Here is an 86,881-nt window from a genome sequence, read left to right on the forward strand (position 1 = left end):
TGGATCATCGAATTGTCTCCTGTTCCACGCCGGTAGGACGGGAAAATCGTGTCAATGGCGCGCCGCCCGGGGCAAAGAAGTCCGGGCGACTTCCTGACCTGTCGGGGCGCTCAGGCCGCACTCGGGCGTTCATGGACGAGACGGCGTATCGCGGCCAGCGGAATGGACAGCCAGTCCGGACGGTTGCGGGCCTCGTACACGGCCTCGTAGACCGCCTTGTCGGCCTCGAAGGCGCGCAGCAGCACCGGACTGCGCCGGGGGTCCGCACCGCCCGCCTCCCCGTAACCGGCGCTGAACGCACGGCGGTTGTGCACGGCCCAGGCGGCGGCGCGGCGCGCGGACCGGCCGCCGTGCCGGGTGGTGGGCCGGCCGCGCTCGGTGAAGAGCGCGTGGTGGGCGGCGTAGTCGAAGGAGCGCAGCATGGCCGCCACGTCCCGGACCGCGGGGCGGGGCCGTCTGCGTTCGTGCAGCGGATGGCCCGGTTCGCCCTCGAAGTCGATGAGCACCCAGCCGTGCGGCGCCCGCAGCACCTGACCGAGGTGCAGATCACCGTGCACCCGCTGGACGGGCAGCCGGTGGCCCCGCTCCACCAGGTCCGGCAGGTCCTGGTGCAGGGTCCGCAACTGGCGGGCGAACGGCAGCAGTTCGGGCACCTCGTCCAGCGCCTGCTCCAGCCGTCCGGTCAGCTCCCCGGCCAGTGCGCGTGCCTCGCCGGGGTCCAGCTCCCGGCTGCCCAGCTGACGTGCCAGCGCCGTGTGCACCCGCGCCGTGGCCCGGCCCAGCGCGCGGGACTCCTCGGCGAAGCCGCCGACCGGGGCCACGGAGGCGCAGTCGCCGGTGACGCACTCGGCGGCCTGGGCCGTGGCCAGGGTCCAGCCGTCGCCCCGGGACGGCACGAACTCCTGGAGCAGGGCGAGGGTGGTGCGCCCGGCCGGGAACGTGTCGGAGGTCTGCATCCAGGCCAGTGGCCGGGCGCTCGGTACGTCACCGGCCCGCTGCAGGGCGGTGAGCAGCTCCAGCTCCGGGTGCGGGCCCGGCACGAGCCGGCGCAGCACCTTGAGCATCAGCCGGTCGCCGAAGGCCACCGAGGTGTTGGACTGCTCGGCGGTGAGCACCCGGGCCGGCAGGTCCAGCGGGAGCCCCGCGCCGGGCAGCCGGTGGCACTCCACCCGGCCGTCGGCGTCCTCGGCGGCCAGGTGCGCCAGCAGCCGGGACATCAGCCGGGGGTCGGCCGTGGCCTCGTACAGCAGCCGCGGCGTCCCGTCGGGGCCGGCGGCCCGGCCGATGACGGCGTCCTCGTCCGGAGCCCCCGCGGCCTCGCCGGCGACGCCGACGAGGAGCTGGTACCACTCCTCGTGCCCGGGCCGGCCGGCCCGCACCACCAGCTGCACCAGCGCGGGATCGCCCGGGTGCAGCAGATCGGTGAGGACCGGCTCGACCCGCGGCGGCCGCTGCCCCTTGCCGGCGAACCAGCGTCGTCGGGCCAGCCACTCGGGCAGCAGTTCCCGCAGCGGGCCGAGGAGTTCGGACGGATCGGTGGTGTGCGTGGGTGCGCTCATGCGACCGGTACCGCCTTCAGCCGGCGGTCCCGGACGGCCGCACGGGCCTCGGCGGCCTCCGCGGAGCGCGCCAGCGCGTGCGCCGCGTGGGCGACGGTCACCATCGTCATGTGGTGGTGCCAGCCGCGGAACGACCGTCCCTCGAAGTCCCGGGCGCCCAGCTCGTCGGTGACCTCCTCCTGGTCGCGCGCCACCCGGCGGGTGAGCATCGCGGTGCGGTACACCGTCCCGAGCTGGGCCCCGGAGAGATTGGACAGCCAGTACTCGCCGGGCACCCGCCGGCTGCGGTCGGTCCACGCGCCGAGCAGCACGAGTTCCCGCCGGTCGGCGCGGGGCGACGGCCCCGAGCGCCGGTGGAGCCGCACCCGGGTGGCGCCCACGGAGGTGGCCCGCACGGTGTCCGTCGTGTGGTCGTACCACTCCACGGGCAGGCAGTTCCGGCCGAGCGCCGCCGTCAGCGCGTCCGCCGGGCCCGCGTGGTCAGCACCGGACGGCGGCCGGAGGGGGGCCGGCAGCGCGAACCTGGTCGCGGGATCGACACGCAGCACGAACGGCACCTGGAGGTCCGCCAGTTCGGCGCTCACGGTGTAGGCGTCGCCGTCCCGCACGTCCATCACCACCGGCCGGTCCGGCAGGCCCCAGCCCGACGCCATCCGCTCGACCGAGCCGATGGCGCACCGCTCGGGCGGGCAGGAGGCGACGTGCTCCGGGATCGAGGCCCGTTCGCGCCGTTCGTCGTCCGTCCAGCACTCCGGCAGCGCCAGCCGCCAGTCCACCGGACAGCTGCCCTGCTCGGACACCAGCCATACGCCCATGGCCTGCTGGCAGTTGACGACCCGCCCGATGTGCTGCACCCACTGCCGTTCCACTCCCACGGAGTGCTTGCCCACCTTGGTGATGACCAGGGGGTGCACCACCCAGGCGCGCGGGCTGAGCCGCTGTGTCACCAGCCGTGCCATCGCCCGGCGCACCGGGCCGTTGCGCCAGGTGGACTTGGTGATGAACTGGTAGAGGCTCTGCTCGACGCTGTTGCCGGCTCCGTTCGCCAGGGCGCGCATCGTCTTTTTCCCCGCGACCGTGAGCAGACCCCGCACATAGAGTTCTCCCCGGCGTCGCTGGTCGCTGCGCGGAATCGATTCGAGTGCCCCGGGGAGAACCTCGGAGAGGATTCCCTCGGGAATGTCATCGGGCATGGAATGCCGATGCTCCACGGACATGGTGGGACCTCTCTTCGACGTCGAAGTCTTTCTCGCAAAAGCGGGGACCCGCGGGCGCGGCACATTGCGCGGGCGCTTTCCCGACGCGGGCGCTTTCCGCATGCGTGGAAAGGCCCCTGGCGCCCGCCGGCTCGGGGGATGTGCCGACGGGCGCCGCCGACGGGGGCGGCGGCGGTGGTGCCGCCGGCCCGCGTCGCCCCACGGGGGGGGCTCGGGTGGCTCAGGCGTGGCCCGACCAGGCGAGGATCCGGTCCGGTGTCAGCCGCCGGAACAGCGGTGCCCAGTCGGCCGGGGCCTCGCCCGGCTCGTTGTAGATCTCGAAGGTCCTGCCCGAGGCCTCGGGCCTGCCGATCGCCTGCACACACGCCTCGGCGACCGCCGAACGGGACACCCAGCCGTCCCCCCGGTCGTCCTGCTCGAAGCGGACCCGGGCGCCGGCGAAGGCGTCGTCGGTCAGCCAGCTGGGCCGGATCACCGTGTACGGCAGACCGCAGGCGCGTACGGCGTCCTCGCCGCGCAGCCGCCAGTCCAGCAGCCGTCCGTAGGCGTTCATCGGGTGCTCGCGGCGGGTCACGAAGATCTGACTGATCAGCACCAGGTGCGGGCGCTCCCCGTGCTCGGTGGCGGCGAAGAGCACATTGCGCACCCCGTCGTACATGGTGGCCTCGGGGCTGTCCGGGCCGGAGTTGGCGGTTCCGGGTTCGACGGCGAACACGACCGCCGAGCAGTCCCGCAGCGCGGGCACCAGGGTGTCCGCGTAACGTACGTCCGCGTGGTGGAGCTCCACCCCGAGCGGCAGCCGGCCGTGCTGCGGGTGCCGGCTGACCACGCGTACGCGATGTCCCTGGTCGGTGAGCCGACGGGTGACGAGCGTGCCCAGCCGGCCTGCTCCGCCCACGACGGCGACGGTGTTGTGCATGGGGCCCTCCCTGGTCAGCCTGGGCCGGGGCGAGACGGACTCACACCCAGCGCAGGACGTCCTCGGCGCTCCTCAGTTCGGTCCGCGCGGGCACTCCCGCCAGGGCCGGTACGCGCAGGCGGGGGTAGACCGTCACCCCGCACAGCCGTGAACCCGGCCAGAGCACGGCGCCGTCGCCGACGGCCGTGTGGCGTTCCAGCCGGACCGGCCGGATGCGTTCGGAGCGGACCTCGGCCATCGGGCCGATGTAGCTGTCGGCGATGTCGGCGTACTCGCCGACCACCGCGTACTCGCCCACGGCGGAGCGGACCAGGGTGCTGCCCTCGCGGACCTCGGCCCCGTCGCCGACGTCCGCGTGCTCCAGGCGCACCCCCGGTCCTATCTCCACGTCCCGGCCGATCCGGACGCCCGCCCCGATCACCACCGAGCCCTCGTCGAGCTTCTGGGCCAGGGTGGTGCCGGTGACGTCGTCCTTGGTCTGCAGGCTGGACTCGTGGATCCAGCGCCGCCGGGTGGTGTCGTCGGGTTGGTCCATCAGACGGTTCATCTGCTCGTACGCGCCGTCGAGCACGAGCCGTACGGTGTCCAGGTAGTCGGGCACGTTGCCCAGATCACCCAGGCGGCCGATGGTGTGGGTGGCCACCGGATGACCGTGGCGCACCAGCCAGGGCAGCAGATCGCCGCCCCAGTCGAGCCGTTGGTGGGACTGCCGGAACAGCTCCGGCTCCCGGGCGAGCAGCCGCAGCCGGCCGCAGTCCACCAGGTACATCCCGGCGTTGGTGGGCAGCGCGGCGTCCGGTTCCGCGAGCGTCCGCGGGAACAGTTCGCCCAGCTCCGTCGGCCCCGGCTTCTCGACGAAGCCCTGGACCAGGCCCCGCTCGTCGGTGCGCATCACCCCGTACTTGTGGGCGATCTCGGCCGGGGTGCGGGCCACCGCGGCCACCGTGACCAGCGCGTCCCGCGCGTCGTGGGTGGCGTGCAGCGCGTCCAGCCCGAAGTCGAAGAGCGAGTCGACCGGCAGGACGAGCGCCCGTCCCTGCAGGTCCCACTGTTCGAGGTTGTGCAGGGTGGCGCCGGCGGATCCGACGTTGTAGCGGTCGAAGCGCGAGCGCGAGTACGTGATCCGGACGCCGTGGCGTTCCCCGTGGCCGAGCAGCAGCTTGATCTGGTTGCGGTTCTCCAGGCCGTGCGTGACCACGTAGAAGCGGCGGATCCCCTGCTCCCGGCAGGACTCCAGCACCCACTCGATGAGGCGTCTGCCGACGAACGGGATGAGCGCCTTGCTCCGGATGTAGTCCGCGGACTCGAGGGTGATCGGTTTGGCCCGTTCACCTCGGCCGCCGGCGAGAATGATGCCGACGGTCTCTGCCTTCGTGCTCATCACGCGCCCCCGTGTGTCGAGTGAACCGCTCGGCTGCCCTGGCGTAGTCGGCGTCCTCAGGGACGAGTTACGGCCACTCGTCGTCCGGCGGGCCGTCCACCGCGGCCGGCTGCGCCTGTCCGGCACCGGCGGCGTGGGCCGGCGCGGCGGGCGTGCTGTGCGCACCGGATATCTGGACCGCGATTCCCGTCACCAGGGTCGCCGCAAGAATTCCTGCGAATTCCTTCACGGCAGGCCTCGCTAATTTCATGGTTTTCCCCTCGTTGGCGAAAAGCTGTCGCGCTTTCGTTGTGAAAACTATGCCGCAGGAATCCGCCCCTCCCGGCGTTTGGGTAGCATCGCGATCACGCAGTGCAGAAACCGGAAGGGGGGGTGTATGTGTAGAAACCCGGACATACGGCCGCAACCCAACGTCGTGTCGCTGTGCGAGGACGGTCTCCGGCGCTACCGGGAGGCCCTCACCCAGGGGGCGATCGGGGGTGACATCCCGGACTGTCTGGTCGAATTAGGGTTGTTGCGCCCGTCGGCCGATGACCCGACGCTGCTGAGTGCCGTGCCTCCCGACATCGCCGGGAACGAGCTGCGGCGGCCCATGGAGCGGGCCGTGCTGGTGCAGCAGCACACCATCGCCGCCATCCAGGAGGTCCTCGCCGCGGCCGAGGACGTCTACCGCGAGGAGCACCGCGTCTCGGGTACGGCCGTACGGCTGCTGCGGGGCACCGAGGTCATCCGCGCCGCCCTGCAACAGGCCCGCGACGACTGCCGGGACGAACTGGTCACCGCCAAGCCGGGCGGCGCCCGGCCCTCGGACAGCCTCGCCCGCGCCCTCTCCAACGACCTGGAACTGCTGGCCCGGGGGGTCCGGCAGCGCACCCTCTACCAGCACACCGTGCGCACCCACGGGCCGACGCTCGCCTACATCGAGAAGGTCACCGTGGGCGGGGCGCAGATCCGCACCCTCAACGAGGTCTTCGACCGGCTGATCATCTACGACCGCCGCATCGCCTTCATCCCGGACCCGCTGCTCGACCTGGACACCACCGCCCTGGCGATCGAGCACCCCGCGATCGTCGCCTACCTGGCCACCGTGTTCGACCACGCCTGGCAGCGTGCCGAGCCGGTCAGCATCTCCCAGGAACTGAGCCGGCCGCCGCTGATGACCGACGAGACGCGCAGGGCCGTGCTGCGGCTGATGGTGGAGGGCCACACGGACGCCGCGATCTCCAAGCGCCTCGGCATCAGCACCCGGACGGTCTCCACGCACATCAGAAAGGCCGCCGAGTCCCTCAACAGCCGCAGCCGAGCCCAACTGGCCTACCTACTGGCCAAATCCTCCCTCATAGAAGACGCCCACCCCTAACTGCGGACACTCGCGCCGCCGCAGCTGCGGGCAATGGCGCCACCGTAGCTGCGGGCAATCGTGCCGCTGGGGCGGCACGGGTGGGCGCAGCGGCACCCCGCAATCGCCGGGCTGCGCGACTCCCCCGCCCAACGCCTACGCCGTACACCCCACAACCGCCGCAGCAGCACTACGCACAGGCCGTCATCCGATGCACAGCGTCCAGCACCCCACTCGCCGCCTCCCCCTCCCACGGCCCCGCGACCACCTCCCGCCCCGGAAGCAACCGCGCCAACGTCTCCGTCACCCCGTCCGCCCCGTACCGCGCCCCCGTCACCACGAACCGCCGGTACCGCCGCCCCAACTCATCTGCGGCATGCCGCAGATGAGCGTCGTCCAGATACACGAGATGCGCATGCGCGAGCCACGGCGCCGCATCCCGCGCAGCCCGCGCCATCCCCGTACCGTCCTCCCCCACGGACACCAGACACACCGTCGCGTCGCACGCACCGGGTGACTCCCAGCCGACGACCGGCACCGGCGCCCCGGGCACGACGTCTCCCCGCGGCCGGCACGCCCGCAGGAGGGAATCGACCCGGATGTGGAACGGCCGGTCCGCGGACGCGGCCTCCCGCACCACCGCGCGCGTCTCCGCGTCGCCGCAGGGCACCGCCAGCGTCACGTCCACCAGCCGCCGCAGCACCGGATAGTCCTCGAGGAAGCCGGCGTAGGGGGTCACCACCGTGGCGCCGGCCTCCAGATAGCGGGTGAGCAGGCCGAGGCTGCCCGCCGTGCCCAGACCGCCGCGCGCGGCGCCGGTGCAGACGAACGGCCGGAACCCGGCGGTGACCAGCCCCGACACCACTTCCACCATGGCGGAGGCGGCCCGCGGCAGGGCGAAGAAGCGGTCCGGGTGGGCCAGTTCGAAGGGGTGCTGCGTCCCGGTCGGCGTCGCCGCGAGGCACACCACGCGACCGTCGTGCGCGGCGAGGGTGGTGAGCTCCTCGCGGTAGGCGTCGTACCCGGAGAGTGTCATCGCCCCCTCCTCAGCGGATCTCCAGCAGCAGGTGCTCGACGAGGTCGTCCCCGTACTCGCCCTCCAGCACGGTCATGGACCGCACCGTGCGCAGATGACGCCCGCACTCTTCGGCGATCCGGTGCAGTGCGTCCAGGTCGCCGCGGCTGCTGAAGTGCAGCAGGGCGACCCCGTCCGCCGTCAGCCGCTCCGGGGCCTGGCACAGATACCGCCGGTGCGCGCGGTACCCGGGGTCGACGTAGGCGTACTCGTGCAGCGAGCGGTAGAGGTAGTCCCCCGGCGCCTGCACGTAGTTGCTGCTCCAGAAGATCGTGTCGAACCGCTCGTCGCCGAGTGCCGAGAACAGGTCGCTGTGCACCGCGCGCACCCGCGCCCCGTGCCGGTCGGCGTTGATCGTGGTGTTCTCCACCGCGCGCGGGTTGATGTCCGCCGCCACCACGGGGGAGTGGCCCGCCAGCGCCGCGAGCACCGCCACCACCCCGCTCCCGCAGCCGATCTCCAGCAGCGAGCCGGTGAGCAGCGGCTCCCCGTCCCCGGCCACGCCGAGGAACCGCAGCGCCGCTTCGGTCGACGGCGAGTAGACGGGCGCGAACACCTCGTCCAGCAGCGCCCATTCACGCCCCGCGAGGGTGAACTCCTCCGGCCGGTCGCTGCGGTGCAGCGAGCGCCTGCTGCGCTCCAGCGAGCGCTCGAAACTGCGCAGCGGTTCCTGCCCCCCGGACGCCGGCACGTCCCGCTCCAGGATCGGCGACACATCACTGTGGTCGTGCGACACTTCGGTCCCCCTCCGACACCAGCCCGACGCGGCGGCCTTCAAAAGCGGCCGCCGCATCACGATGCTGTCGGGGAGGCGCCGTATACGTAAGGTGTTCGGACAACCACCTTGCGCTCCGGCGTGGTGCCTGGACCACCCGTTCGCGCGGTGACCTGCTGCGACCGTGCGACGGAGCAGGTCGGAAGACCCCGTTCCGGCCATTGTTGACGCTGGCGGAGTGCGCAATCTAGGTTCACCAGGGCCCGTTTGTAGACACTCGCGTCTTCTCCCGGGCGCGCTTGGGGGGTGAGAGAGGGTGGCGGACGCGGACCATCTGGTCGCCGACGGGTTGCTCAGGCTGCTCGAGTTACTGGCCATGGAGGCACCGCCGAAGAGATTCGACGGTCTCTCCGAGCGGGCGCGCGTCGCGGGCGCGTCCACCGAGGCGGTGGCCGTGCTGGACCGCGCCACCGGACTCGCGCTGGACATCCACGGCCTGTTCGCCCGCCGCCAGCAGCGCGAGGCGGGCCTGTCGGCGCTCGTGGACACCGCCCGCGAACTCACCCTGCCCTACGACGTGGACGCCCTGCTCCGGGTCATCGCCCGGCGCGCCCGGCTGCTGCTGGGCTTCGACATGGCCTGGGTCAGCCTCACCGACCGGGCCGACGGCCGGTCCCACGTGGTCACCGCCGACGGGCACGCCAGCGCCATCACCGTCGGCTTCGCGGTGCCGTCGATCGGCGGGGTGGGCAACGCGGCCGCGCTCCGCTCCGCGCCGTTCTGGACCCCCGACTACCTCGGCGACGACCGGTTTGAGCACGACTCGGCCATCGACGACGTGGTGCGCGAGGAGGGGCTGCACGCCCTCATGGCGGTGCCGCTGAAGGAGGGCCACTCCGTCTTCGGCGCGCTGTACGTCGCCGACCGGGGGGTGCGCCACTTCACCCCGGACGAGATCACCCTGATGTCGTCGCTGGGCGACCTGGCCGCCCTGGCCATCAAGAAGGCCCGGCTGCTGACCCAGGCGCACGACGAGATAAGCGAGCTGGAGCGGGAGTCCTCCCGGGCGCTGGGCTCCTCCTCCGCGGCCCGGCGGCTGAACCGGGTCCACTCCCGGCTGATCGACATGGTGCTGCACGGCTGCGAACTGGAGGAGCTCGTCGCCCACGCCGCCGCCGAACTGGCCGCCCCGCTCATGGTGCGCGACGCCGTCGGCTCCACGCTCACGGTGACGGAAGGCTTTCCCGAGGTCGACGAGTCCGAGCTGTTCCAGCGCACCCTGGACGCCCACGCCGAGCGGGTCCCGATCCGTTCCTCCTCCGGTCTGTGGCTGTGTCCCGCGACCGCCGGCAAGGAGATCCTGGGCACCCTCGTCCTGGCGCCCGGTTCCGCGCCGGCCGCCGACCGGGTACGGCTGCTGGAGGCGGTCGCCCAGTCCACGGCCGTACTGCTGCGCATGCAGGCCTCCGCGGCGGCCGCCGAGGGCGCCGGCCGCGACGAGCTGCTGCGCGAACTGCTCGGCGACTCCCCGCGCGCCCCGGAACAGCTCGCGTTACGGGCCCGCCGGCTGGGCGTCGCCCTGGACGAACCGCACGTCGTCCTGGTGGTCAGGCCCGAAGCCGGCCCCGAGGGCAGGGCCATGGCCTGGGCCTCCTCCTACGTGCACCGCCACGCCGGTCTCAAGACCACCGAGGACGGCTGTCTCGTCCTGGTGCTGCCCGGCACCGACCCGTCCGCCGCCGCACGGCAGGCGTCCGACACCCTGCACGCCGTCATCGGCCACCCGGTGACCGTCGGCGCGGCGGGCCCCGTCGCCCACCCGGGCGCCATCCACCGCACCTACGCCGAGGCGCGCCGCTGCCTGCACGCCCTGACCGCGCTCGGCGGCACGGGCGGCGCCGCCTCCCTGCGCGAACTGGGCTTCCTGGGGCTGCTGCTCGCGGACACCCCCGACACCTCCGCGTTCATCGCCAACACCATCGGCCCGGTCCTCGAGTACGACGAACGACAGGCCACCGAACTGACCCGCACCCTGGAGGAGTACTTCAGCTCCGGAGGCTCCCCGAGCCGCGCCGCGGAGTGCCTGCACGTCCACCCGAACACCGTCTCCCGCCGCCTGGAACGCATCACCGAACTGCTCGGCCCCGCCTGGCAGGAACCCCTTCAGGCCGTCGAGGTCCAGCTGGCCCTGCGCCTGCGCCGCACCCGTCACACCGTGCGCAACCACACCGGCCCGCCCGTCCTCCCGTACGACGACCAACGGCCCTGAATCCCGCGGTGCCACGGGAAAACCCCGATGCCATGGGAGACTCGACCCGTGATCGTCGAACGCGCGTACGCACACCAGGGGTCCGGTGAGGAGAGCGAGTGGCCCTGGTCGGTCCCCTGTGTACGCGAACTCCTCGCCGACGGGATCCGGTTCACCGCCCCGGTGACCTTCGTCGTCGGTGAGAACGGTTCGGGCAAGTCCACCCTGGTCGAGGCCCTGGCCGAGGGCTTCGGACTCGACTCCTGGGGCGGCTCCCACGAATGGCGCTACGCCAGTCACCGCGCCAAGTCCGTCCTCGGTGAACGCATCCGCTTCGACGCGGCCCCGCGCGGCCGCCGGATGCTCGCCTCCTGGTCCGCCCGCCAGGGCTTCTTCCTGCGCGCCGAGACGGCCCTCGACGCCCTCGGCCGGGAGGGCCTCGACCCCGACGCGCGCAGCCACGGCGAGGGCTTCCTCGCCGCGTTCCGCAACAAGTTCCTGCGCCCCGGGCTGTATGTCCTCGACGAGCCGGAAGCCGCCCTGTCCTTCTCCTCCTGCCTCGAACTCATCGGCCACCTGAACCAGTTGGCCGGCGCCGGGTCCCAGGTGATCTGCGCCACCCACTCGCCCCTGCTGACCGCCCTCCCCGGCGCCGACATCGTCGAGGTGGGCGACCACGGCATGCGACGCACCACCTGGCAGGACCTGGCCCTGGTCGACCACTGGCGCCGCTACCTCGCCGACCCGGGTGCGTATCTGCGGCACGTACTGGAATGACGGCCGCGCCGATCCGTTTCCCGGTTTCCGTTATCCGGCCCGGAGCGGTGGCTCTCCTGTGATGGCAGGGCCAGGACAGTACGGTCCAGGACCGAGAAGGAGCGTGGACGAGCGTGGCAGCGAGCAGCGGACCCGGCAGGGAGACGGTCGAGGCGGCACAGCGTGGCGACACGCGCGCCCAGGACGAACTCGTCGCGGCATACCTCCCGTTGGTCTACAACATCGTGGGCCGGGCCCTGAACGGGCACCCCGACGTCGACGACGTGGTGCAGGAGACGATGCTGCGCGCCCTCGCCGGGCTCGGCTCACTGAACGACCCCGCGGGCTTCCGGTCCTGGCTGGTCGCCATCACCATGAACCAGCTCCGCCACCACTGGCGCGATCACCGTACGGCCCCCGCCGGTGCGGCCCTGCACGACGCGTACGACGTCGCCGACCCCGGCGCCGACTTCGTCGACCTGACGATCGTGCGGCTCGGCCTCGAGGGCCAGCGGCGCGAGGCCGCCGAGGCCACCCGCTGGCTGGACCCCGACGACCAGGCGCTGCTGTCCCTGTGGTGGCTGGAGGCGGCCGGTGAGCTGACGCGGGCGGAGGTGGCGGCCGCGCTGGAGCTGTCGCCGCAGCACACGGCGGTGCGCGTCCAGCGGATGAAGGCGCAGCTGGAGACGGCCCGGCTGGTGGTGCGGGCACTGGGCGCCCGGCCGCGCTGTGTGCTCCTGGACGACGTGGTCGCCTCCTGGGACACCGTCCCGTCGGCCCTGTGGCGCAAGCGCATCGCCCGCCACGCCCGGGACTGCACGGTCTGCGCGGACCTCCAGTCGGGCCTGTTCCCGGCGGAGGGCCTGCTGGTCGGCCTGGGCCTGGTCCCCGTGGGCGCGAGCCTGCTCGCCGCGTCGGCCCTGTTCACCGCCTTCGGCACGGGAACCGCGGACGCGATGACTCTCACCGGGTCGGCGACGGGCTCCGGCGCCGTGCCGGACGGGCCGGGAGCGGTGCCCGGCACCGGCGACCCGGTGACGCCGTTCACAGGGCCGCTCGGGGGTGGCGGACCGGGAGCGCCCGCGGGCGGGAACGAGGCGTGGGGCGAGCCGGGTGGTGTGCCGGTGGGCTCCGAGGGGGCGTGGGGCGAGCCGGATGGTGTGCCGGTGGGCTCCGGCGGGGCGTGGGGCGAGCCGGGCGGTGCGCCGACGGGCTCCGACGGGGCGTGGGGCGAGCCGGGTGGCGGTGCCGGCCCCGGCGACGGGGTGTGGGTGGATCAGGGCGGTGTGCCGACCGGTTCCGGCGAGGTGTGGCCGGGGGAGGGCGGTGCGCCGGCAGCATCCGGCGACGTGTGGCCGACGCACAGCGGCGGTGCGCATCCGGGCTCCGGCGACCTGCCGGACGGCCGGGGAGCGGCGCACGGGGACGGTGCGGAGCCGGTGTCCGGGGGCTCCGCGGACCCCGCCGACGGACCGGGCACGGTGGTGGGCCACCGTACGGGGCTCCGTGCGCGGAGCCGGGAGCGGAAGCGGCGGGGCCGGACCGTCGCGGCCGTGGCGGCGGCGCTGCTGGTCACCGGCGGCACGATATCGGGGATAACCGTCCTGCTCCCGGACGGCGACGGGGACAGGACACGGGCGGCGTCCGAGCGCGGCGCGCGCTCCGTGGAGCCCACGTCCGCGGCGTCCGAACCGTCCTCCGCCGCGTCCTCCGCCTCCCCCTCCCCCTCGTCCTCACCGTCGCCCAGTGCGTCCCGCAAGCCGAAGCCCTCGGCCACGCCCGCACCGGAGAAGTCCGAGGCCAAGTCCGCCCCCGCCCGCACGTCGGCGCCCGCGAAGCCGCCGGCCCGGGAGACACCGGACGAGCCCGCCGCGCCCCCGGCCGGGGGTCCCGCCGCCCAGGTGCTGAGCCTCACCAACACCGAGCGCGCCAAAGCGGGCTGCGGCCCCGTGACGGCCGACGACCGGCTGGCCAGGGCAGCCCAGCTGCACAGCGAGGACATGTCCGCCAACGACTACTTCTCGCACACCGGCCGGAACGGCAGCAGCTTCGTGGACCGCGCCAAGGCGCAGGGCCACCCCAGCCCCGGCGCCGAGAACATAGCCCAGGGCCAGAGCTCCGCCGCGAGCGTCATGGACGCCTGGATGAACTCCCCGGGCCACCGCGCGAACATCCTCAACTGCTCGCTCAAGTCCCTCGGCGTCGGCGTGACCGACGACTGGACGTGGACCCAGGTGTTCGGCTACTGACCGTCGGCCTCCCAGACGAAGCCGTCCGGGTCGGTGAACGGGCCGACCGGGCTGCTGATCACGAGCCGGTGCGATCCGGTGCCGTCGGCGGGGACACCCGCCACCTTGGCGAGGGCGCGGCGCTTGTACAGCGACAGTTTGACCGTGTCCGGGCCGGTGGCGAACTCGACGTACTTGCCGCCGAAGCTCTTGCCCACGGTGAGGCCCCGCTCGACGTAGAACTGCTTGGTCGCCTTGACGTCCTCGACGCCCAGCAGCAGGACGATCTCGTCGATGTCCCGGGTGACCGGCCCGGTGTTCTTCTTCGACGAGGTGGCGAGCTGCCAGATCGTTCCGTCGGGCGCCCGGACCACGCCGCCGTAGCCCCACAGCGACTTCTCGGCGGGCTTCAGAGAGGTGGCACCGGCGTCGAGGGCGGCGCGGTGGAGCGCGTCGACGTCGCCCGGCTGGGACACCACGAGCGAGAGGGTGAAACCGCGGAAGCCGCTCGCGGGCTCCTCCGAGCCCCGCACGCGCACCCGCGACCGGTCCAGCCCGAAGGCGTCGGAGTAGAAGCGTGCGGCGGCCTCGGGGTCGGCCACCTCAAGGGTGACGGAATCGATGGAGTTCATGCCTCCGACGGTAGGGGCGGCCCGGTCGCGTCCGCTTCTCGGAAACTGACCGGTTCCGCCCCTGCCCGCCCGTCAGTGGCTGCCGGTGAGTTCACCGCTGAGCGTGCGGTGGATCCGGGCGCTGTGCTCGTTCAGCCCGATGATCTCGACGCTCTTGCCGCGCTGGGCGTACTTGGTCTCGATGGCGTCCAGCGCGGCCACGGACGAGGCGTCCCAGATGTGGGCGGCGGACAGGTCGATGACGACCTTGTCGGGGTCGGTGCCGTAGGCGAACCGGCCCACCAGGTCGTTGGACGACGCGAAGAACAGCTCACCCGTGACCCGGTAGACGACGGTGCCGCCCTCGGGGTCGGTGACGGCGGTGACCTCGGCCAGATGGGCGACGCGCCGGGCGAAGACCACCATCGCGGTGACCGAGCCGACCACGACACCGATCGCGAGGTTGTGGGTGGCGACCACACATACGACCGTGACCGCCATGACGGTGATCTCCCCGGCCGGCATCCGCCTGAGCGTCCTCGGGGCGACGGAGTGCCAGTCGAACGTGGCGAACGACACCATGACCATGACCGCGACCAGCGCCGCCATCGGGATGTCGGAGACGACCGGCCCGAAGACGACGCACAGCACCATCAGGAACGCGCCCGCCAGGAACGTCGACAGCCGGGTCCGGGCACCCGACACCCGCACGTTGATCATCGTCTGGCCGATCATCGCGCAGCCGCCCATGCCGCCGAAGAACCCGGTGACGATGTTGGCGACGCCCTGGCCGACGGACTCGCGGGTCTTGGAGGAGCGCGTGTCGGTGATGTCGTCGACCAGCTTGGCCGTCATCAGCGACTCCATCAGCCCGACCAGGGCCATGGCGAACGCGTAGGGCGCGACGGTGGTGAGCGTGTCGAGCGTGAACGGCACGTCCGGCAGCCCCGGCACCGGCAGGGAGGACGGCAGCTCGCCCTTGTCGCCCACGGTGGGCACGGCGATCCCTGCCCCGACGGTGAGGACGGTGAGGACCACGATGGACACCAGCGGCGCCGGGACCACGGTGGTGACCTTCGGGAAGAGGACCATCAGCGCCAGTCCGGCGGCCAGCAGCGGATAGACCGGCCAGGGCACGTCCGTCAGCTCCGGCACCTGGGCCATGAAGATGAGGATGGCCAGGGAGTTCACGAAGCCGACCATCACGCTGCGCGGCACGAACCGCATCAGCTTCGCCACGCCGAGCGCGCCGAGGACGATCTGGAAGACACCGGCGAGGATCACGGCGGCGACCAGGTAACCGAAGCCGTGCTCACGGTTGAGCGGGGCGATGACCAGGGCGACGGCACCGGTGGCCGCGGAGATCATGGCGGGCCGGCCGCCGACGATCGCGATGGTGACCGCCATGGTGAACGAGGCGAACAGACCGACCGCGGGGTCGACCCCGGCGATGACCGAGAACGAGATCGCCTCGGGGATCAGCGCCAGCGCGACCACGAGGCCGCCCAGCACCTCGGTGCGCAGCACCTTGGGATCGGAGAGCCAGGACGGGCGCCGGGAGCCGCGCAGCCAGGCGGACGGGGACAGTGCGGAGGTGGACAAGACGAAAGGAACCTGTCGTGCTCGGGCACACCCGGCATCGGCGCGGGCGCGCAGGAGGACATGGGGAGGGTTGCGGGGGGCCACGGACGAGACGGGCGGCCCGTGGTCAGTGAGCGGCGGGGAGACGGCGCCGGGGGCCGTCGGACGCCGTCCCGGGGCGAAGGGTCACGGCGGACAGACGGCGGCGCCCGGCCTCACAGACATGCGCACACTCTCTCCCGCGGACAACGGTCTTCGCCGGGGGCTTCGTCGGCCCCGACACGGCGGACCCGGTCACTCTACCTGCGCGGTGCGCGCGGAATCCCGGTCCTCCTGTGGCGGACCGGGTCCGGGTGCGAGGATGAGGCGCCATGACTGCAGGGTGGTGCTCCCGCACGGTACGGGCCGCGGTGTTCGCGGCCGTCTGTGTGCTGCTCGCCGCCCTGGGCCACGTCATGATGTCCGGCAGCGACGTCCCCCTGTGGACCCTGGGTGCCGGTGCGGCCGCGACGGGGGCCGTCGGATGGTGCCTGGCCGGCCGGGAGCGCGGGCTGCCGGTGGTCGTGGCCGTGGCGGTCGCCGCCCAGACGGCACTGCACTCGGTGTTCTCCCTCGTTCAGTCGGCTCCCGGAGCAGACGCCTTCACGGGCGGGCACACCACGGGCTCCACGCACATGGGCTCCACGCACATGGGGCACACCATCGGGCACTCCGCGCAGTCCGCCCACTCCATGCGCCACATGGACGTGGACCACATGGACGTGGCTCACATGGGCCCGTCCATGGCCGGCGGTGACGCGTCGTCGTCCGGAATGCTCGCCGCCCACCTGCTCGCCGCTCTCCTGACCGGCCTGTGGCTGGCGTACGGGGAGAAGGCCGCCTTCCGCATCCTGCGCACCGTGGCCGGATGGCTCGCGGCGCCCCTGCGGCTGCTGTTCACCCTCCCCGCCGCCCCGGACCGCCGCCGGGTCCGCCCGGGCCGCCCCCGCTCGGACCGTGCGCCGAGCCTGCGCCTCCTCGTCCACGCGATCACCTCCCGTGGCCCGCCCGTGGGGACCGCTGTCCTCTGACGACAGCCGACCTCCCGGGGCCGCCCACGCGCGCCCCGGGCCCGGCCGTGCGCCCGCACCGGCGCCGTGGCGCTTGCCACGCGCGCCGCGCCCGTGTGCGCAGGGCCGGCTCCTCACTTCACCGGACCGTCAGCGGCCACGCGTGCCCCGGTCCGGATCACGGATTCCGAGAAGGACACCAGGTGATCACATCCGACCTGCCCGGTTCGTCCGGCACGTCCAGGCGTGATGCGTCGGCCGACGAGCCGATAACCGCGTGGGCGCTGGCCGCCCGGAGCGGTGACGCGCATGCCGTCGAGCAGTTCGTCCGCGCCCTGCACCGCGACGTCCTGCGCTACGTCAGCCATCTGTGCGGCGATCCCCAGGCCGTGGACGACCTCGCCCAGGACACCTTCCTGCGCGCGCTCGCCGGCCTCCACCGGTTCGAGGGCCGCTCCTCGGCCCGTATCTGGCTGCTGTCCATCGCCCGCCGCGCCGTCATCGACAGCTACCGGTACAACGCCGCCCGGCCCCGGCCGGCCGACGTGCCGGACTGGCAGGCCGCCGTGGAGCGGTCCCAGCCGCGCGGCCTGCCCGGCTTCGACGACGGCGTCGTCCTGCTGGACCTGCTGGCGACGCTGCCGGACGAGCGCCGTGAGGCGTTCGTCCTCACCCAGCTGCTCGGCCTGCCCTACGCGGAAGCGGCGGCGCTCAGCGACTGCCCGGTCGGAACGGTCCGCTCCCGCGTGGCCCGCGCCCGGGCGTCCCTGGCGCGACTGCTGGACGAGGCGGAGCGTCGGCCGGGTCAGTGGTAGGCGTGCACGACGGCGTGGCCCTTGCCGCGGCCGATCATCCACTTGTTGACCGGCGTGGTGATCACGAACGCCACGGCGAAGCCGCCGAGGAGCGCGTACCAGAACAGTCCCTCGGACAGATGGGCGTCCATGGCGCCCGGGGTGAGCGCGATGATCGCGTTGTCGACCAGTTCCATCACGGCGATGGAGACGGTGTCGGCGGCCAGCGCGACCTTGACCGCGGTCCTCAGGGACACCCCGGCGCGCACCACCGCGAACAGGGTGAAGGAGTAACCGAAGACGAAGGCCAGGGTGATGGCCAGCACCATCGTCGGCACATTGCCCCACATCAGTGAGGTGCCGATGACCATGCCGAGGATCTCGCCGATGGCACACCCGGTGAGGCAGTGCAGCGTCGCCTTCATCGCCGTCGCCCACGTGGCGCCGTGCACGTGACCGCCGTGGTCGTGCGCGCTGCCGGAGTGATGCGTGCTGTGGTCCATGAACCTCATCCCCGATCGACGTGCCGCAGGGACCGGGCGGTCCCACACCGAGGAACCATATACCCCCAGGGGGTATTCCGGAAGGTGTGGAGGAACCTGCCGCGGGGTGCGGGGTGGGCACCGCGCGGGTGCCCACCCCGTGACGCAGGAGGGGGAGGTCAGTCCTCGCCGAGCAGCTCGCGCATCTGCGCGATCTCCGCGCTCTGCGAGGTGACGATGTCACCGGCCATCTTCTTGGCCGGACCGTGGGCGCCGTCGGCCTGCTCGGTCCTCGCCATGTCGACCGCGCCCTCGTGATGCTTGATCATCAGCTGCATGAAGGCGGTGTCGAACGCCGTGCCGGAGGCGTTCTCGAGCTCGGTCATCTCCTCGTCCGTCATCATGCCGCTCATGCCCTCCATGCCGTCCGAGCCGTGCATGGAGTGGTCGGCGGTCCCCTCGGCGGGCACCTGCTCACCCCACGACGTGAGCCATCCGGAGAGCGTCCTGATCTCCGGGCCCTGTGCCTTCTCGATGTCCGCGGCGAGCTTCTTCACCGCGGCCGACCGCGCCCGTCCGGGGGCGAGGCCGGCCATCTCGACGGCCTGACGGTGGTGGGGGATCATGCCCTTCGCGAAGGCCGTGTCGGCGGCGTTGTGCTGCCCCGGCGACGCCGAGGCGGTGGCGGAAGCGGTGGCGCTGTGGCCGCCGTGTCCGGCCGGGCTTCCGTCGTCCCCGCCGCACGCGGCCAGGACGAGCGCGGCCGCACCCGAGGCGGCGAGGACGGCGCTGCGGCGGACGAGTGAACGCTTGTGGATCATGGTGGTGCAACTCCTTGACGCGCGCCGGGACCCGGCGCGCGGTTGGATCGGATGCTTCTGAGCACGCGAACGCACGGCACCCGTCACCGGAAACACCGGTCCGGGGTGCCGCGCGGGGCTGCTCTATATCCGCAGGAGCTGCAGTTCGGACAGGTCGGGCGGGGCCCGGCCGTCGTGAGGTGCCGCGAAGAAGGCCGCGGCGGCCGTCGAGGCCGGGGGAGCGGCCGACGGGGCACCGTTCAGTGCGGGGGGTGTGTACGCCGAACCGACGCCGGCGGCGGCACACGTCCCGTCGGCGTGCACGGGATGACCCGACCCGCCGTCCTGGTGCGCGCACCCCCCGCTCGCGTGCGCGCTGCCGTCCGCGGCGGCCGTCACCATGGCGTGACCGGCACCGCCCCGGGCCACCGGCACCCCGCCGGGCGCGAGACCGTGCATCCCCAGCACCCCGGCCAGCACCGCCGTCACCAGCAGCCCGAGCAACCGCCCCGCAGGGCGCCTGCATGATCGGCTGCTCGTGGTCACCCGCCCATCGTAGGGGTGCCGGCTGACGAGGCACCTCCTGGCCGGGAACCTGGCGCCCGGCACACGGCCGCGGTGGACCCGCCGGGGTGAACCGTGCCGGACGCGGCTCCCAGCGGTGGCCGGGAAGTGCTCACGGTCACCCCTGCCGGGTTCACGATGTCGCCCCCGGCTCCATCGGGGCGATCTCGGCGATCAGACCCTCGACCAGGGCCCTGATCTCGTCGCGGATGGGGCGGACGGCCTCGACGCCCCGGCCGGCCGGGTCCTCCAGCTTCCAGTCCAGGTAACGCTTGCCGGGGAAGACGGGGCAGGCGTCACCGCAGCCCATGGTGATGCAGACGTCCGACTCGCGGACCGCGTCGACGGTGAGGATCTTCGGCGTCTCCTTTGAGATGTCGATGCCAACCTCGGCCATGGCCTCGACGGCCGCCGGGTTGACCCGATCGCCGGGGTCGGAGCCGGCGGAGCGGACCTCGACGCGGTCGCCGGCCAGGTGGGTCAGCCATGCGGCGGCCATCTGGGAGCGGCCGGCGTTGTGGACGCAGACGAACAGGACGGACGGTTTGTCGGCCATGGTGATCGTTCTCTCTCGTTGCGCGGAACCGGCCGCCATTGACTTCAGTCCTCGCTGATATCAGCTAGCGGTGATGTGAGAGTATCAGCGCATGCTGACTTCAGTCGATCCTGACGTGATCCGGGCGCTCGGTGATCCGCTCCGCCTGCGGATCGTGACTCTGCTGGCACGCGAGACGCTCTGTACGACGCACTTGGTCGAGGAGACCGGAGCCAAGCAGACCAACCTCTCCAACCACATGAAGGTGTTGCGCGAGGCCGGGATCGTGGGGACCGAGCCCTGCGGCCGCTACACCTACTACAAGCTCAAGCCCGAGGTCCTGGCCGGCCTGTCCGAGCAGTTCGCCGAACTCGCCGCCGCCGCCCGCACCGCCGCCGACAACAAGAGGGCCTGCCCGTGACCTCCACCGAGCCCACCACCTCCGCTCCGGCCGGGGTGGGGGACGACTCGATCGTCAAGAAGCTCTCCACCCTCGACCGCTACCTCGCGGTGTGGATCCTCATCGCCATGGCCGTCGGCCTCGGGCTCGGACGAGTGATCCCCGGACTGAACGACGCGCTGGCGAAGGTGGAGGTCGGCGGCATCTCCCTGCCGATCGCGCTCGGCCTGCTGATCATGATGTACCCGGTCCTCGCCAAGGTCCGCTACGACCGGCTGGACGCCGTCACCGGCGACCGCAGGCTGATGATCTCCTCCCTGGTCATCAACTGGATCCTCGGACCAGCGGTCATGTTCGCCCTGGCCTGGATCTTCCTGCCGGACCTGCCGGAGTACCGCACCGGCCTGATCATCGTGGGCCTGGCCCGCTGCATCGCCATGGTGATCATCTGGAACGACCTCGCCTGCGGCGACCGTGAGGCGGCTGCCGTACTGGTGGCGCTCAACTCGGTGTTCCAGGTCATCGCGTTCGGCCTGCTGGGCTGGTTCTACCTCGACCTGCTGCCCGGCTGGCTGGGCCTGGGCGATGGGGAGCACCTGGACATCTCGATGGGGGAGATCGCCCTCAACGTGGTCATCTTCCTCGGCGTCCCCCTGCTGGCCGGCTTCCTGACCCGCCGGATCGGCGAGAAGAGAATGGGCCGCGAGAGCTACGAGTCCCGCTTCCTGCCGAAGATCGGCCCCTGGGCGCTGTACGGTCTGCTCTTCACGATCGTCATCCTCTTCGCCCTGCAGGGGAAGACCATCACCTCCCAGCCCTTGGACGTCGCCCGGATCGCGCTGCCGCTGCTCGTCTACTTCGCGATCATGTTCTTCGGCACCTTCCTCCTCGGCAAGAGCCTGGGACTCGCCTACGACCGGACCACGACCCTGGCGTTCACCGCGGCGGGCAACAACTTCGAGCTGGCCATCGCGGTCGCCATCGCCACCTTCGGCGTCACCTCCGGCCAGGCCCTGTCCGGCGTGGTCGGCCCGCTCATCGAAGTACCGGTGCTGATCGGCCTCGTCTACGTCGCGCTCGCCTGGCGCGGGAAGTTCACCACCGAGGCGGTGGCGACGGCGCGGTGACGCGGCGCCTGGTCGTGGTGGTGGCCGGATCCCTCCTCCCCGCCCGGCCGCCTCAGGTCCGGCCCGCCCGGTGAGGCCTGCCCGGACTGCGGTGCCGTCCGCGTGACGCTCACCGGCTCCCGGCCGAGACGGACTCCGGCGCCCGGCGGACCCGGACGGTCATGGGCGCCGCCGGTGCCGCAGCCCGGCTCGGGCAGCGGTCAGGCGCGCAGGTCGAGCATGGCGGCCATGGCCGCCACCACCGCCGGGGCGACCTGGTGGTAGACCCAGGTGCCGCGCCGCTCGGAGGTCAGCAGTCCGGCCTCGCGCAGCTTCTTGAGGTGGTGGGAGACGGTCGGCTGGGAGACGCCGACGTCGGCGATGTCGCACACGCACGCCTCGCCGCCGGGGTGGGAGGCGATCTTGGAGAAAAGCCGCAGGCGCACCGGGTCGGAGAGTGCCTTGAACATGGCGGCCATCTTCTCCGCGTCCGCCGGGGACAGCTCCCCGGCGGTGATCGGCGGGCAGCACGGCACGACGTCGCCGTCCTGCAGGACGGGCAGTTCCACGACCTCTGATTTCGACATGTGTCTATGTTGACACCCGTCGATATGGGTGGCAAGCTCCGAGGTGCAGGGACATCGACAGACATCGAAGCAAGGGGTCGGGACAGCGCCTCCCGAGCGGCCGAACGCCGGCAGCACGCCCAGATGACCGCTTACACCCACGCGCGCTGACCCCTTCATCCCCAGAGGAGACCGAGCATCATGAGCACCCAGCAGCTCCCCGTCATCGTCGTCGGGGCAGGCCCCGCCGGACTGGCCGCAGCCACCCACCTCATCGAGCGCGGCATCGAGCCCCTCGTTCTCGAAGCGGGCGACAAGGCCGGCGCGGCCGTGCGTGAGTGGAGCCACGTGCGGCTGTTCTCCACCTGGGGTGAGGTCGTCGACCCGGCCGCCGAGAAGCTCCTGGCCCCCACCGGCTGGACCCGGCCCGACCCGGCGACGTACCCGTCCGGCGGCGACTGGGCCGAGCTGTACCTGCAGCCGCTCGCCGACACCCTCGGCGACAAGGTCCGCACCAGCGCCACCGTCACGGGTGTTTCCCGCGCGGGCCGCGACCGGATCGTCGACGCCGACCGGGAACAGCAGCCCTTCGTCGTGCACGTCGAGTACGCCGACGGCCGTGAGGAGCGCATCCTCGCCCGCGCGGTGATCGATGCGTCCGGTACCTGGGCCACGGCCGGCCCGGCCGGTGGCAGCGGACTGCCCGCGCTCGGGGAGAAGGCGGCGGCCGACCGGATCACCTACCGCGTGCCCGACCTGAAGAACCCGGCCGTCCGTGCCCGGTACGCGGGCAAGCGCACGGCCGTCATCGGTTCGGGCGCCTCCGCGTTCACCGCACTCGCGTACCTCGACGAGCTGGCCGAGTCCGAGGACGGGGCAGGCACGCACGCGGTGTGGATCCTGCGCCGCGGCATCTCCGGCTCCACCTTCGGCGGCGGCACCGCCGACCAGCTCCCCGCCCGCGGCGCCCTCGGCCTCGCGGCGAAGGCCGCCGTCGACAAGGGGCACGCCGACGCGGTCACCGGCTTCCGCACCGAGGCGTTCGAACACGACACCGACGGACGCCTGGTCCTGGTGGGTGAGGACGGCCGCCGCCTGGAGCCCGTGGACGAGGTGATCGTGCTGACCGGCTTCCGTCCCGATCTGTCCTTCCTCTCCGAGATCCGCCTGAACCTCGACGAGCGCCTCCAGGCACCTGTGGAACTCGCCCCGCTGATCGACCCCAACCAGCACTCCTGCGGCACCGTCTACCCCCACGGCCACCGCGAGCTCTCCCACCCCGAGCAGGGCGTCTACCTGGTCGGCATGAAGTCCTACGGCCGCGCCCCCACCTTCCTGGCCATGACCGGCTACGAGCAGGTCCGCTCCGTCGCCGCGGCCATCGCCGGCGACCTCGACTCCGCCGACCGCGTCGAACTCACCCTCCCCGAGACCGGCGTCTGCGGCGGCGCGGGCCTCTTCGACACCCCCGACGCCCAGCAGACCGACAGCGGCGGTTGCTGCGCCGCCCCGGAACCGCAGCTCGTGCAGCTCGGCGCACCGGCGACGGCAGGCACGTCCGCCGAGGAAGCACCGTCGGGCGGCTGCTGCGGCTCGTGACCGGCCGCCGGGGTCACCGCCGAGCTGACCATGCTGGTCGGCTCCGTGAAGGGCTTTCCGGGGCCCGAGATGATCGCGCGCTGCAACTCAAGGCAACCCACAGGGGGCCTCCCGACCTGAGTGAGAACCGCATGGATTTGCGGGCCGTCGTCAGGCGCTGGCCGGTTCTACTGAAGTTCGCTGAAGCGTTCCGTCGCTCGCGTGCGTCCGGCGACGATGATGGTGTCGTCCGCTTCCACGACGGTTTCGGCGGTGGCGTAGGTGAAGCCTTCGCCGGGGCGTTTGATGGCGACGACAGTGATGCCGTAACGGGTCCGGACGGCACTGCTGGACAGGGGTAGGCCGATGATGTCGGCCGGCGGGTTGGTCTTGACCATGGCGAAGTCGTCCTCGAACTCGATGTAGTCCAGCATGCGGCCCCGTACGAGGTGGGCGACCCGCTGCCCCATGTCGTGTTCGGGGTAGACGACGTGATGGACGCCGAGCTGGGTGAGGATGCGACCGTGGGCCTCGCTGGTGGCCTTGGCCCAGACGTTCTCGATACCGAAGGAGATCAGCAGCGAGGTGGTGAGGATGCTGGCTTCCAGGTCGGTGCCGATGGCGACGACGGCGCGGTCGAACTCGTGGACGCCGAGCTGGCGCAGCGCGTCTTCCTTTGTGGAGTCGGCCCGCACCACATGGGTGAGGGAGCCGGAGAGGGCCTGGACGACTTCGGTGTTCTCGTCGATGCCGAGGACTTCGGTCTCCTCGTCGGCGAGTTCCAGGGCCAGAGCGCGGCCGAAGCGGCCCAGGCCGATCACGACGACGGAGCCTTCCGTGCCGCTGCGCCGCTTCTTGGGGCTGAGTCTCCTAGCCAATGACGGGTCGCTCCTCGGGAAGATCGTACAGGCGGACGCGGCTGCGCAGGGCGAGCGCGGAGGCGACGGTGATGGGGCCGAGCCGGCCGATGAACATCAGCGCGACCAGCAACAGTTGCAAGCCGGGGTGCAGGCCGGCGGTGATGCCGGTGGACAGGCCGACGGTGGCGAACGCGGAGGTGGTCTCGAACAGTGACTGGTCCAGGCCGTGGTTGGTGAAGACCACGAAGGCCAGCGTGGACACGGCCACGGCGGCCACGGACAGCAGCACGACGGTCAGCGCCTGGCGCTGGAGGTCACCGTGCAGGCGGCGGTGGAAGATGTTGACCGCACCCTCGCCGCGGATCTCGGCGTATATGACGAAGAACAGCACGGCGAAGGTGGTGACCTTGATACCGCCGGCGGTGCCCGCGCTGGCACCGCCGATGAACATCAGCACGTCCGTGCCCAGCCAGCTCGCGGGGTTCATCTGGGAGGTGTCGAGGCTGTTGAAGCCGGCGGTGCGCGGCATGACGCCCTGGAAGAACCCGGCCAGCAGCTTCCCGGAGGTGTCCAGAGGGCCCAGGGTGGCCGGGTTGGACCATTCGAGCGCGGTGATGAAGGCACTGCCGCCGACCAGGAAGATCCCGGAGGCCCACAGCACGATCTTGGTGTGCAGGGACCAGGACCGTGGCCGGTGCCAGCGGCGGCGCAGTTCGAACAGCACCGGGAAGCCCAGTCCGCCGGCGATGACGGCCAGCGCGATGGGCAGGCAGATCCACGGATCGGTGACGAAGCCGATCAGGCTGTCGGAGTACAGGGCGAATCCGGCGTTGTTGAACGCCGAGACGGCGTGGAAGACGCCCAGCCACAACGCCCGCGGCCAGGGTTCGTCATAGGCGGTGGCGAACCGCAGGGTCAGCACCAGCGCGGTGACCGCCTCCAGCAGCAGGCTGACCTTGACCACGCCGGTCACGACCGAGCGGACGTCGCCCAGCCCCAGAGTCTTGGTCTCCGCGGCGGCCGTGAGGCGTGCCTTGAGGCCGATGCGGTGGGAGACCAGCAGGACCAGCAGGGAGGCGAAGGTCATGATGCCGAAGCCACCCACCTGGATGAGCGCCAGGATCACCGCCTGCCCGAATCCGCTCCAGTAGACGGGGGTGTCCACCACGATCAGACCGGTCACACACACCGAGGACGTGGCGGTGAACAACGCGTCGACCGCGCCCGCGCCGCCCGGCCCTGCCTTGGCGACCGGCAGCATCAGCAGACCGGTTCCGACCGCGACAGCCGTCGCGAAGCCGGCCACGACCACCTGCGCCGGATGCCTGAGCCGCGGCCACCGGCGCGTCACCACAACAAGCCCTCCGCTCCGCGGACGGGCACCACGATCGTTCGCACTGGAAGACGATAGACAACCTTGACGGCGATTCCGGCGCCAGGTCCTGCCTTGTGCCCTCTGCCGTGTCTACGCCTACGCCATGCGCTCCAACACGGCCCCCGTTCCACGCGTTGTCGCTGGTCCCTGTCTGAGCAGGCGACCAAGTGAAAGGGCCCGCGTTCGACCATGGCATGCGGCGCAGCGAGTACACGTTAGGGCCGGCCGCCACCCTTCCGGGCACCGCCGGTGTCCTCAGTGGCACGCTGTGGCTGCTGGGCATCGGGGCTTGGGCGCTGATTGCCGCCGGCCTGATCGAAATGATCTATCGGCCTTGACCTCGACGGCAGGCACACGTCAGGCGGCCCCAGCGTGATGTGCAACCCGTCGTCGGGGACCGGATCCAGGCCGAGCGGCGCGAGGTGCCGTTGGCAGCGAAGCGCGAGGTTGGCCGACGCTGGGTGGTCGGAGACGGTGAGCATCCAGTAGAACGCGCGGGTCTGTGCCGTCCAGCCGGGCCGGTCCCAGTGATCGACCATGGTCTCCACGGCGTCGAAGGCAGCTTGGGTCGTGCGCTGCGATCACCGCCGGGTCACTCAGGTCGGCCGGCGGCTGGGCTGGGAAGGCTGCGGGATCGGCGTGGAGCCGGTCGGGGCCCGAAAACCCCGCCCGAACCGACGAAACCCCGCCTCAGGGCCACACCAAGCAGTAAGGCTGATGCCCCGCCTCGTGCAGCCGGTGCGAGAAGTCCTGCCACTCGTGCAGCGATTGGGGGCGGGAGGGGGCTGACCTGGGGGTTCGCAGGGGAATGGGCATTGACCTGGGAAAACTCCTCTCGGTAGTTCTCACGGGTCAACGCCGTTTCCCAGGCTCATGTGCCCTGGATGTGCCCTCGCAGCGTGGAGCGTCTGGCCAGCCATCACCGCTTGCATTCATCGATGCTCAGTGCTGCGGAAGCCGCCACAGATGCGTCCCTGCGCGAGCTCGGTCCGCAGGAGTCTCGCGGACGAGGTGGTACAGGTTCTCGAAGTACTCCTGCCAGCGGTTCGGATCCGGCATGGCGTTCTGCGCCCTCTTCGCACGCTCGGCCTGCACCAGCGGTTGCAAGCTCTCCCAGACCGAGATCACCGACCCACCGAGGTATCCGGAGACGGGTTCGATGTCCACCACCCCGTGGGCGACCAGAGCCCCGAGATTGTCGTAGAACCAGGCCAGTTCACGGACTAGATGCCGATCCTCCTCGGGTAGCCCAGCCAGTCCGGCTGACAGGTCATAGGCAGACAGTTGTTCGTGCACGACCTGCCGTGCCTGTGCCAGCCGCACGCTTCGATGCTCGCGGAAGAGATCCACAAGTACCGGCAGAGTGTTGGCATGCTCGGTCAGTCGCAATTGCCGAAACGAGACGGCTCCGGTCACTGCCAGCGCTACCAGCGACACCACGAGGGCTGCGATCTCCAACATGCCTCCGTTAACAGCTGTTGTATTCCCGGTCCCTATCCGTGTCGCGTTGAGGCCGATCGAAGAACGCGATGCAGCCTCTGGCGAGGGAGCCGTTGTGGATGCGGTGTGGTACTGGCTACTGGCGCAATCAATCAGGCCGGGCCGCGACGCCGTCGAGCACGTGAGCCGGGGTGCACGGGTGAGTGCGGCTTGGGCTGTGTGGTATCTGCGGGGTCGTTCGGGAGAGACAGGGGGTCGACGGGGCCTGGCGGTTGGACATCGACTGTCTCCATACCAGGCAGGAACGCGTGGTCCGGACCGGTGTGAGCGTGCTGGGCGCGCTCGGGTACCGGGAGGATGTGGCGGCGCGTGAGTTCAGCGACGTCGATCAAGGGGGCGGCGACGATGCGGTTGAGGAGTTCTTCCTGACGAGGTTCCAAGGCAGTGAGATGCCTGAGTACGGCAAGGATTTCGACAAGTTCCCGGCTCCAATCGGGCTCCCAGCGCTCGGGGCGCTCCCGGTCGAGATCACTGCTTACTTTGCCGGCGGTGCGGTCGCTTCGGTAAGCGAGCCAGCTGTCGAGTACGTTGCGCCCACCCGTGGTGTAGTTGCGCATGCGTGGAGTGACACCGGTGAAGATGCCGCCCTCAACGACAAGGTGCTGGCGTTCGCTGTCGTAGCTGATGGCCGATGGGAGCGTGTCGGGCGTCACTTCTTGGGCGTACGTGATCTGGGGGTATAGGTGCCGCCACCAGTTCGATTTGCCGGCCGGGCGGCCGTCATCGGGGTTGATGCAGCGTGCGCCGAACGTTGAAGCCCATAAGACATGCTGGCCCAGGCCGATGGCCTCGTGCCAGAGGCCACGATCGGCCGTCAGGGGGATACGCACGCCGAGCGAGTTGAGGTCGTCCGCGTAACGCTCGGTGAACGCGGGATGGGCGGTGACGGCGGCGATATAAGCGAGCAAGTCCTCGGGGAGGACTTGCTGGAGTCCGTAGGAGTTGGCGAGGTGGGGCAACAGCCCTGGGGTGATGTTGGGGGTGCGGTCGGCGTGCATGAGCGGCAGAACGCGGCCGCCGTTTCCATTGAAGTAGTGCATGTCGGGGATGAGGGCCGTGAAGAGCAGTGCCGCGCCGGTCTGTAAGCGCTGGGTGTGCTGTTCGACTACGAAGATTTGGCCATCGATGTCGGCCCGCCACAGCTCGGGGCGGGAGAAGTCGATGACGCGGCCGTCGGGTATGAGCCATTGGCGGTCCAGGGCTCTACGGGCGATACGTATCGGAGTGGGACAGGGGCCTTGCTCGACGCGCAGGAGGGTCGACGGGTGGGGATGTCCCGGGACCTGGAGGGCTTCCTTGTCCAGGGTGCGGTCGCGGGTCTCTTTGAACAGTTCCTGTTTCCGGGCGGGATCGCGTTCTTGGACAAGGCGGTTCCAGCGTCGGCGCAGGGTGGCTTTGGAGGGGCTGATGACCCAGTTTCGGTTGGGTTTGATGCCGGGCTTGCACCAGGGCATTAGCTCGGTGAGGGCGGGGAAGGTGTCCCACCCGCTCTGGGAGGCGGGGGTGAAAGGGACGGGCTCAACAGGCCGGGAAGTGCGCCAGCCGGGACCGTTGATGTGCAGGTTGTGCAGTTGCTCCTCTTTGCTCTGGCGGGTGCCGTGAAGGGCCGTGTAGTGGACGGGGGCCAGTGCGTCTTGTTGTTCGCCTTGTCGACGGACGAAAATGGCGACGGCCAACTCCTGCTGGACACCGGGGAAGAAGCGGCTGTTGAGCGGGGGCCTTTTGGTCTCGGGTGTGAGGTCGATGACCCAGCCCTCGGTGCAGGTCCGCCGCAGGTAGGAGCGCATGCCCTGGAACCCGGCGCCGCGGATGAATCCGCCAGTGCTGACGAAGCAGACGACACCGTGGCGGTGATCGTCGTGCTGGTCGAAGACTTTGTGGGTGGCCCAGCGCCAGAAGTAGGTGCACAGGCTTTTCAGCTTGTTCTCGTACACGCCCGCTGCACCGCGCAGCCGGAAGTCGTCCAGAGGCGGGGCACCGCGGCCCGGCGAGCCCTTCTCGATCCATCCGCCCTGACCTTCTGCCTGTTCGCGGTGGGGAGGGTTGCCGATGACGACGGTGATGCGCTCGTTGCGCTGGATGGTGCTGGCCGCCTCGGCATCGTCACGTAAAGGCCCCCACAAGGCGCCGTAGCGATCGAAGAGTTCACTGGGCCGCCATGGATCGGCGAGAGTGTCGGCCAGGTGCAGGCGCATATCACGCAGCCGGACCCGGGCATTGAGGTGCCGCAGCATCTGCCCCACGCGCATCTGAGCGACGGCAAAGGCGCCCATCTGCTTTTCGAACCCGATCAACCGGCTGGCGAGTTCTTGCACGGATTCGGCGCGGAAACCTTCGTTGCCGCCCTCGGACTGTTTGCGGGCGACGAGGTCGATGATGCCGGTGAGGAAGGTGCCGGTTCCCATTGACGGGTCGATGATGGATACGCCGGGGTCGGCGAAGCCATCCGGGCAATCCAACGTATTGGTGAGCACCTCGTCAACGAGGCGGATCATCTCCGTCACCAGCGGGGCCGGGGTGTAGTAGGTGCCGGAGTCCTTGCGCAGGTCGGCGTCGTACTCCTGCAAGAAGTGCTCGTAGAGATGGATGTGGAAGCCGGGTTCGCCAGCGAGGGAACTTCTCCAGTCGATGGCGTCAATGACGCGGACGAGCATGTCCAGACTGTCGCGGAATTCTCCCTCGACCTGGTCGGTGAGGATCTGCAAGGCGCGGCCCATGACGGAGTGCTCAGCCCCGAGGCGTCGGCCTACCTCGTGCAGGCTCATACCGACCAATGCCTTGTCGTTGCTGCCAGAGCTGTCGGAACCGGCCAGCAGGAGAGCGAAGGTGACGGACTGTGCGTAGCGGTCAGCGAAGGTCGCCCGTTTGTCCCGGTCATCGGTGGTCGGGAAGAGGTCAACCTCAAGCGTGGAGGCCAGATCGGTGAACGGACGCTGGTGGCGTGGGAGGCTCGCTTCGGCATCGAGGCGGTCGTGAACAGCATCACGCAGAAGCGCGCACAGCGGGGCGACATGGGCGACCACCTCCCGCATCGACGTGAGCGGCTTGGGCTGCCAGCCGAAGAACGCGACGAGCATGGCCTCGAAGGCGGTCTCACTGGCGGTCGGCAACCGTAGGCGGGAGCCGGCGCTGCGCAGATCCCCCTCGAAGTGGATGGTGTCGCCGTACTGCCGACCAGAGCGGTACATGATCCATGTCTGACCGTTCGTGTAGATCAGGTTGGGCAGTTTCGCCATGCCTTCCCATTGACGGCGGTCACGCTGGTTCAGTCCGCCGGGATGGATCACGCTCTTGTCGGGGCTCTTCAGCTCGACATAGCCGACGATGTTGCGCGGCAACTTTCCAATCCGCACCGCAAGGTCAGGGCGTATCCGATGGGCGGCGATGGCCACCTCAGCGTGTAGGACTGCTTGCAGCCCTAACACCCCTGCTGCGTCGACGAGAAGGGTTTCTACCGCTCGGCGGATCGCGGCTTCCTTCTGCCCGTGCAGCAACGCCTGCTTGCACGTCGCACCGAATTCGCTGACGATCCTCCGAAACCGGTCCTTGCGCTGCATCCTGCCCCCCAAGGCCAGCACAACCCGCATCTTCCTCAACTCACGGTAAACACAACATCACTCCTCGTCGAGAGTGCCGCCCGAGGTGCCGAGTCGAGTGTCCGTTCAGCGGCAACGGCATCGATGGGGGAAGCGCCTGGCATATGGGTAGCAGTGCTGCACGGCAGGAGAGCGGGGGCGATGCCCAGACGAGAGTCCGCTCGCAGTGCGTCAGCTGCTGAGCTCTATCCGGATGGCCAGGGCGCCGAGGGCTTCTTTCTCGGGCGGGTAGGTCTTGCGGATGTTGGTGAGCTGTTCGTCGCGGGGAGCGGTCGGGTTGACGTTGGCCGGCCCTTCGCCGTCCAGCAGGGCCTCGAAGTCCGGATACTCAGTGACCCGCGTGACGTTGACCGTGCAGGTTTCGTCCGTGCCTTTGATGCGGAAGCGGATGCTGTCGCCGGCGGCGAGGTCGGCAAGGTGCGGGTACTTGACCCGTACCTCGATGGTCTTGGTGCCGGAGGCGACGAGGTCGAAGTACTGGCGGTACAGGTTGAGTTCGCGGACGCGGCCGGTGGTGTCGCTCATGGGGCGGCAATGCTCCTGGGTGCTGGTGCGGTGATCAGGCGGCCGATCTCGGCTGCGGAGTATGAGCGGAAGAAGTGTCGGGGGTCGGAGAGCAGGGTCTGGGCCGTAGCCAGCAGTTGATCGGCGTATTCGGTGACGGTGCCGGGCCATTGCCGGGTGTCGAGCATCCAGTTCGCGGCGCCTTCCGGCAAGGGCGCTCGGCCTTCGCGGATGAGGGACTTGGAGAGCTTCGCGCCGGTGTCGGTGACGACCTGTGGGCAGAACAGCCGGGCGGGTAGCTGTGCACGGGTGAGGCCGACGGCCTGGAGGGCTTCGTCGACCAGGATGGAGCCGAAGACCCAGTCGCCGCCCTTGACCATGACGTACAGGGTTTCCCGGGTCGGCGTGCTGATCAGGGTGAGTTCCTTGACCAGGTTGCGGTACAGGGTCGCCAGGTCGAGGTAGGCGCCGGTCGTGGGCGTGATGGTGGCTCGGTAGGGGCCGTGGTGGAGACAGACCGCGGAGACGGCGGCGGTTTCCCGGTCGGTCAGGAGGACCCTGGTGCGTTCGGCGTGCTTCTCGGCCCAGCCGCAGCCGTGGTGGGGGCACGGGACTCGGAGGTGTGGGGTGCCGGTGGAGGGGGCCAGCCACCAGCGGGCGGCGTCGATGCGGGGGAGGAGCCGTAGCCAGGTTCGGCGGAAGTGTTCGCCGGCTTGTTGCTGGGTGTAGGTCTCGACATGGTGGGGGATGCCCAGGCGCCGGGTCAGGGCCGTGAACAGGGGTTGGTAGAGCGCGGTGACGAGGTCGGTCAGGGACTTCTCGCCGAGGGCTTGGGCGTAGGCGCGCTGGTAGCGATGTCCGCTGGCTGGGTCTGTGGCCAGTTCGTACGGGGCGTTGTCGAGGGCGCTGAAGACGACCGTGGTGGGGATGCCGAAGCGGTCGCGCAGGCGGGCGGCCATGGCGAAGGCGAGGGACTGGACGAGCGAGGTGCCGATGTGCGGGGCGCCGTTGATCTGGGTGCCGACGACCAGCACGATCCGCTCGGGTGGGGTGGCCAGGATGCGTGGGGTCAGGACGTCCTCTGTGCGGAGAAGTGCGTTGGCGAGGACGGTGTTCGGTGAGACGGGGTGGGTCGTCACAGGTGTCCCCTTGAGGTTGGGGTGGAGGGGCGTGAGGCCCGGGGTTCTAGAGGCAGGCGTCGGCCTGCGCTTCGTCCTTGGCCGCGGTGACGTACGGGTGCTGGAGCGCGGCACGGAGGGCGTCCGCGTCGGTGAGGGTGTCGTCGTCAGGCAGCTCGCACCATCCGCCGAACCAGTCGTCGAGCAGCTCCAGGCCGGGGGCGACGAGCCAGGAATTGGTGGAGAGGTGTCGTACCGGAAGGTCGTCCCAATTGGCTGCGGAGCCGGTCGGGACGGCGTAGTAGAGACGCCCGTTGGGCCTGTCATAGAGCACGGGGCCGACGGAGATGCCGGTGCAGCGCAGGTAGGCCAGGGCCAAAAGGCCGATCTCGGCGGAGGTGCGCACCACGTCCCAGCCGTCGCCGACCTTCAGCAGCCGCAGCCCCGGCACTTCGTTCACCATGGGCGCGCTTCGCAACGCGTTACGCACGGACATCACACATCTCCCTGCGGCCGAAGGCTGTGGCTCGCGCCGAGTGACGAGGAGGATCGCGTGGTCGGCATGAGGGGGCGGACCACGATCAGACGAGCGCCTGCTGTCGCTATCTGCCGCTTGCGCTCGGCACCGAGGCCCTTCGGGCCGAGGTGGCTGATGGACGGAACCACGGCCCCGTAGGCATCTGGGAGGTCGAGCGCGTCGAGCAGACCGACGAAGGCGGGGGAGCGGATGATCACTGTGGCGTCGCGCTCGGTGAAGACACCGCACAGGGTCAGTTCGTGTCGATCGCAGTATTCGGTGAGGCAGTCGACGAGCGCCGTATGGCGGGACACTCCGCCGGTGATGTGGCGCAGGTAGCCGAAGACCTGAGGGAAGGCGACGGAGCGGCGTTCGGTGATGAGGTCGTCGTCCATGCTCACAGCGTCGGCCGTCGTGAACGGCCTCGAAATGACCTGCTGTTGTACTTCCGTTGCACTTCCCACCCCACGTCGTCACCGACAGTGCTTCCATACGTGACGGAGGGAGGTCATCCGTGGTCAGCGTGCAGCAGTGGACAGGTCGGGAGGCGAGCGCCCTGCGCGCCGCGTTGCGTATGAGCACGCGTGCTTTCGCCGAGCACCTTGGTGTCGCGCTGCGCACGGTTGCGAAGTGGGAGAGCCTCGGCGCGGAGACGCAGCCCCGACCGGACACCCAGGCCATCCTCGATACCGCACTCGCACGGGCGGATTCCGCCGCCCAAACCCGCTTCGAGGCAGTGCTGTTCCCTGAGCGGAAGAGCGGGCGGCCGGCGGACTACGAGACCTGGACCGAGGACATCGAGCGCGCTGTTGTCTGCATCAGCCGCCAGGACTTCCCGTTCGCCTCGACCTTGTTGAACCGCTGGTTGGGCAGCCGTGCACCGCATCAGCTGGACGACAAGGGCCTCTATTTGTACGGCCGTTCCCTCGTGCTCCTTGGCGACCTCCAGCGCGATCAGGGCGCGATCCTCGGCCCACTCTCAGCCCGGCACTCCTACGTGACCGCTCGCAGTATGTTCACCGAACTCGACATCCCGCGCCGGGTGGCTCAGATCGAGCTGTCTCTGGCCGTCGTCCAGGAGATGTCGGGCCAGTTGGAATCCTCCGCTCGCCACTACGAACTCCTCGCTGGGGACCAGCGCCTGAGCCCGCGTGACCGTGCCAGGGCGCGGCTGTGGGTGGGTACGGCGCTGAGCAAGGAGGGCGACAACGAGTACGCGACCGGCGTCATGGTCGAGGCCACTCGCTCCTTCGAGGACCTGGGCGAGCCGGAGGACTGGTCGGTCGCCCACCAGAAGCTGGCCCTGGCCCACCGCGGTGCCGGCGACCTGAAGCAGGCCCTGCACTACATCGACATCGCGCGAACCACCGGCACGGTCGACTCCCCGATGCAGCGGGTGAGGCTGGACACCGCGTACGGGCACATCCTTCTGTCGGATGCGGCGACCCGGAATGATGGGCTGTCCGTCCTCGATCAGGCGGCACAGGTGGCTCGGCAGTACGGGCTGAGCCACCAGCTGCGCAGTATTGAGGGCATCCGAAAGGGCCAGCAAGGATGAGCCAGGGAGTGCCAGTGCCGGAGCACCAGCAGCGCCAGATCACCGACGAGCAGTTCCACGACGCGACGCTGATCTGGAAGTACCACCAGATGGGCCATGAGCTGCGACCCTGCTCGGCGGCGATCGGTCTGGGCAGCCACGACCTCGGCGTCGCCACGGCGGCCGCCGACCTCTACCGCGCTGGCCTCTTCCCGGTCGTGGTGTTCAGCGGGGGCAACAGCCCCACCACCCGCGCTCGCTTCCCGCGCGGGGAGGCTGTGCACTACCGCGAGCACGCACTGAGCATGGGCGTGCCGGACGAGGCCATCCTGGTCGAGCCGAAGGCCGCGAACACCGGCCAGAACATCACCTTCTCCCGCGAGCTGCTGGACGAGGCCGGCATCGCGGTCGAGTCGCTGCTGCTGATCTCCAAGCCGTACATGGAGCGCCGCTCGTACGCGACGTGCCGCAAGTTGTGGCCGGAGGCCGAGGTCGTGTGTGCGTCCGAGCCGCTGGAGTTGGACGACTACATCAAGTCGATCGGCGACGAGAAGCTCGTCGTCGACATGCTCGTCGGTGATCTGCAACGGGTGATCGAGTACCCGAAGCTCGGGTTCGCCGTCGAGCAGGACGTACCGGGGGATGTGCATGACGCTTACGAGCGCCTCCTGGGCGCGGGCTTCGACAGCCGCCTCATCAGTACCTGAGTCACCCAGCGTCGGGTCGCCGGGCGAGGTGTGTGCGATCCACCAGCCGAACCTGTTCCCTCGGCTGTCCACGCTGGCCAAGCTGTACGCCGCCGATCGGTGGATCGTTCTCGGCGACGTCCAGTTCGCTCGGCGTGACTACCAGCACCGGGCTCGCCTTGCGGCACTGGACGAGCCCGCACATCAGCAGTGGCTCACGCTTCCTACGCATCTGCCCGACGGGCGCCCGACGCTGATCAGCCAGGCGCGGCTCGCCGACCCCGGCCGCTCCCGTCGCACCGTGAGTCTTTTGGTTCGGCAGTACTACGGCCGCAGCCGCCACTGGCCCGCGGTGCGTGAAGTCCTGGAGGCGGTTCTCGATGAGTTCGAGGCGACCGACCGTGTCTCCGACGTTGCCAGGGCATCGACGGTCGCCCTGCTGACCGCGTTGGGCTGGAGCGGCGAGGTACTGGACAGCAGCGCGATTCCGACCCGAGGAGGCCGCTCGGAGCGACTTGCCGACCTAGCCGCGGCCACCGGCAGCACCCACTATCTCTGCGGCACGGGCGGCTGGCGCTACCTCGACCCGGCTCCGTTCGATGTCCATGGCATCCCTGTGCTGGCTTTCCACAGCCCTGTGGATACGGGAGGCCCACTCTGGCGGCGGTCCCGAGAGATCAGCAGCCTCTGGGCGCTGAGCCAGATCGGCCCGGAAGCCCTGGCTGCCATGCTGGCGGCCCATCGACGCGAGCTGCCTCTGGGGGTCTTCACGTGACCGAGCCGCAAGCACCGGAAAAGAAGCCGTTCCTGTACGTCGTCGTGTGCGCGGCCGGAGTCGCCGACAGCGTCGGCAAGCTGATCAGGGCTGCTCAGGAGGCGAACTGGGACGTGGGCGTGGTGGCCACCCCGCAGGGCATGGGCTTCATCGACACGGACGCGGTCGAGGCCCAGACCGGCTACCCGATCCGATCGGCCTGGCGCTCACCCGGCGATCCTCGTCCGTTGCCGCCCGCCGATGCCATCGCGGTCGCACCGGCCACATTCAACACGGTCAACAAGTGGGCGGCAGGGATCTCCGACACCCTGGCACTGGGCATCCTGTGCGAGGCGTACGGCATGGGCATCCCGACCGCCGTCCTGCCGTATCTGAACTCGGCGCAGGCCGCCCACCCCGCCTATCGCCGCAGTCTGGACTGGCTGCGGGAGATGGGTGTGCTGATCGGTTCGTACGAGCCGCATCGTCCGAAGGCCGGGGGCGGGGCGGACCGCTTCCGCTGGGAGGAAGCGGTGGAACTGCTCACCCCCAAGCTGTCCGCCCAAGCTTGATCAGCGCCGTCGTGTCGGATGCGGCGGAGATTGGACGGGTGGGGTGGGGCGCTGCGTGCCGCTGCGCTTCGCTGCTTGGGCTTGTGGACTGGGTGCGTGGCGTTCGCCGAGGCGGCGGATGCGCCAGGTCAGTGCGCGGGCGGGGCTGTGGGCGTCGTTCAGGGTGCGCTGGCCGAGGGCCTGGTCGAGGACGGTGGCTGCGTTGTGTCCTGCTGCTTCTGCCTCGGCGAGCACGGTGGTGAGTGAGTGCCAGGCGGGGTCGTTGAGGACGCGCTCGGCGTGTTCGGGGACTGCCTGCTGGAGGTGGTGGGCGTAGCGGCGTTTGGTCTGCGGGCTGGGTGCCCGGCGGGCGAGGCCGACCAGGACCGGTTCGGTGATCTGCGCGTACGCGGCCTGCAAGTGGAGGAGGGCCTGCTCGGCTGCCGCCTCTTGCTGTGCGTGCTGGCGGATGCGGTGCCAGTGCATCGCATAGGCGACCGCGGTGAGCGCGACGTCCAGCAGCATCGCTAGCCCGGCACCGTCCCCGTGCCGTGTGGGGTCCTTCCAGATCGCCTGGACGCTACGGCGCAGGACGCGAGTGCTGTCCAGGTCGGCGGCGATGCGCGAGCGGGTGGCGCGCTCGAAGACGGCCGCGGCCTGTTCGAGTTCGGCCTTCAGTGCCGCTGGCGCGGTGACCGGCAGGAGGTCCAGTGCGGCGCCGAGCGCGACCAGCTGTCCTTGGGCGGCGTGGTCGTCGCCGTGGGTGAGGTGGTGGGGGATGCGTTCGGTGGCGGCGGTGGCCTGGTGCCAGGGGTTGCCTGGCCGGACGGTGGCCGGTTCGGGGCTGGTGGTGGCGAGACGCCGGCGGATCTGGGGGAGGGAGAGGTCGGGGGCGAGGGTGGAGCCGGAGTAGAAGACCGGCTGGCCTTGTCGTTGGTGTCGCCGGGCAGGGCGAAGTTGCAGCCGAGTGCGTCGCCGGACGGGCCGCGCTTGAGGCGCACGTTCACGCCGGTGGCCTCCAGCAGGGCGAAGAACTCGGCCTCGTCCGCTGCGGCGGCGACGGCTCGGCGGACCCGCAGGCGCAGGACGTCGCGGGAGGTGGTGTCGCGGCCCAGGCGTTTGGCCTTGAAGTGTTCCTTGCTGGTGGGGCGTTTGGCGGCGGTGCCGTCGCCCGGCTTCAACCGTCTGAGCCCGTAGTCGATTTCGATCTTTCGGGCTTCGCGTTGGACGGCGCGCTGGTCGTAGTCGCGCTGGGGGCGGCGGCCGTCTTGCCGTACGAGGGTGGCGGCGATGTGGATGTGGTCGTCGGCGTGGCAGACAGCCACCCAGCGGCAGGCTTCCGTATCGCCTTCGGGGGCGATGCCGGCGGCGGCCACGATCCGGCGGGCGATGTCCGCCCACTGGGCGTCGGTGAGGATCGGGTCTTCGGGTGCGGCACGGACGGGGCAGTGCCACACGGTGTATTTGGGTGCCTTGTCGCCGAGCATCTTCATGGGCTGGTCGAGCTGTGCGGCGAGCTGGGCCTCCACGTCCTTCGGGTCGCGGTGGGGGCTGCGGCCGGGGTCGGGGGCGAAGTCGTTCCAGGAGGCCACCAGGTGCGGGTCGATGTGCTCGTTGGCCCGGCCCTTGCCGAAGAGGTAGCCGATCGTGCGGCGCGTGGCCTGTGGCCCCTTGCCGAGGATGATCTTCGGGATCAATGGCTCACCGCCCCTCGGTGATCTGGGCGACGGCGGTGTCCACCTCGGCGATGGACGCCTCGACGCGGTCAAGGAGCCGTTGGACGGTGTCGGGGTAGGGCCAGGCGCCGTCCTTGTTGAGATGCCAGGTGAGCTGGTTGAGGTTGTTGCCGATGCCGCCGAGCTGCCGGTTGGCGGCCATCAGCGCCCTGACCATGGCGCGGTAGTCGGCGACGGCTGCGGTGGGGTCGTCGGCGCGGGCGGCGGCGAGCGCGCACTCGGCGACGTAGCCGCCGGGCTGCATGCGGCTCAGGGCGGCGGCCTTCTGGACGAGGGCGAACTCGGCGTCGTTGTAACGGGGGTGGACGCGGCGCTCGCGCAGCTGCTTGTCACGGAGACGGCGACGCGGCGCAGGTTGTTGCGGCACGTTCGACGACGGCTCGCTGCCCCCAGTCCCGGTCGGCTCCCCTGGGCCGACCGACTCCGGTGCCCCTGCGCCGGATGCCTCCGCCCTCTTCAGGGTGGGGGCCGGGTAAGGACTCCTTACCCGACAACTTGCTGCGCGTGTGACGGGGGTGGTGACCATCTGTTCCTGGGGCATGGGGTGTTCGGGGTGCTGGTCGTGCATCGGAGTACTCCGTTGGTGAGGGGGTGGGAGGTGTGTCACGTGCGTCGCATCCGCCCCATGCCTGGTCAGGACAGGTACGGACACTCGGGCAGGTACGGAGAAGTCCGTCCCGGTGAGGACATCCGTCCCCGCGCTGACCTGCGCGGGGACGGATGCGACGCATTGATACGGACCCTGAGGGAGGCGGGTCAGCGGGCGGGCGTGGGGCCGGTGGGGCCGCCGGGCGGGCCGACGGGCAGCTGGCCCGCCGGCGCGGCGGGCGGCTTGCCCTGGGCCCGGTGCGCAGGTGTGGCGTCGTGCGCGGGGGCGGGCGCCGTCTCGGTGAGGTCGGGGCAGTGCCGGGCCCAGCTGTCGAGGAACCGGTTCCGGGCGTACCCCTTGGCCTGCCTGCCCTTGTCGAAGCGGTAGTTGGCCGGGCTGATGCCGAAGTCCCTCAGCATGTTGCCCAGGTGGTGGGCGTTGAGTCCCTTGGTGCCGTGTTCCGCCCAGGGGGCGTCGGCGTCCTGGAGCAGGGTGGTGACCAGATCCAGGGAGGACATGGCTTCGGGGTTGCCGTGTGCCTGGAAGATGCGGTGGATGTCGCGCAGCAGCCTTGTCTTCAGGTTGGTCTGCTCGTCCTGGACGGCCTCGTAGCGGGTCATCGCGACACAGGCCGCACGGGCACGGGCGGGCCAGTGGCCGCCGGCCAGGTCGGCGATGATGACCAGCGGTTCCCAGGTGTCCGCCGCCCGGTCCTCCACCGGCATGGTCGGCGCCATGCGGCCGGCCGTGCCGCGCTGCGGTCCCAGCCAGGTGGCCAGCTTGTCCCGCAGTGCGTTCAGTTCCGGTGTGGCGTAGCGCGAGCGGAACGGGGTCACCTTCTCGCCGGGCTTGCGCTTTTGCATACGGAGCACGACCGCCCGGTCGGTGATCGTGTCGGGCAGGTCGCCGATCGAGGCCAGTGCGGCCATGGCGAAGGTTGGATACGGGGTCGGTTTGTGCTCCGGGCCGGAGATGCGCCAGGCGGGCCGGTTGCGCTGGTGTCCGGCGTTCAGCAGGCCGCGTAGTTCCTCGTTGTCGCCGGCCTTGCTGAAGATGGTGTCGGCCTCGTCCACCAAGATCGTGCGCGGGTTCTTGCCGATGACGCGGAACAGCACGGCCGTGGACATGTTCACGGTCATGATCGGCTGGTGGACGGTCTCGTGGAGCACGTCCAGCACCCGGGACTTGCCGCAGCCCTTCGTCGGGCCTACGACCGCTAGACGCGGCGCGTGCTGCAGGACGCTCTGGATGTGAGTGGCCGCCACCCACAGGGTGACCGCGGTCAGCGCCTCGTCACTGGGCAGCACGACGTACTTGCCGATCGCCGCCCGCAGCTCATCCAGCAGTTCGACGCCCTCACCGGAATCCCGTTCCCCGGGGGCTGCCGGTCCCCGAGGAGGTCGGGGACCGACCTCCTGATCCGGTCCCCGTGCGTCGACGGGACCGGTCCCCTCCTGCTGGGCGGTTCCCGCCACGAGGGTGTCGGTCCCCACCGACTGGCGGGGACCGTGCTCACCGTCCCCACTGCGGTCCCCTGGTGCAACTACCGCCTCTTGGGGACCGGTCCCCGATTTCCCGCCGCTGGCCTGCGGGTTTGCACCGGATGTCGATTCGGGGACCGGGACGTGCGGGGACCGAGTGCCGGGCACGTCGCGATGACGGTCCCCAACCGCAGCATCGGCAGACGGCTGGGGACGGTCCCCGTCTGCTTCCGCTTCCGCCGGGTGTTCGGCGGTCCCCGACGCGGGGGACTGTGTGTCCTGCTGATCGCTGCGGCGCCAGGGGATGCCCTCGCCGGGGACCGCGGGAGTCGGCCAGACGGTGGGGGAGGTGTTCGTGGTGCTGGGGGACGTAGAGTCCTCCATAGGCGTTCCTCTCCGGTGAGGGGCAGGACGGGCAAGGTCCCGCCCCTCACCAGCTCGTTCGTTCAGGGATGGGCGATCGGCAGGGGAGTCTTCGGCCCTCGGCGTTGGCGCGCCGGGGGCCGCTTCGTTGTCCGCGTCAGATGCGGGATCAGGCCGTGAGGTCGTACGACGTCTGGGCGTCCAGCCACGCGTCCACCTCCGGCCAGCGGTACCGCAGGTGACGGCCGACCTTGTGGACGCTGGGGCCGATGCCCCGGTACTTCCACTGGTAGAGCGTCTTCACCGGCACTCCGAGATAGGCGGCGACCTCCGCAGGGGTGGCAAGCGGGCCACGCTGGGCAGCCGCAGCGGTGGCAGCGGCGTTGGTGCTGCGGGGAGGGGTCTTCGGCACAGGGCTCCTTTTCGGTCTTGAACAATGGGCTGGACAACACAGCCACACCACCCGGAGAAAAGTCCAGAGTTGGTTCTGAAACTCCTCACTACTTCTTTCGGTGTGGCCGGGGAGAGGGAAACAGTAAGGGTGGATCCCCGGTTGCCGAAATCGCTCCCGCCGGGCCCGAAATTTTCTAGCGGCGAAGAAACCCGCCGAGGTGCCGGAATCCGGTACCTCTGCAGCTCAGAGGTGACACATGGCGGTCAGGGATGACGTGACTGACCCGCCGGCCATCATGGCTGATGTGTGCTCAAATCACCCATATCGAAAACGGCGAGGGAAGGTAACACGATGCCTCGGCCGATACGCCTCGCGAGGTACCGGAATTCGACGAGACGAACGCCACTTCGCCCCCGAACGACTATTGGAGAGTTTAAGAGCTAACTCTTGCCATGGCGGCCGGCTGCAAGTTACAGCTATCTGTCATGCCCAACCGACCTGTCGAAATAGGCCCCGCCGGCCTCCACACCGCCCGCGCCATCGAGCACCTACGTCTCCGCGGCCTGACCCAGCACCAGCTCGCCGCCCGCTGCACCCAGCTGGGCCGTCCGATGGCCAACACCACCCTCAGCCGCACCGAACGCGCCCGCCGCCGCTGCGACGTAGACGACCTCGTCACGATCGCCACCGCGCTCGGCGCCCCTCCCGCAGCCTTGCTGCTCCCGTGGCCGACGCACTCCCCGGTGTCGCACGCCACCTCCCACTTCCTCATCCCCACCCAGGAGGCGCTTCTTGGCTGACGTGTACGACCGCTGGCACAAGTCCCACCCCAAGCCCACCGAGGCCGAGTGCGGCGAGCACTAGAGCCGTACGAAGCGGATGGTCCCGACTGCCGACCACGGCATCGGTAAGCGTTGGCAGATCCGTTACCGCGACCTGGACGACCGCCAGCGCAAGGAAAACTTCCACACGAAGGCCGAGGCAGACAACCGCGCCGCCGAGGTCGACGTCGAAATCCGGCGTGGCTCCTACGTCGTCCCGGCCGAGACGAAGCAGACGCTCGGCGCCTACGCGCAGAAGTGGCTCGACGCGAACTCCGTCGGCCCGACGACCGCGCTCCGCTATGAGGCGACGGTCCGCAACCACATCGTCGAGCACCTCGGCCGACGCGAGCTGCGATCTCTCAACCAGCCTTCGGTCATCCAGGGGTGGGTCCGCACACTCCAGGACGGCGGCCTGGAGGTGTCGACGATCGAGGGCATCTTCGACATCCTCTCCAGCATCCTCGGCGCGGCCGTGGAGGACGGGCTGCTGCCGAAGAACCCGTGCAAAGCGAAGTCGGTCAAGCTGCCGACCGCGACCAAGAAGAAGGTCATCCCTTGGTCGCTGGAGCGCGTCCGCGCGGTCATCGCCGGCCTCCCGAAGCGGTTCCAGACCGGCGGCAAGCTCGCCTTCGGCTGCGGTCTGCGGCAGGGCGAGGTGTTCGGCTTCGCCGTCGAGGACATCGACTTCAAAGGCGGCTGGATCCACGTCAACCGCCAGGTGCGGCTGGTCGGTACGAAGCCCGTCTTCGCCCTGCCCAAGGGCAACAGGATCCGGTCAGTGCCGCTGTCGACTCAGCTCGCCGCCGCCCTCAAGGCGCACATGAAGGAGTTCCCGCCGGTCGACGTCACCCTGCCCTGGACCAAGCCGGACGGCGAACCGAGAACCTTCCGCCTCCTCTTCGTCGACAAGAAGGAGCGGGCCTACAACCGCAGCGTCTTCAACATGGGCGACTGGAAGCGCGCGCTGGCCGCCGCCGGCGTGATCCCTCCCCGCGAGCGCGGAGCGCGCTACCTCCAGGCGGCTCCGGAAGACGGCATGCACGCCCTCCGGCACGCGTACGCCTCCGTGCTCCTGGACGCGGGGGAGAGCATCAAGGCGCTCTCCGAGTATCTCGGGCACTCGGACCCGGGTTTCACGCTGCGGACGTACACGCATCTGCTGCCGTCCAGCGAGACCCGGACGCGCAAGGCGATCGACGACGTCTTCACAGAAGCCGAGGCAGAAGCCGACGCAGAAGACGAGGACGACCGGCCCGGCACCCAGGGCACATCAGTGCCCCCAGCCAAACCCATGTGCCCTCAATGTGCCCTGGCCGCCTGACGGCCCCTCTCCGCACATGACGAGGGCGGGGTCAGAAACCCCGCCCGAAACCCCTGAAAGCCCAGGTCAGGGCCACACAAGGCAATAAGGCTGATGCCCCGCCTCATGCAACCTGTGACTGAAGTCCTGCCACTCGTGCAGCAGTTGGTACACGTTGAACGCGTCGCGCGGGCCGCCCCGGTCCGGGACCGTCGACCAGATGAAGGCGGCCGCGCCGACCGCCTCCTCGCCTATGCCGCGCAGGGGGTCGACGACCGTCATGGGGAGCTTCACGACCGCGTAGTCGGGATGCAGGACGACCAGTTCCAGGGGCGGAACCTTGTGCAGGGGGACGCCCTCGATGCCCGTGAGGACCATCGCGGCCATGGTCTCCGGCTTGATCTTGGTGAACATGCCGTTCATGCCGAGCTCGTCGCCGCCGAGTTCCTCTGGGCGCATCGAGATCGGGACGCGGGCCGCGGTGGCGCCGTCCGGCGCGCCGAAGTACTTGTACGTCACCCCCACCCGACCACCATTCCTGCTCTCCGCCCCCCTCAGCGGGCCGGTCGGACCCGGCTCACCATGGATCCGGCGCGTCTCGTCCGTCTCCTCCGCCTCGCGTCGGTGCCTTCCCCGCCGGGCACGTCGAGGACCCAGGTCGTCAGTCCCCTCGCCCAGTCCGCCACCGCGATGCATATCTCCACCCGACTGCTTTTCTAGGACGCGTGGCCCCCGCCGCGCAACCCGATCATCGTGTCAGTGACCTCCCCCACGGCCGCTCGCCGAAACGTGCGGTGAAACATCTTGTCCGCGGGATCTTCGCAGCCTCCGGCCCTCCGGCCGTGTGAGCTGTGTGTATCAGAGGACAGTTTCGCAGATCACGCCGGATCGGGGGCCGGATGCCCGAGGCCGCCCCTGGCCTACCCTGAGACAGGTCACACGCACCCGCAGCCCGGCGAAATCCCGGGACGTCGGAGAAGTCGGAGAAGTCGCAGGTCATGAGCGAACTGCCATATTCGTACGAAGCCCCAGCCTCGCAGGCGCTGTTCGATCGTGCCGCGGCCGTCACTCCCGGTGGTGTGAACTCACCGGTGCGTGCCTTCCGCGCCGTCGGCGGCACGCCCCGGTTCATGGTGTCCGGCGCCGGACCCTGGCTCACCGACGCCGACGGCCGCCAGTACGTCGACCTGGTCTGCTCGTGGGGGCCGATGATCCTCGGGCACGCGCACCCCGAGGTGATCGCCGCCGTGCAGGAGGCCGTCGCGCGCGGTACGTCCTTCGGTACGCCCGGTGAGGGCGAGGTCGCGCTCGCCGAGGAGATGGTCGCCCGCATCGAGCCGCTGGAGCAGGTGCGGCTCGTCTCCAGCGGCACCGAGGCCACCATGTCGGCGATCCGCCTCGCGCGGGGCTTCACCCGGCGCACCAAGGTGATCAAGTTCGCCGGTTGCTACCACGGCCACGTCGACTCGCTGCTCGCCTCCGCCGGGTCCGGGCTGGCCACCTTCGCGCTGCCCGACACCCCCGGCGTCACCGGCGCCCAGGCCGGCGACACCATCGTGCTGCCGTACAACGACCTCGACGCCGTGCACGCCGCGTTCGCCGCGCACCCCGGTGAGATCGCCTGCGTGATCACCGAGGCCTCGCCCGGCAACATGGGCGTCGTACCGCCGCTGCCCGGCTTCAACCAGGGGCTCAAGGACGCGTGCGCCGAGAACGGCGCGCTGTACATCTCCGACGAGGTCATGACCGGGTTCAGGACCAGTCGCGCGGGGTGGTACGGCGTCGACGGGGTCCGCCCCGACCTGATGACCTTCGGCAAGGTGATGGGCGGCGGCTTCCCGGCCGCGGCCTTCGGCGGGCGCGCCGACGTCATGGCGCACCTCGCCCCCGCCGGGCCCGTCTACCAGGCCGGCACCCTCTCCGGGAACCCCGTCGCCACCGCCGCCGGACTTGCCCAGCTGCGCCTGCTCGACGACGCCGCGTACGAGAAGGTGAACGCCGTCTCCGCGCAGATCCAGTCGCTCGTCACCGAGGCGCTGACCAAGGAGGGCGTGGCGCACACGCTGCAGAACGCCTCCAACATGTTCTCGGTGTTCTTCACCGACCGCCCGGTGCGGAACTACGAGGAGGCCAAGGCGCAGGAGTCGTTCCGCTTCACCGCGTTCTTCCACTCCCTCCTCGAGCACGGCGTCTACCTGCCGCCGTCGTCCTTCGAGTCCTGGTTCGTGTCCACGGCCCACGACGAGCGGGCCGTCCAGTGCATCGCCGACGCCCTCCCGGCGGCGGCCCGAGCGGCAGCGGAGGCGACCGCGTGAGTACCCCCGGGAAGAACGAGGACGTCACCGTCGTCCACCTGATGCGGCACGGCGAGGTCGCCAACCCCGACGGGATCCTGTACGGCCGTCTCGCCGGCTACCACCTCTCCGAGCTGGGCCGCCGCATGGCCGACCGCGTCGCCGAGCACCTCGCGCCCCGTGACGTCGTCCATGTCGGCGCCTCCCCGCTGGAGCGGGCGCAGCAGACGGCCGAGCCCATCGCCAAGGCGCACGGCCTGGACATCGTCACCGACGAGCGGCTGATCGAGGCGGAGAACGTCTTCCAGGGCAAGACCTTCGGCATCGGGGACGGCGCGCTGCGCCGCCCGGCCAACTGGAAGCACGTCGTCAACCCGTTCAAGCCGTCCTGGGGCGAGCCGTACGTCGACCAGGTGATCCGCATGATGGGCGCGCTGAACGCGGCCAAGGACGCGGCACGCGGACACGAGGCGGTGCTGGTCAGCCATCAGCTGCCGATCTGGATCGTGCGGTCCTACGTCGAGAAGCGGCGGCTGTGGCACGACCCGCGCAAGCGGCAGTGCACCCTCGCCTCGCTGACCACCTTCACCTACCGGGGGGACAGCATCGTCTCCGTCGGTTACAGCGAGCCGGCCCGGGACCTCGTGCCGGCGCATCTGCTGGCGGGCGCCAAGCCGGTGAAGGGCAAGGGCAAGGCCTTCGGGGCGTGACACCGAGGCGCGGGTGCCGAAGCGGGTGACGCCAAGTCGCCCCGCCCGAAGCGGACTTCGGGGCGTAACGCCCGTAAGCCTCATCCAGTGACGGCCGCACGCCGCTTCGTTGCGAAACCTCCGCAATTGAGGGGAACCTCCCGCTCCGTCACGTCCTCTGAATGAGTGACCACCAGAGGACGTGACGAAGGGGGACGCCATGCGTGCTCTCTCCCGCAGGGGAATGCTCGGGCTCGGCGCGGGTGCCGCTGCCGCCGTCTCGCTGGCGGGCTGCGGCGGCCACACAGGCTCGGACGGCTCGACCCCCGGGGGCGGTTCCCGCACGGGAGGCACGGACCGGCCCGGGAAGCCGAAGCCGACGAAGACGGCCCGTCCGATCGGTGACGGTTCGACCTCCTTCACCGGCAAGCAGCCCCACCAGCCGGAGCGGCCCGTGCCGCTGGAGCCGGGTCAGAAGCCCCCGCAGTTCGTCGTCCTCTCCTGGGACGGGGCCGGTGAGGTCGGCAACGGGCTCTTCCCCCGGTTCCTGGACCTTGCCAAGGAGCACGGCGCGTCCATGACCTTCTTCCTCTCGGGGGTGTATCTGCTCCCCGAGTCGAAGAAGCGGCTCTACGACCCGCCGAACAACCCGCGCGGCGCCTCCGACATCGGCTACCTCACCGACGGGCACATCAAGGACACCCTGAAGAACCTGCGCCGCGCCTGGCTCGAGGGCCATGAGATCGGCACGCACTTCAACGGCCACTTCTGCGCCGGCTCCGGCAGCGTCGGCAACTGGACGCCGCAGCAGTGGCGCAGCGAGATCGAGCAGGCCACGTCGTTCGTGAAGGAGTGGCGCACCAACTCCGGGTGGACCGACCTGGAGTCCCTGCCGTTCGACTACGACAAGGAGCTGGTCGGCGGCCGTACGCCCTGTCTGCTCGGCCAGGACAAACTGCTGCCCACCGCCCGCGACCTCGGCTGGCGCTACGACGCCTCCTCGCCCGGCGGACGGCAGGTCTGGCCGACGAAGAAGCAGGGCATATGGGACCTTCCGCTCCAGCAGATACCGTTCCCCGGGCGCTCCTTCGAGGTCCTGTCGATGGACTACAACATGCTCGCCAACCAGTCCCTCAACACGACCAAGGCGCCCGCCCACAACTACCCGGGCTGGCGTGAACAGGCCGCCGGTGCTTACATATCAGGCTTTAAGCGGGCATACGAAACAAACCGGGCACCGTTCTTCGTCGGCAACCACTTCGAGGAGTGGAACGGCGGCATCTACATGGACGCCGTGGAGAAGGCGCTCAAGCACATCGCGCGGGAGAAGGAGAAGGGCGGCGACGTGAGGCTCGTCTCCTTCCGGCAGTTCACCGACTGGCTGGACGTGCAGAAGCCCGAGATCCTCGACGAGCTCCGCACCCTGGACGTCGGCCAGGAACCGGCCGGTGGCTGGAAGACGTTCGCGAAGGACACCGGCGGCAGCGCCGGAACGGAGACCGGCGACCCCGCCTGAAATGCGGTTTTCCGCCCGCAAGGGGAGTGCGCAGGGGGGTGCGCAAGATCCCCGGAACGGGCATGCGAAACTTTTCACATGAGTGCCGCCAGCCGCGCCCCCCAGCGCTCGAACCGGGCCCCGCAGAGCTCGAACCGCGTCGTCCGCGTCCGCCGTCGTGCCACCCTGGCCGCCGGTGCCGCCGCGGCCGCACTGCTCGTCTCCGCGTGCGGGTCGGGCGGGACGTCGGGCGGGGGCGGTGACACCGGCTACGTCGCCGGATCGGACGGCATCGCCACCGTCGCGAAGGGCGAGCGCGCCGACGCCCCCGACCTGTCCGGCAAGACCGTGGACGGCGAGCACCTCGACGTCGACGACTACCAGGGCAAGGTCGTCGTCATCAACGTATGGGGCTCCTGGTGTCCCCCCTGCCGCGCCGAGGCCAAGAACTTCGAGGCGGTGCACCAGGACCTGAAGGACGAGGGCGTCCAGTTCGTCGGGATCAACACCCGTGACGCCACCGTCGGTCCGGCCCTCGCCTTCGAGGAGGAGCAGGGGGTCACCTACCCCAGCCTGTTCGACCCGGCCGGCAAGCTGATGCTCCGCTTCGAAAAGGGCACCCTCAACCCGCAGGCCGTGCCCTCGACTCTCGTCTTCGACCGGGACGGGAGGATCGCCGCGCGCTCGCTCCAGGCACTCAGCGAGGAGAAGCTGCGCAAGATGATCGACCCGGTCCTCGCGGAGAAGTGACGTGACCGGAGTGTCCCTACTGGCCGCGGACCCGGGCGAGACGGTGCGCAGCGGGGCGCTGCTGCTCGCCCTGCCCATCGCCGTGCTCGGCGGGCTCGTCTCCTTCTTCTCACCCTGCGTGCTGCCGCTGGTCCCCGGCTACCTCTCCTACGTCACCGGCGTCTCCGGCACCGACCTGGCCGAGGCGCGGCGCGGCCGGATGGTGGCCGGCGCCTCGCTGTTCGTGCTCGGCTTCACGGCCGTGTTCGTCTCGGGCGGCGCCTTCTTCGGCTACTTCGGACAGACCCTCCAGGAACAGTCGGACGTCCTGTCCAAGGTGCTCGGCGTCTTCATGATCCTCATGGGCGTCTTCTTCATGGGCCTGATGCCCTGGCTCACCCAGCGCGAGTTCCGCTTCCACAAGCGGCCGACGACCGGGCTGGTCGGCGCGCCCGTCATCGGCGCCCTCTTCGGCATCGGCTGGACACCGTGCATCGGTCCCACGCTCGCCTCCGTCACCGCCCTGTCGTTCAACGAGGCCACCGCCGGACGCGGCGCGCTCCTGACGGTCGCGTACTGTCTCGGTCTCGGCGCGCCCTTCGTGCTCACCGCCGTCGCCTTCCGCAAGGCGCTCGGCGCCTTCGGCTGGGTCAAGCGCCACTACACGTGGGTGATGCGCATCGGCGGCATCATGATGATCGCGACCGGACTGCTGCTGCTGACCGGAGTGTGGGACATCATCGTGCAGCAGATGCAGACCTGGTCCAACGGCTTCACTGTGGGGATCTGATCCGATGAGCAACACCACGACAGACAACGCCCCGAAGGCCGGTGACGACCAGGACCTCGGCGCCGCCGGCTCCCAGCTGTCCACCGCGCCCAAGGAGGAGCAGCCCAACCTGCCGGCCCTGGGCGTCATCGGCTGGGCCCGCTGGTTCTGGCGGCAGCTCACCTCCATGCGGGTCGCGCTGCTGCTCCTGCTGCTGCTGTCGCTCGGCGCGATCCCCGGCTCCCTCATCCCGCAGACCGGCATCGACGAGACGAAGGTCGCCGCATTCCGCGAGCAGCACGACGTCCTCGCGCCGGTCTACGACAAGCTCGGGCTCTTCAACGTCTACAGCTCGGTGTGGTTCTCGGCGATCTACATCCTGCTGTTCATCTCCCTCATCGGCTGCATCGTGCCCCGCACCTGGCAGTTCGTGGGCCAGCTGCGCGGCCGCCCGCCGGGCGCGCCCCGCCGGCTGACCCGGCTGCCCGCGCACACCACCTGGCGCACCGAGGCGGAACCCGAGCAGGTCCGTGAGGCCGCCCTGGCCCTGCTCCGGGGGCGCCGCTTCCGTGCCCATGTCGTCGGGGACGCCGTCGCCGCCGAGAAGGGCTACCTGCGCGAGGTCGGCAACCTGGTCTTCCATGTCGCGCTGATCGTCATGCTGATTGCCTTCGCCTGGGGGCAGCTCTTCAAGTACGAGGGCAACAAGCTGATCGTCGAGGGCGGCGGCTTCGCCAACACCCTCACCCAGTACGACGACTTCCGCTCCGGAAACCTGTTCACCGAGGACGACCTGGACCCGTTCAGCTTCGACCTCGTGGACTTCAAGGCCACCTACGAGCCGACCGGGCCGAACCGGGGCACCCCCCGGACGTTCGAGGCGGACCTCACCTACAGCGTCGGCGCCTACGGCGAGGAGCGGAGGACCACCGTCGAGGTCAACGAGCCGCTGGAGGTCGACGGCTCGAAGGTGTACCTGGTCAGCCACGGCTACGCGCCCGTCCTCACCGTGAAGGACGCGAGCGGCAAGGTGGTCATGGACAAGGAGGCCGTCGCCCTGCTGCCGCTCGACGGCAACGTGACCTCCTCGGGCGCCGTCAAGGTCATGGACGGCTACCGCAACGCCAAGGGGGAGCGGGAGCAGCTCGGTTTCAACGCGTTCTTCCTGCCCACGCACGGCGGCGAGGGCAGCACGATGCTCTCCGTCTTCCCCGCGCTGATCAACCCGATGCTCGCGCTCTCCGCCTACCACGGTGATCTCGGTGTCGACGCGGGCACCCCGCAGAGCATCTACCAGCTCGACAAGACCAACATGGAGGAGTTCAAGGACTCCGACGGGAAGCTGTTCAAGAAGCAGCTCGCCATCGGGGACACCATGACCCTCCCGAACGGTGCCGGCACCGTGACCTTCGACGGCGTCAAGGAGTGGGCCGGCTTCCAGATCGTCCAGGAGCCGGGCGGCGGCTGGGCGCTCGGCGGTGCCGTCGCCGCGATCGCCGGACTCGCCGGCTCCCTGTTCATCCAGCGCCGCCGCGTGTGGGTGCGCGCGGTGCGCGGCGCCGACGGCGTCACCGTCGTCGAGATGGCCGGCCTCGGCCGCAGCGAGTCCGCGAAGGTCCCCGAGGAACTGGGCGACCTCGCCGGACTCCTCTACGACAAGGCGCCGGGCGCGCCGGAACCCGACGACTCCGAGGACCCGGACGCGCCCGGCGACCCCGGCGGCCCCGACGGGACCTCCCCGAAGACATCCGGACCCACCGACACCGAAGCCGTACCTGCCGAAGGGGCTGAGCAGCAGTGACTCTCGCCGCCGCGACCAACGAGAACCTCGCGGAGATCAGCAACGTACTGATCTACTCCGCGATGGCGATCTACACCCTCGCCTTCTTCGCGTACATCGCGGAGTGGCTCCTCGGCAGCCGCAGCAAGGTCGGCCGTACGGCCGCGGCGCTCACGCCGAAGGCGGCCACGGCGAGGACGGCACCGGCCGTCACCGTCAACAAGGGCGGCGGCACCGCCGTACTGGAGCGGCCTCAGGTCGTCGTACGGGCCGCGAGCGGCTCCCGTGACGTGCCCGACGGGCCCGGGGCGCACGGCGGGGACGAGAAGGGCGACCTCTACGGGCGTATCGCCGTCTCCTTCACCGTGCTCGCGTTCCTCCTCGCGTTCGGCGGTGTGCTCACCCGCGCGCTGTCCGTGGAACGGGCGCCGTGGGGCAACATGTACGAGTTCAACATCACCTTCTCCACCACCGCGGTCGGCGTGTACCTCCTGCTGCTGGCGCTGAAGAAGAACGTGCGCTGGATCGGCCTGTTCCTGACCACCTCGGTCCTCCTCGATCTCGGTCTCGCCGTCACTGTCTTGTACACCGCCAGCGACCAGTTGGTTCCCGCCCTCCACTCGTACTGGCTCTACATCCACGTCTCCACGGCGATCCTGTGCGGCGCGGTCTTCTACGTCGGCGCGATCACCACGGTGATGTACCTGTTCAAGGACTCCTACGAGAGCAAGCTCGCGGGCGGCGGCAAGCCCGGCAGCTTCGCGACCTCTTTCCTGGAGCGGCTGCCCGCCTCGGCCTCGCTGGACAAGTTCGCCTACCGCGTGAACGCGGCCGTGTTCCCGCTGTGGACGTTCACGATCATCGCGGGCGCCATCTGGGCCGGTGACGCCTGGGGCCGTTACTGGGGCTGGGACCCCAAGGAGACCTGGTCGTTCATCACCTGGGTCGCCTACGCCGGCTACCTGCACGCCCGCGCCACCGCGGGCTGGAAGGGCCGCAAGGCCGCGTACCTGGCGCTGGCGGCCTTCGCCTGCTGGCTGTTCAACTACTACGGCGTCAACATCTTCGTCTCCGGCAAGCACTCCTACGCCGACGTCGGCCTGGGCGTGCTGCAGTCCGCCGGCTTCTGACGCACCGGGCCCCGCGAAGGCCGGTTCCCGCGACACGGGTCGCGGGAACCGGCCTTCGGCGTGTCACGCCCCGATGTCCTCGTTCCACAGCTGTGGACGACGCGCGACGAACTCCCGCATCATCGCGACGCACTCCGGATCGTCCAGCAGCACGATCTCCACGCCGTGCTCCGCCAGCCAGTCGTGGCCGCCGTGGAAGGTGGTCGCCTCGCCGATCACCACCCGGGAGATGCCGAACTGCCGGACCAGGCCGGAGCAGTACCAGCACGGGGACAGCGTCGTCACCATCGTCGTACCGCGATACGACCGCTGCCGTCCCGCCGCACGGAAGGCGGCGGTCTCCGCGTGCGTCGACGGATCGCCGTCCTGCACACGGCGGTTGCGGCCCCGGCCGAGCAGGGACCCGTCGGCGCCGTACAGGGCGGCACCGATGGGAATCCCGCCCTCCGCGAGCCCCGCGCGGGCCTCCGCGAGGGCCGTGGCGAGCCAGGCGCGTGCAGTGGCCGGATCGAGTGCGTCCATGCGCCCAGTGTCCCCCGACGAAGGCCCCCGTCGGACGCGCCGCACCGCCTCGGTACGCTGACCCGATCACCGCCGCGCGGACGGCAGTTGGGCCTGGGAGGAACGACATGGGTGCTCCGGTACTGGAGGAGCTGCGGGAGGTCTGCCAGCCGCAGGCCAAGATGGAGAGCCGCAACGGCGAGCACTGGGCCGGCCGGCTCTACATGCGGAAGATCTCCCTGCGCACCACCCGCCACCTGGTGCGCACCCCGGTCACCCCCGACCAGCTCACCTGGACCATGGTGGTCTGCGGAGTCGCCTCCGGTGCCGCGCTGATGATCCCGGGCCTGACCGGCGCGATCCTCGCCGTGATCCTCATGCAGCTGTTCCTGCTCTTCGACTGCGTGGACGGCGAAGTGGCGCGCTGGAAGGGCCAGAACAGCGCGGCCGGCATCTACGTCGACCGGCTCGGCGCCTATCTCGCCGACGCGGCGCTGATGGCGGGCGCCGGCTACCGCGCCGCCGAGTCGGGCGTCGGCGGCTGGCTGTCGATCGGTATCGCCACCGCCCTCGGCGTCGTGCTCCTGAAGGCGTCCACCGACCTGGTGGACGTCGCCCGCGCCCGCCGCGGCCTGACCGTCGCCGACGACGAGTCGACGCGCCCCCGCTCACAGGGCGTCGCCACGGTCCGCCGCATCGCCGCCGCGTTCAAGATCCACCGGGTGACCAACGGCATCGAGGCGTCCCTCGTCCTCCTCGTCGCGGCGATCGCCGACTCGACGACCGGCGGCATCGAGCCGACCCGCTGGGCCCTGGGCGCACTCGCCGTCATCACCTGGGTGATGGTCCCGGCCCACCTGCTGTCGATCCTGTCGTCGTCCCGTCTGCGCTGACGCCGACGTGATCCGTGCCCTGGTGCCGGCGCAGCAGCACGTTCGCGTCCGTCTCCGCCGTACCGTCGGACGACGCCTGTGTCAGGACACGTTGGGTCGCGAGTTCCTCGCAGGCCGGGCAGCCGGGGAACGGTACGGGGGGCCGGCTCAGGTCGGCCGACGGCCGTGAACGGTCATGGGCGGCCCTGACTTCCGCGCTCAGCCGTTCCTCCGGCGTGACCGCCCGCACCGCCGCCGGGTCCGTCTCCCACTCCCGGCCGCCACCGCCGGGGCGCATCATCGCGTGCGGGCCGGCCGCCCCGCAGCCGCCGGCGTCGCTGCCGCGTGGAGGCGGGCACCCGGGTGCCGCAGGACACGTTCGCCAAGACGTGCGACGAGTTGCTCGGCACGGGTGGGCTACGGAGAGTCGGACGTCATCCCAACATTCGCATGCAGGTCGTACCTGCGAGCCTTTCGGAACGGTCCCGTCCTGGTCGTCAGCCGGTCCGCCTGGGCCGCGTTCACCGCAGGGCGGGGACGTGATCCCCTCTTCGAGTGCCAGTGCCCCGCCTGGGTGAACCACACCGGTTTGCCTCGTTTCAGGGTTCCGACTTTCTTATACATGATGCAAATGCTGCCGACATATGTCGGTCCTCGCCAGGGCCGTCATAAGGGAAACCCATGGTCAAGCCGCCCCACGAGGCGATGCACCGCATCTTCCAGCACGACCCCGGACTCTTCAGCCGCGTCTCACGCTTCCTGGGCGTCGACATCCCGAGACCGGTCGGGGCGACGCCCCTGCCGACCGACCTCACCGAGACCAGCCCCGTCGAACGTAGGGTCGACACAGTCCTGCGGTTCGAGACCGCGGAGCAGGGTGACTTCCTCCTGGCCATCGAGGCCCAGGGCAGCAAGAACCCGGACAAGCCGGCGAGCTGGGCGTACTACACCGCCTACCTGTGGACGAAGTACCGTCTGCCCACCGCGCTCCTCGTCGTCTGCCAGGACCACGCCACGGCGAAGTGGGCCCAGCGGGCGGTCAGCAGCGGACCGCCCCAGCTGCCCACGCTCACCCTGCGTCCCGTGGTCGCCGGTCCGCACAACATGCCCGTGATCACGGACCCCGAGGAGGCCCGGGCCGACCTGGTCCTGGCCGGCCTCGCGGCCATCACGCACGCCGCCGAACCCGCCGTCAATGCGATACTGAAGGCCCTCTCGACCGCACTGCGGGACGTGCCCGAAGACATCGCGGACCCCATCGTCGAATTCACCGCACAGGGCCTGGGCAAGCACCCGGCCAAGCATCTCTGGAGGAACCTGGTGGCCGTGGACCTCTCCTTCTACAAGTCCTACCTCGTCGAAGAGATCCGGGAAGAAGCCCGCGCCGAAGCCCGCGCCGAAAGCGAGGCGCGCCGCGCCGCCGAGGACGTCCTGGCCGTACTCGCGGAGCGCGGCATCGATGTATCCGAGACCGCCCGTGAGCGCATCACCAGCTGCGACGATCCTCAGATCCTGAGCCGCTGGCTCCGGCGCGCCGTCACCGCCCCGACGGCCGAAGAGATTTTCCAGGACGCCTGACCGGCGTCGTCCCGACCGGGTTCCCTCCGCGCCGATCACCGGTGAGAACCGGAGCCCGGTCGGGTCAGTCGCCGCGGTCCTGCTTGCCCTTGTCGCCGTCCTCGTCGCGGTCGTTGTCGGGCTTGTCCTCGTCCAGGGACTTGAGGAAGTCGGGGTTGTCGTCCGGCGCCACCCACTGCCGGCGGCCGCCGCCCCGGTTCCAGGCGGAACCGATGGAGCCGCCCGCGCCCGCGGGGTGCCGCTTCTTGCCGGCGATCAGCCAGGAGATCGAGCCGACCAGCGGGAACAGCAGCACGAGGATCGCCCAGAACGGCTTGGGCATATGACGGATGTCCTCATCCTTCGTGCTGATGCAGTCGATGAACGCGTACACGCTCAGTGCCAGTGGCACGAGGAACATCAGCACCCGCAGCATGGGGCCTCTCCAGCGGAAGCGGTGGGCGGTACAGGGCCAGGGTAACCGCTCGGGGATACTTGACCGCATGGCTTACGACGATCTTCGCTCCCTGCTCAGGGCGCTGGAGCGCGAGGGTGACCTCAAGCGCATCAAGGCCGAGGTCGACCCGTATCTGGAGGTCGGTGAGATCGTCGACCGGGTGAACAAGGCCGGCGGTCCCGCCCTGCTCTTCGAGAACGTGCGCGGCTCGAGCATGCCCCTCGCGATGAACGTGTTTGGCACCGACCGCCGTCTGCTGAAGGCGCTCGGGCTGAAGTCGTACGCGGACATCTCCGAGAAGATCGGCGGGCTGCTCCGCCCCGAGCTGCCGCAGGGCTTCGTCGGGGTGCGGGAGGCCTTCGGGAAGCTCGGCGCGATGACGCACGTGCCGCCGAAGAAGGTGAAGTCCGGGGACGCACCCGTCCAGGAGGTCGTGCTCACCGGGGACGACGTGGACCTGGAGCGCCTTCCGGCGCTGTTCACCTGGCCCAAGGACGGCGGCTCCTTCTTCAACCTGGGGCTCACCCACACCAAGGACCCGGAGTCCGGCATCCGGAACCTGGGCCTGTACCGGCTCCAGCGCCACGACAAGCGCACCATCGGCATGCACTGGCAGATCCACAAGGACAGCCGGAACCACTACCAGGTCGCCGCCCGGCGCGGTGAGCGGCTGCCCGTCGCCATCGCCTTCGGCTGCCCGCCGGCCGTGACCTACGCGTCCACGGCGCCGCTGCCCGGGGACATCGACGAGTACCTGTTCGCCGGGTTCGTGCAGGGCAAGCGGATCGAGATGGTCGACTGCAAGACCGTGCCGCTCCAGGTGCCCGCGCAGGCGGAGGTCGTGCTGGAGGGCTGGCTGGAGCCGGGCGAGATGCTGCCCGAGGGGCCGTTCGGCGACCACACCGGCTTCTACACCCCGCAGGAGCCCTTCCCCGCGCTCACCATCGACTGCGTGACGATGCGGAAGCGGCCGCTGCTCCAGTCCATCGTCGTCGGCCGGCCGCCGACCGAGGACGGGCCGCTGGGACGGGCGACCGAGCGCTTCTTCCTGCCGCTGCTGAAGATCATCGTCCCGGACATCGTGGACTACCACCTCCCCGAGTCCGGCGGCTTCCACAACTGCGCGATCGTCTCGATCGACAAGAAGTACCCCAAACACGCCCAGAAGGTGATGCACGCCGTCTGGGGCGCCCACATGATGTCGTTGACCAAGCTGATCGTGGTCGTCGACTCCGACTGCGACGTCCACGACCTGCACGAGGTCTCCTGGCGGGCCCTCGGCAACACCGACTACGCCCGTGACCTCACCGTCGTCGAAGGTCCCGTCGACCATCTCGACCACGCCTCCTATCAGCAGTTCTGGGGCGGCAAGGCGGGTATCGACGCGACGCGCAAGTGGCCCGAGGAGGGGTACACGCGCGACGGGGGCTGGCCCGACATGGTGGAGTCCGACCCCGAGACGGCGGCGAAGGTCGACCGCCGCTGGAAGGAGTACGGACTGTGAGTCCCACCGCCGCCGGCGGTCCGGCGCTGTTCATCGGCACCGACACCGACTACGTGGCCCTCGTGCGCCCCGAACTCGACCCGGACGACCAGGGGGTGCGCCGGGCCGCCGAGGAGGCGGGCGTCACGCCGGAGGAGCTCGCGGGTTCCGGCGACACCTGGGCCGTGCTCTTCGAGCACGGCGGCGAGGGCGACGGCTTCGAACTGCCCGGCGTGCGTGACGCGGAACCCGCCGACTTCGCGCAGCGGCTGCGTGCCGGGCTCGTCGCCGACGAGGGCCCGTTCACGGTCGACGGCGGCTCGGTGCTGCGGCTGGACGCCCGGCCGGACGCCGCCGGCGGCTGCGCCTTCACCGCGTACGTCACCCCGCCCGACGACGCCGGCAAGCCGCTGACCGTGGAGACGGGCCCGCTGCCCGTCGCCGCGCTGCTCGCCGACCTCGACACGTTTCTCGGGAGCCTCGCATGATGACCACAGCCGACGGGGTCGTGGAGCCGGGACCGGCCTCGCGGCCCGGACGCACCAAGGCCTTCCTGCGGCTCGTGATGATCGAGCACTCGGTGTTCGCGCTGCCCTTCGCCTACATCGCCGCGCTCACCGCGATGTACGAGTCGGACGGGAACATCCACTGGGGCCGGCTGCTGCTGGTCACCGTCGCCATGGTCGGCCTGCGCACCTTCGCGATGGCCGCCAACCGGATCATCGACCGCGAGATCGACGCCCGTAACCCGCGCACCGCGCACCGGGAGCTGGTCACCGGCGCGGTGTCGGTCCGGCACGCCTGGACCGGCGCCCTGATCGCCCTGGCCGTGTTCCTCGGCGCGGCGGCCCTGCTCAACCCCCTCTGCCTCGCCCTCGCGCCGGTCGCCGTGATCCCGATGGTGGTGTATCCCTACGGCAAGCGGTTCACCGACTTCCCCCAGGCCATCCTCGGTCTCGCCCAGGCCATGGGACCGGTCGGCGGCTGGCTGGCCGTCACCGGAGCGTGGTCGTGGGACGCGGTGGTGCTCGGTCTGGCGGTCGGCATCTGGATCGGCGGCTTCGACCTGATCTACGCCTGCCAGGACGTCGACACCGACCGCGAGATCGGCGTGAAGTCCGTCCCGGCCCGCTTCGGCATCCCCGCCGCCGTATGGGGGGCCCGCGTCTGCCACGCCGTCACCACGGCCCTGTTCGTCTGGTACGCCCTCCTCACCGACGCCGGTGCCTTCTTCTGGCTGGGCCTGCTGATCGTCGCCGGCGCCTTCGTCTACGAGCACACCATCGTCCGCCCGACCGACCTGACCCGCCTGAACCGGGCGTTCTTCAGCGTCAACGGCTTCATCGGCATCGCCCTGTTCGTGTGCGCGCTGCTCGACCTGGTGGCGCGCGGGCTGACGGTGTAGCGCGCTACGCCGCCGGCTCCCGGTGCGCGGGGCGGCGGAAGACGAAGGCCGCCGCCACGCCCGCCGCCAGGCCGATCAGATGGCCCTGCCAGCTGACGCCGGACTGGGTCGGGGCGAGACCCGCCAGGATGGAGCCGCCCCAGACCGCGGCGACCAGCACCCCGGCCATGACACCGAGCGGACGCCGCTCGACGAAGCCGCTGACCAGCAGGAAACCGAAGAGGCCGAAGATCAGGCCGGAGGCGCCCGCGGTGTTGGTGTGCGCCGGGGACATGAGCCACACCCCCAGACCGTCGGCCACGACGATCAGCGCGCAGACGGCGAGGAACCGGCGTATGCCCCCGAGGGCGGCCAGGAAGCCGAGCACCAGCAGCGGCACGCTGTTGGCCGCCACATGGGCGAAGCCGAAGTGCAGGAAAGCGGCCGGGAGGATGTCGGCCAGCTCGGACGGGGTGCGCGGCACGATGCCGTACTCGTCCAGGGCGTGCCCGGCGGCCACGTCGATCACTTCGAGCAGCCACAGCAGCGCCACCCAGCCCGCCATCAGCTTGGCCGCGGTCCTGGCCCGGTCGCCCTGCGACCACTGCGGACGCGTACCCGACACCTTCCACCCCCCGCCGTGGGCCCGTTCTCTCAGAGGAACGCCCGGCCCCCTCGGCCGGTTCCCGCCCTGTGACTCCGGATAGGCTCGGTCCTGTGAACCCAGTCAAGCCAGGAGAGACGCCGCGTACGCCTTGGATCGTAGGGGTCTCCGGCGCGTCCGGCACCCCGTATGCCGCCTCGGTGCTGCGCGCCCTGCTCGCCGCCGGTGAGAGCGTCGACCTCGTCGTCAGCCGGGCCTCGCGGCTCACCCTCCTGGACGAGACCGGCATCGCCTTCCGTGACGCCCACTGGCGGGACGACCTGCGGCAATGGCTGTCCCGGGGCGCGGACGGAAAGCCGGACACCTTCACCGTCGACCTCGACGGGGTACGGCACTGGGCCGCCGGCGACCTCGCGGCCGGGCCGTCCTCCGGGTCGTATCCGAGCAAGGGCATGCTGATCGTGCCCGCCTCCACGGCCTGTGTGGCCGGGGTGGCGCTCGGGCTGTCCAAGGACCTGTTGCAGCGGGCGGCGAGCGTGACCCTGAAGGAGGGGCGCAAGCTGGTGGTCGCCGTACGGGAGACCCCGCTGAACGGCCAGACCCTGCGGCACCTGGTGACGCTGGACGACGCGGGCGCGACCGTGGTGCCCGCCTCACCGGCCTTCTACGCGGGGGCGACGCACATCCAGGACCTGGTGGACTTCGTCGCCGGACGCGTGCTCGACGCGGTGGGCGTCGAGCACCGGCTCTACCGCCGCTGGGAGGGCGAACTCGGCGGCGCATCCCGCAACGGCTGAGCACGTCGGCGACTACCTCGCCCGCACTTTCGGACCACGAACAGCACCACCTTTTTTCAGACACTTTCGTACCTCTTCAGTGGAAGGCTTCGATTCGAATGGACGCGGTGGACAGGCAGCTCATCCAGGCCCTGAGGGAGAACGGCCGGGCCTCCTACGCGGAGCTGGGGCGCCTCGTCGGCCTGTCGGGCCCCAGCGTCACCGACCGCATCAACCGGCTGGAGGCGGCCGGAGTCATCACCGGCTACCGCGCCACCGTGGACGCCGCCTCGCTGGGCCTAGGGGTCACCGCCCTGATCGGCATCTCGCTCTCCGACGCCGCCGACCACGAGGACGTGGCGCAGCGGCTGAAGGACCTCTCGGAGATCGAGGACTGCTGGTTCATCGCCGGCGACGACTCCTTCATGCTCAAGGTGCGGGCGACGGACGTGGACGGACTGGAGAAGATCATCCGCCGGCTGTCCGGCACGAAGGGCGTCTCCCGGACCCGTACGACGATCGTGCTCTCCACCAAGTGGGAGAACCGCGTCGGTGAGCTGCCCGAAGAGGTGCAGTAGGCGGAGCGTACGGTTGACGGGGTCTGCCTGAAGAAGGCGGTAGCGGTCGAGGAAAAGAGGAGCGGCATGGACGTCGGGCTCAAGCGCGAGCTGGAGGAGAAGGTCAGGGCGGGCGAACGCCTGACCCGTGAGGACGGCATCGCGCTGTACGAGTCGGACGACCTGGCCTGGCTGGGCGGGCTGGCGCACGAGGTGCGGACGAGGCTGAACGGCGACGTCGTGCACTTCAACGTCAACCGCCACCTCAACATGACGAACGTGTGCACCGCCTCCTGCGCCTACTGCTCCTTCCAGCGCAAGCCGGGGGAGAAGGACGCGTACACGATGCGCATCGAGGAGGCTGTGAAGCTCGCCAAGGAGATGGAGTCGGAGAACCTGACCGAGCTGCACATCGTCAACGGGCTGCACCCCAATCTGCCGTGGCGTTACTACCCGCGTTCGCTGCGGGAGTTGAAGGCCGCGCTGCCGGACGTCTCGCTCAAGGCGTTCACGGCCACCGAGATCCACCACTTCGAGACGATCTCCGGGCTGTCCGCCTCCGAGATCCTCGACGAGCTGATCGACGCGGGTCTCGAATCCCTCACGGGCGGCGGTGCGGAGATCTTCGACTGGGAGGTGCGGCAGCACATCGTCGACCACCGGACCCACTGGGAGGACTGGTCGAGGATTCACCGGCTGGCGCACGAGAAGGGGCTGAAGACCCCGTGCACCATGCTGTACGGGCACATCGAGGAGCCCCGTCACCGGGTGGACCACGTGCTGCGGCTGCGTGAACTGCAGGACGAGACCGGCGGCTTCCAGGTCTTCATCCCGCTGCGCTACCAGCACGACTTCGTGGACATGAAGGACGGCAAGGTACGCAACCGGCTCCAGGCGCGGACGCATATGGCGACGGGGGCGGAGGCGCTGAAGACGTTCGCGGTGTCGCGGCTGCTGTTCGACAACGTGCCGCATGTCAAGGTGTTCTGGGTGATGCACGGTGTGCAGACGGCGCAACTCGCGCTGCAGCACGGGGCGGACGACATGGACGGGTCGGTCGTCGAGTACAAGATCACGCACGACGCGGACGACTTCGGTACGCCGAACAAGCTGACGCGTGAGGATCTGCTGGACCTGATCCGGGATGCGGGGTTCCGTCCGGTGGAGCGGAATACGCGGTACGAGGTCATCCGGGAGTACGACGGCCCCGACCCGGCGCGCAGGGAGTCCCCCCAGCCCATGAGGGTGTGAGGGGCAGGCCCCCTCACCCGACTCGGTGGGTCACAAGCCGAGGGCCGCTCGGTCCGACTCGGTGCGCGATGAGGCGAGGGCGGCCCGGCCCCACCTCGGGGGCGCGGGGAGCTGCGCGACGAGCCGTCCACGGCCCGCGTCCGACCGCCCCGCGCGGGTACTCGCACCCCATGGCGACAGAAGACGCCTACACGGCGGAGCCCTTCGTGCCGGCCCGCGGTGGCCTGCCCGCCCTGCGCAAGGCGGCCGCCGCCTGCCGGGGATGCCCGCTGCACCGTGACGCCACGCAGACCGTCTTCGGTGCCGGGAGCGCCGACGCCCGGGTCATGCTCGTCGGGGAGCAGCCCGGTGATCAGGAGGACCGGCAGGGGCAGCCCTTCGTCGGCCCCGCGGGCCGTGTGCTGGAGCGGGCGCTCTCCGAAGCCGGCCTGGACCCCGCCGACGCGTATGTCACCAACGCGGTCAAGCACTTCAAGTTCACCCGGTCCGAGCCCCGTAAGCGCCGCATCCACAAGGCCCCCACCCTGCGCGAGGCGGCCGCGTGCGGGCCGTGGCTCGCCGCCGAGCTCGCCGTCGTCGAGCCGGAGCTGATCGTCGTGCTGGGTGCGACCGCCGGGAAGGCGTTGCTCGGCTCCTCGTTCCGGGTCACGCAGGTGCGCGGCACGGTGCTGGAGGAGGAGATCCACGGGCACCCCGAGCGGCTGGTGCCCACCGTGCACCCCTCGTCGGTCCTGCGGGCGGACGACCGCGAGGCGGCGTACCGGGGACTGCTGGCGGACCTGAAGGTAGCTGCACAGGCGCTCGAGTAATGGCTAGCATGAGTCCATGCCCCTTACCTATACGTTCGACCCTGCCGTCACCCCCGCACTCCGCGACGGCATCCTCGACCTGTGGACCGACGTCAGCAACGCGGGCGGGGCGGTCGGCTTCGTGCCGCCGGTGACGCGGGAGGAGGTCCGTCCCGAACTGGTACGGCAGTTCGCGTCCATGGCCGAGGGGCGCTCCCGCCTGCTCGTCGGACGCGACGACGAGGGCCGGGTGGCCGCGACGGCGTTCCTCACCTTCAACACCCACCACCTGATGACCCACTGGATCTGGATCTACACGGTGATGGTCCACCCCCGGCACCAGGGCGAGGGTCACGGCCGTGACCTGATGGCCGCCGCCGAGCGGGCCGCCCGCACCCTCGACGGCGTGGAGGCGATACGGCTCGCCTGCCGCGGCGGCCTCGGGCTGGAGCGCTTCTACGCCTCCTGCGGCTACAAGGAGGTCGGCCGGGTCCCCGGCGCGATCCGCGTGGCCCCCGGCGACGACCGGGACGACGTGATCATGCTGCTGTCGCTGACCTGAGGCCCGTACCCCGCTGAAAGATCCCCTGCCGGCCGTGCTTCACTGGACGTTGTCCGATGGGACGTTTCTGACCGTACGCACGGAAGAGTGGATGAGATGCTCCGCTACACGCTGATGCGCCTCGGGATCTTCGTGGGCTGCCTCGTGGTCGTCTGGGGCCTCGTCTACTCCGGTCTCGCCCCGCGCGGCCTGGGTGACTCCAACGGCCTGTGGATCGTGCTGCTCGCGCTGGTGTTCTCCGCACCGATCAGCTTCGTGGTGCTCCGCAAGGAGCGGGACCGCGCCTCGGAGCGGATCGTGCAGCGGGTGAACCGGGCCAAGGCCGGCCTCGAGGCCAACCGCACCATGGAGGACACGGCCGACGACACCGCCCGCTCGCAGGGGCAGGCGCAGGGTCAGGCCTCGTAACGTCCGTCACACCCGCGCACCGCGCTTCCGGCGCCCCGGCTTCCGAAACCCCTGGAACACCGGGGCGCTTTGCGTTGTAGGGATTCTTTCGTCCCTCCGCCTCTCAAAGTAAGGCTTTGAGGATCCCAAAGCTCAGGTGTTACGGTCTCGGGGTGAAGTCAGCAGCCGTGTTCCCCACGCCCCGGAGTGTTCCGCTCGTGGCGCGCCTGCATGTGGACCTCTGCCGGATCACCGCCGCGAACTGTCGTCCCTGACGTTCTGCCGCGCCCCGAGTCCACGTCCTTCCCCCACGCGTCCCCTTACCGGAGCATGTCCGTGTCCACGAACACGCAGTTCAAGCTGCCCATACGCGCGCCCTTCTGGGCCCAGATACTCGCCGGCCTCGTCCTGGGCGTCCTGCTCGGCTGGCTCGCCCGCAGCCAGGACGTCTCCTGGCTGGTCACCACCCTGGAGAAGGTCGGCGGCACCTTCATCGGCCTGCTGAAGCTCGCCGTCGCCCCGCTGGTCTTCTTCGCGATCCTGGTCTCCATCACCAACCTGCGGAAGGTCAACAACGCGGCCCGGCTGGCCTCGCGGACCCTCCTGTGGTTCATGATCACGTCGCTGATCGCGGTGGCGATCGGCCTGCTCATCGGCCTGGTCACCAACCCGGGCGCCGGAACCGGCCTCACCCCGGTGGACGGCGCCGCACCGGAGAAGTCCGGCTCCTGGATCGACTTCCTGACCGGCATCGTGCCGACCGACGTCGTCACGCCGTTCACCGAGCTGAACGTCCTGCAGATCGTCTTCATGGCCGCCGTCGCCGGTGTCGCCGCCCTCCAGCTCGGCGAGAAGGCCCAGCCGATCCTCACCCTGAGCGAGTCCGTCCTCGAGCTCCTCCAGAAGGCCCTGTGGTGGGTCATCCGCCTCGCCCCGCTCGGCACCGTCGGCCTCATCGGCAACGCCATCGCCACCTACGGCTGGGACCTGATCGGCAAGTACGCCACCTTCACCGCCGACATCTACGTCGGCTGCCTCATCGTCCTCTTCGGCGTCTACCCGGCGCTGCTGGCGACCGTCGCCAAGGTCGGCCCGGTGCAGTTCTTCAAGGGCGCCTGGCCCGCCATCCAGCTGGCCTTCGTCTCCCGCTCCTCCGTCGGCACCATGCCGCTGACCCAGAAGGTCACCGAGCGCCTCGGCGTGCCGAAGGAGTACGCGAGCTTCGCCGTCCCGTTCGGCGCCACGACCAAGATGGACGGCTGCGCCGCGATCTACCCGGCCATCGCCGCGATCTTCGTCGCCCAGATCTTCGACATCCAGCTCGGCGTCGGCGACTACCTGCTGATCGCGTTCGTCTCGGTCGTCGGCTCGGCCGCCACGGCCGGTCTCACCGGCGCGACGGTCATGCTGACCCTCACCCTCTCCACCCTCGGCCTCCCGATGGAGGGCGTGGGTCTGCTCCTCGCCATCGACCCGATCCTGGACATGATCCGCACCGCGACCAACGTCGCCGGGCAAGTTGTATGCCCGTTGATTGTGGCGTCGCGGGAGAAGATCCTCGACCGCGAGAAGTACAACAGCGTGGCGTCGGCGCCCATCGACGCGGATGGACCGCGGGTGGTGGCTGCTGCCGCTTGATGGTTGACCTGACAGGTCAGGTGACGCCCCGTGCTGATACGTCGCACGGGGCGTCTCTTGTTTGCATGGGGAGGCTTGCTCAACGGTATGCGGGGGCACCAATGGCCGGGTGAACCGGGAAGGTGGGGCGCGGACAGAGGTCGCCGTCTCACAGTAGTTGGCGGAGGGGGTTCCCGGCCGCTCGCATCGGCGAGGACCTTAAGCAGCTGTTCGTGATTGACGGGGATCCGGTGACGTTCTGGCACCTGATCGTCGAGTCGAAGCTTGGCACCGCTTCAAAAAGTCACTGAAAGATTTACCCAGACTCATACAAGCATTCCTGGCTCTACTCGCAAACTGAAGCAGAGCCAGGAGGGAGTCAGTAGCTAATAGCGCCTAACAGAATGGGCCTTGCGGGCTGACCTGCAGAGATCCCGGTTCGCCGTCGGCGGCGAACCGCATCAAGGATTGCTCCAGCAGTTCCAGGAGCTGCCGCAGGTCGTCGGCTACCTTGTCGAGTTGGGGTTCGTCCAGTGATGCCGTCCGCGTCCGATGAACCGACCCATCAGGGCCCGCGACGTAGGACAGGCCGCCACCGTTCGAGCCGATGGCCACCATCTGGACCGCGCCAGCACCGACGGCGCCGTGCTCCTGGAGCCGCAGAAGGACGTCGCCCGCCGAGTCGAGGAAGTAGCCGTTGCCGACGTCCGCCCAAGTGACGTCGCCGATGTTGTCGTAGAAGGTGACCAGATCAGCCGGAATAAGGCCCGCTTGAGCAAGCGTGCGAGCCGCGGTTTGATCGTCGCGGTCGGCCGGCCGGACCTTGTTGGTACCAGGGGGAAAGCCATGCCGATTCTCGAACTCGCCTGCCATGGCCGCGAGGACCCCGGAGACTCTCTCTGTCCACGAGGCCAGCCAGGCGGGTGAAAGCGAACGGTCACTCATGAGGCCGGATCATGGCATGAGCCACGGACATCCTTGAGGTGACCAGTGGTCTTGCGCCCTCGTGTCAGCGTAATGCTCTGAGTTGTCGGTGGGCGATGAGGCAGCAGGCGAGCTTCAGGAACGCTTCGTGGATGTCGGCTCGCCGTTCCCACCGGATCCGCAGACGTCGGAAGCCGTGCAGCCAGGCAAAACTCCTCTCCACGACCCAGCGGTAGGTGCCCAGTCCGGTGCCGTGTCGCGTGCCGCGGCGGGCGATCGCGGGCACGATGCCACGGGCGCGGACCTGGTTGCGGTAGATGTCGTGGTCGGCGAACAGCGAGTCCGGCTTGCGACGGGGACGGCCGGCCCGGCCGCGGACCGGCGGGATCGCGTCGAGCAAGGGCAGCAGTTGAGTGACGTCGTTGCGGTTGCCGCCGGTCAGCAGCACCGCCAGCGGGGTGCCGTGCCCATCAGTGATCAAGTGATGCTTGGAGCCGGCTCGTCCCCGGTCGACCGGCGACGAGCCCGTGTGCTGCCCCCTTTTAACGCCCTGACGTGGGAGGAGTCGACCACGCAGCGGGACCAGTCCAGACGTGCGACCGCGTTCAGTTCGGCCAGCAATACCTCGTGCAGTCGCTGCCAGACGCCGGCCCCGTTCCAGTCCCGCAAGCGGCGCCAGCACGTCATGCCCGAGCCGAAGCCGAGGTCCTGCGGCAGGTACTCCCACTGGATCCCGGTGTGCAGCACGTACAGGATCCCGCACAGCACCTGCCGGTCCGGCAGCGGCTTGCGGCCCGGGTGCCGAAAGCGTCGCTCACGCTGCGGCAACAGCGGCTCCAGGCGGTTCCACAGCTCATCCGACACGACCCACGGCAACGTCCCCACACCGAACCGAACGCTCAACTACCGTCCTGGACACGGCCACCAAGACCGAGCCACCTCATTGTGTTAGCCGCTATTAGTAGGGCAGGCGCCACGTCGAGTAGGGGCCTGAGAGTTGGCGTCTGGCTCGACTGCCTGTATGTAAGTTGGCTGGTTGCTGCAGGTTGTGATCCAGGGACGCCAGCCTGTCGCCGATCTTCTCTGGGCCGGTAGGGACGGCCGTGATCGATAGCTACCTTGCTGACCGAGCCAAGCCGGTTACTCCGACGAGTGCGCGCCCTCCGAACCGACCGGCGTGATCCTGATCGACGTGATCTCGGGCGGCTTGCGCCTGCCGCGACCGATGCTGAACACGTCAACGTGGTCGATCACGGTCGCCAGGACGGCGCGGCGCCGTTCGAGGTTTTCGGGCTTGTCATCCTTCCAGACCGCAAGGACATCGGTCTCGACGCGTGATCGGCGGACGGCCGTTGTCGCTTCACGCGTGCGTAGGGTCTGGAGCTCTGCGCGAAGGTGGGTCAAGGAGTCGAAGTAGTCTTCGTCCTCCATCTGTCCTTCCTTCCAGCGTCCTCGGAGCGCTCGGATTCGGGTCTCCAGCAAGCTGATCTCGTTCGTGAGGTCATCAGCGGGCACCACTTCCTGCTGGGGCATGCGGGACAAAAGCGCAGCCTCGGTCACCTCGTTGAGACGCTCTTCAATCCACTGATACTGGCGGCTCACCTTGCCGCAGCCGAGGCGGCCGTTCGGGCCTCGCTGTGATGAGCTGCAGAACGTCCTTCGGAAGGTTCGTCCCTGGATGGTCGCCCACTGCACCCGCATCACGGCACTGCAATGACCGCATCGCAGGAATCCGGAGTACAGGTGCTTACGCTTGCCCGACCCCTGCGCCGCCGGGGTGGCCCGCCCATCGAGCAGGGTCTGTACGTTCTCCCACTGTTCTCGGGTCAGAGGGGCACCGTAGACGCTGTCCCCGAGGTCCTGGCCCTTGTAGGTGACGATCCCTCCGGTCCGTTCCGACCGGAACACGCGCTTCACTGCCGCGAGCGTCCAGGCCCCGCCCTGCGGTGTCGTAGAGCCCTCGGAATTCCAGTACCGGGCCACATCGCCGGGGGTCTTCGCGTTCCGGTCCATCAGCATGAGGTAGCCGTTGCGGATGAGCTCGACCTCGGCTTCGTCCAGTTCCTTGAAGTGCGAGCCCTCCTTGAAGCCGAACTGTCGCTTCCCGCCGGCGTGAGGCTTGCCCTGCTCCCTGCGCTGTAGGAGAGAGTTGTTGACGCGCTCCGACATGCGCTCTGTCTCCTGCTGAGCCACCGCACCCTTGATCGTCAGGATCATGCGGCCGTTGGCCGTCGAGGTGTCCTCGCCCTCGGTCGTCGCGAACGCGAAACCGTGTTGCTGCTGCTCTGCAAGGAAGCTGGTCAGTTCGCTGATGCGGCGGGTCAGGCGGTCGATGGAGTAGACGACGATGCCGTCAATCAGGCCGTCGCGGGCGTCTCGCAGCATCTCCGTGTACTGCGGACGGCGACGCTTGCTCGTGGTCGACGCTGACACGTCGTTCTCCGGATAGACCTTGTGGACCTTCCACCCCATGCGCTCGCACAACTCCCGGCACGCCTTCTCCTGGCGCTGGATGCCGAGTTCCTGACCCTTGCGGTCCTTGCTGATACGTACGTAGATCCCCACGCGCTCCGGCTTGGCCATGTCCCACCCCTGGTCACTGATTAGGTGCCTGCGCTGTGAACAACGTGCATACCAACACTACGGTTACGAAACGTCGCAGGGCAGGCCCTGGTCCCGGTCATCGTCTCCGCGCGCGAGGGGCTGCTCGACCGCGAGGCGTACGACTCCGTCCACTCCTCCCCGGTCGACGACGACGTCCCGGCCGACGAGTCCCGGCGGGTCCCCGTGGCCGCCTGACCCTCCCGGATCCCGCACGAGGGGCGCTTCCCGGCAATCACCGACCGGTGACCGTTGCTGGGAGCGCCCCTTACCCCTGTCTCCCGCATGGTGTGAGATCACCTGCACCACGTGCATCACACGTGGCACATTTCCATGATCCGGCAAGGATCAGCACCACTGGCGAAGGGGGAACCCGTGGCACGCACGCGGGCGCAGGGCCTACGCAACGTCGCCGAGGCGGTCGTGTCCGGCACCGATCCGCGCACGGCGGCGCGGGACGAACTGCGCCGCCGCACCGGAGGCGGCGGCACGACGGCGGAGGGCCGACGGGCACCGGAGAGCCGGGAGGAGACAGGGGGAGACGGAATGGACCCCTCGGACTTCCCGGCCGCCCGGGAACAGGACGGGGGCTCCGTCGACACCGTCATGCGGCAGAAGACGGTTCCGCTGGACGAGGCCGGAGAGGCGCTCGGCCGCAGCGAGCAGCTGCGCGAGGGCGGAGAGGTCGTGCACGCCATCTGCCCGATGGTGATGCCCAAGGGACGCTCCCTGCTCTCCATGCTGCCGGTGCTGTCGCTGCTGGTCATCGGCGCCGTGGGCACGTCGGTGGTGTCGGCGGCCGGGGGCGACGGTCCGACCAACCCGCTGTTCGGACTGCACTACTGGGTCGTGGCGCTGCTCGCCGTCGCGTTCGTGTGGTGGCGGCAGGGCCTGGTGATGGTGCCGGACGGCTGCCAGGCGATGATCACCCGGTTCGGCAAGCTGGAGAAGGTCGTCGGACCCGGCCGGGTCACGCTGCTCAGCCCGTGGAAGCGGGTGTCGTACATCGTCAACACGACCCGTGAGTACCCGTTCAACGCGCCGGTGCGCGAGGCCCCGACCAAGGGCGGGGTGAAGGCGTCGATCGACCTGTTCATCCAGTTCCGGATCAGTGACCCGGTCGAGTTCGTCTACACCCTCGGCGCGGTGCGCGGGTTCGAGGAGAAGCTCGGGAACGCCGTCAGCGAGACCATCCGCAGCCTGATCTACGAGCAGGAGGCGGCCGGTATCTACGACATGGTCGGCGAGGACAGCGGCCGGCTGCTTGAGCAGCTCAACCAGCAGTTCCGGCCCGCGGTGGAGCTGACCAACGCCAACATCACGCACGCCGAGCCCTCGGACCGGCGCTACCGGATGGACCTGGCCGCGCCGGAGATGGTGCGCGTGGCGAAGGAGGCGTACACCCACGAGTACGCGCTCCAGCTGCGCAAGGAGCAGGACGAGGGCGACCTGACCCGGGAGCTGGCCTCGAGCCAGGAGACGCTCTCCGCGATCCAGGCCGACATCGCCCAGTACCAGGCGCAGATGGACACCGCCGTGGAGCGGGAGACCAACCGCGCGGAGGCGCTGGCCCGCCAGCGCTACGTCCAGGCCGAGTCGGAGGCCAAGGCCAACGCGGCGCTGCTGGAGGCGCAGGCCCTGGACATCCGCGCGGTGACCGCGGCGCAGGCGCCGGAGATCCTCGAGTACCGCTACCAGCAGCAGGTGCTCGACACCCTGGAGCAGGTCGCCGATCACCTGCCGCGGCTGGTGCGGATCGGCGGGGCGGACGGTACCGGCGCCGCCGGGATCGACTTCCTCGAGCTGGCCCGTGAGCTGGTCGGCGAGCGCGGGGCGGAGCTGTTCACCGACGCCGACATGGCCGCCGTACGGGGCCGGCTGGCGGAGGTGTCCGAGCGGATCGCCGCCCGTGAGGAGGAGATCGGCGCGCTGCTGGCGGCCGAGCGGCCGACGGTGCCGCAGATGACCGGGGACGCCGGGACGGGCGAGGCGCCCGCGGGTGCCCGGGGAAGCGATGTGCCCGAGTCCGTCGAGGAGGACCACAGTTGAGCTCCGCACGCATACACCGCCGTTCGGTCATCGCCGAGGCCGTCGCCCCCTGGAGCGACATCGCCCGCCTGCTGCGCGGTGGCGAGGCCGACACCCTCATTCCGGTCATCATTCCCCGTCACCGCCGCCGTCTGTGGTGGATGCTGCCGCTGTGGCTCGGCGTCTACGCCCTGTTGACGGGCGTGATGCTGACGCTGGGCGAGTCGGAGTCCGACGGTGCGTCCGGCATCGCCTACGGCGCCCTGGCCACCCTCTCCTACACCGTGGCCGTCGTGCTGCTGCTGATCGGGGGGCTGTGGTGGTGGCGTTCCTCGATCGTCGAGATCGAGCAGGGCACCAACGGGGTGCTGACCCGCTACGGCGCCGTCACCCGCACCCTGGACGCCGGCCGGCACTACCTGTGGCACCCCTGGTCGCGGGTCGACTTCGTCGTCGACACGGCGACGGAGATCCCGTACTCGGCGCCGGTCATGGCCTGCCCCACGCAGGAGAACGTGCCGCTGCGCTCGATCGAGTTCTTCCTGAAGTTCCGCATCACCGACGCGGTGCTGTTCGTCCGCACCATCGGCGCGGGCAACTTCGACCTGGTGCTCTCCAGCGCCGTGCAGGACGCGATCCGGCAGCGGGCCCGCAGGATGCGCACCGAGCGCGCCTACGACCTGCGCGGCTCGGACGTGGCCGACATGCAGGAGCTGCTCAACCGGCAGCTGTCCGGCTACGGCGTGCGCATCACCGGCTGCAACATCCCCGACGTGCAGCTGCCGGCGCAGTACCAGCAGCACCTGGCCACGCGGGAGCGGGTCGCCAAGGAGCGCACCGCCTACGAGCAGGAGTGGGGCCTGACCCGCAAGCGGCGCATCGACAGCCTGGGCATGGACATCGAGCGGGCCAAGAAGGTGCGCGACGCCCGTATCGTCGAGGTGCGGGCCGCGCTGAACCGGGCCCGTGAGGAGGTCGCCCAGCTGCTGGAGCGGCAGGAGACCGAGGCCCAGCGGGTGCGGTTCGAGATCGAGACGCGCGGCCGCAGCGGTCTGATCGCGGCCGAGAACGAGGCCCGCGCCCAGCGTGCCCTGGCCAAGGCCTACCGCGACAACCGCGCGGTGCTCCAGTACGAACTGGCGCGCAGGCGCCTGGAAGTGGGTGCCGGGCTCGCCGGGAAGGCCCCGCAGCCGGTGGTGGTGCGCACCGACGCGGGCACCGACACCTCGGCGCTGTCGACGCTGTTCACCGCGCAGTTGCTGCCGCGGCTGACGGCGGGCGACCGGCCGGCCCTCGGTGACCGGACGGACCGGGCGGACGGCGGCGGCCACGACCCGCGGTAGCGGCGGACCGTACGCTGTGTCCCATGGGTGCCGTGAAGACGAAGCGGATGCCGCGTGCGGTCCGTGAACAGCAGATGCTGGACGCCGCCGTACGGACCTTCGGTCAACGGGGGTACATGGCCGCGTCGATGGACGAGATCGCCGAACTGGCGGGCGTGTCCAAGCCGTTGGTGTACCTGTACCTGAACTCCAAGGAGGACCTCTTCACCGCGTGCATCCGGCGGGAGGCGAAGGCCCTCACCGAGGCGGTGCGCGCGGGTGCCCGGCCGGAGCTGCCCGCGGACCGTCAGCTCTGGTCGGGCCTGACGGCGTTCTTCACGCACACCGCGCGGCACCCCGACGGCTGGTCCGTGCTGCACTTCCAGGCGCGCACGCACGGCGAGGTCTTCGCCGCCGAGGTCGCCGCGATGCGTGCGGAGATCGTGGCGTTCGTGACGCAGCTGATCCTCGATGCCGCCCGCGAGGCCCACCGGGACCCGGACCTTCCCGAGCGTGAGGTGTCCGGGCTGGCGGAGGCCCTGGTCGGTGCCGCCGAGTCCCTGGCCGACTGGGCCAACGCCACCCCCGGTGTCACGGCACGGCAGTCGGCGGCCACCCTGATGAACTTCGCCTGGGCGGGTCTGGGCGACCTGATGGCGGGGCACCGCTGGACCCCGCCCGACGACGACACCCGGGCCACCGGGGCTCAGGCCGGGCGGGCCTCCCCGGTCAGGTGAATCCGGCCGCCGGTGCCGCGCAGCTCGAAGCGCGGGCCCCGTGCCGCGTAGGTCACCGTGCCGGGCAGGAGCACCGGCGCCCTGAAGTCGGCCCGTATGTGCGTCGCGTCCGGGGTGCCGTGCGCGGCGAGGCAGCGGGCGACGGTCCACATGCCGTGTGCGATGGCGCGGGGGAAGCCGAAGAGCCGGGCGGTGAGGATGTGGAGGTGGATCGGGTTGCGGTCGCCGGACGCGGCGCCGTAGCGCCGGCCGACGTCCCCGGCGAGGCGCCACTCGTCGACGGCGGGCAGGGGCGCGGGGTCCTCGTGCGTGTCCCGGGTGTCCTGCGGGGCCGCGGTGGCGGTGGTCCGGTGGCGGGCCAGATAGGTGCTGTGTGACTCCCAGACGACGTCGGCGCCGGCGCGCATCTCCGTGACCACGGTGGCCTCCGTCCCGCGCCGGTGCGGGGCCAGTCCGTCGGCGTACACCGTCAGGCCGTAGGTGCCGGCGGACGGGATGGCCCGGTGCCGGGTGATCCGAATCGACGTGTGGACGAGTCCGAGGAGCGGCAGGGGGAAGTCCCGCCGGCTCATCAGCCGCATGGCCAGCGGGAAGCCCAGGACGTGCGGATAGGTCACCGGGAGCGCGTCCTCCCCGGTCGGGAAGCCGCACACCCGCTCGTACGCGGTGAGCGGGGCGGGGTCGACACGCAGAGCGGGCAGCACCAGCCGGGTGCGGGGGTGCGGGGCGTCGGGGCGGGGCCGCTTGAGGGGCGACAGCAGGGCGCCGCGTGCGAGCAGCGGGGCGAGGGCGGGGGGCCCGGGGAGCTCGACGGTGGGTGCGGGTGCGGAGGCCATGGAGTGTCAGGCCCCCAGCAGGCTCTGGCCGCAGACCCGTACGACCTGGCCGTTCACCGCGCCGGAGGCCGGGTGGGCGAGCCAGGCGGTGGTCTCGGCGACGTCGACGGGCAGTCCGCCCTGCGCGAGGGAGTTCATCCGGCGTCCCGCCTCCCGGATGAGCAGCGGCACGGCGGCCGTCATCTTCGTCTCGATGAACCCGGGCGCGACCGCGTTCACGGTCACCCCGTGCCCGGCGAGCGCGTGCGGGGCGAGGGAGCGGACCAGTCCGGTGATCCCGGCCTTGCTCGCGGCGTAGTTGGTCTGGCCCGCGTTCCCGGCGATGCCCGCGATGGAGGCGGTGGCGACGATCCGTCCGCCGCGCTTCAGGGCCCCGGCGGCGAGCAGCGCGTCGGTCGTGCGCAGCACACTCGCCAGGTTCACCTCCAGCACCGGACGCCAGCGGTCGGCGGGCATGTTGACCAGCCGGCGGTCGCGGGTGATGCCGGCGTTGTGGACGAGGACGTCGAGGCCGTCGGGGAGGGCCGCGGCGATCCGGGCGCCCGCGCCGGCGGCGGTGATGTCGAGGGGGAGCGCGATACCGCCCAGCCGGTCGGCGACACGGCGGGCGTCCGCTTCGGCCTGGGGGACGTCGAGGACGACCACGTCGGCGCCGTCCCGGGCCAGTGTCTCGGCGACCGCCTCGCCGATGCCGCGGGCGGCGCCGGTCACCAGGGCGGTGCGGCCGGCCAGGGGGCGGTCCGTGTCGTGGGGGGCGGCGGTCTCGTGGGCGCCGACCTCGATCACCTGGCCGCTGACGTAGGCGGACTTGGGGGAGAGCAGGAAGCGGAGGGTGGACTCGGCGGCGAGGGCGTCGGTGAGGCGGACCAGGTTCACGGTCCTGCCCCCGCCGGTCTCCTTGCCGAGGGAGCGGGTGAAGCCCTCCAACGCCTGCTGGGCGGCGGCCTGATGGTGGTCGGCGGGGTCGAGCGGGGCGCCGAGCACCACGATCCGGCCGCTCGTGGCGACGGACCGCACGACGGGGTGCAGGGCCGCGTGCACCTCGTCGAGTCCCTCGACGTCCCGTATCCCGCTCGCGTCCAGGACGACGGCGGCGGGCCGGCCCGAGGCGTCGCCCGGGGCATGACCGGTGCGGGCGAGGACCGGGGCGAGGTCGAGGCCGGACTTGCCCGCGGTGAGGTGGAGCAGACCGCCGTCCGGCACCGGCCGGGCGGCCGACCGGCGCAGCAGCGGCACGGGCCGGGGGAGGCCGAGACGGCGCGTGACGAAGCGGCCCGGCGCGGTGCCGGCAAAGCTCAGATAGCGGTCGGCCATGGGGTCTCCCGGGGTGGTCGCGCATTGCTTACTCTGAAGTAAGGTTACCGGAGGTAATCCTAGTCATCGGTGAGGAGCAGGTCGAGATGAGCACCCCGAAGCCGGCCGCCGTCCGGCGCGTCGCGGTCATCGGCGGCACCCGTGTCCCGTTCGCCCGCTCCGACGGCCCCTACGCCACCGCCTCCAACCAGGAGATGCTCACCGCCGCCCTGGACGGCCTCGTCGAGCGGTACCACCTGCGAGAACCGGGCGCGGTGGGCGAGTTCGTCGCCGGAGCGGTGCTCAAGCACGCCCGGGACTTCAACCTCGCCCGCGAGACGGTCCTCGGCTCGGCCCTCGACGCCCGCACCCCCGCCTACGACATCCAGCAGGCCTGCGGCACCGGCCTCCAGGCCGTCGTCGCCGCCGCCAACAAGATCGCCCTCGGCCAGACGGAGGCCGCGATCGCCGGCGGCGCCGACACCGCGAGCGACGCACCCCTCGGCGTCAACGACGCCCTGCGCAAGGTGCTGCTGGAGGCGCGGCGCGCGAAATCCCCGGGCGCCCGCCTCAAGGCGCTGGCGAAGGTGCGCCCCCGCCACCTCGTCCCCGACATCCCGCGCAACGCCGAACCGCGCACCGGCCTGTCCATGGGCGAGCACGCCGCCGTCACCGCCCGCGCCTGGGGCATCACCCGCGAGGCCCAGGACGAGCTCGCGGCCACCAGTCATCAGCGGCTGGCGGCCGCCTACGAACGCGGCCTGTTCCAGGACCTGGTGGTGCCCTTCCGTGGCCTGGCCCGCGACCAGAACCTGCGCCCCGGCTCGACGGTGGAGAAACTCGCCGCCCTGAAGCCCGTCTTCGGCCTCGCTCACCCCGACGCGACCATGACGGCGGGCAACTCGACCCCGCTCACGGACGGGGCGGCGCTCGTGCTGCTGGCGAGCGAGGAGTGGGCGCGGGAGCGGGGCCTTCAACCGCTGGCGTATCTGACCGCGTACGAGACGGCCGCCGTGGACTTCGTGCACGGGGACGTCGCCGACGGCGAGGACGGCCTGCTGATGGCACCCGCGTACGCGGTGCCGCGCATGCTGGAGCGGGCCGGACTCGGCATGGCGGACTTCGACCTGATCGAGGTCCACGAGGCGTTCGCCTCCCAGGTGCTGGCCACCCTGGCCGCCTGGGAGAAGCGGGGACTGGCGCCCGTCGACCGCGCGCGGCTGAACGTGGCCGGCTCCTCCCTGGCCACCGGTCACCCCTTCGCCGCCACGGGTGCCCGCATCGTCGCCACGCTGGCCACCCTCCTCGCCGAACGGGACGCCCCCGGCCGGGGACTCATCTCCGTCTGCGCGGCGGGCGGTCAGGGCGTGACGGCGATTCTGGAACGTCCCTGAGCGGGCAGGGGCGTCGTACATGAGTGACCCTCACGTAACCCCCGACATTGCACAGGCCCGGCCCGGGACCACCCCCCTTCCGGCACAGACCCCCCACGTCACCGCCGTACGATCCCCGCACCGGCCGGTGACGGTCCCCTCTCACCGGTGAGCGCCTCGGCGTGCGAGGCACGTACGTCGTGGCATCAAGCAGTTGCACTGCACGCCCCAGGAGCCGCCCGTGTCCACCGCGCATTCCGCCACCGCTCTCGACGACGACGTCTACGGAGCACCCGTCCTGGTCGAGCCCGAGACCCGGCGGCTGGACGGAGTCGTACGGGAAGCGTCCGTACCGCCGTTCGCCAAGCCGGTGCGGCACGGTTCGCTCGCCGACCTGCCGTTCGAGAACGCGAACGCGGCACCGGACGCGGTGGTGCTCAGCCGGAAGACGGCGGACGGCAGTTGGCGGGACGTGACGGCGGCACGGTTCGCCGCCGAGGTCATGGCCGTCGCCAAGGGGCTGATCGCCGAGGGCCTGGCGCCGGGAGACCGGATCGCGGTCATGGCCCGCACCATCTACGAATGGACGGTCCTCGACTTCGCCGCCTGGGCGGCGGGACTGGTCACCGTCCCCGTCTACCCCACCTCGTCCGTCTTCCAGGCCCGGTGGATCCTGCACGACTCCGGCGCGGTCGCCCTGATCACGGAGACCGCCGGCCAGGCCGCCGCCCTCGGCCCCGAGCTCCCGCACCTGCCCGATCTGCGGCGGGTGTGGGTCGTGGAGAAGGGCCACGTCGACGCCCTCGCGGAGGCGGGAGGGCACGTCCCGGACGCCGAGGTCGAGGTGCGCCGGGGCATGCTGGTCCCCAACACCCTCGCCACCCTCGTCTACACCTCCGGCACGACCGGCCGCCCCAAGGGCTGCGCCCTCACCCACGGCAACTTCTTCGCCGAGGTGGACAACGCCATCGAGCTGCTCTACCCCATCTTCCGGGCCCGGACCAGCGAAGAGGCCTCGGTCCTGCTCTTCCTGCCGATGTCCCACGTCTTCGGCCGCATGGTCGCCGTCGCCTGCGTACGCGCCCGGGTACGCCTCGGCCACGCGCCGAGCCTGGCGGCCGAGGACCTGCTGCCGGACCTGGCGAGCTTCCGGCCCACCTGTCTGCTGACCATCCCGTACATGCTGGAGAAGGTCTTCAACACCGCCCGCGCGAAAGCGGAAGCGGGCGGACGGGTCTCGACCTTCGACCGCGCGGTGTCCGTGGCCCGCCGCTACGGCGAGGCCCTGGAGTCCCGGCAGACCGGCGGCCCCGGCCCGTCCCGCTCCCTCAAGGCGGCGCGCGCCCTCTACGACCCGCTGGTCTTCCGCAAGCTCCGCAACGCCATGGGCGGCCGGGTCCGCTACGCCATCTGCGGCGGGTCCCCGCTCGGCCGCCGTCTCGCCGCGTTCTACGCCGGCGCGGGCATCGAGATCTTCGAGGGCTACGGCCTGACGGAGACCACGGGCGCCTCGACGGTCACCCCTCCGCTGAAACCCCGCCTGGGCACGGTGGGCTGGCCGCTGCCCGGCACCCGGATCCGCATCGCGGCGGACGGCGAGATCCTGGTCGGGGGCGAGCATGTGCTGCGCGGCTACTGGGACCCCCAGGCGGGCGGAGTGGTCCCGGCCGCCCCCGACGGCTGGCTCCCCACGGGCGACCTCGGCGAACTGGACGACGAGGGCTATCTGACCATCACGGGCCGCAAGAAGGAGCTGATCATCACGGCGGGCGGCAAGAGCGTCGCCCCGGCGCCGCTGGAGAACTGGCTGCGCTCACACCCGCTGATCTCCCAGGTCATGGTGGTCGGCGACCACCGCCCCTACGTCTCCGCCCTGATCACCCTCGACCTCGACGGCGTCACCCACTGGCGCCGGATGAACGGCAGGCACCCCGTCCCCGCGCACCTCCTCACCGACGACGAGGAACTGCTGGCGATCCTCCAGCGCGCCGTCGACGAGGCCAACAAGATGCTCTCCCGCCCGGAGTCGATCCGCCGCTTCGCCGTCCTCCCGGAGGACTTCACCGAGGAGGCGGGCCACCTGACCCCGTCGATGAAGCTGCGGCGCGAGGAGATCCTGCGGGACTTCGCCGACGAGGTGGAGGGGCTCTACGGGGGGTAGGTCAAGCCGGTGTGCGGGCGATGAGGAACGCGTGCGGGGTGGTCTCGTCCCGGTCCGGGTCGGCCGCGCGCACCGTGCGCTGGACGATGCGGAAGCCCGCCTCCTCCAGCAGCCCGGCGATCCGCTCCGGCCGCAGCCGCCGGAAGTCGAGGGAGACCGGTCGGCCGAAGGGCCGGTCGTGGCGGCGGGGTTCGTCACCGCACTGGAACGCGAGCAGCAGATGGCCCCCGGGCGTCAGGACTCTGCGGAACTCCGCGTAGATCGCGGGCAGTTCGTGCTGCGGGGTGTGGATGGTGGAGTAGTAGGAGACCACGCCGTCGAGGGCGCCGTCGGGCAGGTCCAGCTGCTGCATCGAGCCCTGTTCGAAGCGCAGGCCGGGGTTCTCCCGGCGGGCGATCGCGAGCATCCCCTCCGACAGGTCGAGGCCGAAGACGGAGAGGTCGAGGGAGGCGAGATGCGCGGTCACCCGGCCGGGACCGCACCCCAGGTCGGCCACCCGGCCACCCGCGCCGACCAGTTCGGCGAATCCGGCCAGCTGCGCCCGGTCCAGGGGCATGGCGGCGAGGGCGTCGTGGAACAGGGCGGCGTAGTCCTCGGCGATGGCGTCGTAGAAGGTACGGGTGGCGACCACGTGGTCGGCGTCGGCAGCGGTCATGGCCGGTGACCCTACCCGCGCCCACTGACACCACGTACTCACGGCGCGGGCCGGGGTGCGGGGGTCAGGTGATGCCCAGGCCGCGCAGCACGGCGGTCGTGGCCGTCGCGCCGAGGACGACCACCGCGAACGGCGCCCCCCGCCAGGCCAGTGCCCCGGCCGTGAGCACCCCGGCCGGGCGGGCCCAGCCCGCGAACCCCCCGCCCTCGGTGAGCGCCCCCGTCGCCAGCAGCGCCACCAGCAGGACCACCGCGCCGGCGGACAGCAGGTCCCGCACCCGGACCGGCAGTTCCACCCGCCCGTGCAGCGCGGGTCCCACCAGGCGGAAGGCATACGTCCCGACCGCCAGCACCAGGACCACCGCGACCGTCGCGCTCATGCGGACCGCCGCCGTCCGCGCCCGTGGAGGACCAGCCCCGCCAGGGCCAGCAGCACCGGCACTCCCGCGGGCACCACCGGGGTGACCGCCAGGGCCAGTGCCGCGCCGGGCAGCGCGGCCCGGCGGACGTCGGCGTCCTTGCGCAGGGCGGGGAGCACCAGGGCGGCCAGTACGGCGGGGAAGGCCGCGTCCAGGCCGTAGCGCGCCGTGTCGCCCAGCGCGCTGCCGGCCAGCGCTCCCACCAGCACCCCGGCGTTCCACACGGCGAACATCCCGAGCCCCGAGATCCAGAACGCCGCCCGCCGCCGGGCCGGGTCGTGCTGGGCCAGGGTGAAGGCCACCGTCTCGTCGGTCACCAGGTGCGCCCCGGCCAGCCGGGCGAGCCGTCCCCGGCCGATGTGCTCGGCGACGGCGAGGCTGAAGGCGGCCGTACGGGTGTTGAGCAGCAGCCCCGTGGTCGCCGCCGCGACCGGGCCGCCCCCGGCCAGCAGCACGCCCACGGCGCTGAACTGGGCGGAGCCCGCGTAGACCACCAGCGACATCACCACCGGCACCCACACCGGCAGCCCGCCGGCGACGGCGATCGCGCCGAAGGACACGCCGACGATGCCCCCGGCCAGGCAGACCAGGGACACGTCCCGGAGCAGCTCGGGGTCGAGGGAGGACAGGAAAGGTGTTCGTTGTGCCGAACGCATGTTTTCTACAATGGACAGACGAGCGAACGTTCGTCAAGCCGAACGATCGGACCCCTGGAGCGAACGATATGACTGACGGCACCCCGCCCCGCCTTCCCCTCGACTGGATCGCCGCCGCCCTCCGCCGCGAACGCACCCGCGCCGGACTCTCCCTCTCCGAGCTGGCCAAACGGGCCGGGATCGCCAAGTCCACGCTGTCCCAGCTGGAGGCGGCGAGCGGGAACCCGAGCATGGAGACGATCTGGGCGCTGGCGGTGGCGCTCGGGGTGCCGTTCAGCACGCTGGTGGAGCCCCCGGCCTCCGCCGTCCAGGTGATCAGGGCGGGCCAGGGGCCCACCGTGCACTCGGAGCAGTCGAGTTACGTCGCCACCCTGCTGTCGGCGAGCCCGCCGGGCGCGCGGCGCGACATCTACGCCGTCGGGCTGGAACCGGGGAGCGTGCGCGACTCCGAGCCGCACATTCCGGGGACGGTGGAGCACATCGTGGTCAGCGCCGGGCGGCTGAAGGCGGGGCCCGGAGAGGAGGGCGCGGAACTGGGCCCGGGGGACTACATGTCATATCGCGGGGATGTTCCGCACGCGTACGAGGCGCTGGAGCCCGGCACGAAATTCGTGCTCATCATGCAGCACGTATGAGACGCGTATGAGAGGAATTCGCCGGGAATTCAACCAGGGCCGTGTCAGGAAAAGGCAGGAGCCCCGTCGCCTGACGGCGTGGGGCTCCTTGGGTACTGCTAGTCGTTCCCGGATCGGAGGATCAGACCGGGGTGACGTTCTCCGCCTGCGGGCCCTTCGGACCCTGCGTGACGTCGAAGGACACCTGCTGGTTCTCCTCGAGGGAGCGGAAACCGCTCGCGTTGATCGCGGAGTAGTGGACGAAGACGTCCGGGCCGCCGCCTTCCTGGGCGATGAAACCAAAGCCCTTTTCGGCGTTGAACCACTTCACGGTTCCGGTAGCCATAAGCCCTCCTTGGGCTCAAAGGGTTGCCCTGCTCCAGAACCAGCAAGTGTGAAGACCATTCTGCACAACTGCATCCGTCTGAGAACGACGAGAGCCCGCGGTCACATGCTCCGCAGGCTCTGTACTGCAAGGGAAACCAAACTGCAACTTGCGACGAGCCTAGCACGCGGGCGCCCGAATGCAAGAGAGGCCAAGATCACGTCACCCGAATGTTTGCATGCCCCGTCCCTCGCACCGTCCCATTCGTCCAAAGGCGGACGAGGGGGCGGAGGCCCCGCCGCTCCGGGCGAGGGCTAGCCTCGCGATGTGGACAATCCTCGCACCCGGCCGCGCGTCGGCCACATCCAGTTCCTGAACTGCCTGCCCCTGTACTGGGGGCTCGCGAGAACGGGCACGCTCCTCGACTTCGAGCTGACGAAGGACACCCCTGAGAAGCTCAGCGAGCAGCTGGTGCAGGGCGACCTCGACATCGGGCCCATCACCCTGGTCGAGTACCTCAAGCACGCGGACCGGCTCGTCGCTTTCCCCGACATCGCCGTCGGCTGCGACGGCCCGGTGATGTCCTGCGTGATCGTCTCGCAGGTCCCGCTGGACCGGCTCGACGGTGCCCGCGTCGCCCTCGGGTCGACCTCCCGCACCTCCGTACGGCTCGCCCAGCTCCTCCTCGCCGAGCGGTACGGCGTACGGCCCGACTACTACACCTGCCCGCCCGACCTGAGCCTGATGATGCAGGAGGCCGAGGCGGCCGTCCTGATCGGGGACGCGGCCCTGCGCGCCAACATGCTCGACGGGCCCCGCTTCGGCCTCGACGTGCACGACCTGGGGGCGCTGTGGAAGCAGTGGACGGGCCTGCCGTTCGTCTTCGCGGTGTGGGCGGCCCGGCGCGACTACGCCGAGCGCGAGCCGGTCATCACCCGCAAGGTGCACGAGGCGTTCCTCGCCTCCCGCAACCTCTCCCTGGAGGAGGTCGGCAAGGTCGCCGAGCAGGCGGCCCGCTGGGAGGCCTTCGACGAGCAGACCCTCGCCCAGTACTTCACCACCCTCGACTTCAGCTTCGGCGCCCCGCAGCTGGAGGCGGTCGCGGAGTTCGCCCGCCGGGTGGGACCGACGACGGGGTTCCCCGCGGACGTCACGGTGGATCTGCTGGAGCCGTGAGGCCGGCGGCCCGGCCCACTACCCTGCTGGAAGGTTCCGGCGTACGGGCGTGACGGGGAGGGGTGGGCGCCATGCGGCCGCTCGAAACGGACGAGCCCACGGTGGTGGGGCCGTACCGGCTGCTCGGCCGGCTGGGCTCGGGCGGCATGGGCCGGGTCTATCTGGGCCGCAGCGCCGGGGGCCGTACCGTCGCGGTGAAGATCGTGCACCCGCACTTCGCGCTGGACGAGGAGTTCCGCGCCCGTTTCCGCCGCGAGATCGACGCCGCACGCCGGGTCGGCGGCGCCTGGACCGCCTCCGTCCTGGACGCCGACCCCGAGGCCCGGGTGCCGTGGGTCGCCACCGCCTACGCGGCCGGCCCCTCCCTCGCGGCCGCGGTCACCGACGCCGGCCCCCTGCCCGCCCACACCGTACGGACCCTGGGCGCGGGCCTGGCCGAGGCGCTGACGGCGGTGCACGAACTCGGCCTGGTGCACCGGGACGTGAAGCCGTCCAACGTGCTCCTCACCCTGGACGGCCCCCTGCTGATCGACTTCGGCATCGCGCGCGCCATGGACGGCACGGCCTCCCTGACGTCCACCGGCGTCTCGATCGGTTCCCCCGGTTACATGTCGCCCGAGCAGATCCTCGGCAAGGGCGTGACGGGCGCGGCGGACGTCTTCTCCCTGGGCGCCGTTCTGGCGTACGCGGCGACCGGCCGGCCGCCCTTCCCCGGCGACTCCTCGGCGGCGCTGCTGTACAAGGTCGTGCACGAACCGCCCGAGCTGGGCGAGTGGGACGGCGACGTGCGCGAACTGACCGAGGCCTGCCTGGACAAGGACCCGGCCGCCCGTCCGGCCCCGGCCGAGGTGGCCCGCCGTCTCGCCCCCGAGGGCGGCGCGGCCCGCCTGGTGGCGGGCGGGTGGCTGCCCGGGCCCCTGGTGGAACAGGTCAGCCGGAGCGCGGTGCAGCTGCTGAACCTGGACGCGGCGGGGGAGGGGCCGTCGGGCCCCCTGGAATTCAGCAGGCCGTCGGTGGGTGAGACGCCGGAGGACGGCCCTCCGGAGGGCGGCGAACCGTCGGTCGCGGGCCTCCCGGCCGCGGGTGCGGCCGGCGGCGGCCACGGCCCGTCGCAGGCCCGCACCCCGGCAGCGGCGTCGACCGGAACCTTCGGCCCGCCACCGGTGATGCCGGCACCGGAGGGGCCGAACGCGGCCGGCGTCCCGGTACCACGCGCCACACCGCCGGACCCGCACGCGAGCCGGAATGTGCGGGGGCGCGCGAACTCTGACGCCCACGGCCCCGTGACCGCGTACGGGAGTCCGCCCGCGACCTCCCACGGCGGCGTGCCGCCGGACTCGGACGCGCTCCCCCACCCGCCGACCCAGCCCACGGCGCACCCCCGCCCCGGCGGCCCCGGCAGGCTCTCCGTCTCCGTCGCGGCCACCGCGTCCCCCGGCGACGGCGGCAAGGGCCGCCGTGTGAGCTGCACGGTCGCCCTCGCCGTCGCGGGCGCGCTGGCGGCCGTGACCGTCGGCTCCGTGTTCGTGCTCGACGTGCTGCCGGGGACGGGCAAGTCGTCCGGCGGCAACGCGGGTTCCGACGACGGAGCCGAGACCCGGGAGCCGTCCGCCACCGTCCTCGCCGGTTACCTCGGCGCCTGGGAGGGTCAGGCCACCTCCCGGGAGTCCATCACCATCCCGCTCGGCACGTTCCGGGTGACGCTCAAGGAAGCGAAGGCGGGCGAGCGGGTGGGCACCGTGCGGCACACGGACATACTCGGCGGCGTCTGCGACGACGTACTCACGCTGAAGCAGGTCACGGAGAAGCAGCTCGTCGCGGCCTCCGTCGGCGCGGAGTACAACCGTGACGTCTGCAGCCAGGCAGCCCACACGGTCCGTCTCACCCCGGTCGGGGACGACCTCGTCTACGAGTCCGACAGCAAGCCCTCCGGTCGCCCGAAGGCCCGGCTGTCGAAGGTCGGGTAGGGCTCACGAACCGGACGGGGCGGCCTCGTGGAGCCGCACCGTGGCGGCGATCTTCCGTACGACGGAGTCCGGCACCTCGTCGGTGACGCCCTTGGCCCCGAAGAACGACCACGACAGCAGGTCGCCTTCGGTGTTCCTGAAGGCGAAGGTCAGCGCCTTGCCGTTCGTCCTGCACTTCTCCGTCCTGTCGACGCCTTCGGACCAGGAGGCACCGAGGGTGCCCTTGATGCCGGAGTTCGTGGTGAACGGCTCGACGGCGCCCGACTTCACCTTTGTGTCGTCGGGCTGGGCGTACTGCCCGTACACCCAGGCCTTGGGGTCGGCGGCGGCTGTCTCCTCGGTGCTCCGGGCGTCGCTGTTGCGCCGGGAGCCCGCCGCGGCCAGCGGGGTGTGTTCCAGACCGCCGTTCCTGTCCTCGTCCGAGCTGCACCACTCCTCCTGGAGGAAGGCGGGGGCGCGCATGGCGATCAGCGGCTTCTCCTCCGGGTCGTCGTTCTCGGCGACGTACGTGACCCAGCCGGTGGACTTGGGCGCCCACTGAGGCGGAACGTCGAAGGCGATGCCCGCGCTCGGGTTCACCACGACCTTCCAGCCCTCGACGGTGGCGGCTCCCGTGTCGGGGTCCCGGGAGCTGCCGGAACCCTCCTGTGCGGAGGCGGACTCGGTGGGCGCGGGACCCGGCGTGTCGTCCTCGTCGCCGCCGAGCAGGGCGTATCCGGTCACCGCCGAGGCGACCACGACGGCGGCTGCCGCCACGACGGCGACGAACGTGGTCCGGTCCCGGCTCATGCGGCGTCGCCGATGTCCGACTCGAGCCCCTCGACGAAGGCGTCGAACGTGGCGGCCGGGAAGGAGAGGGGGCCGTGGGCGGGGTGCTGGGAGTCGCGTATGGCGACCCGGGTGCGCACGGGCGCGATCGCCACGCGGGTGTTGCCGTCGCCGCCGCCGGAGAACGAGGACTTCCGCCGGCGCAGGGGCTCGGTCATGGCTCGTCTCACGGTTTTCCTTCGTCACACGGTGGATGAGATCCGGCGAAGCCGCGGGATCCAGCGACGCCTTCTCCACTGTACGGAACAGTGTTCGAAGCTGGTTCAGTTGAGGCCCCGCGTCGACGAACGCCGTCCCGGTCGGTGGGGACCACGCGCACGACTACGTGGCCGTCCTCGATCTGCCGCAGAATCCGGAGGAGTTGCGCCCGGGCCACGCGGCGGTCGGCCACGCGGACCCGGAGCGCGAACTCGTGGATGGTCGTCTCGTACGGTGTCGGGGCGTCACCCTCGATCACGGCGCACCGTTGCATCCGGTGGTCCACACGAGGAGCCGGCGGCACGACGCGTTGCGCACGCCTGACGTGGGTCCCGGAACATCCCGCGGATCTGCACAGGTGTCGCGTGGCTGGGGGTGCGGAGGGGCCCGTCGGGGCCGTCGGAGGCCGGGGTGCGTGAAGGAATCGGGGCGGTGGGTGACCGTGCTGTCGGAGTCGTGAACGTGGCGGGCCCGGACCGTGCCGCATCGCCGCCGACCGGCTGGCCGACCCTTTCCGCCCGTGCTTTGATCAGGGCCTCCTCCCCCCACACGATCCGCTCCTACGAAGGGAAACGCGCGCCATGAACCACGTCCCCCAGGTGGCAACGGCCGAGATCTCCGACGCCGAACTGGACCTCGTCTCCGGCGGCCGGGCCGGTGCCGACGCGACCTTCGGCCTCGGTATCCACGCGGCGCCGGGCGCGCTCGGCGTCCACGTCGAGGCGGGCGACATCGGCGTCACCGCCGGCGTCGGCGCCTCCGTCTCCGCGCAGGGCGTCTCGGTCGACGGCCACCTGAACGCCACCCTCTACTGAGCGTCGTACGCACGCCGCCTCGTGGGCCCCTGATCCCCTCGGCATCCGGGGCCCACGTGCCATATGCGCGGCGGGGCACGACGGGCCTTCGACTGTGCCCGTTCGAGTCAATAGGATCCCTGGGGACTCAGCGGACCTTCCCTGGAGGCGCGGCGGGATGAGCGAGCACCTGGGCGTCTGGCTGATCGTGGTCGCCGCGCTGTGGGGCGCGGCGGCCGGCGCGGTGCTGCCCCGCGCGGCCTACCGGTTCTCCGCCCCCTCGGGGGAGGCGTGGCGGACGGCGTGCCCGGCCGGGCACCCGGTGAACGGCTGGCTCGGCCCCGCCCGGTGCGGACCGTGCGCGCAGCCGTCGTACGGTCCGGGCGCCGCTCCCGCCGTCGCCACCGCCCTCGTCTGCGCCGCCCTCGCCGCCGCTACCGGCACCCGGCCCGAACTGGCGGTGTGGCTGCTGCTCGCGCCCGTCGGGGTCCTGCTGGCGGTCGTCGACTTCCGGGTGCAGCGGCTGCCCGACCCGCTCACCCTGCCGTTCGCGGTGGCCGCCCTGGTCCTGCTGGGGCTGACCTCCGTCCTCCCGGAGCACGCGGGGGAGTGGACGACGGCCCTGCTGGGCGCGCTCGCGCTCGGTGCCGGCTACTTCGTGCTCTTCCTCATCAACCCCGGTGGCATGGGCTTCGGCGATGTGAAGCTCGCGCTCGGCGCGGGCGCCGTGCTCGGCTGGTACGGCTGGCCGACCGTGATGCTCGGCACCCTGGCCGGGTTCGTCCTCGGCGCGCTGTACGGGGGTGCGCTGGTCGTCGCGCGGCGGGCGGGACGCAAGACGGCGATCCCGTTCGGCCCGTTCCTGATCAGCGGTGCCCTCGCGGGGCTGCTGATCGGCGCGTACGCAGCCTGACGTCAACCGGCGAACCCGGCTGACGTACGCTGATTCCGTCTGTCCACAACCCTTACGAAAGGGACGCCGGTGACCGAGAAGGCCGACCTTCAGCCCATCCTCGACCGTGCCGCCGCCGGTGGGCGGATCACCCCCGAAGAGGCCCTCGACCTCTACCGTGACGCCCCGCTGCACGCGCTGGGCGCGGCCGCC

86 protein-coding genes and 5 pseudogenes (1 of these 91 running past the window's edge) are annotated in these 86,881 nt (G+C 70.7%); 47 read left to right on the plus strand and 44 right to left on the minus strand.

Translation table 11 applies throughout. From position 1 onward, the window contains the following. From ACZ44S_RS31855 to ACZ44S_RS31880, 6 genes are all read right to left on the minus strand, one after another. Positions 1 to 8, minus strand: the start of a protein-coding gene (locus ACZ44S_RS31855) for an EthD domain-containing protein (RefSeq protein ID WP_466935227.1). 697 nt of this gene lie to the left of the window's left edge; 8 of the gene's 705 nt are visible here — the first part of the coding sequence; its start codon is at positions 6 to 8; the stop codon falls past the left edge of the window. Between the two features lie 102 nt (positions 9 to 110). Next, positions 111 to 1,559, minus strand: a complete 1,449-nt coding sequence (locus ACZ44S_RS31860) for a maltokinase N-terminal cap-like domain-containing protein (RefSeq protein WP_466935230.1) — start codon at positions 1,557 to 1,559, stop codon at positions 111 to 113. Beyond that, on the minus strand, positions 1,556 to 2,776 hold the full coding sequence (locus tag ACZ44S_RS31865) for an IS701 family transposase (protein WP_466935233.1): 1,221 nt from the start codon (positions 2,774 to 2,776) through the stop codon (positions 1,556 to 1,558). The genes ACZ44S_RS31860 and ACZ44S_RS31865 overlap by 4 nt, the downstream gene beginning before the upstream one ends. A gap of 220 nt (positions 2,777 to 2,996) precedes the next feature. After that, on the minus strand, positions 2,997 to 3,695 hold the full coding sequence (locus ACZ44S_RS31870; RefSeq protein WP_466935236.1) for an SDR family oxidoreductase: 699 nt from the start codon (positions 3,693 to 3,695) through the stop codon (positions 2,997 to 2,999). Positions 3,696 to 3,735: 40 nt separating this feature from the next. Further along, complete coding sequence (locus tag ACZ44S_RS31875; RefSeq protein WP_466935239.1) at positions 3,736 to 5,076, minus strand: sugar phosphate nucleotidyltransferase; 1,341 nt, start codon at positions 5,074 to 5,076, stop codon at positions 3,736 to 3,738. A 67-nt stretch (positions 5,077 to 5,143) separates the two neighbouring features. After that, positions 5,144 to 5,305: a hypothetical protein gene (locus tag ACZ44S_RS31880; RefSeq protein WP_466935242.1), complete on the minus strand. Its 162-nt coding sequence runs from the start codon at positions 5,303 to 5,305 to the stop codon at positions 5,144 to 5,146. Positions 5,306 to 5,452: 147 nt separating this feature from the next. Here ACZ44S_RS31880 and ACZ44S_RS31885 point away from each other — a divergent pair, with 147 nt between their 5' ends. Continuing rightward, on the plus strand, positions 5,453 to 6,436 hold the full coding sequence (locus ACZ44S_RS31885) for a LuxR C-terminal-related transcriptional regulator (RefSeq protein WP_466935245.1): 984 nt from the start codon (positions 5,453 to 5,455) through the stop codon (positions 6,434 to 6,436). 169 nt (positions 6,437 to 6,605) lie between these two features. On the opposite strand, the gene ACZ44S_RS31890 is transcribed toward ACZ44S_RS31885, so the two are convergent. After that, complete coding sequence (locus tag ACZ44S_RS31890; RefSeq protein WP_466935248.1) at positions 6,606 to 7,451, minus strand: transketolase family protein; 846 nt, start codon at positions 7,449 to 7,451, stop codon at positions 6,606 to 6,608. Positions 7,452 to 7,461: 10 nt separating this feature from the next. Beyond that, complete coding sequence (locus tag ACZ44S_RS31895; protein ID WP_466935251.1) at positions 7,462 to 8,226, minus strand: methyltransferase; 765 nt, start codon at positions 8,224 to 8,226, stop codon at positions 7,462 to 7,464. A gap of 295 nt (positions 8,227 to 8,521) precedes the next feature. On the opposite strand from ACZ44S_RS31895, the gene ACZ44S_RS31900 reads away from it, so the two are divergent. The 3 genes from ACZ44S_RS31900 to ACZ44S_RS31910 all read left to right on the plus strand — a co-directional run bounded on the left by ACZ44S_RS31900 (position 8,522) and on the right by ACZ44S_RS31910 (position 13,458). After that, entirely contained in the window at positions 8,522 to 10,474 is a 1,953-nt protein-coding gene (locus ACZ44S_RS31900; RefSeq protein WP_466935255.1) for a helix-turn-helix domain-containing protein, read from the plus strand. A gap of 48 nt (positions 10,475 to 10,522) precedes the next feature. Further along, a complete protein-coding gene (locus tag ACZ44S_RS31905; protein WP_466935258.1) occupies positions 10,523 to 11,230 on the plus strand; it encodes an AAA family ATPase in 708 nt (235 codons plus the stop codon). 113 nt (positions 11,231 to 11,343) lie between these two features. Next, positions 11,344 to 13,458, plus strand: a complete 2,115-nt coding sequence (locus ACZ44S_RS31910) for a sigma-70 family RNA polymerase sigma factor (RefSeq protein WP_466935261.1) — start codon at positions 11,344 to 11,346, stop codon at positions 13,456 to 13,458. Here ACZ44S_RS31910 and ACZ44S_RS31915 read toward each other — a convergent pair. Continuing rightward, positions 13,452 to 14,069, minus strand: a complete 618-nt coding sequence (locus ACZ44S_RS31915; RefSeq protein ID WP_466935264.1) for a VOC family protein — start codon at positions 14,067 to 14,069, stop codon at positions 13,452 to 13,454. The two genes, ACZ44S_RS31910 and ACZ44S_RS31915, sit on opposite strands and share 7 nt — an antisense overlap. A gap of 72 nt (positions 14,070 to 14,141) precedes the next feature. Next, positions 14,142 to 15,650 (minus strand): SulP family inorganic anion transporter, encoded by a 1,509-nt coding sequence (locus ACZ44S_RS31920; RefSeq protein ID WP_466935267.1) that lies wholly within the window; start codon positions 15,648 to 15,650, stop codon positions 14,142 to 14,144. Between the two features lie 350 nt (positions 15,651 to 16,000). On the opposite strand from ACZ44S_RS31920, the gene ACZ44S_RS31925 reads away from it, so the two are divergent. Further along, positions 16,001 to 16,699 (plus strand): hypothetical protein, encoded by a 699-nt coding sequence (locus ACZ44S_RS31925; protein WP_466935270.1) that lies wholly within the window; start codon positions 16,001 to 16,003, stop codon positions 16,697 to 16,699. 182 nt (positions 16,700 to 16,881) lie between these two features. Continuing rightward, a complete protein-coding gene (locus ACZ44S_RS31930) occupies positions 16,882 to 17,493 on the plus strand; it encodes a sigma-70 family RNA polymerase sigma factor (protein ID WP_466935272.1) in 612 nt (203 codons plus the stop codon). Here ACZ44S_RS31930 and ACZ44S_RS31935 read toward each other — a convergent pair. From ACZ44S_RS31935 to ACZ44S_RS31950, 4 genes are all read right to left on the minus strand, one after another. Beyond that, the gene (locus ACZ44S_RS31935) at positions 17,484 to 17,975 is read right to left on the minus strand and encodes a DUF4396 domain-containing protein (protein ID WP_466935275.1); all 492 of its coding nucleotides are present in this window, start codon (positions 17,973 to 17,975) and stop codon (positions 17,484 to 17,486) included. The genes ACZ44S_RS31930 and ACZ44S_RS31935 overlap by 10 nt on opposite strands. A gap of 158 nt (positions 17,976 to 18,133) precedes the next feature. Next, the gene (locus tag ACZ44S_RS31940; protein WP_466935278.1) at positions 18,134 to 18,775 is read right to left on the minus strand and encodes a DUF305 domain-containing protein; all 642 of its coding nucleotides are present in this window, start codon (positions 18,773 to 18,775) and stop codon (positions 18,134 to 18,136) included. A gap of 123 nt (positions 18,776 to 18,898) precedes the next feature. After that, a complete protein-coding gene (locus ACZ44S_RS31945; RefSeq protein WP_466935281.1) occupies positions 18,899 to 19,300 on the minus strand; it encodes a DUF6153 family protein in 402 nt (133 codons plus the stop codon). 151 nt (positions 19,301 to 19,451) lie between these two features. Continuing rightward, on the minus strand, positions 19,452 to 19,874 hold the full coding sequence (locus ACZ44S_RS31950; protein WP_466935284.1) for an arsenate reductase ArsC: 423 nt from the start codon (positions 19,872 to 19,874) through the stop codon (positions 19,452 to 19,454). Positions 19,875 to 19,965: 91 nt separating this feature from the next. Between ACZ44S_RS31950 and ACZ44S_RS31955 the strand changes: the two genes are divergently transcribed. Beyond that, positions 19,966 to 20,274 carry an ArsR/SmtB family transcription factor gene (locus ACZ44S_RS31955; protein ID WP_190166888.1) on the plus strand — a complete coding sequence of 103 codons (309 nt, stop codon included), beginning with the start codon at positions 19,966 to 19,968 and terminating at the stop codon, positions 20,272 to 20,274. Continuing rightward, on the plus strand, positions 20,271 to 21,380 hold the full coding sequence (gene arsB, locus ACZ44S_RS31960; protein ID WP_466935287.1) for an ACR3 family arsenite efflux transporter: 1,110 nt from the start codon (positions 20,271 to 20,273) through the stop codon (positions 21,378 to 21,380). Before ACZ44S_RS31955 ends, arsB begins: the two co-directional genes overlap by 4 nt. A gap of 200 nt (positions 21,381 to 21,580) precedes the next feature. Here arsB and ACZ44S_RS31965 read toward each other — a convergent pair whose 3' ends face one another. Beyond that, positions 21,581 to 21,946, minus strand: a complete 366-nt coding sequence (locus ACZ44S_RS31965; RefSeq protein WP_466935291.1) for an ArsR/SmtB family transcription factor — start codon at positions 21,944 to 21,946, stop codon at positions 21,581 to 21,583. Positions 21,947 to 22,126: 180 nt separating this feature from the next. On the opposite strand from ACZ44S_RS31965, the gene ACZ44S_RS31970 reads away from it, so the two are divergent. Continuing rightward, the gene (locus ACZ44S_RS31970) at positions 22,127 to 23,524 is read left to right on the plus strand and encodes an NAD(P)-binding domain-containing protein (RefSeq protein ID WP_466935294.1); all 1,398 of its coding nucleotides are present in this window, start codon (positions 22,127 to 22,129) and stop codon (positions 23,522 to 23,524) included. 167 nt (positions 23,525 to 23,691) lie between these two features. On the opposite strand, the gene ACZ44S_RS31975 is transcribed toward ACZ44S_RS31970, so the two are convergent. The 9 genes from ACZ44S_RS31975 to ACZ44S_RS32015 all read right to left on the minus strand — a co-directional run bounded on the left by ACZ44S_RS31975 (position 23,692) and on the right by ACZ44S_RS32015 (position 33,368). After that, entirely contained in the window at positions 23,692 to 24,381 is a 690-nt protein-coding gene (locus ACZ44S_RS31975; RefSeq protein ID WP_466935297.1) for a potassium channel family protein, read from the minus strand. Continuing rightward, complete coding sequence (locus tag ACZ44S_RS31980; protein WP_466935433.1) at positions 24,374 to 25,675, minus strand: TrkH family potassium uptake protein; 1,302 nt, start codon at positions 25,673 to 25,675, stop codon at positions 24,374 to 24,376. Before ACZ44S_RS31980 ends, ACZ44S_RS31975 begins: the two co-directional genes overlap by 8 nt. 278 nt (positions 25,676 to 25,953) lie before the next feature. Then, positions 25,954 to 26,286 (minus strand): hypothetical protein, encoded by a 333-nt coding sequence (locus tag ACZ44S_RS31985; RefSeq protein WP_466935300.1) that lies wholly within the window; start codon positions 26,284 to 26,286, stop codon positions 25,954 to 25,956. Positions 26,287 to 26,680: 394 nt separating this feature from the next. Beyond that, positions 26,681 to 27,199: a DUF4760 domain-containing protein gene (locus ACZ44S_RS31990; protein ID WP_466935302.1), complete on the minus strand. Its 519-nt coding sequence runs from the start codon at positions 27,197 to 27,199 to the stop codon at positions 26,681 to 26,683. Between the two features lie 131 nt (positions 27,200 to 27,330). Further along, positions 27,331 to 30,795 carry a type ISP restriction/modification enzyme gene (locus tag ACZ44S_RS31995; RefSeq protein WP_466935305.1) on the minus strand — a complete coding sequence of 1,155 codons (3,465 nt, stop codon included), beginning with the start codon at positions 30,793 to 30,795 and terminating at the stop codon, positions 27,331 to 27,333. A 210-nt stretch (positions 30,796 to 31,005) separates the two neighbouring features. Beyond that, the gene (locus tag ACZ44S_RS32000; protein WP_466935307.1) at positions 31,006 to 31,359 is read right to left on the minus strand and encodes an ASCH domain-containing protein; all 354 of its coding nucleotides are present in this window, start codon (positions 31,357 to 31,359) and stop codon (positions 31,006 to 31,008) included. After that, a complete protein-coding gene (locus tag ACZ44S_RS32005) occupies positions 31,356 to 32,477 on the minus strand; it encodes a hypothetical protein (RefSeq protein WP_466935310.1) in 1,122 nt (373 codons plus the stop codon). The genes ACZ44S_RS32000 and ACZ44S_RS32005 overlap by 4 nt, the downstream gene beginning before the upstream one ends. Before the next feature lie 46 nt (positions 32,478 to 32,523). Then, the gene (locus ACZ44S_RS32010; RefSeq protein WP_466935312.1) at positions 32,524 to 32,952 is read right to left on the minus strand and encodes a hypothetical protein; all 429 of its coding nucleotides are present in this window, start codon (positions 32,950 to 32,952) and stop codon (positions 32,524 to 32,526) included. Continuing rightward, the gene (locus ACZ44S_RS32015; RefSeq protein WP_466935315.1) at positions 32,952 to 33,368 is read right to left on the minus strand and encodes a hypothetical protein; all 417 of its coding nucleotides are present in this window, start codon (positions 33,366 to 33,368) and stop codon (positions 32,952 to 32,954) included. Before ACZ44S_RS32015 ends, ACZ44S_RS32010 begins: the two co-directional genes overlap by 1 nt. Before the next feature lie 119 nt (positions 33,369 to 33,487). Here ACZ44S_RS32015 and ACZ44S_RS32020 point away from each other — a divergent pair, with 119 nt between their 5' ends. Genes ACZ44S_RS32020 through ACZ44S_RS32035 form a run of 4 tightly spaced genes read left to right on the plus strand, consistent with a single transcriptional unit; the run spans position 33,488 to position 36,522 of the window. Beyond that, positions 33,488 to 34,531, plus strand: a complete 1,044-nt coding sequence (locus ACZ44S_RS32020; RefSeq protein WP_362344949.1) for a helix-turn-helix domain-containing protein — start codon at positions 33,488 to 33,490, stop codon at positions 34,529 to 34,531. Continuing rightward, complete coding sequence (locus tag ACZ44S_RS32025; protein WP_030940709.1) at positions 34,528 to 35,217, plus strand: YdcF family protein; 690 nt, start codon at positions 34,528 to 34,530, stop codon at positions 35,215 to 35,217. The genes ACZ44S_RS32020 and ACZ44S_RS32025 overlap by 4 nt, the downstream gene beginning before the upstream one ends. A gap of 28 nt (positions 35,218 to 35,245) precedes the next feature. Continuing rightward, positions 35,246 to 35,971, plus strand: coding sequence for a WbqC family protein (locus tag ACZ44S_RS32030; RefSeq protein WP_466935318.1), 726 nt, complete (start codon positions 35,246 to 35,248; stop codon positions 35,969 to 35,971). Beyond that, complete coding sequence (locus tag ACZ44S_RS32035) at positions 35,968 to 36,522, plus strand: flavoprotein (protein WP_266519226.1); 555 nt, start codon at positions 35,968 to 35,970, stop codon at positions 36,520 to 36,522. Before ACZ44S_RS32030 ends, ACZ44S_RS32035 begins: the two co-directional genes overlap by 4 nt. On the opposite strand, the pseudogene ACZ44S_RS32040 reads toward ACZ44S_RS32035, so the two are convergent. From ACZ44S_RS32040 to ACZ44S_RS32055, 4 genes and pseudogenes are all read right to left on the minus strand, one after another. Next, positions 36,523 to 38,198: pseudogene (locus tag ACZ44S_RS32040) on the minus strand (relaxase family protein). Between the two features lie 4 nt (positions 38,199 to 38,202). Next, complete coding sequence (locus ACZ44S_RS32045) at positions 38,203 to 38,604, minus strand: MobC family plasmid mobilization relaxosome protein (protein WP_466935321.1); 402 nt, start codon at positions 38,602 to 38,604, stop codon at positions 38,203 to 38,205. A gap of 389 nt (positions 38,605 to 38,993) precedes the next feature. After that, a complete protein-coding gene (locus ACZ44S_RS32050) occupies positions 38,994 to 40,160 on the minus strand; it encodes a DUF3631 domain-containing protein (protein ID WP_466935435.1) in 1,167 nt (388 codons plus the stop codon). A 679-nt stretch (positions 40,161 to 40,839) separates the two neighbouring features. Then, positions 40,840 to 41,082: a helix-turn-helix transcriptional regulator gene (locus tag ACZ44S_RS32055; RefSeq protein WP_466935324.1), complete on the minus strand. Its 243-nt coding sequence runs from the start codon at positions 41,080 to 41,082 to the stop codon at positions 40,840 to 40,842. 467 nt (positions 41,083 to 41,549) lie between these two features. Here ACZ44S_RS32055 and ACZ44S_RS32060 point away from each other — a divergent pair, with 467 nt between their 5' ends. Beyond that, complete coding sequence (locus ACZ44S_RS32060; protein ID WP_466935328.1) at positions 41,550 to 41,864, plus strand: helix-turn-helix domain-containing protein; 315 nt, start codon at positions 41,550 to 41,552, stop codon at positions 41,862 to 41,864. Position 41,865: 1 nt separating this feature from the next. Continuing rightward, positions 41,866 to 43,209: pseudogene (locus ACZ44S_RS32065) on the plus strand (tyrosine-type recombinase/integrase). Positions 43,210 to 43,275: 66 nt separating this feature from the next. On the opposite strand, the gene ACZ44S_RS32070 reads toward ACZ44S_RS32065, so the two are convergent. After that, positions 43,276 to 43,884, minus strand: coding sequence for a hypothetical protein (locus tag ACZ44S_RS32070; RefSeq protein ID WP_466935330.1), 609 nt, complete (start codon positions 43,882 to 43,884; stop codon positions 43,276 to 43,278). A 302-nt stretch (positions 43,885 to 44,186) separates the two neighbouring features. Between ACZ44S_RS32070 and hemL the strand changes: the two genes are divergently transcribed. From hemL to ccsB, 7 genes are all read left to right on the plus strand, one after another. Next, complete coding sequence (gene hemL / locus ACZ44S_RS32075) at positions 44,187 to 45,503, plus strand: glutamate-1-semialdehyde 2,1-aminomutase (protein WP_466935333.1); 1,317 nt, start codon at positions 44,187 to 44,189, stop codon at positions 45,501 to 45,503. Positions 45,504 to 45,544: 41 nt separating this feature from the next. Next, on the plus strand, positions 45,545 to 46,192 hold the full coding sequence (locus tag ACZ44S_RS32080) for a histidine phosphatase family protein (RefSeq protein WP_466935438.1): 648 nt from the start codon (positions 45,545 to 45,547) through the stop codon (positions 46,190 to 46,192). 223 nt (positions 46,193 to 46,415) lie between these two features. Beyond that, the gene (locus ACZ44S_RS32085) at positions 46,416 to 47,687 is read left to right on the plus strand and encodes a polysaccharide deacetylase family protein (RefSeq protein ID WP_466935441.1); all 1,272 of its coding nucleotides are present in this window, start codon (positions 46,416 to 46,418) and stop codon (positions 47,685 to 47,687) included. Positions 47,688 to 47,765: 78 nt separating this feature from the next. Continuing rightward, positions 47,766 to 48,416, plus strand: coding sequence for a TlpA family protein disulfide reductase (locus tag ACZ44S_RS32090; RefSeq protein WP_466935334.1), 651 nt, complete (start codon positions 47,766 to 47,768; stop codon positions 48,414 to 48,416). Positions 48,417 to 48,426: 10 nt separating this feature from the next. After that, positions 48,427 to 49,185: a cytochrome c biogenesis CcdA family protein gene (locus ACZ44S_RS32095; protein ID WP_466935443.1), complete on the plus strand. Its 759-nt coding sequence runs from the start codon at positions 48,427 to 48,429 to the stop codon at positions 49,183 to 49,185. Between the two features lie 4 nt (positions 49,186 to 49,189). Further along, positions 49,190 to 50,965, plus strand: coding sequence for a cytochrome c biogenesis protein ResB (gene resB, locus ACZ44S_RS32100; RefSeq protein ID WP_466935337.1), 1,776 nt, complete (start codon positions 49,190 to 49,192; stop codon positions 50,963 to 50,965). Then, positions 50,962 to 52,074 carry a c-type cytochrome biogenesis protein CcsB gene (ccsB, locus tag ACZ44S_RS32105; RefSeq protein ID WP_466935340.1) on the plus strand — a complete coding sequence of 371 codons (1,113 nt, stop codon included), beginning with the start codon at positions 50,962 to 50,964 and terminating at the stop codon, positions 52,072 to 52,074. Before resB ends, ccsB begins: the two co-directional genes overlap by 4 nt. A 63-nt stretch (positions 52,075 to 52,137) precedes the next feature. Here ccsB and ACZ44S_RS32110 read toward each other — a convergent pair whose 3' ends face one another. Continuing rightward, positions 52,138 to 52,596 (minus strand): nucleoside deaminase, encoded by a 459-nt coding sequence (locus ACZ44S_RS32110; RefSeq protein ID WP_466935342.1) that lies wholly within the window; start codon positions 52,594 to 52,596, stop codon positions 52,138 to 52,140. 107 nt (positions 52,597 to 52,703) lie between these two features. Here ACZ44S_RS32110 and ACZ44S_RS32115 point away from each other — a divergent pair, with 107 nt between their 5' ends. After that, a complete protein-coding gene (locus ACZ44S_RS32115; RefSeq protein WP_466935345.1) occupies positions 52,704 to 53,468 on the plus strand; it encodes a CDP-alcohol phosphatidyltransferase family protein in 765 nt (254 codons plus the stop codon). 660 nt (positions 53,469 to 54,128) lie between these two features. Beyond that, entirely contained in the window at positions 54,129 to 55,025 is an 897-nt protein-coding gene (locus ACZ44S_RS32120; RefSeq protein WP_466935348.1) for a hypothetical protein, read from the plus strand. A 64-nt stretch (positions 55,026 to 55,089) separates the two neighbouring features. On the opposite strand, the gene ACZ44S_RS32125 is transcribed toward ACZ44S_RS32120, so the two are convergent. After that, on the minus strand, positions 55,090 to 55,440 hold the full coding sequence (locus ACZ44S_RS32125; protein WP_466935351.1) for a PLD nuclease N-terminal domain-containing protein: 351 nt from the start codon (positions 55,438 to 55,440) through the stop codon (positions 55,090 to 55,092). A 67-nt stretch (positions 55,441 to 55,507) separates the two neighbouring features. On the opposite strand from ACZ44S_RS32125, the gene ACZ44S_RS32130 reads away from it, so the two are divergent. Genes ACZ44S_RS32130 through mqnP form a run of 3 tightly spaced genes read left to right on the plus strand, consistent with a single transcriptional unit; the run spans position 55,508 to position 58,349 of the window. After that, positions 55,508 to 56,965, plus strand: coding sequence for a menaquinone biosynthesis decarboxylase (locus tag ACZ44S_RS32130; RefSeq protein WP_466935353.1), 1,458 nt, complete (start codon positions 55,508 to 55,510; stop codon positions 56,963 to 56,965). Continuing rightward, a complete protein-coding gene (locus tag ACZ44S_RS32135; RefSeq protein WP_466935356.1) occupies positions 56,962 to 57,432 on the plus strand; it encodes a hypothetical protein in 471 nt (156 codons plus the stop codon). Before ACZ44S_RS32130 ends, ACZ44S_RS32135 begins: the two co-directional genes overlap by 4 nt. Then, positions 57,429 to 58,349 (plus strand): menaquinone biosynthesis prenyltransferase MqnP, encoded by a 921-nt coding sequence (gene mqnP / locus ACZ44S_RS32140; protein ID WP_466935359.1) that lies wholly within the window; start codon positions 57,429 to 57,431, stop codon positions 58,347 to 58,349. The genes ACZ44S_RS32135 and mqnP overlap by 4 nt, the downstream gene beginning before the upstream one ends. A 4-nt stretch (positions 58,350 to 58,353) precedes the next feature. On the opposite strand, the gene ACZ44S_RS32145 is transcribed toward mqnP, so the two are convergent. After that, positions 58,354 to 58,953: a rhomboid family intramembrane serine protease gene (locus tag ACZ44S_RS32145; RefSeq protein ID WP_466935362.1), complete on the minus strand. Its 600-nt coding sequence runs from the start codon at positions 58,951 to 58,953 to the stop codon at positions 58,354 to 58,356. A 92-nt stretch (positions 58,954 to 59,045) separates the two neighbouring features. Between ACZ44S_RS32145 and ACZ44S_RS32150 the strand changes: the two genes are divergently transcribed. The 8 genes from ACZ44S_RS32150 to ACZ44S_RS32185 all read left to right on the plus strand — a co-directional run bounded on the left by ACZ44S_RS32150 (position 59,046) and on the right by ACZ44S_RS32185 (position 64,891). Then, positions 59,046 to 59,729, plus strand: coding sequence for a UbiX family flavin prenyltransferase (locus ACZ44S_RS32150; protein ID WP_466935365.1), 684 nt, complete (start codon positions 59,046 to 59,048; stop codon positions 59,727 to 59,729). Positions 59,730 to 59,827: 98 nt separating this feature from the next. Then, entirely contained in the window at positions 59,828 to 60,286 is a 459-nt protein-coding gene (locus ACZ44S_RS32155) for an Lrp/AsnC family transcriptional regulator (protein ID WP_190166870.1), read from the plus strand. A gap of 66 nt (positions 60,287 to 60,352) precedes the next feature. Beyond that, the gene (gene mqnE, locus ACZ44S_RS32160; protein ID WP_466935369.1) at positions 60,353 to 61,516 is read left to right on the plus strand and encodes an aminofutalosine synthase MqnE; all 1,164 of its coding nucleotides are present in this window, start codon (positions 60,353 to 60,355) and stop codon (positions 61,514 to 61,516) included. A gap of 170 nt (positions 61,517 to 61,686) precedes the next feature. After that, positions 61,687 to 62,325: a UdgX family uracil-DNA binding protein gene (locus tag ACZ44S_RS32165; protein WP_466935371.1), complete on the plus strand. Its 639-nt coding sequence runs from the start codon at positions 61,687 to 61,689 to the stop codon at positions 62,323 to 62,325. Between the two features lie 16 nt (positions 62,326 to 62,341). Continuing rightward, positions 62,342 to 62,866: a GNAT family N-acetyltransferase gene (locus ACZ44S_RS32170; protein ID WP_466935374.1), complete on the plus strand. Its 525-nt coding sequence runs from the start codon at positions 62,342 to 62,344 to the stop codon at positions 62,864 to 62,866. A gap of 96 nt (positions 62,867 to 62,962) precedes the next feature. Further along, a complete protein-coding gene (locus tag ACZ44S_RS32175; RefSeq protein ID WP_466935446.1) occupies positions 62,963 to 63,274 on the plus strand; it encodes a DUF4229 domain-containing protein in 312 nt (103 codons plus the stop codon). Positions 63,275 to 63,441: 167 nt separating this feature from the next. Then, positions 63,442 to 63,528 (plus strand): putative leader peptide, encoded by an 87-nt coding sequence (locus tag ACZ44S_RS32180; RefSeq protein WP_361031367.1) that lies wholly within the window; start codon positions 63,442 to 63,444, stop codon positions 63,526 to 63,528. A 55-nt stretch (positions 63,529 to 63,583) separates the two neighbouring features. Next, complete coding sequence (locus ACZ44S_RS32185) at positions 63,584 to 64,891, plus strand: dicarboxylate/amino acid:cation symporter (RefSeq protein ID WP_466935377.1); 1,308 nt, start codon at positions 63,584 to 63,586, stop codon at positions 64,889 to 64,891. A gap of 375 nt (positions 64,892 to 65,266) precedes the next feature. On the opposite strand, the gene ACZ44S_RS32190 is transcribed toward ACZ44S_RS32185, so the two are convergent. The 3 genes and pseudogenes from ACZ44S_RS32190 to ACZ44S_RS32200 form a co-directional block, all read right to left on the minus strand. Continuing rightward, a complete protein-coding gene (locus ACZ44S_RS32190) occupies positions 65,267 to 65,815 on the minus strand; it encodes an SMI1/KNR4 family protein (protein ID WP_466935379.1) in 549 nt (182 codons plus the stop codon). 64 nt (positions 65,816 to 65,879) lie between these two features. Continuing rightward, positions 65,880 to 66,679, minus strand: a pseudogene (locus ACZ44S_RS32195) (IS5 family transposase). A gap of 255 nt (positions 66,680 to 66,934) precedes the next feature. Next, positions 66,935 to 68,377, minus strand: a complete 1,443-nt coding sequence (locus tag ACZ44S_RS32200) for a recombinase family protein (protein WP_466935382.1) — start codon at positions 68,375 to 68,377, stop codon at positions 66,935 to 66,937. A 69-nt stretch (positions 68,378 to 68,446) separates the two neighbouring features. Here ACZ44S_RS32200 and ACZ44S_RS32205 point away from each other — a divergent pair. From ACZ44S_RS32205 to ACZ44S_RS32220, 4 genes and pseudogenes are all read left to right on the plus strand, one after another. Beyond that, a pseudogene (locus ACZ44S_RS32205) lies at positions 68,447 to 68,593 on the plus strand (dicarboxylate/amino acid:cation symporter); the annotation flags it as partial. A gap of 177 nt (positions 68,594 to 68,770) precedes the next feature. After that, positions 68,771 to 70,444 carry an SPFH domain-containing protein gene (locus ACZ44S_RS32210; protein WP_466935384.1) on the plus strand — a complete coding sequence of 558 codons (1,674 nt, stop codon included), beginning with the start codon at positions 68,771 to 68,773 and terminating at the stop codon, positions 70,442 to 70,444. Then, positions 70,441 to 71,766 (plus strand): SPFH domain-containing protein, encoded by a 1,326-nt coding sequence (locus ACZ44S_RS32215; RefSeq protein ID WP_466935387.1) that lies wholly within the window; start codon positions 70,441 to 70,443, stop codon positions 71,764 to 71,766. Before ACZ44S_RS32210 ends, ACZ44S_RS32215 begins: the two co-directional genes overlap by 4 nt. Before the next feature lie 23 nt (positions 71,767 to 71,789). After that, positions 71,790 to 72,482, plus strand: a complete 693-nt coding sequence (locus ACZ44S_RS32220; RefSeq protein ID WP_466935390.1) for a TetR/AcrR family transcriptional regulator — start codon at positions 71,790 to 71,792, stop codon at positions 72,480 to 72,482. Here the strand turns inward: ACZ44S_RS32220 and ACZ44S_RS32225 are convergent. Both ACZ44S_RS32225 and ACZ44S_RS32230 read right to left on the minus strand, forming a co-directional pair. Next, positions 72,452 to 73,318, minus strand: coding sequence for a MaoC family dehydratase (locus ACZ44S_RS32225; RefSeq protein ID WP_466935392.1), 867 nt, complete (start codon positions 73,316 to 73,318; stop codon positions 72,452 to 72,454). The two genes, ACZ44S_RS32220 and ACZ44S_RS32225, sit on opposite strands and share 31 nt — an antisense overlap. A 6-nt stretch (positions 73,319 to 73,324) precedes the next feature. Further along, a complete protein-coding gene (locus tag ACZ44S_RS32230; protein WP_466935395.1) occupies positions 73,325 to 74,632 on the minus strand; it encodes a 3-oxoacyl-ACP reductase in 1,308 nt (435 codons plus the stop codon). An 86-nt stretch (positions 74,633 to 74,718) separates the two neighbouring features. Between ACZ44S_RS32230 and ACZ44S_RS32235 the strand changes: the two genes are divergently transcribed. Both ACZ44S_RS32235 and ACZ44S_RS32240 read left to right on the plus strand, forming a co-directional pair. Then, positions 74,719 to 76,005, plus strand: a complete 1,287-nt coding sequence (locus ACZ44S_RS32235) for an acetyl-CoA C-acetyltransferase (RefSeq protein ID WP_466935398.1) — start codon at positions 74,719 to 74,721, stop codon at positions 76,003 to 76,005. Between the two features lie 220 nt (positions 76,006 to 76,225). Beyond that, a complete protein-coding gene (locus ACZ44S_RS32240; protein WP_466935400.1) occupies positions 76,226 to 78,145 on the plus strand; it encodes an AMP-dependent synthetase/ligase in 1,920 nt (639 codons plus the stop codon). A 1-nt stretch (position 78,146) separates the two neighbouring features. Here the strand turns inward: ACZ44S_RS32240 and ACZ44S_RS32245 are convergent, their stop codons facing one another. From ACZ44S_RS32245 to ACZ44S_RS32255, 3 genes are all read right to left on the minus strand, one after another. Continuing rightward, complete coding sequence (locus ACZ44S_RS32245) at positions 78,147 to 78,800, minus strand: class I SAM-dependent methyltransferase (RefSeq protein ID WP_466935403.1); 654 nt, start codon at positions 78,798 to 78,800, stop codon at positions 78,147 to 78,149. 64 nt (positions 78,801 to 78,864) lie between these two features. Further along, positions 78,865 to 79,179 (minus strand): AzlD domain-containing protein, encoded by a 315-nt coding sequence (locus tag ACZ44S_RS32250; protein ID WP_466935406.1) that lies wholly within the window; start codon positions 79,177 to 79,179, stop codon positions 78,865 to 78,867. Then, a complete protein-coding gene (locus ACZ44S_RS32255; protein ID WP_466935409.1) occupies positions 79,176 to 79,874 on the minus strand; it encodes an AzlC family ABC transporter permease in 699 nt (232 codons plus the stop codon). The genes ACZ44S_RS32250 and ACZ44S_RS32255 overlap by 4 nt, the downstream gene beginning before the upstream one ends. A gap of 68 nt (positions 79,875 to 79,942) precedes the next feature. Here ACZ44S_RS32255 and ACZ44S_RS32260 point away from each other — a divergent pair, with 68 nt between their 5' ends. Then, positions 79,943 to 80,509, plus strand: coding sequence for a helix-turn-helix domain-containing protein (locus tag ACZ44S_RS32260; protein WP_466935411.1), 567 nt, complete (start codon positions 79,943 to 79,945; stop codon positions 80,507 to 80,509). Positions 80,510 to 80,630: 121 nt separating this feature from the next. On the opposite strand, the gene ACZ44S_RS32265 is transcribed toward ACZ44S_RS32260, so the two are convergent. Then, positions 80,631 to 80,834: a cold-shock protein gene (locus tag ACZ44S_RS32265; protein WP_003992177.1), complete on the minus strand. Its 204-nt coding sequence runs from the start codon at positions 80,832 to 80,834 to the stop codon at positions 80,631 to 80,633. A 306-nt stretch (positions 80,835 to 81,140) separates the two neighbouring features. Here ACZ44S_RS32265 and ACZ44S_RS32270 point away from each other — a divergent pair, with 306 nt between their 5' ends. Beyond that, positions 81,141 to 81,989, plus strand: a complete 849-nt coding sequence (locus tag ACZ44S_RS32270; protein WP_190167343.1) for a menaquinone biosynthetic enzyme MqnA/MqnD family protein — start codon at positions 81,141 to 81,143, stop codon at positions 81,987 to 81,989. A gap of 71 nt (positions 81,990 to 82,060) precedes the next feature. After that, on the plus strand, positions 82,061 to 83,956 hold the full coding sequence (locus ACZ44S_RS32275; protein WP_466935414.1) for a serine/threonine-protein kinase: 1,896 nt from the start codon (positions 82,061 to 82,063) through the stop codon (positions 83,954 to 83,956). Positions 83,957 to 83,959: 3 nt separating this feature from the next. Here the strand turns inward: ACZ44S_RS32275 and ACZ44S_RS32280 are convergent, their stop codons facing one another. Genes ACZ44S_RS32280 through ACZ44S_RS32290 form a run of 3 tightly spaced genes read right to left on the minus strand, consistent with a single transcriptional unit; the run spans position 83,960 to position 85,469 of the window. Continuing rightward, positions 83,960 to 84,745 carry a DUF8017 domain-containing protein gene (locus ACZ44S_RS32280; protein ID WP_466935417.1) on the minus strand — a complete coding sequence of 262 codons (786 nt, stop codon included), beginning with the start codon at positions 84,743 to 84,745 and terminating at the stop codon, positions 83,960 to 83,962. Beyond that, complete coding sequence (locus ACZ44S_RS32285) at positions 84,742 to 84,954, minus strand: DUF397 domain-containing protein (protein ID WP_466935419.1); 213 nt, start codon at positions 84,952 to 84,954, stop codon at positions 84,742 to 84,744. Before ACZ44S_RS32285 ends, ACZ44S_RS32280 begins: the two co-directional genes overlap by 4 nt. After that, complete coding sequence (locus ACZ44S_RS32290; protein ID WP_466935422.1) at positions 84,951 to 85,469, minus strand: Scr1 family TA system antitoxin-like transcriptional regulator; 519 nt, start codon at positions 85,467 to 85,469, stop codon at positions 84,951 to 84,953. Before ACZ44S_RS32290 ends, ACZ44S_RS32285 begins: the two co-directional genes overlap by 4 nt. Before the next feature lie 94 nt (positions 85,470 to 85,563). Between ACZ44S_RS32290 and ACZ44S_RS32295 the strand changes: the two genes are divergently transcribed. The 3 genes and pseudogenes from ACZ44S_RS32295 to ACZ44S_RS32305 all read left to right on the plus strand — a co-directional run. Further along, positions 85,564 to 85,797, plus strand: coding sequence for a hypothetical protein (locus ACZ44S_RS32295; protein WP_466935425.1), 234 nt, complete (start codon positions 85,564 to 85,566; stop codon positions 85,795 to 85,797). A 157-nt stretch (positions 85,798 to 85,954) separates the two neighbouring features. Further along, complete coding sequence (locus tag ACZ44S_RS32300; protein WP_466935427.1) at positions 85,955 to 86,689, plus strand: prepilin peptidase; 735 nt, start codon at positions 85,955 to 85,957, stop codon at positions 86,687 to 86,689. A 69-nt stretch (positions 86,690 to 86,758) separates the two neighbouring features. Beyond that, positions 86,759 to 86,881, plus strand: a pseudogene (locus ACZ44S_RS32305) (dehypoxanthine futalosine cyclase); the annotation flags it as partial.

Source organism: Streptomyces malachitofuscus, assembly GCF_055571035.1.

What these genes read in the sequence shown, in the direction of transcription:
- ACZ44S_RS31860 (WP_466935230.1), bottom strand. Translation starts at nt 1,559, where the DNA reads ATGAGCGCACCCACGCACACCACCGATCCGTCCGAACTCCTCGGCCCG.
- ACZ44S_RS31865 (WP_466935233.1), bottom strand. Translation starts at nt 2,776, where the DNA reads ATGTCCGTGGAGCATCGGCATTCCATGCCCGATGACATTCCCGAGGGA.
- ACZ44S_RS31870 (WP_466935236.1), bottom strand. Translation starts at nt 3,695, where the DNA reads ATGCACAACACCGTCGCCGTCGTGGGCGGAGCAGGCCGGCTGGGCACG.
- ACZ44S_RS31875 (WP_466935239.1), bottom strand. Translation starts at nt 5,076, where the DNA reads ATGAGCACGAAGGCAGAGACCGTCGGCATCATTCTCGCCGGCGGCCGA.
- ACZ44S_RS31885 (WP_466935245.1), top strand. Translation starts at nt 5,453, where the DNA reads ATGTGTAGAAACCCGGACATACGGCCGCAACCCAACGTCGTGTCGCTG.
- ACZ44S_RS31890 (WP_466935248.1), bottom strand. Translation starts at nt 7,451, where the DNA reads ATGACACTCTCCGGGTACGACGCCTACCGCGAGGAGCTCACCACCCTC.
- ACZ44S_RS31915 (WP_466935264.1), bottom strand. Translation starts at nt 14,069, where the DNA reads ATGAACTCCATCGATTCCGTCACCCTTGAGGTGGCCGACCCCGAGGCC.
- ACZ44S_RS31925 (WP_466935270.1), top strand. Translation starts at nt 16,001, where the DNA reads ATGACTGCAGGGTGGTGCTCCCGCACGGTACGGGCCGCGGTGTTCGCG.
- ACZ44S_RS31935 (WP_466935275.1), bottom strand. Translation starts at nt 17,975, where the DNA reads ATGGACCACAGCACGCATCACTCCGGCAGCGCGCACGACCACGGCGGT.
- ACZ44S_RS31940 (WP_466935278.1), bottom strand. Translation starts at nt 18,775, where the DNA reads ATGATCCACAAGCGTTCACTCGTCCGCCGCAGCGCCGTCCTCGCCGCC.
- ACZ44S_RS31950 (WP_466935284.1), bottom strand. Translation starts at nt 19,874, where the DNA reads ATGGCCGACAAACCGTCCGTCCTGTTCGTCTGCGTCCACAACGCCGGC.
- ACZ44S_RS31955 (WP_190166888.1), top strand. Translation starts at nt 19,966, where the DNA reads ATGCTGACTTCAGTCGATCCTGACGTGATCCGGGCGCTCGGTGATCCG.
- ACZ44S_RS31965 (WP_466935291.1), bottom strand. Translation starts at nt 21,946, where the DNA reads ATGTCGAAATCAGAGGTCGTGGAACTGCCCGTCCTGCAGGACGGCGAC.
- ACZ44S_RS31970 (WP_466935294.1), top strand. Translation starts at nt 22,127, where the DNA reads ATGAGCACCCAGCAGCTCCCCGTCATCGTCGTCGGGGCAGGCCCCGCC.
- ACZ44S_RS31990 (WP_466935302.1), bottom strand. Translation starts at nt 27,199, where the DNA reads ATGTTGGAGATCGCAGCCCTCGTGGTGTCGCTGGTAGCGCTGGCAGTG.
- ACZ44S_RS31995 (WP_466935305.1), bottom strand. Translation starts at nt 30,795, where the DNA reads ATGCAGCGCAAGGACCGGTTTCGGAGGATCGTCAGCGAATTCGGTGCG.
- ACZ44S_RS32000 (WP_466935307.1), bottom strand. Translation starts at nt 31,359, where the DNA reads ATGAGCGACACCACCGGCCGCGTCCGCGAACTCAACCTGTACCGCCAG.
- ACZ44S_RS32010 (WP_466935312.1), bottom strand. Translation starts at nt 32,952, where the DNA reads ATGTCCGTGCGTAACGCGTTGCGAAGCGCGCCCATGGTGAACGAAGTG.
- ACZ44S_RS32015 (WP_466935315.1), bottom strand. Translation starts at nt 33,368, where the DNA reads ATGGACGACGACCTCATCACCGAACGCCGCTCCGTCGCCTTCCCTCAG.
- ACZ44S_RS32025 (WP_030940709.1), top strand. Translation starts at nt 34,528, where the DNA reads ATGAGCCAGGGAGTGCCAGTGCCGGAGCACCAGCAGCGCCAGATCACC.
- ACZ44S_RS32060 (WP_466935328.1), top strand. Translation starts at nt 41,550, where the DNA reads ATGCCCAACCGACCTGTCGAAATAGGCCCCGCCGGCCTCCACACCGCC.
- ACZ44S_RS32070 (WP_466935330.1), bottom strand. Translation starts at nt 43,884, where the DNA reads ATGCATCGCGGTGGCGGACTGGGCGAGGGGACTGACGACCTGGGTCCT.
- hemL (WP_466935333.1), top strand. Translation starts at nt 44,187, where the DNA reads ATGAGCGAACTGCCATATTCGTACGAAGCCCCAGCCTCGCAGGCGCTG.
- ACZ44S_RS32080 (WP_466935438.1), top strand. Translation starts at nt 45,545, where the DNA reads ATGCGGCACGGCGAGGTCGCCAACCCCGACGGGATCCTGTACGGCCGT.
- ACZ44S_RS32085 (WP_466935441.1), top strand. Translation starts at nt 46,416, where the DNA reads ATGCTCGGGCTCGGCGCGGGTGCCGCTGCCGCCGTCTCGCTGGCGGGC.
- ACZ44S_RS32090 (WP_466935334.1), top strand. Translation starts at nt 47,766, where the DNA reads ATGAGTGCCGCCAGCCGCGCCCCCCAGCGCTCGAACCGGGCCCCGCAG.
- resB (WP_466935337.1), top strand. Translation starts at nt 49,190, where the DNA reads ATGAGCAACACCACGACAGACAACGCCCCGAAGGCCGGTGACGACCAG.
- ACZ44S_RS32110 (WP_466935342.1), bottom strand. Translation starts at nt 52,596, where the DNA reads ATGGACGCACTCGATCCGGCCACTGCACGCGCCTGGCTCGCCACGGCC.
- ACZ44S_RS32115 (WP_466935345.1), top strand. Translation starts at nt 52,704, where the DNA reads ATGGGTGCTCCGGTACTGGAGGAGCTGCGGGAGGTCTGCCAGCCGCAG.
- ACZ44S_RS32120 (WP_466935348.1), top strand. Translation starts at nt 54,129, where the DNA reads ATGGTCAAGCCGCCCCACGAGGCGATGCACCGCATCTTCCAGCACGAC.
- ACZ44S_RS32125 (WP_466935351.1), bottom strand. Translation starts at nt 55,440, where the DNA reads ATGCTGCGGGTGCTGATGTTCCTCGTGCCACTGGCACTGAGCGTGTAC.
- ACZ44S_RS32130 (WP_466935353.1), top strand. Translation starts at nt 55,508, where the DNA reads ATGGCTTACGACGATCTTCGCTCCCTGCTCAGGGCGCTGGAGCGCGAG.
- mqnP (WP_466935359.1), top strand. Translation starts at nt 57,429, where the DNA reads ATGATGACCACAGCCGACGGGGTCGTGGAGCCGGGACCGGCCTCGCGG.
- ACZ44S_RS32155 (WP_190166870.1), top strand. Translation starts at nt 59,828, where the DNA reads ATGGACGCGGTGGACAGGCAGCTCATCCAGGCCCTGAGGGAGAACGGC.
- mqnE (WP_466935369.1), top strand. Translation starts at nt 60,353, where the DNA reads ATGGACGTCGGGCTCAAGCGCGAGCTGGAGGAGAAGGTCAGGGCGGGC.
- ACZ44S_RS32165 (WP_466935371.1), top strand. Translation starts at nt 61,687, where the DNA reads ATGGCGACAGAAGACGCCTACACGGCGGAGCCCTTCGTGCCGGCCCGC.
- ACZ44S_RS32170 (WP_466935374.1), top strand. Translation starts at nt 62,342, where the DNA reads ATGCCCCTTACCTATACGTTCGACCCTGCCGTCACCCCCGCACTCCGC.
- ACZ44S_RS32175 (WP_466935446.1), top strand. Translation starts at nt 62,963, where the DNA reads ATGCTCCGCTACACGCTGATGCGCCTCGGGATCTTCGTGGGCTGCCTC.
- ACZ44S_RS32185 (WP_466935377.1), top strand. Translation starts at nt 63,584, where the DNA reads ATGTCCGTGTCCACGAACACGCAGTTCAAGCTGCCCATACGCGCGCCC.
- ACZ44S_RS32190 (WP_466935379.1), bottom strand. Translation starts at nt 65,815, where the DNA reads ATGAGTGACCGTTCGCTTTCACCCGCCTGGCTGGCCTCGTGGACAGAG.
- ACZ44S_RS32200 (WP_466935382.1), bottom strand. Translation starts at nt 68,377, where the DNA reads ATGGCCAAGCCGGAGCGCGTGGGGATCTACGTACGTATCAGCAAGGAC.
- ACZ44S_RS32220 (WP_466935390.1), top strand. Translation starts at nt 71,790, where the DNA reads ATGGGTGCCGTGAAGACGAAGCGGATGCCGCGTGCGGTCCGTGAACAG.
- ACZ44S_RS32225 (WP_466935392.1), bottom strand. Translation starts at nt 73,318, where the DNA reads ATGGCCTCCGCACCCGCACCCACCGTCGAGCTCCCCGGGCCCCCCGCC.
- ACZ44S_RS32230 (WP_466935395.1), bottom strand. Translation starts at nt 74,632, where the DNA reads ATGGCCGACCGCTATCTGAGCTTTGCCGGCACCGCGCCGGGCCGCTTC.
- ACZ44S_RS32235 (WP_466935398.1), top strand. Translation starts at nt 74,719, where the DNA reads ATGAGCACCCCGAAGCCGGCCGCCGTCCGGCGCGTCGCGGTCATCGGC.
- ACZ44S_RS32245 (WP_466935403.1), bottom strand. Translation starts at nt 78,800, where the DNA reads ATGACCGCTGCCGACGCCGACCACGTGGTCGCCACCCGTACCTTCTAC.
- ACZ44S_RS32250 (WP_466935406.1), bottom strand. Translation starts at nt 79,179, where the DNA reads ATGAGCGCGACGGTCGCGGTGGTCCTGGTGCTGGCGGTCGGGACGTAT.
- ACZ44S_RS32255 (WP_466935409.1), bottom strand. Translation starts at nt 79,874, where the DNA reads ATGCGTTCGGCACAACGAACACCTTTCCTGTCCTCCCTCGACCCCGAG.
- ACZ44S_RS32260 (WP_466935411.1), top strand. Translation starts at nt 79,943, where the DNA reads ATGACTGACGGCACCCCGCCCCGCCTTCCCCTCGACTGGATCGCCGCC.
- ACZ44S_RS32265 (WP_003992177.1), bottom strand. Translation starts at nt 80,834, where the DNA reads ATGGCTACCGGAACCGTGAAGTGGTTCAACGCCGAAAAGGGCTTTGGT.
- ACZ44S_RS32275 (WP_466935414.1), top strand. Translation starts at nt 82,061, where the DNA reads ATGCGGCCGCTCGAAACGGACGAGCCCACGGTGGTGGGGCCGTACCGG.
- ACZ44S_RS32280 (WP_466935417.1), bottom strand. Translation starts at nt 84,745, where the DNA reads ATGAGCCGGGACCGGACCACGTTCGTCGCCGTCGTGGCGGCAGCCGCC.
- ACZ44S_RS32290 (WP_466935422.1), bottom strand. Translation starts at nt 85,469, where the DNA reads ATGCGGCACGGTCCGGGCCCGCCACGTTCACGACTCCGACAGCACGGT.
- ACZ44S_RS32295 (WP_466935425.1), top strand. Translation starts at nt 85,564, where the DNA reads ATGAACCACGTCCCCCAGGTGGCAACGGCCGAGATCTCCGACGCCGAA.
- ACZ44S_RS32300 (WP_466935427.1), top strand. Translation starts at nt 85,955, where the DNA reads ATGAGCGAGCACCTGGGCGTCTGGCTGATCGTGGTCGCCGCGCTGTGG.